Source organism: Bacillus sp. FAU18 (assembly GCF_056033885.1).
On the sequence record NZ_JBVYHZ010000003.1, the window covers coordinates 1882819 to 1998161 of the forward strand.

A 115343-nucleotide genomic window follows, 5' to 3' on the forward strand; every position below is an offset into this window, starting at 1 on the left:
AATGAACCAATTACTTTAAATATTCTGGTGGGCATAATTATGGTTACTATGAGTATTTATTTTGTGAATAGAAAGCCAAAGAAGTTAGATGTATTAAAAATTCAGAGTTAACAACTGTGAAATATAAACCTGAGAAGGAGGAAATTTTATGCCATTATTTCGTTTTGACTTAATAGAAGGGCGAGATAAATCAAGTTTGAAAAAACTTTTAGATGTCGCTCACAATGTTGTAGTAGAGGCTTTTGATGTGCCTCAACAGGACCGTTATCAAATTTTTCATGAACATCCAGAAAATCATATGATTATTGAGGATACAGGCTTAGGTTTTAACCGAACCAAAAATCTTGTTGTTCTTTCTGTTACAAGTAAATCCCGACCGGAAGAGAAGAAACAAAAATTCTACAGTCTGTTAGCCGAAAGACTGGAATCCGAGTGTGGTATCGCATCAACTGATTTAATTGTATCTCTTGTTGAAAATGATAATGCTGACTGGAGTTTTGGACTTGGTGAGGCACAATTTTTAACCGGTAAATTGTAGGTGAATCCATTTAGTAAGGCTTTTTATATGGAGCCCTTGGGACAAAAGTTCAAGTGATGATGAAAAATATTCGCCAGAGAGATTGTATTGGTGTACAAATGATTAATCTTAATTTAAAACAGTGCCCATTTTGTGCCCAAAATCATTATAAAATAATTCAAATAGGTGTAATGAATGATCTTGAAAGCTTGAAATGCCGGGCTTTTGTAACTGATAATAAGCTTTCGCTTTTTGAATAACCCGTGGAGGTTCAAGTCCTCTCGGCCGCATCAATGATACCAAGGGTTTTAACGCCCTTGGTGTTTTTTATGTTCTTGAAGAAAATGAGTTTTGTGCCCAAAAGTGTCCACTAACTTAAACTAAGTCATCTAATTTTTTCGTCATTCTTGTTTAGTGATAATAGTTATTTAAGTTTGTTTTAAAAGATACGAGCCTTGCTACATTTTATTGTAATAAGGCTCCTTAAATTGATTAATTTCGATTCATATAAATATGTTTACATTCAAAAATGATAATAAGTTGTTTAATTCTTATTCAACTAAAGCACCCGTTATTTTAAGTGAAGAGCTCACAATTTTTCACCATAACAAAATCTAATCCCTTTATGTGTAGGGACATATCATAGAGACGCTTTCTTACTAAAGAAAAGCTTCCTTTAATGGAATAATTAAAGGAAGCTTTTAATCATAAAATCAATTTTTTCTACTAGCAGCTGATCGTTAATGATTAACCTCTCTTTTCAAAAGCTAACCATGTTCCTAAACCAATTAGAGTAAATCCACTAACCCTTTTCTGCCATTGCATTACAGTTTTATTTTTCGATAAAACACTTCTAATTGAATCTGCAATAATTGAATAGCAAACGTCAATTATTAAACCAAGCAATCCAAAAATAACACCTAGAAATATGAATTGGAAAAAAGTGTTTCCTTTGTCGGGACTAATAAATTGTGGTAGAAAAGTAAGGAAAAATAAAGCAACTTTCGGATTGAAAACATCGGTTATAGCTCCTTGCCAAAAAGCTTTCCACATTCCACCCTGATTTTGATGAATATTAATGTTTATTCCTTCTTTATCTCGGATAGTTTGTATTCCTAAATAAATTAGATACGCAGCACCAATATACTTTACGATTTGAAAAGCAAGTGCAGAAGTCATCAAGATAGCTGATAGTCCGAATGCTGCAAGAAGAATGTGGAACATAATCCCTAATTGCATCCCAAATGCTGTCGCAATTCCGACCTTTTTACCTCCAGCAATACTACGGCTCACTACAAATGCTACATCTGGTCCTGGAACAAGTGATATTACCAGTGTAGCAAATAAAAAAGCTGTAAAATTAGTAAAATCTAAATTCATAAAATCAAACATAATAACCTCCGAAAAAAATAGATATTATCATAATAAAAAATTAATTAAGGGATATTAACTTTATTTATTGTTATATTAGCGCGCTTTTGAATAAAAAAAGATATTCATGCATAATTATAAACTTTATAGTAGAATAAGGTCAACGGTTTTGTGTTATTAAAGATGCGAATTTTATCTATGTATAATTATTGGGCAATGAAGAAAAGAAATTGCAATGGGAATAGGATTTAAACTAGACAAATAAAAGTTATTGATGCTGTTAAAAAACATTAGCAAACCCCGAGGCCTGAATACCCCTAAATAGAATATTCCAGTTGGAAGGAAGTTGATGCGGATAGATACCTGTATACACAGCAAGAATGGGAACAATATCAATGAGATTTGGAGGAGTTTTATTACGACAGGACAATAAGTGACATACCTCTTAATAAAATGTAGAGTTCCTTTGTCTCTAATAGGTGCCCAATTTGTGCCCAGAATTCATGAAAAATGATGAAAATAAGTATAAATAAAATAAACAGATGCTTTGAATAAAAGCTTTTGTAACTCATGATATGTTTTTACTAGGTTGAGGAACTCGAACTTTATTGTTTTGGCCTCACCATTTTTTAACCATAATTAACATATAGAAATAGTGAAAGGTGAATATAATGAGTATAATGAAAACAAGCTTTCATAACCAATGATATGGAATTACTATGTTGAGGGCCTAGTGGGTGAATAACCCGTGGAGGTTCAAGTCCTCTCGACCGCATCTCAATAATACCAAGGGTAGTTGACCTTTGGTATTTTTTTATGCTTATTTTTAAATTGTCTAGATGATGTAATCAATATAAAGAAAAACTAGATGACAGTGACCTCATATATAAACGAGACAATGCACTTGTTAGAGTTTATGTCGGAGCCAAATATATTCAATTTGTGTTTTATCCTCTGAAAGATGCTTTTCGTGAACTGACATCGTATCCTATTAATGAGAAAGTCGGCGAAAAGTATCGAGAGATGGAGGTATGCCAATGAACGATGAAAATGATCGACTCGGCTTATAACAGCAGACTATGAAGAAGCAACAGGTAAAGAAACTAAGTTAGAGGAGTATTAACCATGTGTTTACTTCTCAGCTTCGAAGGGAAAGCGCAAAAGGCGTTAGTTCAGCTTTAATGTGTTTTTAGAATGCAGATCCTTTAGGGCTCAAAGAAACTTAAACAAATAGAGGGGCTTTAATCCTTTTTGGATCAATGCCCTCTGTGATCTTTACCCAATTGAACGAACAATATCAACAAACTCGCTGATAATGGAATAACTGTAGAGCTAATGAGGCTTTTTTAAAAGCTGCGTTTCCTTGCCCAGGCTCCTTGCATTTTACTGAGGAATACAATTTGCCCAATATGATATGCGTTGTGAATTGCTAAACTCTTCAGTTCAAGCACTAATGGATTGTCAGCAGGAATCGGTCTATATAAATCTTCTAGTTCTGATTTTGCTAGTATTTTTTCAAGTTCACGATGAACAGAAAAGTATTCTTGTTTTGTTTGCTTCCAATTTTGAAAGGTCTCAGTTGGTAATCGATATGTAGCGTCATTATTTTCTGCCTTTGGTTCATTTGCTGTTTCACCAAGAAAGCGTAACAGAATTCTCTTTTCATAGAAAAGTAAATGACAAACTAATTCCCAAATGGAATGTGCCTCCTCAACTGGTTTCCAAATTGCCTGTTCCAAAGAAATATTCTCTAATACTTTTTCAAGTGGTGGAAACCAGTCTTCTTTATCTAAGCAGCTTGCCCATTGTTGTAACAAAAGTGTCCTTACATCCATTTTCTATTCGCTCCAATCTTATCCCTTTTAATAGATAATCCCTTCGGTCAATATTCATTTGCGGAGTGTTGTTTTGGCATAACTTACAATTTCGAGATGAACCATCTGATTACCTTCCATACTCCACAATGAGGAGTAACTCATGTATTTACTTCTCTTTTTTTGTGTCTATGAAAGGATTGCTGCCGTGATGTGGCGTCAAGTCGCAAAAGTATTGGTATAACCTCAAAAAAACCGCAAAGGAGTAGATATAATGTATCTTTTTGCAACTTCATCTTTGTAAAGTAAAGGGTGTTCGTACATAATACAATTAATGTAAATATTCAAATAATTTATGTAAGGATGGGAATTTTCTTGCGGGGTGTTTTCTTAGATAAAGATAAAATTCCGTACGGCATAGTCACGAAAAAGTAAATGAATGGTATACATCAATAAATAATGTTCAAGAAGCAAGCAGAGATTATAGTTTCCTAACAAAGACTTTATTCACTTTAACTTACGTTGAAGCAAAACAACCAAATTATGATGTTGCTTTGACATAACTTTAGGAAAGGCCGATTTATTGCCGATAAAAGTGATGATAAGGAATACTCAGCGAAATTCAAAATATTAGAGGGATTATTTTTTTCTCATGGAGAGACTCAATTAATAGAGAATGCATTTTCATATTTGGGTTCGAGGAAGATGTTTGCTGATGTTGAAAATTTTTCGATTGAAGTCGCTGATTATTATCATAAACAAGGAAATTTAATGCTCTCTAATGAATATTATCGCATGAGTATTGAAGCAAGACGAAAAATTAAAAAAAGGGGAGATTATTGATTTGAAAATCAGCCTGGTTCTATTGGCAGCAGTCATTTTAAGTAGTGTTTTTTCAATAACTTATTTGCAAAGTAATCTTAGTACAGAAGTCAAAGTGGCTGCAGATAGGGTAGGCGCATGAGGGTACTAAAAAGGCTTAATCTTTATTAAAAGGTTAAGCTTTTTTGGACTATAAATGTAATCGGTGCCCAATTAGTTGCCCTGAATTCATGAAAAGGGATAAAATAGGTGTAAATAAAGTTACTATTTTAAAATTAGAATCAATTCATTATCGTAAAAGCAATAATAACTACTCGGCGAAGAAAGGATAATCAGTCAAATGAAAACATTAGTTATCGTTATACACCCTAATTTGGAAACGTCTGTTGTCAACAAAACCTGGATGAATCGTTTAAAGCAAGAGAATGACATTACGGTTCATGACCTGTACGGTGAATACCCTAATTTTATCATTGATGTAGAAAAAGAGCAGCAGCTCCTGTTAGATCATGAGCGTATCGTTTTTCAGTTCCCAATGTATTGGTATAGCAGTCCCGCGTTACTCAAACAATGGGAAGATGATGTGTTAACACATGGCTGGGCTTATGGAACTGGAGGAACTAAATTGCATGGAAAAGAACTACTCTTAGCTATCTCCTTAGGCGCACAGGAATCTGATTATCAAGCAGGCGGAGAATATAATATCACGATCAGCGAGCTTATCAGACCGTTTCAAGTCACTGCTAACTATATAGGAATGCGTTTTCTTCCTGCGTTTACACAATATGGGACACTTCACCTTTCAAAAGAAGATGTTAAGAACAGTGCGGAGAAATTGGTTGACTATCTTAAAGCTGAGCATTGAACCGATATTCGCGAGGGAAGCTGAAACAAATTATGTGTTGTGAAAATAAGGGTTTGCGATAGATTTTAATCAAACGTTATTTCCAAAGTTACATCGAATAATGAATGCAGGGGGGGCATAGAGCGAGGGCTTAAAACTAATTACAGCAGGGCAATGAGTACATATTTCTTGATGAAATGTAGAGTTCCTTGGTCTCTAATAGGTGCCCAATTTCTGCCCAGAATTCATGAAAAATGATGAAAATAAGTATAAATAAAATAAACAGACGCTTTGAATAAAAGCTTTTGTAACTCATGATATGTTTTTACTAGGTTGAGGGACTCGAACTCTCAAAGAAGATACCAAACTATATTGGTATCTTTTTTTGTTTTTGCATCAGAGTGATCAAATGTTTCTAGATTGATGATGTTGATGCCCGGTTTCGAACAGATTTAAACAATAAAGGACTATTTATCATTTACAAATTACGACAAATACTTCATGTTTTTTGTAATTCAACCTTATTTTATGACAAATATATGAATATTTTGTCACATTGTAAAAGATGTACTTATTTAATATATTTAGAAAAAAGAGAGGGGGACCATATAAAGAACGAGAGTGAAATTCAGAGAGAGGGCTTTTTGCCCAGATTCAGAAACCAATTTTGTAAATGTAAACTTCTTTTAAAAATGGTATTTGGGGTGGGGTTATGAGGAAAGCTTTTTTACCTAAGTCTTACAAGCAGCAATTCAGGAAATACTTCATGTTGTTAGCAATCATATTATTAATCGTAAGTAACCTGTTTACTGTTTTGCCTAACACAGTTAAAAAGGCAAAGGCTGTTACTGCGGATAGTAAGTGGCTAACCATGAAATATGATGGGTTTTCCACTGATACTGCAAATCAATTGTTTTATTTAAATGGTTCTGCACAAGTTCCTAATGGGACTGATTTTATACGGCTAACACCAGCATCTGAAACACAAGCTGGGGCAGCTATTAATAAAAATGAGATTTGTCCAAAAGACAATTATTCATTTAGCACAGCCTTTTCGTTTAAAATGAGTAATCCTGGCCCTAAAGGTCCAAGTGACGGGTTAACTTTTACCATACAGGGTGATACAACCAGCTCACTAACTAATGGAGGAAGCCTAGCGTTTTATGGAATTAAACCGAGTTTTACTATTAAATATGACACATTCCTAAACACAGGTTATGGCGATCCTTCTGCAAACTATATCGGACTAGCAGAAAATGGCGATCCGGTTAACAAAGCTGGCTGGTATACTGACCTAGATCAATATAATACAGCTAATGGTACAAACTACGTTTTATCTAACGGAACCCAGTATTATACGTGGATCGATTATGATGGCCTAACTAAGAATGTTCAGGTTCGTCTTGGTACATCACCGGATAGGGCAAGTTCTAAACAAATTTTAGATGTAAATGGTATAGATCTTGGTACTGTATTTAATGGAAAACCTTTTTATGCTGGTTTTACTGGGTCAACAGGATCTCCAAATTATGAGACTCATGATATCTATAACTGGTATTTTGTAAATCACTACAACCCTATTGAGACGCTCAACCAGCAAAATGATTATAAACAAGCGCCTAGCACTGTAAAGGTAACGACTGATCAATCAAATCAGCAAGGGGGATATAATGTTACTGTAACGTTGCTTGATCCACTAGGTAATCCGGTTCAGGGGGCACCACTTGATTCTTTTACTGCTTCTAGCGGAGAGTTAACTGGACCTAACGGAGAAGCTGTAACAAGTTTAGTTTCTGATGCAGATGGGAAAATTCATGCGATATTGAAAAATGCTGATCATTCTAAAGACATTACAATATCGGCATCCAATGGCTGTGCAAATGATTCTGGTACAATTCCAGCTGGCAACAAGCCACCAACTGCCCCGGATGATTCAAAGACTACAACGGTAAATACGCCGGTCTCCGGAGAAGTAAGCGGGTCAGACCCAGATGGTGATAGTTTAACCTATAAAGAAGGTAAGCAACCAAGCCATGGGACGATTAAAGTAAATGATGACGGAACATGGACCTATACACCTGATAAAGACTATTCTGGTGACGATTCATTTACGATTATTGTTGATGATGGATATGGTGGGACGACAGAAACGACAATCACAATTCACGTTAATTATAACCCTCCATCACTAGAGTCGAAAAAAACTGCAGATCTGAAAGAAAAAGCAGCAGGAAATAAGGATGCTGATCATCCAGAAGTGGGAGACACACTGCTTTACACTATTCAGACTCGAAATACGGTTGAAAACAGTCTTGTGAAAAATCTTGTGATCTCGGATTCTCTTCCGGAAGGATTGGAATATGTTCCAGGAACATTAAAAGTAGATGGTACTGGAGTAAGTGATACCAAGGATGATGATCAGGGGTATTACGTCGACGGAAAAGCTACAGGCGAATTTGGAAATGTAAGCGATACGAAATGGCATGCTGTGACATTTGAAGCCAAGGTGCAGCCGGGGCAATCGGGTAAGGATATTGTTAACACAGCAAGCGTGACAGGGGACAATATTGTTACTCCGGATAAACCAAAACAAGAAGTCAAAGTGTATCCGCGAAATCCTGAACTAGAGTCAAAGAAAACATCTTCTATTCAGGAAAAAGGTGAAGGTAATACTGATGCAGATCATCCTGAGGTGGGGGATACACTTCTCTACAAAATTCAGACTCGAAATATTTCTGAAGACAGTCTAGTAAAAAATCTCGTCATTTCAGATGCAATTCCAGAAGGGCTCGAGTATGTCCCAGAAACATTAAAAGTAGACGGCACTGCGGTAAGTGACTCAGAAGGCGATGACCAAGGTCACTACGCAGACGGCAAAATTATAGGAGATTTCGGTGAAGTCACTGACAAGGAATGGCATAATGTCACGTTTGAAGTGAAAGTGAAAACGGGCCAAGCAGGTAAAGACATTGTCAACACTGCGAATATCAGCGGTGATAATGTCGACATTCCTAACAAACCTAGTAACGAGGTCAAAGTATATCCGCGTGATCCTGTTTTAGAGTCAGAAAAAGCGGCGAAGAATTTTGACTCGGCTAAAGAAAAATATGAAGTAGGCGACACTGTAGTCTACACCATTAAGGCACGTAATAAAATAACGGAAAGTACCTTAGAAAATCTTGTGATTTCAGATGAGCTTCCAGCTGGTTTATCATATGTAGATGGCAGCTTAAAAGCAAGCAACGGCGGGGAAGCAACAATCAAGGACGGCAAGGTTACTGCTAACTTTGGCGACGTCACTGACACTGAGTGGCGGACTGTGACATTCCAAGCGGAAATTGAGTCCGGATATGCAGAAAAAACGATTAAAAACGTGGCAACCGTTGACGGCGGCAATATCGATTTACCGGATAAGCCCGAAACAAGTATCAAAATTGATCCTGAGGATCCGAAACTAGAATCAAAGAAAACAGCTTCCATTAAGGAAAAAGCTGATGGAAATAAAGATGCGGACCATCCAGAAGTGGGAGACACACTTCTTTACACAATCGAAACCCGAAACACGATTGAAGACAGCCTTGTCAAAAATCTTGTCATCTCGGATTCTCTTCCGGAAGGATTAGAATATGTTTCGGGAACATTGAAAGTAGATGGTACTGCAGTAAGTGATGATCAAGACAATGATGACGGTAAGGTGTCAGGTGAATTTGGCAATGTGACAGATACGAAATGGCACTCTGTGACATTTGAAGCAAAAGTGAAGTCTGGTCAAGCAGGTAAAAATATCGTCAACACTGCAAACATCAGCGGCGACAATATCACAACTCCTGATAAACCAAGCCATGAAGTGAAGGTATATCCGCGAATTCCTGTTTTAGAATCAGAAAAGACAGCGAAGAACCTTGACACAGACAAAAAGAAATACGAAGTAGGCGACACTGTTGTTTACACGATTAAGACCCGTAATACAGTATCCGATGGTAAAGTGAAAGATCTGGTTATTTCAGATGAACTTCCAGCCGGATTGAAGTTTGTCGAAGGCAGCTTGAAAACGAGCAACGGCGGAGAAGCAACAATCAAGGACGGCAAAATCACAGCTAACTTTGGTGATGTTACAGACACGGAATGGTATACTGTGACATTCCAAGCGAAAATTGAGTCCGGATATGCGGAAAAGACGATTAAAAATGTGGCAACTGTTGATGGTGACAATATCGACACACCGGATAAACCGGGTACAGACATTAAAGTCGATCCGAAAGATCCAAAATTAGAATCAAAGAAAACAGCCTCCATTAAGGAAAAAGCTGATGGAAATAAAGATGCGGACCATCCAGAAGTGGGAGACACACTTCTTTACACAATCGAAACCCGAAACACGATTGAAGACAGCCTTGTCAAAAATCTTGTCATCTCGGATTCTCTTCCGGAAGGATTAGAATATGTTTCGGGAACATTGAAAGTAGATGGCACAGAAGTAAGTGATGATCAAGACGACGATCATGGATATTATGCCGACGGTAAGGTGTCAGGTGAGTTTGGGAATGTAACAGATACGAAGTGGCACTCTGTGACATTTGAAGTAAAAGTGAGGTCTGGTCAAGCAGGTAAAGATATCATCAACACTGCAAACATCAGCGGCGACAATATCACAACTCCTGATAAACCAAGCCATGAAGTGAAGGTATATCCGCGAATTCCTGTTTTAGAATCAGAAAAGACAGCGAAGAACCTTGACACAGACAAAAAGAAATACGAAGTAGGCGACACTGTTGTTTACACGATTAAGACCCGTAATACAGTATCCGATGGTAAAGTGAAAGATCTGGTTATTTCAGATGAACTTCCAGCCGGATTGAAGTTTGTCGAAGGCAGCTTGAAAACGAGCAACGGCGGAGAAGCAACAATCAAGGACGGCAAAATCACAGCTAACTTTGGTGATGTTACAGACACGGAATGGTATACTGTGACATTCCAAGCGAAAATTGAGTCCGGATATGCGGAAAAGACGATTAAAAATGTGGCAACTGTTGATGGTGACAATATCGACACACCGGATAAACCGGGTACAGACATTAAAGTCGATCCGAAAGATCCAAAATTAGAATCAAAGAAAACAGCCTCCATTAAGGAAAAAGCTGATGGAAATAAAGATGCGGACCATCCAGAAGTGGGAGACACACTTCTTTACACAATCGAAACCCGAAACACGATTGAAGACAGCCTTGTCAAAAATCTTGTCATCTCGGATTCTCTTCCGGAAGGATTAGAATATGTTTCGGGAACATTGAAAGTAGATGGCACAGAAGTAAGTGATGATCAAGACGACGATCATGGATATTATGCCGACGGTAAGGTGTCAGGTGAGTTTGGGAATGTAACAGATACGAAGTGGCACTCTGTGACATTTGAAGTAAAAGTGAGGTCTGGTCAAGCAGGTAAAGATATCATCAACACTGCAAACATCAGCGGCGACAATATCACAACTCCTGATAAACCAAGCCATGAAGTGAAGGTATATCCGCGAATTCCTGTTTTAGAATCAGAAAAGACAGCGAAGAACCTTGACACAGACAAAAAGAAATACGAAGTAGGCGACACTGTTGTTTACACGATTAAGACCCGTAATACAGTATCCGATGGTAAAGTGAAAAATCTGGTTATTTCAGATGAACTTCCAGCCGGATTGAAGTATGTCGAAGGCAGCTTGAAAACGAGCAACGGCGGAGAAGCAACAATCAAGGAAGGCAAGGTTACTGCTAACTTTGGCGATGTCACTGACACTGAGTGGCGGACTGTGACATTCCAAGCGAAAATTGAGTCCGGATATGAAGGCAAGACAATTAAAAACGTGGCAACTGTCGAAGGCAGCAGTATTGATAAGCAGGATAAGCCTGAAGCAGACATTACAGTCCAACAGAAAGACCCTGTATCTGACAAACCAGAGGTACCTGGAAAACCAAGCAAGCCTAATAACCCAACTAACACTAGCAATCCAGAAAAGCCAAACCAAACTGAGCCTACAACTAAAGATCAGGGAAGTGACACAGGAAATGAGCTTCCAAATACAGCAACAAATACGTATAATCTGATCCTTGTTGGTTTGGTATTGTTAGTAGCAGGAACTGCACTCTGGTACTTTAGAAGAAAAAGAAATGTCTGATGTTGCATGAAGAAATATCTTCCTATATGCATCATTATTGCTGGACTCGTTTTTACAGGTTACGGAGTCTGGAAAGTGGTGGACATCAATCATAAGACAGAACAAACTTTAGATGAGGCAAAACTTGCACTAAAGAGCCCTTCTAAAAAAAGCGGCGGCTCAGATAAAGAAGAATTTAAGCCTAAGTTCGGAGAGGCAGTTGGCATTCTGGAGATTCCAAAGATCGACGCAGAGCTTCCGATTGTAGAGGGAACCGATGCGGATGATTTGGAAAAAGGAGTCGGCCACTACAAAGGCAGTTATTATCCAGATGAAAACGGGCAAATTGTTCTATCAGGTCATCGGGATACCGTCTTCCGCCGAACGGGTGAACTGAAAAAAGGTGATCAATTAAAGGTTGAGCTGCCATATGGAAGTTTTTCATATGAAATAGACAAAACAAAAATTGTAGACCAAAAAGATAAGTCTATTATTACATTGCAGCATAATAAAGAGGAGCTCATTCTTACAACTTGTTATCCCTTTTCATATATCGGTAATGCGCCGAAACGATATATTATTTATGGAAAACGGATATGAGAACAAAGATTAGGCTGACGATAATTCGTCAGCCTTTTTATAATAAGAAAGGAATAAAATTCTTAATCAAAATAGGTGAAAAAAGTAAGGACATTCATTGGTTTTGGCTCACCATTTTTTAACCATAATTGATGTAAACGTATAAAAATGATGAGAAATGAATATAAGGAGTGTAATGAAAACAAGCTTTCATAACCAATGATATGGATTTACTATGTTGAGGGCCCAGTGGGGTGAATAAACCGTAAAGGTTCAAGTTCTCTCGGCCGCACCCCAATAATACCAAGGGCTTAACCATCTTTGGTGTTATTTTTTTGCGGAAAATACGGCAACAAATGTACCGCATTGTGGAGTCCACTAAAAAAGTGCTGACTTCTGCACAACATCGTTGCGCGAGTCTGCACTTTCTGCGATTATGGGGAGTTTATTTTAATCCGTTGTTAGCCGCGCCGATACTTGGCTTTTAGAAGCTTTTTTTAAGTGGCTAAAACCAACAAATTTTTTGCCTTCTTCATCCCATAGGCGGAACTTTAATGATTTAAGGCTTGTTGCCAGTGTAATGGTCGGAACGTTTTGCAATGGTTCAGTGTTGTTATGCACTTTTTCAAGCTTATAGTTTGGGACTCTCGGGCTTAAATGATGAACATGATGAAAACCGATATTGCCTGTTAGCCACTGCATGACTTTTGGAAGTTTATAAAAAGAGCTTCCTTCAACTGCTGCTTTTACATATTCCCAATGCTCATCTTCTTCAAAATAAGAATCCTCAAACGTATGCTGAATATAAAACATCCAAATTCCGAGAGTGCCCGATATCATAAAAATCGGCACCTGAACCAGCAGGAAGTTTTGCCAGCCAATAGCCCAACATAAAAGTGCTGCCAAAGCGACGATCCCCAGGTTCGTTACATACGTATTCATCCGTTCTTTGCGTTTTGCTCCTTTTCGATTAAAACGATTGGCAATCCCGAAAACGTAAATCGGCCCAATAATAAACATAACAAACGGATTTCTGTACAATCGGTACATTATTTTTGTCTTAGTTGAGGCTTCCTTATATTCCTCAACCGTCAGTACCCAAATATCGCCTGTACCGCGTTTGTCCAGATTGCTACTTGTCGCATGATGGACAGAATGATCGTGTGCCCAATGATCAAAAGGATGCAGAGTCAGAATTCCTGTTAATGTTCCAAGGATTCGATTCGCCTTTCTGTTCTTAAAAAAGGAATAGTGGCAGCAATCATGAAAGATGATGAAGGTTCTCACTAAAAAACCTGCCGCAACTACAGAAATCGCTAATGTAAGGAAATAAGAAATCGACAAGCTCTTATATGCCAAACACCATAACAGGAAAAATGGTACCAATGTGTTAATGATTTGACAAATACTTTTGTGTAAATCGGATTTTTCATAAGGTGTAACCAGTTTTCTCAAAGTCCTTAGGTTTTGTTCTTTCATATTCAAAAGTTTCCCCTTCCCTGGTGATCTTCTAAGTGTAGAAAACGTTTTATAGCCTTTGAAGGCCCAACGTTATACACACCATATATGATAAGTATTCTTCCCATTCATCTGTAAAATTATTGGAAATAATAAACTGATTTCCAGTTCAATTACATCATTTATTAGCAGAGTCAGCCGGGATACAAAAGGCGTATGAAGATTATACCCAGCACTTTATCGGGTCAAACTCTCTCAATGCTCCCCCATGGGGATCGATTTATTTAGACCTTGAACATTGATTGTTTGAAGAAAAAAGGAATGAAGTAATGGGGATATCCATGAGTGACTGTTTGGAAACGTCTGCAGAAACAAAGTTTTACAAGTGAAAAGCCCTGCTTTTAAAAGATTATCTTGCTCTTGAACAAGAAACAGCTGAGCTTTTCATTAATGAAGTACTATTAAGCAAAGAAAGACACTCGTGATTCACTTTTCACGGTGTTTTCAAACCAAAGTTTTTAATAGGCCTCTTACTCTGCGCTGGTATACACATGTTTAACAAATAATGCCATGAATAAATCGGAAATATAATTTGCAGTTATTTCCGATTCCTGATATAATAAAGAAGAATTATTTTTGTTCGGTGTAAAGGATAGTATGAATATTGACTTTTCGTCTTGATGATACTTTGGGCAAGGATAGTATATACTGTGTGGTTACACACTAGGAGGCAACAAAAATGGAACAAGGTACAGTTAAATGGTTTAATGCAGAAAAAGGTTTTGGCTTTATCGAACGCGAAAATGGAGACGATGTATTCGTACACTTTTCTGCAATCCAAAGTGACGGATTCAAATCTTTAGACGAAGGTCAAAAAGTATCGTTTGACGTTGAGCAAGGTGCTCGTGGAGCTCAAGCTGCTAACGTTCAAAAAGCTTAATCTTCAATCGTTTATACAAACAGGCTCTTTATATAGGGCCTGTTTTTTTATGTCTATATCATACTCAATAAAAAACCCTACTCAACGTTCGAGTAGGGAGATGCTACAAGGTAATAGAAAAAGATTTAAAACTTCAAAGGTTTGTTTACAGTATAACATACTGGATTGACAATATGCGGAATGTATATAAATTATTTAATGTTTTGTTCAAATATAACTCTTTGTTTTTTCACTAACCTGCTCGTTAATTTAAGTAAGATTAGATAAATTATAAAAATGGTTTCATTTGGATGTTACCAACTCGCATATCTCTTTTATGAAAAGAAGATAAACAATTATTATTCAATGTGGCAGTGGATATAAGAAATTCTTAAAAATAATGAGGAGATCGATTGTTTTTTCTCCTGGAAATAATCACTTAGAGATACCTAAAACAATGAAAGCCCTACCTCTCTTCCATCCTTACGGCTCCTTGTCCGTGCCAGTGTGAATCAGGATACTAAAAACAAGTGACTATTTTATTGAGTTTTTTGGTAAAACTTCAATCTTCGCAGAAGAAATGTAAATAATAAAAATGGATTAGAATGTAGGAATAACAAAAGAGGTCGTTAATATTCTAAACATAAGTTGGAGAAGATTTGCTTTTTATCATAATATTCCGAAATATTTTTCGGGATGCAATACACTATCTAACCGAAACTTTTTATTTGATTTTCAGTGATTCCTTTAATTACTTCCAGTTCACTAATCAAAAATTCATATGCATTATCCAGCATTTTTTTTTCGCTTGCATTAAGTGCTTTTTCTTTCTTCATACGCATTAAATCACGTACAACTTCAGCGCCTTCTTGTATTTCACCCGTTTTTATTTTGTCCGTGTTTATTTTATACCTTTGCTTCCATGGCAGTAACCTATCTGATTCTCCATGCTGAAAAATGTGCATAATGTGTTTTAATGCAAGTATATCGGTAACTGGTCGTATATTCGAACTCAATATTTTACGCGTTGGAATCATAACTGTCATATTACTGATTGACATTCTTATGACATAATACTGTTGTTTTTCCTCTAAGAATTCTTTTTCTTCTATGGCTTCAATTATACCTGCTCCGTGCATTGGATAAACAATGTTATCGCCAATTTGAAACATATCATCCACCTCCATATATGGTAACCTTCTTAAGATTACCATATATGGAGGTGGAATATCAAACTTTTAATAATAACATGATCGAATTTTTGATGTCAATAACTTTTTTTAAAAAAACAGATCGAGCAAAAACAACATCAAAACAATAGGGGAAAGGTCAATTGATCCGTGTATATCCTGAAACCTCGACTAATTAACATAGATCAGTTTTTCATTGAAAATGAGTTATTCAATTTCCTTTGTAATTCATGACTGAGCTCAATGACATCACAGAAATGATTTGAGTAGATAAGAAGGAACGATATTCGTGAAATGTCAGCTAAAAATATTTTAAAACACATGATTGAGGATCGTTCTCAAATTGATATGGATAACAGCCCACTTACTTAATGATGCATTTTCACTTATCTTGCGGACAGAAAAAGGTTTGCTGATATTGAACATTTTTCCACCGAAATTGGCATTATTATCAAGGAAATTGACAACCTTCAAATGGGTATTGAGGTGAGAAGAAAAATAAAGAAAGGAGAGATAATAAATGAAGACCAGAACAAAAAGAAAAGCAAACTATATAAAAATAGTTTGCTTTTCTTTTTGTTATGAATTCACTTCTTTTTCTTTCTCTTTAATGACTATGTCTCATATGAATATTTTTGTATGATAATGGCGTCATATTCATCGCTTGTTGAAATTTACTTATGAAATAACTGGTACTGTTAAATCCAACTTGATAAGACACTTCTGTCACATTGGATTCAGGGTGTTGCAGTAATAATAAGCTTTTTTGAATTCTATAATCCATTACATAACGTAATGGCGTCTTATTCAGCATTCGTTTAAAATAACGGCAGCACTCAGAACGGCTCAGTTGGCCAGCTTTTGCAATGTTCTCTAATGTGATTTTTTCAGCATAATGGAGATGAATCCAGTTTAACATTTGTTTCATTCGATGACTTTTTATCATTTCAGTTTGATCGTACTCTAATTGAAAACCATTAACGACCAGGTTTTTCCACATTAACGTTAATTGCATGGTAATGTCAATCTCATAGAGCGATGTCTTTTGTTGAATCAATTGATTTATTTTTTTAACAGCATCTAGAATATTTTTTGCCCACTGTTGATTTCCATCCAAAAATAAATAGGGCAAATTGGTTGAAAACATATAGGGCTGAACATAGCTTGAATACAGTTCCTGAGATAAAACGAAATGGGGTGACACATTCAAGCAAATATACGTACAATCCGAGCCTTCCTTTTCTTCGGCCATGTGCAGGCAGCCACTATTGATAAATAATCCATCCCCTTCGTGAACCTCTATTTTTTCTTCATTTATTTGAAAGAGAGCTATCCCTTTTAGTATCAAAACAAATTGGATTTCATCATGCCAATGAAGCGGAATATAGCCATTTATATTTTGATTGATCCTTGTCTCGTAACAGGCAACCGGTAATTCTACCGTTCGGTGCTCTGTTAATTCTTTTAAATTTTGATCGATCACGAAATTCTTCATTCAGACATTCTCACCTCAATATATTTATATTTTTTCATTCGATTTGAGTATTTTTTATGAGGTTATGCATTTATCATAACACTATTATTATATTTATTAGTGAGGAGTCATGTATGGATACTTCCAAAAGAGGAATGGGATTGGTCTATGTTATAACAGGGGCGACATGTTGGGGAATTGGAGGCACAGTAGCCAAAAAACTTTTTCAAGAATATCAAATTGATGTCAATTGGCTTGTAACGACACGCTTGCTTACGGCTGGAATGTTGCTTTTAATGCTGCAATTGTTCAGAAAGGATCGGTCTCAGGTTATTGAGGTTTGGAAAAACAAAGCGTCGGCTGGCCAGCTTCTTATTTTTGGCCTATTGGGAATGCTAGCTGTGCAGTACACATATATGGCATCCATTCAACATGGGAATGCTGCCGTTGCTACATTATTGCAATATTTATCCCCAGTAATCGTCATTATCTACACGCTTTTGCGAAAACAAACGGTTTTTACCAAACAAGATATCATTACTGTTGTACTTGCTTTAGTGGGTTGCTTTTTTTTGTTAACAAATGGTTCAATGTCTCAACTTTCAGTGCCGGCAGCTGCAGTAGTATGGGGAGTTTTATCAGGATTCGCGGCAGCTTTTTATACTTTATATGCCGTTGGTTTATTAAATAAATTTGATTCTCTTGTCGTTGTAGGTTGGGCTATGATTATTGGCGGTTTTGCATTGGGTTTTATCCATCCGCCATGGCAACTGGATTTTCAACGATTAACTGCTGAGGCGTATGCATATATTTTATTTGTGATATTATTTGGAACAATGATTGCGTTCTGGTTCTTCATAAAAAGCTTGGAAAGCCTTTCTCCCAAAGAAACAAGCCTATTAGGCAGTTTAGAACCTCTATCCGCTGTTGTAACAACTGTCGTTTGGTTAAAAGCGCCATTTGGTTCTTTTCAATGGATTGGTGCTATTTGTATTATAGGGATAACTTTAATATTGGCTTTACATAAAGAGCCTTCTATGCAGAGTGAAAAATCTTTATTAAAGATTAGGAATCATGCAAATAGGGATATATAAAGGCTTTTTTGCTTACATGAACGGTCCGGCAATGAAAAACACTGGTGGAGTTTGAGCCCTCTCGGCAGTATCAAAAATACCAAGGGTTTTGACACCCTTGGTATTTTTTCTTCAAGAACCTTCAATTCTTCTTCTCTGATCGAAAAACGTATTACTTTTTTGTAATTGGTATCCAAATTTCACTTTTAAAAGATGGTGATGTTACATCCTTATGCTCGTTCCACAGTATTTCTGGGCCTTCTATTTGTTCATAATTTGACGATGGAAACCATTCGGAATAAATGCGTCCCCATACTTCTTGCAGTGTATCCGGAAATGGTCCGATTGATTCGAATACAGCCCATGTTGAGGCAGGAACTTCAAGCCGCGAGAAGTTATCTGGACACTGTTTCGTTGTGGCTGCGCCAATATAGTGATCGAGCTCTCCGTTTTCCTCTGTCCGACCTTCAGAAAAATTCGTGGATGCACTAATGAGTCCTGATGGTGCTACATTAGAAAGCTCTTTTAGTTTATTTATTGCTTTTTCATCTAAACTTTCCCACATAGATGCAATTTCCGGATTAATCCCTTTGAAAATAATAGGAACTCTTTTTTTAATGCCAACGATGCGAAATGCCTCTTTTTCTTCAATACGGTAGTTCATTTCATTTCCTCCTTTAATTGTTAGCTGGAAGGTCATTCGTGGATAAGCTTTAAGGGAATGGCCATTAAGTCTGGCTTTTGATGGGTTTATGCCATGTAAATTTTGGAATGCCCTTGCAAAAGAATCTGGTGAGTTATAACCGTACTTTATTGCAATATCAATCACTTTTACATTGCTGTCTTTCAGTTCAAAAGCTGCAAGAGTAAGACGTCTGCGACGAATATATTCCGATAATGAAATACCTGCAAGGAAGGAAAACATCCTTTTAAAATGATATTCAGAGCAGAAAGCAAGCTTTGCTGCCTCTTTAAAATCAATATCATTAGTGAGGTTTTCTTCAATATACGTTAACGCCCTATTCATACTTTTAAGCAAATCCATTTATTTGGCCTCCTTTAACCAAAAGAATAACAGGAGTGAAATGTATTTATCCGACATTCTGTGCACAGTTTTGCAGGATGACTTATATGAAATAAAGTAAGTGATTCACTTGTATTTGTACAGGTTTTATTGAAGCATGCTGTTCATAAAAAGGCATCAATAAAAGAAAGTTATAATTGTCTTATAAGCAGCACATTCATATAATTGAGTGAAAAAGGATGCGTATCATGCCTATCAATTCTTTTGAAAACTATCCGATGAGCTGGAAGCCATCAATTGATAAAGCTGAAAAGCCTATCTATAAAGCACTTGCAGGGCAATTGGAACAGGATATTATAAACGGCGTTTTAATACCTGGAACAAAACTTCCTCCGCAGCGAGAATTGGCCGATTATTTAGATTTAAATGTGAGTACGATTTCAAAAGCATTTAAAGTGTGTGAGTTAAAGGGATTGTTAAGTGCGACTGTAGGGAGCGGCACATTTGTATCGTATGATGCGTTATCGAATTCGTATTTACTTGAGGATACAAAGCCGACACATTTAATTGAAATGGGAGCAACACTTCCAGATCATGCTTCATATGAGCCCTTGTTACACCAACTAAAAAACATGGTCCAGGAGGAGGATTATGAAAAATGGTTTAGCTATGGCCGGGCAGGTGAAAGCCTTTGGCAAAAAGATGCAGCTGTAAAGCTCATCCAAAGAGGCGGGTTTGAAACAACTGTTGATCACATTTTATTTGCAAATGGGGGACAAAATGCGATTGCTGCGACTTTGGCGAGCCTTTGTAAGCCTGGAGACCGCATCGGTGTTGACCATCATACGTACCCTGGATTAAAAACTGTTGCATCATTGCTTAGTGTGCAAATCGTACCGATAAAATCAGAGAACGATGAAATGAGTCCGGAGTCACTTGAATATGCGTGTAAAAACGAAAATATTAAAGGTTTGTATTTAATCCCGGATTATCATAATCCGACAGCTTCCTTTATGTCTGTTGAGAATCGAAGAATGGTTGCAGACATTGCAAAGAAATATAATCTATTTGTTATTGAGGATGCATCGTACCATCTTCTCAACAAAAATCCGCTTCCGGCACTCGCCTCATTCGCACCGCAACAGGTTATTCATATTGCAAGTTTATCAAAATCGTTAGCGCCAGGCCTGCGTTTGGCTTATGTAGCAGTGCCGAGACAATATAAGGAGCCAATATCAAAGGCGCTTTATAATTTAAATATAACCGTTTCCCCGCTATTAGCTGAACTTACTGCACGCACGATTGTATCAAATCAATTTGAAGTCTTAATTGAGAGTCATCGTGAACAAACCATTCGCAGAAATCAAATCGTAAACCGATATTTTGCGGGATATACATGTTTAGGTGTTGAAACAGGCATTTTTCGTTGGTTGATGTTACCGGGTAAAATGACTGGCGCTCAATTTGAAGAGTTGGCTGCTCGACATGGCGTGCAAGTGTATGCGGCTGAACGCTTTGTTGTAGGAAATAGTTGTCCAGAAAGGGCTGTAAGGGTTTCTGTCTGTGCACCAAAAACACTTGAAGAGCTTGAGCAAGGATTAATGATCCTGAGACGTTTGCTAGACGATCTTACCTAATATTGTTTGCCATACAATTATGAAATTGTATGGCTTTTTTGTGTGTGTTATGATGATCCACATCTAGATGGAGGTTTATACAAAATTGGCTTTTAGAAAGGAAGGTCAGAGTATGTTAAATACAACAGACGTTCAATCAGCTTTATTAAAAAGCTACATCAGTTCTCCAGAAAAGCAAAAAGCATTATACAAGCGTACATTGTTCGTTGTGAGTATCTCGCAAATTTTTGGCGGTGCAGGGCTTGCGGCAGGAGTGACTGTCGGAGCGCTTATAGCACAGCAAATGCTTGGGACAGATGCGTTTGCTGGTTTGCCTTCTGCTTTATTTACTTTAGGGTCAGCAGGATCTGCATTAATTGTAGGAAGACTTTCTCAACGTTATGGCCGTCGAACAGGTCTTTCAGCTGGCTTTATGATTGGCGGACTTGGAGCAATAGGCGTTATTATGGCAGCAATCATAAATAGTATTTTCTTGTTATTTATTTCATTGCTTATTTACGGTGCAGGTACAGCCACTAATTTACAGGCCCGTTATGCAGGTACAGACTTAGCAAATCATAAGCAGCGAGCGACTGCTGTTAGTATTACAATGGTTTTTACTACATTTGGCGCAGTGGCAGGTCCAAGCTTAGTGAATGTGATGGGGGATTTCGCTCTTTCTATTGGAGTTCCATCACTTGCTGGTCCTTTCATTTTAGCCGCCGCAGCATATATTTTAGCAGGTGTGGTCCTTTTCATTATGCTTCGTCCAGATCCAATAGTTATAGCAAGAACAATAGAAGCGGCAAATGAAGAGCCTGGTGATAAAGGACATTTGGCGGCAACTGAGCATACAGAAAACAAAAAAGGGATAATCGTTGGGGCAACGGTTATGGTTCTTACCCAAATCGTAATGGTAGCTATTATGACAATGACACCGATTCATATGAGACATCATGGGCATGACTTGGGTGCAGTCGGTCTTGTTATTGGTTTTCATATAGGTGCTATGTATCTCCCTTCACTGGTTACAGGTGTTCTTGTAGATAGGTTGGGACGTACCGCAATGGCTATTTCCTCTGGAACAACGTTGCTTTTGGCAGGTGTAATAGGAGCATTTGCACCGGGAGATTCTATGGTTCTTCTCGTCATTGCTCTTTCTTTACTCGGATTAGGGTGGAATTTTGGTTTGATAAGCGGGACTGCCCTTATTGTAGATTCAACTGATACTGCCACGCGAGCTAAAACGCAGGGGACGGTGGATGTTCTGATTGCGTTGTCAGGAGCTGCTGGCGGGGCATTATCTGGAATGATTGTGGCAGGTTCAAGTTACCTAGCATTATCATTTACTGGAGGGATTATGTCCTTATTACTCATTCCAGTGGTGGTATGGTCTAGGGCCGATAAAGGGTAGGATTGTTTAATTTACATTAATTTGTTATATTGTTAGATAAAGTTATTTTATCGTCTAATATTCTAACTAACTATAGTTGCTCCATTAAATCTATTATAAAGATTTGACCAGAATTCCTCATAGCTGTGTCACTCACTGCATATTCTTTAATTGAATCACATAAAATGGTTATCGGATTTGAAAAAGGCAGGATTACTCGCTTTAGGTAAAGGAGTCATAACGTTGTTAAAAAGGTTTTCTCTTGTTTTTGTTACACTAATGATGTCTATCGTTGTTGTTTTAGCGGCCGCTAAAGAGTCGCCTGGAGATCATGTCATCTCATTTGATGAACCTATTATCTTGATGATCTCAATTGGAATCGTTGTATTTTTATTTATCCCTCCATTAGTTATGTCCTTTTTTGGCAATTTGGTTGTAAGAATAATATCTGGTGTATACCAATGTTTTATCGTTTTCACTTTTCTGGGGCTCATTCCAATTGGATTTCTTATTCCCAATAGCTTATTTACAATTCTAGTTTCTATTGCAGGAACTTTAGTCAGTATAGCTAGTGTTGCTGTAACCTTATGCATTGGCAAGAATAAAAAAGATATATAATAATCGAATTGTTATTTTTTCAGATTGTCAGTGAAATAATTATACAAGAAGAGAAGGCTTATGGGCCTTCTCTTTTTATGTTATGGACATGGATATAGCCCATGATATTTTTTGTTGTTGCATCATCCCCACTTTAAGCTTAATCTATTGAATAATAAGAGAAGGAACCTATAGAAGAATAAAATAAATACCGAGATGTCAAAAATAAAACTGGACTTCATTATTGTCAATTCACGTAAATGTATGAGGAACCATTAAGCCTTAATTAAAAAAGCTTGGAAAGAGGGGAATACCTTCATGACAAACAGCAGAACGAATCCGAAGGTTGATGAATTTTTAAGTAAAGCGAAAAAGTGGAAGGAAGAATTTGAGAAGTTGAGAACCATCATTCTTGACTGTGAGCTGACTGAAGATTTTAAGTGGATGCATCCTTGTTACACATACAATAATAAAAATGTCGTTTTAATACATGGGTTTAAAGAATATTGCGCGCTTCTGTTTCACAAAGGCGCCCTATTACAGGATACCGATGGAATTCTTATTCAACAAACGGAGAATGTACAGGCGGCGCGCCAGGTTCGGTTTACAAATGTTCAGGAAATAAATGAGCTAGAAAACATTTTGAAAGCCTATATTCACGAAGCCATTGAAGTTGAAAAAGCCGGTTTGAAAGTGGAAGTTAACAAAAATATTGAATTGAACATTCCTGAAGAACTTCAAAAAAAATTCGATGAAATCCCTGCCTTGAAAACTGCTTTTGAAGCATTGACCCCGGGACGGCAAAGAGCATACACTCTTTATTTTTCTCAAGCCAAACAATCCAAAACCCGAGAATCGAGAGTCGAAAAATATGTGCAAAAAATTCTCGATGGAAAGGGATTAAAGGATTAGGCACGCCAAGGTTCAGGCTAAAGGAATAGCATCATAGCGTAATAAGATACTTTCTATAGAAGAAAAAACAAGCATAGTAAGATGCTTGTTTTTTCTTAGGACAACATTCACTTACTGCTGAAATGCTTTTTTTGATTAACATTGTATGCCACTAGACAGTGCTATAAAATATTAATGCAACACCTAGAAATCATACCCATCCAATGAAATAGCTAAATGGTATGGCTCATCACATTTAGAATGCCTAGGAGAACTAATAGAACCGGAAGATTTTTCAGCAAGTTACTACACTTCAAACTTTGTTTTTATATTAATATATCTTATTTCCCTATTAACCATTGTTTACTAGCCAGGTGCAGACAAACGAATACTGATTAATGAATCATCATAATATCAATGAGCCGCTTGATTTTTTCATTGTCACCTGTATCAACATACACTGTTTTTCTGTTTTTTATGATATTCTCAGTCACTTCCCTCATGACGCCTTTTTCTACATCATCAGCGGAATCCCAGCGTAAAGGCACATTATATACATGAATCGTGCCATCCCCATTGCCATGATAAGTGACTGATCCATCCACTAAACGAGAACCAGCTAACTGGGTTACATCTTCTGGATAGCTGGCACTTGTATCATCATTAGGATTAATTGGCTCGCCAGCCGAAATATGTCGAACATTTAATTCATCTATCTCTTGATTAGGTCCAAGTTGAAGCCAAACCCTGGCATATTCAATTTTTTCCGAAGAGTATGCTGCAAATACATTGTCTTCTTTGCTTTTCTCTTCTGCTGAAGAGGTCTCATTTGCAGCTTTTGTTGCGGATTCTTCTGATTCTGTTATTGGCTCCGCTTCATCCTTGTGTATTTTGGTGCTGTCTTCAGTCTCAGTGTGTTTTTCGTCAGATTGTACAGCAGAAGCTTGATTTGAAGGTTGTTGTGCTTCTTCATCCTTACTGTCCGTACATCCAGCAAGCAAAATCATAAGCAGCAGGACCGTATTGCAATAACATATCTTTCTGCATTTCTTCATTCTTTCATTCCTCTCTATTAATTCAGGTCAGCTTCATATATAAGTTTATGTATCTAAATATTACCATGGAATAGATAGGATGATATTGAAAACTGTTTAAGTAGAGGAAACGATCTTGAATAGTATCGTGAAAACTTAAGAATTCTTAAGAAGTTTTGCCCCTTTTTCTTCAGGTTTTGAATGTAAAGTGGGATATAAATGCAAAACAAATGGAGAGATTAGATATGAAACGCCTGTTATTCTTATTTCAGTATATAGTGAATCCGAGAACTGTTGGTGCGATCCTTCCTAGTTCAAGGTATCTTGGAGATAAAATGGTGGATGGAATTGATTTCAAGAAGGCTGCATACATTGTCGAATACGGGCCGGGTACGGGTGTATTCACAAAAAAACTGCTTGAAAAAAGAAGACCTGAGACGACTATTTTATTAGTGGAGCAAAATGAAGAATTTTATTTACTATTGAAAGAGACATTTAAAGACGAAAAGAATGTATTTATTGTAAATGGATCTGCTGAAAATAGCAGCCAGTATGCAAAGGATTATGGTATGCCTTATATAGACTATGTGATTTCTGGCCTTCCCTTTGCAAGCTTGCCAAAAACTGTTTCAGCCAACATTTTATTAGATACTGCAAAGATTTTAAAAAGAGATGGTGAATTCATTACTTTTCAATACACTACGTTGAAAAAACCGTTTTTTGAACAGTTTTTTACCAAAATAGATGTAAAAAGAGAGCTTAGAAATGTACCGCCGGCTTATGTCTTTAGCTGCTCGATGCCGCAAAATGATTTGGAGGAATTATATGGAGTCGAACGTTCTTATTGTTGATGATGACAAAGACATTAGAAATCTCATCTCTGTTTATTTAGAAAATGAAGGCCTGCACACTCAAAAGGCTATAGACGCAATCGAAGCTTTAAACCTGCTGGAACAAAAAGAATTTGACCTCATGATTTTGGATATTATGATGCCCAACATGGATGGTATTGAAGCATGTATGAAGATTAGGCAAGAACGAAATCTGCCTATTATCATGCTTTCTGCAAAATCTGAGGATATGGATAAAATTCAGGGACTTACCGCTGGCGCCGATGATTATTTATCAAAACCGTTTAACCCATTAGAATTAATCGCCAGGGTTAAATCTCAGTTAAGAAGATATAAAAAATACAATACTGATACAAGCAGCACGAAGAACATCATTGAAATTGGTGATTTGACCGTAAATACAGATACACGGCAAGTATGGGTGCGGGGCCGGGAAGTGAGGCTGACCCCAAAAGAATTTGATATACTCGAACTTCTTTGCATCAACAAAGGAATGGTTCTGAGTGTGGAGAAGATATATGAAGCAGTATGGAAGGAAGACTTTTTTAAGTCGGACAACACTGTCATGGTCCACATTACAAAAATCAGAGATAAAATAGAAGAGGATTCAAAACATCCCATTTACATCAAAACTGTTTGGGGAACGGGATATAAAATATGAGAAAGTTTGGAAATAAGCTGGTTGCAAAGCTTCTTGGCGCGATTGCAATTAGTTTTCTTGTTTCATTGGGTATGATGGCACTCATTATATTATCGAACGTCTATCTACAAAAGATGAATTATCTCAAAGAGTTTAGCATCCGGAGCAGCTATTTTATGATACTGCTTCAGTTTTCGGCAGCTATTCTTACTTTTATTGCAGTTTTTTTTATCATGGCACGGAAAAAAATATTATATTTGAAGCTTATTACTGAGAGTGTTCATCATATTGCTAATGGAAAATTAGGCTTGACCATCAGGATTGAAAGTAGGGATGAATTGACCCGGCTTGCACAAAACATTAATGATATGTCCAAAGAGTTAGAAAAAAAGTTTGAACACGAAAGACAGTTAGAAAGGTCGAAAAGTGAACTGATTTCAAATGTATCCCATGATTTAAGAACACCATTAACATCAATTATCGGATATTTGGATTTATTAAAAAAAGGGCAATACGACAGTAAAGCGCAATTTCAGGAATATCTTCAAACGATTGATTCGAAATCGCAAAGACTGAAATACCTGATTGATGAGCTGTTTGAGTATACGCATTTATCGAGCCCGGACGTTAAGTTAACCTGTAAAAAAGCTGATTTGTCAGGTTTATTGGAACAAATAATAGGAGAATACATTCCTATTTTTGAAAAGGAACGACTAAGTGTTCAAAAATCAATTGCAGAAGACAATGTACCTGTTGTAATGGATATAGAAAAGATGGTTCGCGTTTATGATAATCTCTTTATGAATGCGATAAAATACAGCAGGAAACCATCTGAATTATTCATAAGCCTTGAGATCATTGGTGACAAAGCACTTTTGAAAATTTCTAATCAAGTTGAGGGTTTTCCGGCTGACAATATAGACAAATTGTTTGAACGGTTTTTCAGGGGTGATAAGGCAAGAACAGATCAACAAGGAAGCGGCCTCGGGCTAGCCATTTCAAAGAGAATTGTTGAGCTTCATAATGGTAATATCCATGCGGATTATAGAGAGGGCTGGATGAGCTTTATTGTCGAACACCCATTGTGTATATAAAAGCTTATGGAGGAAAGTTTCCATAAGCTTTTTTCTTTAGAATAAACCTTAAGAAACCTTAAGAATTTTACGGAGAGTTTCTTCATTCTTTTTGCTTATCATGTAGGTATGTAAAGTGAGGAGAGTGTAGAAATTGAAAAGTAAATTTCTTATTATAGCTTTGTGGTTTTTAGCCATTTATATAGCAAAGGAATATCATTTGCTGTCACTCGATATGGATGATTTACAGGAATTTATATCGTTGAACACAAAATACGCAATGCTGCTGTTTATTGCGCTCTGGATCATTAGACTTCTCTTTTTTATTCCAGGTGTGACTCTCATGTTTTTGGGGGGAGTATGCTTTGATCCGGTTGTGAGCTTTATATTGTCGATGGCTGGCATTTTTTTGAGCGAAACCTTGGTTTACGTTTTTTCAAGAATGTTTTCAAGCGGGAACATGATAAAGGATTTAGAACGTAAATATCCAGAGTTGAAAAAATTATTGGAGACTTACAATTATAAGTTTTTGGCGCTGGGGATGATTTGTCCAATAGCTCCAACAGATGTCGTTTGTTTTTTATCGGCAGCTGTAGGGATCAAGTATACCACTTACATTTTAACGGTTATCGTTACGAATATCCCTTTATTGATATTTTCCAGCTTCATTGTGATCAATTTTAGTGAGTCATTAATGGGAACTGTATTGGTTGTCGCATCATTTGTTTTGGTTTCTATTATATCCATTAAAATGTGGAACACCCTTAAGCATAAGCAGAGCACATAGAATGCCACGGGACTAACCATTTATAGCTTATAAGCACCTGTAGAGATTTAACTTCTTTCGGTATCCAATAATACCAAGGGTTAACTGCCCTTGGTATTATTTTCTGCTGCACATATATAAACCCTCCATTTTCGCTTGTAGATCCTTTTTTATTTTTGTATTTTAGGTTGAATGATCACCAGAAGAAAAATGAACGCATGATCTGAAAAGCTGTTTTGTCGCAAAATAAATACCACCCCGATGATCAACGATAACAATCCCGCTACTATGGTATATTGTGTGTCTGATTTTGATTACTGTATATAAGCGTTTTTTAATAAATGCTCTTTCATTTTTTGTATAGCCTTCGCTTCGTCAGATCCATTTGCGTGTATATATATTTTGGTTCCGGGCTTAATTCCTAAATCCATAATGTCCATTATGGATTTGGGTGATTGTTTGAGGTTAACAGTTTTCCCTTGGTATTCAAGAAAAATGTCTGATGTAAACCGATGAGCTATACTGACTAACAGGGTAGCCGGTCTCGCAAACCCTGTTTCCTTAATGATCGTAAATTGTCTTTTAATCATTCTTCACCTCATTACATTCTGCCTCTTGACGGATTTATAGTTGGGTTGCAGATCAAATTTGAATTTAGAGTACCTTTAGGATATAAGCGGTCTAATTTCATCATTTTCTCTGCATTTTGAAATAACACTCTTTCTTTGTGTTTACAAAATAATTCTCAACTAACTAAAATGGACAATGACTTCATTCGAGAAAAAAGCATGATTCACTAATCAACATTTGTTTATTATTGTAAATAAAAACATGGTGTGTACAATGGTTACATTCAGGCGATTTGTTGATTATTCAACATTCCACTCTAAATTGTTGATTATCTTAAGAAAGTTTGGTGAAAAGCTATGTCCAAAGTGGATAGAAGAATAACCAAAAGCCAAGAGGCTATTAAAAGAGCTCTGATTGAGCTGATGACTGAAAAAAGTTTTGATCATATTACGATTAAGGAAATTTCCGAAAGGGCAAATGTAAACCGGGGAACAATCTATCTTCATTACTTAGATAAATTTGATCTATTAGAAAAAATTATGGAAGAGCATATAAACAATATGGGGGATTTTTGTGAGTCGGCAGCTGAAATGGACTGGATTGAATCGACTGTACACTGCATGGAATACCTTGAGAGTAATTATTTATTCTTTTCGACGATGTTAGCCAGTGAAGGCGCTCGATATTTTCGCAGTCAGTTCCTTAAGTTTAATATCGAAGAGTTCAGGAAAGATGTAGATGTAACGAAAGGCAAGAATTACGGCCAAAGTGAAGATGTCATTGTTGAATTTATAGCAAATGCTTACGTAGGGGTAGTGGAGTGGTGGCTAAAAAATGAAATGCCTTATCCGCCTCGTGTCATGGCAGAAAAAGTGGGGGATTTACTAGAGCGGATTTTATAATGGCGGCAGGTAAATGAGTGTTGCGAATGTTAGGAATAAGAAGGTGACTTATTTGTCTAAGCGGGAGATTCAAGTCTCCTCGATCGCATACAAAAAACCAAGGGTTGCTGGCCCTTGGTTTTTTATACCTTCATGCATTTTTGAAGTTTATGCTTAAAGGTCTGCCTTACTTTGCAAATCGCCGAGCTGCTGCAACGCACATGATAACGGCGATATTCACTGCTACGAGTGCCCAGCCCACTTTCTCGTGCAGAATCACTGAGGCAAGCAGCAGCCCAAAAAAAGGCTGGAGAAGCTGGAGCTGCCCAACCGCCGCAATTCCTCCTTGGGCAAGACCTCGATACCAGAACACAAAGCCGATCAGCATGCTGAATAAGGATACATATGCAAGACTGAGCAGTGCGGGAACGCCGATGTCCGACCATGAGTCCGGCGTAAAAAAGAACGACAATGGCAGCATAAGAGGAAGCGACAGAACGAGTGCCCATGAGATTACCTGCCAATTCCCCAGACGCCGTGAAAGCCTTGCCCCTTCTGCATAACCGAGACCGCATACGACAATAGAAGCCAGCATGTACGCGTCGCCAAGCGGGGATGAACCTCCCCCCTGAATGAGGGCAAAACCTGCTACTAACAAGCTGCCAACGGTTGAGAAAATCCAGAAGACGGGGCGAGGGCGTTCACCACCGCGCAGTACGCCGAAGACTGCCGTTGCAAGCGGAAGAAGTCCAATGAAGACAATGGCGTGTGCGGATGTGACATGCTGAAGCGCTAAAGCTGTCAGCAACGGGAAACCAATCACTACGCCAAACGCTACCACTAATAATGAAATGAGGTCTCTTTTGGCAGGATGCTGCTGCCGGAAGATGAGAAGGAGACCTCCCGCCAGTACACCAGCTATCGCAGCGCGGCATACGGTGAGGAACAGCGGATCGAAGTCCGACACAGCCAAACGGGTCGCAGGCAGCGAGCCGCTGAAAATGAGTATGCCTATAAAACCATTTATCCAGCCATTTGTTCGTTTGTTCATTACAATCACTCCACATATCTTTCTTGTTCATTGTCTGTATTTTCTTAACAAAACCATTAGCTAAGGATTACAATGACTATAAACTGGAATTGGCCTTTTATAAACAGCCAGTTTTCATAAAAAAATGCATACCAGTTAGGAGAACAACGCGCAAATGGATATCACGCCTTTTTTGAATAGAAATCTGGATATTCCGCTTTATCAGCAGCTTTACCGATATTTTAAAGAAAACATGCATCGGGGCCGTATTCAAAAAGGAATGAAGCTTCCTTCAAAAAGACTCCTGGCGAATCAGCTTTCCATCAGCCAAACGACTGTAGAACGTGCCTATGAACAGCTCGCTGCTGAGGGCTATATTGTGAGCAAGCCAAGAAGCGGGTGGTTTGCTGATTATCATGATTCTGATTTGAATGCCAAGCACAACACCCATTCAACAAGAAGCAGAAGAAAATAAACAATGGATTGATTTTCATTATGGGAATGTAGATTCTTCTTACTTCCCTTTTTCCGCATGGCGAAAAAGCATGGTCAATAGCTTAGACCAATATGGACACGAGCTTTATCGGCCGGGACATGTTTTAGGAGAGTTTGAGCTGAGAACACTCATTGCAGAGTACCTGTATCAATCTCGGGGTGTTCATTGCGGCCCTGAACAAGTGATTATAGGTGCTGGGAACCCTATTCTGCTGCAAATCTTGTGCCAAGTTTTTGAGCCGAATATTTCTATAGGGTATGAGGATCCTGGTTATCCAAGAGCACGCAAAATTTTTGAAGCCAATCGCATGAATATTGTTCCGATACCAGTCGATGAGGAAGGAATCTGTATACAGAAGATCAAAGAACAGCAGCCAAACCTTGTATATGTCACACCTTCCCATCAATTTACGCTGGGAACCATAATGACAATAAACAGAAGAATTCAGCTGCTCAAATGGGCGGCCGAAAATCAATCCTTTATCATAGAGGATGATTATGACGGGGAATTTAGGTACACAGGACAGCCGGTTCCTTCTCTGCAAGGGCTTGATCAGCATAACCGTGTCATTTATATGGGCACTTTTTCTAAGTCTCTATTGCCCTCGCTGCGTATCAGCTATATGATTCTTCCTTCACCTCTTTTAAAAAAGGGGCATGAAATCACGTCCTTATATAAGCAAACAGTGTCCTGCCACAGTCAGCTAACCCTAGCTGAATTTATAAAAAATGGAGAGTGGCAAAAACACATCAACAGAATGAGAAAACTTTACCGCAAAAAAAGAGCCATTGTATTAGAGGCAGTGCAAAGGGAATTAGGAGAGCATGTCAGAATTCGCGGAGAAAACTCTGGGCTTCGTATCTTACTTGACGTTTATTTGCCATTTGGTGAAAAAGAGTTAATTGAGAAGGCGAAAAAACATGGAGTAAAAATTTATCCTGTTTCTCTTTCTTATCAAAATCATCCTCCTACAAAAACGGTCTCGCTCGGGTTTGCAGGGGTTTCTGAATCCGACATAAGAGAAGGCATAAAAAAACTGAAGGCTGCCTGGAAGATATGAGGGAGCTTTCAGTTTAGCAAAACGGCCAAGTGAAGGAACTAAGTGTTGAGAGCTGTTCAATATTTTTTAAGTATATGATGAGTGCCAGCAGTCCAGCCCACGATATGTCTGTTTAGCGAAAAACAGAATTTTTTATTTGCTCATCACAGTGCTAAAATAAACAAAATAGACAATTGAAAAAATAGAGGTGTAAGAATGAAGTTAGATGAGTTTACAATTGGCCAGGTCTTCAAAACGAAATCATTAAAAGTATCAAAAGATGATATTATGCGGTTTGCGGGTGAATTTGACCCTCAGTATATGCATGTAGATGAAGAAAAAGCGAGTAAAGGCAGATTTAATGGAATTATCGCTTCCGGCATACAAACACTGGCCATATCTTTTAAACTTTGGATTGAAGAAGGTTTCTATGGAGACGATATTATAGCCGGAACAGAGATGAATCATATGACATTCATAAAACCCGTATATCCGGATGATGAATTGTTTATAATTGTTGAGGTTCTTGATAAGCAGCCAAAGAGAAATGAATTGGGAATACTCACTGTATTGCTATCTACTTATAATCAAAAAGAAGTAAAAGTGTTTGAAGGTGAGTTATCTGTATTGATCAAACGATAACTCAGAAAGCCCGCTTTGCGGGCTCGATTGAAGCAGATGGGTGAAAGATGTTAGCGAGTTTCATTTGAAAAATAAGAGGTTAAAACATCATAAACAATAGGCAAAGAAGTAAATCCCTCATCTTCTAGAAAATGACCTCCGTGCTGAACTTCATATAACGCAGCATCAATTTGTTGTGCCAGATCCTTGCTCCATGAAAATGGAACAATTTGATCATCCTTAGAAGCAATGACAGCACGGTGCTTCGCGGACTCGATGATTGTTTGATGATCAAACGATCCCTGTGTAAATTCATCTAGCATCTGTAAAGTGGGCAATGATTTGGCAAAGCCGGAAACAAGGATGATTCCGCCAAGCTGTTTTCGTAATTGAATATGTTCCAAAAATCTCAAAATGGCGGGGCACCCTAAGCTGTGCGCAACCAAATACGTATTTTCATGTAAAGTGTGCTGATATAAAGAGAGTGTCTCCAGCCAATCCTCAAGTCTTGGCTGGAGCGGATTAGGCATGTTTAAAATGTCTGTTTTGACCCCATCTGCGAGCAGACGTTTTTTCAGCCAAGGGAACCAATGATTTGTTGAGGAGGCTCTGTAGCCATGAATGATATAGACCTGTTTTTTCATTTTTTTTCTCCAAACGAAGTATTTTCATTCAGTATAAAATTCCTCTCATTGGGAAACAAGTACGCACTTTTTTGTAAGTAGCTTTTACTTATGAGGCATTCCTTGTGCCATTCCCCACTTACACATTTCATCTATAAGGGGATACAAAGACAGCCCTCTGTCAGATAACGAATACTCTACCTTCAGTGGGGTTTGAGAAACCTCAGACCGATGAATAAGGCCGTCAGTTTGCAATTCCTTAAGCTGTGCGCTTAACATTTTATGGGTGATGAAGGGCATAGCCCTTTTCAGCTCGCCGTATCTCATCGTTTTTTCACACCCTAACTCATAGAGTATTCTCATTTTCCATTTGCCCCCTATAAGAGACAAGGTGTATTCAAATGGGGCTTGTTTACTGCGGCACAAGCTATCCATGTAATCAAACCTCCTTTTTAAGGTATCATATCAGAATAATTCAGGATTTTCGGTGTTGAAGTTTGAGGGCGATTCACGATCTAAACTGAAAGGGGCCGCTTGCTCAACAGGCGGCACGGTACATGAATGTTCTAAGTCAAAGAGGGTTACCTTACTGATAATTACTTTATTTAAAAAAACGCATGTTTTTAGCTGAAAATATCTATTATGGTATATTTAAATATAACGAAATATTTGAGAAATGAGGAATGGTATGAATACACCCAAAAAACATAAGAAATTTAAAGCGAAAATGATTTTCCAAATCATCATGGTTATCATTGGAGGAATCATAGCGGCGTATGGACTAGAAACAGTGCTCATTCCAAACAGTGTATCTGATGGAGGGGTAACAGGTCTTAGCATCGTTAGTTCACAGCTATTCAACTTGCCGCTGGGGATTTTGATTGCTGTGATCAACATTCCATTTGTCTGGTTAGGATATAAGCAAATTGGCAAAAGCTTTGCGTTATTATCCATTATCGGAATCGTATCACTCGCCGCAGGTACAAGCTTTTTCCACCACACCCCGGCTATCTTAGAGGGAGATACCCTGTTAATTACCGTTGTTGGCGGGATTATCATTGGTTTCGGAATGGGGTTAGCGCTGCGTAATGGAGGCGCATTAGATGGAATTGATATGCTTGCTGTGCTGTTATCCCGAAAACTGCCGTTTGGTACGAGCGATCTTATTTTATTCTTAAACCTTTTTGTGTTTATTTTTGTTTCCATAGTATTTGGTTTTCAAGGGGCATTGCTTTCAGTCATTGCTTACTACATTGCATCCAAAGTCATTCATGTCGTTGAGGAAGGCTTAAGCGGTTCTAAAACGTTTCAAATTATTACTGCCGAACCTGAATTAATGGTAGAGACCATACGTGATCAATTAGGCCGAAGCGCCACATATAAAGAAGCTTACGGGGGTTTTTCCCACGAGAAATTTAAAGAAATCACATGTGTCATCAACCGTTTAGAAGAAACCAAACTAAAGGAAATTATTAATGATATTGATAAATCCGCCTTTGTCACCGTATATGACGTAGCTGAAGTGAAGGGCAGCAATTTTAGAAATCTTAATCATCATTAAAAAATAGAATGACCTTTTTAACGGTAACTGACATGCCGCCGGTAAATGTAATCAAAAACACTTTTTGAGGGCTTGTGGGTGTCAGCGGTGAAGGTCTGAATCACAGAAATACCAAGGGCGTCAAAACCCTTGGTATTTTTTCTGGTTATTAGATTTTATCTTCGGCTTTACGTGCTGCTTCGAGCTTATCAATCCTGTCTTTATATTTTTCTCCCCAGTCCTTCATGTGCAGGATAACAGGTTCTAATGTTCTTCCAAACTCAGTTAAAGAGTATTCGACTTTTGGAGGGACCTGTTTATAAACCTCGCGGTGAATCACGCCATCCCGTTCCAATTCTCTTAATTGTAGCGTGAGCATACGCTGGGTAATTTTTGGGTATAGTTTTCGAAACTCATTAAACCTCTTTTTACCGTCAATGAGATGATAAAGAAGAATGCCTTTCCACTTACCTCCGATGATATCTAATGTTGTCTCCACCGGACATCCTTCAAAGTCATCAGAAGAATAATCAATGCCGAGTTTACGATTTCTCAAGCTGTTCACTCCTAATAGTATACTTTTTGATACTATATACATTCAATGTGCGTACTTTTTGTATTTTAATATACATCATATAATGATGTCACATCAAAGGAATGAAAGGAATGGATCATATGAAAACACTCGTACTCGTTGTACATCCGAATATAGAATCCTCTCGTATCAATAAAAAGTGGAAAGAAGCCGTTTTAAGTGAACCAGATGTAACTGTCCATGATCTTTATGAAAAATATCGCGATCAACCAATTGATTTGGAATTTGAACAACAGCAGCTCCTCGCCCATGACCGTATTGTTTTTCAGTTTCCGTTATACTGGTACAGCAGTCCCCCGCTTTTAAAACAGTGGTTTGATGAAGTGTTTACGTTTGGCTGGGCTCATGGTCCCGGCGGAAATAAATTGAAGGGGAAAGAGTGGGTAACTGCCATGTCCATCGGTTCACCTGAACACTCTTATCAAGCCGGTGGATATAACTTGTTTTCGATAAGCGAGCTGACAAAACCGTTCCAAGCATCTGCCCATTTAGTAGGCATGACCTATCTGCCTTCCTTTGCCGAATATCGCGCCAATACAATCAGTGACCAAGAAATTACCGAAAGTGCGAGTCGGTATGTAAAGCATATTACAAATATAGAATTAAACCCGAAGGTTCGCCTGCAAAGATATTTGAAACAGCTGGAGGGTGTCGATTTAACATAAAGATTGATTTTGGAAAATCCTGTACTCACCAAGCAGGATTTTTTCTTGTTCAGCAGAGGGATTTTAACATATGGCGAAAAAAGAAGAAGCCACCAAAAATAAGCTATTTGCTTGGTCCTGACTGCTTATTTTTGGTGAATGATTTATTTCTCTGTGATGAAATAAAGCAAAGCGATGACCGGAAAAGCGATTCCAATCCATAATGCTGTACCCCATCCGCCTGAGGCATATGCCCATCCTCCAATTGATGACCCTATCGAACCGCCTAGAAAGAAGATCGCCATGAATAATCCGTTTAATCGACTGCGAATTTCAGGCGCCAACGAAAAAATGGCACGTTGACTGAGCACAAGGTTTGCAGATACACCCATATCTAACAGAATAGCTGCTGCCACTAGAACTGTTATACCGACGGGGGAGCTGCTCTGAATCATGAGCGGCAGTAATAAAGAGACAACGACAACACCGAGAGCGATTCCAGTGGCAAGCCTGGTTAAGCCTCGATCAGCCAGCCGGCCGCCTATTGGTGCAGCGACTGCACCCGCAATGCCCACCAATGCGTAGAGTGCTATTGCCTTCTGAGAAAAATGAAAATCAGGACCGGACAATAATAAAGGAACGGTAGTCCAGAACAAGCTGAAAGCTCCAAATACAAACGCATGATAGATGGCACGGCGGCGTAAGATTGGAGTCGTGCGCAGCAGCTTCCACATTGAACCGAGTAAGGCAGTATAGTTTGTATTTGCTGTTGGTTTTCTGGCAGGAAGCACTTTTGATAATACGATGGCCAGGATAACACTTACCACGGCGGACAAAGCGAATATTGCATTCCACCCCCAGATATCAGCGACTAGACTAGATATCGGACGGGAAAGCATAATACCGAGTAATAAGCCGCTCATGACATTGCCGACAACCCGGCCGCGTGCAGCGTCTGATGCAAGGTATGATGCAAATGGAACAAGCACTTGGGCTGCGATTGACCCCAATCCGACGAAAAACGCAGCTGCTAAAAACAGTGTTCCATGCTTCACAAATGCTGTTAGTGTCAAAGCCGCTGCGCTTAGAAGGAGCGATACAACAATAAGTTTTTTGTTTTCGATGATATCTCCTAAAGGGACAAGAAATAGTAAGCCGGCAACGTATCCGATTTGGGTGAGTGTAACAATCAATCCAGCACTGCTTGGAGAAAGTCCAATTGCCTTACTAATTAATCCGACCAAGGGTTGTGCATAGTAAAGATTAGCAACAATGATACCGCATGCAGTTGCGAGAAGAAGGGTTAAACTGGGTGAAATCCTCTGACCTGCTTGTTTGTTACTATTAGCCATAAGAATGAACTCCTTTTTAAGTGGTTTTTTGAGTGTAATCATGAATTCTCTCAAGTTATTTTCTAAACTGAACGTTCAGTTTCGTTGATTAAGGAAAATAATATACTAAACGTTCAGTTTTGTAAATGGGTTTCTGTTTACTTTTTTTATTCAAGTTAAGTATACTGAACGTATAGTTTATATTTCGGGAAGGAATGATTCATGTGCAGAGTAAACGAGGGCGGCCGCGTGATGAAGGAACGCATAAGGCGATTCTCTCTGCAGCCTATGGCCTATTGCTGGAAAAAGGCTTTGATGCGGTGACAGTCGATAAAATTGCAGAGCGTGCGAAAGTGAGTAAAGCAACGATTTATAAATGGTGGTCTAACAAAGCTGCCGTTATCATGGACAGCTTTCTTTCGACCGCGACGGACAGGCTGCCTGTGCCTGATACAGGGTCGTCAGTACAAGATATAGTAACCCACGCCACGAATTTAGCTAGGTTTTTGACAAGCAGGGAAGGAACCGTTATTAAGGAATTAATAGGTGCAGGGCAGTTGGATGAAAAATTGGCAGAAGAATATCGCACACGATTTTTCCAGCCTCGCCGCCTCCAAGCGAAAGGCCTTCTAGAAAAGGGAATTCAGAAAGGTGAATTGAGAGAGAATCTTGATATTGAAGTAAGCATAGATCTCATTTACGGACCAATTTTCTACCGTCTGCTTATAACAGGGGATGAGGTGAATGATTCCTATGTGCATGATTTGGTGATGAATGCGTTTAAGGGAGTTCAAGCTACCTCTGCTACAGAGAGTATGTAGCTGATAAGAACTGCAAAAGCTACGGATTATATGGCAAATTGGTTCCATCGTACAGTGAAATATAAGATTTTTGTTGCTGAGCGGAATCATCGAGGGAACTCTTATCGGATGTCGAAAAAGAAGTCATTCAATCGTGAATACATAACATCATATTATTACATTCCTTTTCATCGATTGGAACAAGGGTTCTATACTTCAATGGAATATCGCAAAGTTGGAGTATTTAAAGAACAGGGGAAAATCGATGGCCATTATGTAGGTGTCATGGCAATGGAAAAAATACTTGCAATGTAAACAGGCCTCTAAAGAGACCTGTTTTTTAATATCCAAAAGATTGTCTATTTTCATCTTGGGCTCTATGACCACTCCCATAACTGAAATAGTCTAATATTTATACCAGACTGAATTATGATTGAAAACACCCGGAATCCCATAATAAACTTGATTAAAATAGAAACGCATTCTTTAAAAATGGAGCAGCTTCGACAATGGATAAAGGCAAATAAGGCAGAGTTCTCATAAAGAGATTGATATTCATTGAATCAAAAATATTTGATATTCCAAATATAAGGGATTGTTTATATAAATAAAAGTTTATATAATGACGGGGGCGCTAAGGAAACGCGGGGAGCGACTCAGGTTTTCGTTTCGAAGTTTTGATTCTTAAGAGCGCTACATATGGAAACGTAAAGGGGAATGTATAATCATTTGGCGTGTATATAACGATTTGCTTATATATTGATTTGGGAAGGAGGAGCCATATGACGATTGATGTTGCGGCGATGACTCGCTGTTTAAAAACACTTAGTGATCAAACTAGGCTTATAATGATGAGATTATTTCTTGAAAAAGAATATTGTGTCTGTCAATTGGTTGATATGTTCGAAATGAGCCAGCCCGCCATAAGCCAGCATTTGCGTAAATTAAAAAACGCAGGGTTTGTGAATGAGGACAGAAGAGGCCAATGGCGTTATTATTCAATAAATGGTTCCTGTCCTGAGTTTGATACATTGCAATTGATCTTACATCAAATCGATCAGGAGGATGAATTGTTAAACCATATCAAACAAAAGAAAACTCAAGCGTGTTGCCAGTAAGGAGGCATTAGATTGACATCAATGATTTTGGCAGTATTCATCTTTTTATTAACTCTAGTATTGGTCATATGGCAGCCCAAAAATTTATCTATAGGGTGGTCAGCCTGTGGAGGCGCAGTTTTAGCTCTAATAGCAGGTGTTGTCAATTTTCATGATGTGTTAACTGTGACAGGGATTGTTTGGAATGCGACCTTGGCTTTTGTGGCCATCATACTGATATCGTTAATTCTTGATAATATCGGTTTCTTTGAATGGGCAGCGCTTCATATGGCGAAGGCTGCAAAAGGAAACGGTGTGCGGATGTTCGTTTATGTATCTCTATTAGGAGCTATCGTCGCCGCGTTATTTGCAAATGACGGTGCAGCTCTTATATTGACACCAATCGTATTAGCGATGGTCAGAGCATTACATTTTAATGAAAAATTAGTTTTTCCTTTTATCATTGCCAGCGGATTTATTGCGGATACCACTTCGCTTCCTTTAGTAGTGAGCAATTTGGTCAACATTGTTTCAGCGGACTATTTTCATATTACGTTTATTGATTATGCATCCAGAATGGTTGTCCCGTACCTGTTTTCGCTGCTGGCGAGCATCATTGTACTTTACCTTTTCTTTAGAAAAAGCATACCAAAACGCTATGATCTGACTGAGGTTAAAAAACCTGTTGAAGCAATTAAAGATCCAAACATGTTCAGACTGTCATGGTATATCTTAGGGCTGCTGTTAATTGGATATTTTGCAAGTGAATTTTTTTCTATCCCTGTATCATTGGTAGCGGGCAGCATTGCGGTCATTTTCTTAATCGCTGCGCAAAAGAGTCCGGCCGTCCATACAAAGAAAGTGGTGAAAGAGGCGCCATGGGCTATCGTATTCTTTTCAATTGGCATGTATGTTGTTGTGTATGGTGTCCGAAATGCAGGATTAACGGATATCCTTTCAGATGTGATTCAAGCCGCAGCTGATCAAGGATTGTTTGCAGGTACGATTGGAATGGGCTTTATCGCGGCAATTCTTTCTTCCGTTATGAATAACCTGCCGACTGTCATGATTGACGCATTAGCTATTGCCGGTACAGATACACATGGGATGATGAGAGAAGCGCTCATATATGCAAATGTCATCGGTTCAGATTTAGGACCTAAAATAACACCGATTGGTTCCTTGGCGACATTATTATGGCTTCATGTTCTTTCGCACAAAGGTATGAAAATTTCCTGGGGCACGTATTTTAAAACAGGAATTATCCTCACGATACCCACTTTATTGATCACACTTGTCGGCCTGTATATTTGGCTGCTGATAATCCATTCTTGTTTCTAAAAGGACAAGGTCACTATATCAAGGAAAACAATGCACAGGTAACTCTTGCCGCAGCCAAATGGCTGAAGAGTGGGGGGGAAATACCTTGGAGACAAGTGGAATGTGTACAGCGCAGGAATCGAAGTTCATGGATGACATCGAATGCTGTCAAAGCAATGAAAGAAGCAGGGATTGATATTTCAAATCAAACATCGGATAAATTTGATGATCCGGCAAAAGCACACGGAACAGAAGAAGTGTTTCCAAAGGGTCCGTGCTGAAATTGGTGACCGTTTAAAACAGTTTGCTGTAACTGGGGAATAAAGAATCGATATACTCAGCGTTTTCTTGGGTTATATAATGCAATGTGTTGTTCAACAGGTGTCTGCGGGCTGAAGGCAGACACCTGTTTTTATTAGTATGAGATTTGTAACAGGGAAGTTATTTAGCTGGTGACAGAGGAAAATTGATTTTGTGAACAGAATCATGAAGGAGACGGTGTTTTAAAGGAGTTGTCTGTTTTGCAGGAATTAACAAAAGAAAAATACAGTAGCTTAAAAACAATGTTTGATGACAAATATTGTCCCACATTTGTCTATTCAATATTAGACCAAACCATTCCGGGAGCTGTTTATGCAGATGATCAAACCTTTCCTAAATCGTTTTTTATAGGAACTGAATCAGGCATTTATTTTATTGCGGGAGACCAAGGGAATCGGGATTTTCATGATTTCATTGCAGGATATTATGAAGAACAAGTGAAATCATCAAAACGATTTACCTTGTTTTCTTCCAGTGATACATGGGATAGCGTACTGAAACCCATACTGAAAGATGACTTAAACCAAATGAGAAGAGCTGCATTTTCTTATCAACCAAAATCTTTCAAAAAGACTTTGCAACTGCCAAAGGGTCTTGTATTGAAAAGAATAGACGAAGACATCATTTCACACAGCACAGCGTTTAACAGCGCGTATTATGAGGAGTAATGGGATTCTGTCTCACAGTTTGCTTCAAAAGGTTTTGGATTTGCCGTATTACATGGCAATCATGTAGTAAGTGAGTGTACCTCTATATTTTTAGGGCATAATCGAGCGGAAATGGATATCTATACACTTGAGGAATATAGAGGACTGGGGTTAGCTTATTGCGTAGCAAATAGGTTTATAGTGTTTTGTATGGAAAATGGGATTGTTCCTAGCTGGGATTGTGATATTTGCAACAATTCTTCCATTGCATTAGCAGCTAAACTAGGGTTTAAGAAAATAATCGAATACTCTCTTTTTTATTCCGGGAAATCATAAAAAAGAGAAGAGGCAAGAACTCTTCTCTTTACATGAGTAAGCGGTTGGTGAATACCGGTTTTTATTTTATTAAGAATCTAGATTTAATTGCTGGCGAAGTTTCTTCGATAAGTCCTTTCTCGTTTCATCAGTTACAACATGATACCATAAGTGATCTATCTTTTTATCCTCACCTTTTATTTCGATCTGTTTGACATGATGAACGGCTTCTTTATAAGAGCGTTGAATATCAATCATTTTATCAAGTGTTAAGTTTGTTTGTATATTTTTTTCTAAGGCAGCCAAAATTCCTTGATAGTTTTTTAAAGATTTTAATTGTGCTCCTTCGTGAATAATTTGGTTAATGATTTCTCGCTGCCGCTGCTGCCGCCCAAAATCACCGCGAGGATCTTCTTTTCTCATCCGTGCGTATTTAAGGGCAACCTTTCCATCCAGGTGCTGTTCCCCTTTTGGTATATGCACCCCTTCAAGGGTAAAAGGGAAATCATTATTCACTGTGATTCCGCCAATCTCATCTACAATATCTTTAAACCCTTCCATATTGACTTTGATATAATAATTGATTGGAATGTTTAAAAATTGTTCAACGGTTTGAACGGCACCTTCAATACCCTCATAAGTATATGCTGCGTTCATTTTAATATTGGTATTCTTTGATCGCATAAATACTCTGGTATCACGCGGTATACTTACCATCGTCGATGTTTTCGTCTCTGGATTTAAAGTCAGTACGATCATCGAATCAGGTCGTCCTTTATCACCGGGGCGCTCATCTACTCCCAGCAAAAGAATCGATATAGGATCATGTCCAAGACTAGCATCTTGTTGCTTAGAATCTCTTTGCAGAGGTTCATACATATGGTTGACCGATTTTGCTACGTTTCGGTAAATACTATAGCAGGTCAGGCCTCCAATGGTTAACAAGAGGGCTAGAACAAACAATAAAATACTCTGCATTTTCAGTTTCCTTCTCCCGATTTTCACTATCAAATTCCTTTCTGATCAAGTTGAATATTTATATGTTGTACTGGTTCTTAACGGTTCTCTAATAAATAATTCTTTTATCTCCGTGATATTTTGTAGTTCATATAAGATACTTTAAATTTATACTTCAATTGAATCTGAATTGTACCGGTTTGATTGAATCATGAATTGCTTTCATTTCGTATCCACTTTCCCGGAAATATTTTAATAATTGTTCCAAATAGGCCGCGGTAGTCGGCTTTTCATGCATTAATACAATAAGCGGCTCTTTTCCTTCAAGGGTTTTGACTTGCTGAATGACACTCTTAACAAACTCTCCATGAGTGTACTTCCAGTCCTCTGAGTCAACTGTCCAATCCCACAGGTTAAAATGATCACGCTCCACAACATCTCTAAAAGGGCCAGTAATGTAAGGCTTTGACCCGTAAGGTGCTCTTATTAAATGCGTGTTGACTTTGGTTGTTTCTTTAATGTAGTTCAATGTATCGTTCATTTCTGCAGCAAAGCTTTCAGGGGATTTATAGATTTCGGAAACCTGGTGCGTCACGCCGTGAGACCCAACAGAATGACCGTTTTCCGCCATTTTTCTCACAATATTAGGATTTCGCTCGATATTTGGTTTTAACATAAAAAACGTTCCCTTTGCATTGTATTTATGAAGCAAATCCATAATTTTCTCTGAAGCAGCAGGGTTTGGTCCGTCATCAAATGTTAAATAAACGACCTTCCCGATTTCAGCAGGTTTTTTTTGTTCTTTTTTCTGTGCTGAATTTTTGTGTGTTTCTATATGCGCCTGCTCAGAAGCGTTTGTACTTTCTTTTATTGGTTCCTGCTTTGGGCCGGCAAGTGCCTTCCAGGAAATGCATAGTAACGTTACACCTAGAATAATCAATATCCCAAAACCTATTTTTCCTATTTGATTCAACTTACGATCCCTTCTTGGTGAATTTGACACTTTTTCCAACTCCTCAATTGTAGATATCAAAACTAGTTTTCTCGCGAACGAGTCACATAAATTAGAAGGACCAATGAAACTTTGGAGACAAAGCCCGGTAAAAATGATGCTCTTTTAATATAGATGAGAGTTATCGCAGAAGTTTGATCAACTTGTAAACAAAATGTCAACAAATGAAGGAATCATTGTTATGTAATATCTTGCAGGTATAAGAAAAAACCTTATTTCAATAGAAATAAGGTTTACTTGAAGGATATGATATAAGAGCGATCGTCAAAAAATTGGGCTGATGAGTTTTCCATAGAAATATACCGGTTTTGTTCATAAACGAGCAGGTTGCTGCCATCTGGACTCCAATATATTTCTGATGGGCTGGTGCCGTGGTATATAGGTTCTGCGTAGAGGACATTTTTCCCTTGCAGCTTTCCTGCATAAGTATTGTCCTTGTCATATAAAGAGTAAGCGATCTTCTTTCGATCATTAGATATGGTAAAAACAGCTACATTTTCGAGCAGAACAGAGAGCTCACTGTTTCTGAGGTCGTATTCGTATAAGGTTTCTCCGATACCTAAAAATACAAATTGGTCATTGTTTAACCAAACAGGTTCACCATAGGGGCTAATCTGCCGCTTATTTTGAATAGTGATGCTGTCACCGCTGATGGTCCCCGTCATAATGCGATATTGTTGCCCTTGTAACATGGTTAGCAGCAAACTACGTCCATCATTTGAAATGGAAACTGCCGTAAGCGAATCCTTTTCATCAACATTCTTCAATGGATACGTTTTGAGGGTTCCGGAATCTATGTTGAATACATTGACCGCAGTCTGGTCATTTTTTGTCGTGTCAATGACAAGATAACAAATGTATTTGCTATTATTTGACCATGAAATATCCTGTACAAAGGCATCCTTGCTAGAAGAAAAGCTGGCTACTTCCTTTTTGTTTCTGTTCGTCAGTGATATTAGATTTAGTGTTATCTTATTTGATGACATCGTTAATCCGGCGATACTTTTCCCGTCGGGAGACAACTTAAGGTTGGAAGTATTGCGGTCAATGCTCTGCAGAGTTTCAGGTTTTTCAAAAGGATAGGAGACATTCTGAAGATGCTGCGCTTTACCTTCCGTTGTGTCATTTCCTTTGAAAAAACCAACTACAGAGTTTGATGAAGACCAGCCAAGCAACTGGTCAGCTTGAGGGAGGCGATATATCTTCTTCACCTGAAAGGAGTCCGACTTCTGATCGTCATCAATCTGGCTCTCTTCCTTGTTTGGAATGATAATGGTTTCAGATCGCTTGCCCATATTATAGCTGGATACAAAAATCAAGGAAATCAATAATATCCCTGACAATATAATAAACCGTTTGTTCTTCATGATCATTTCTTAACCTTCATGTAAGCTAGTTCAATAGTGATGATTGTATGGTTTTCTTCGTAGAACATCTTGATTGTTCCTCCATGTTTTTCGACAATTGTTTTAACTATGCTTAACCCCAACCCTAAACTTCCTTCTTCCGTCACCTTTTGGTTTATTGAATAAAAAGGCTGAAACACTTTTGTGTATTGGTTGTCGTCATATGGATCACTTGGATTTTTGAACATAAAAAGAACCTGATCTCCCGTAACTTTAGCCTGAATCATGATTTCAGAATGAGATAAACTGTATTTGATCGCATTGTCCAAAAGATTAATAAAGAGTTGGCGCACTCTATTCTTTTGACCATACACATAGAGACTGTCTTCTATCTCATAGGTGATCTTCTTTTTATATCGTTCTGCACGAAATTTCATAGATTCGCATACATCTTTCAAAATCGTTCCTGCATCAATCCTATCGAATTGTTCTTTAGAGGTTTCTCTAGATACCTCAAGAAGTTTTATAACCAAATTGTGCAGACGCCGGCTTTCTTCAACAATATGATTCATTCCTTTATCAAAAAACGCCTGATCTGATTCCCCTTTTTGTTTTATGATTTCAGCATAGCCTTGAATAGAAGTCAGAGGTGTTTTCAGTTCATGGGTCATATTGTCAAAAAAACGTTTTTCCTGTTCATTAAGTTCCTTTAACCTGTCCCGATCTTTTTCGATAGTTGAAATTTGATCCCTAATTCTGGTGATCATATCATTGAAATTAACCGTAAGCTGGCCAATTTCATCTTTTCTAGAAAAATGGATATCCACATCCAGCTTTCCCTTTTTGACTTCTGAGGTGGCCTCTGTCAGCTTGACGATTGGAATCGTGATGTGTCTGGAGAGTATATAAGAGAAAAGAAACGCCGCCACAAATATCGCAAGAGCGATATAAAAAATAATATTTAAAATCTCTCCGCTTTGTTTGTAAAGCAAATTAAAATCTTTAGAAAAACGCAATATGCCAACTTTTGCACCATCAATGACAACTGGATAAGAAAAAAACACCTGTGCTTGATTTCGATCATAGGTGATATGATAAGCATTTTTTCCGTTAATTGCTTTTGCTAGGTCCTCGTCAATGCCTTGCGAAAACACTGTTTTATTAGAAGAAGACAACAAAGTGCCATCTACGGTATAAACGCCTACATTGCTTCCTGTTGAATGAGTTAAACTATCCACTATTTCATCGGCCATATCGCCGAAGTATAGTTCATTGTTTTTATAATGATTGATTAAAAATGCTTGATTGATATACATGATGCTGTTTTTTTTTAAGTCTATTAAATCTGAGGTCACAATTTTTTCATTGCTTGACCAAATGACACTTTTGACCGTTTGATTGAGCACTAGGAAAGAGAGAGAAAAAATCAGAAAAAAACCAATAATAAATTTACCCTTGATCGTCCGTAACACTCTCTACTCCTCCTGCTTCTCGAATTTATATCCAATGCCAAACACTGTTTTAATGAGGTCGCTTGCATCCAGTTTTTTACGGAGTCTTTGGATATGAGTATCTACCGTACGTGTATCCCCGGCAAAATCGTAGCCCCAAACGAATTCCAACAGCTCTGAACGTGTAAAGATTTTTCCACGATGGTCAATCAATGTCTTAAGCAGATCAAATTCTTTAGGAGTCAAATCAACAATGATCCCATCTTTTTTTACTATTCTTTCGTCTGGGATCATCACAATATTTTTTAATTGAATGTGATCCTCTTTAGACGATCCTCGATCATTCACGTGGTTAGCTTGTTCAAGACGCCTGAGTATTGTACGAATTCTGGCGATAACTTCACGCAAGTCAAATGGCTTTGTAATATAATCGTCAGCCCCAAATTCCAACCCAAGGACTTTATCAGTGATATCTGACTTTGCGGTGATCATAAGTATAGGGATATTATAGCGTTGGGTCACTTTTTTACAGATATCCAATCCGCTGCAATCTGGCAGCATCCAATCAAGCAGCAGAAGATCGGGTTTGAATTGGTCTAACTGTTTCATCCCTAAAGTTCCGTTAGATTCAGTACACGTTTGAAAACCTTCCTGCGTAAGCCCGTATGAAAGCAGATCTGCTATTGCTCCATCATCTTCAATAATAAGTATTTTCGTTTTATCCATTATTTCATTCATTCCCTGTTTCATGATTAAATTGAATATATCTATCTTAGAGTCTGCAATATCACTCATTATAGCATCCTTTTTAATAGCGATTATTCAGAACTTCAGATCAAACTATAATTGGATATATTTTCACCATCGTCAACAAAATCGGGGGAATTGAGCTATCGTTGGATTAGAGGACTATGGTAAACAATTTTAATTGATAAATGAGCTTATTAAAAAGAGATGCGGGTATCTTCTTTATTTATGTATAAGAGCGTTTCCATATCGTTTGATTTTATTGGGTGTTAAATAGGTAAAGCATACCCCGCCAACTGTAACCACTCCGCCTAGCAGAGAGATCAATGTGGGTATCTCGCCGATCCAGAGCCAAGATATGATCAAGGCTAAAGCCGGTGTAACATAAAGTGAAAGGGTTGCTTCTGAAGCACCGACGAGTGAAGTGACATATGCAAGGGCAAAGTATGGCACAACTGTTGGCAATAAACCTAAATAAACAATCGACAATGTAGCGTTCAAAGGTGCGTCTATCACCTCCGAGCCTAAGCCAGGCAAAAAAATAAGCATAGGTACTGTTCCGCCCCAAATGGTAAATGTAACAAATGGAATAAAACCATATTTTTTTATATAGCTAGGTTGAAAAACGAAGTAAATACTTTCAGAAAAAGCTGCCAGCAGGATAACCAAAAAGCCTTTCAATGAGTATGTATTGTCTCCTGTCCCAAATGCAATCAATGACACACCCAGTAAACTGATGACAGAGCCAAGCCATTTCGTAAATCCAAAATGCTCTTTATAAAACAGGCGGGATAGCATGGCTGAGAAGATCGGTGCCGTAGTAACGAGTAAGCTTGCAACTCCGGCACTAACTGTTTTTTCACCGATGTTCAGCAAAATGTGATAGAGTGCAAATCCTAAAAACCCTAAAAGAAAAATGGCAGGAATGTCTTTCAAGTCGGGTAGGCGCATCTGAGTCAAAATAGCAAAAAGCAATAATGCCATAGAGCCGATTAACAAACGAAATAAAGCAAGGTGTTCTGGTGTGTACCCTTCTAGTCCTGCGCGAATTCCCGGAAAAGCAGATGCCCATAAACCAATCATGAGACTATGAGATATAATTATTTGAACTGTTTTCTTTCGCATTCCTCTCACTCCTCTTTACAAAAACCAACCAGTTATTTAATGTGTTTTTATATTAATAAAGATTTGGTGATATGGCTTCAACCAGTTAAATGGATTTTGACCCAACCAATTTATTTTAAGGAGACCGATTCTATGAGCTTTCCAGAAGAAAAAAAAGATGAAAAAGCTCCCTAAGTACAGACAAATCGTTCATTTTATTAAAGAGAAAATAGGAAATGGAGAGTGGCCGATTGGAAGCAAGATTCCAAGCCAGCGCACGCTTGCAAAAGATTTTCAGGTAAATCGGAGCACAGTGATTACAGCGTTAGAGGAATTGATGGCCGATGGGTTAATAGAGGGCACAATGGGGAAAGGCACAGTTGTTATCAACAACACATGGACACTGATGGCTAAGAATTCTGCTCCCGATTGGGATCAATATGTCACCTCTGGCATTCAGATGCCAAGTCGGAAAATCGTTCAAGAGATAAATCAATCAGAATCAAATACAGACCTTATACAGCTCAGTAAAGGTGAACTTTCAGCTGAGATTTTTCCTTTGGCTGTTATGAAAGAAATGATGGGGAAGGTATCTCAACACATGGAGGCATTCGGATATGAAGAACCAAAAGGTTACTTACCTTTGAGGGAGGCATTAAGCAACTATTTAAAAACCATTGGAATCAACGTCTCATCTTCTTCCATTCTGATTGTCTCAGGAGCGTTGCAAGCCTTGCAGCTGATATCAATGGGGCTGTTACAAAGAGGATCAACCGTTTATCTTGATCAGCCCTCCTACCTTTATTCATTACACGTATTTCAATCAGCTGGTATGAAGCTGACTGGACTTCCTATTGATAATGAAGGACTTTTGCCTGAAAATGTTCATTTAACAAGAGGAGAGCGGGGAAGGGCTATCTTATATACAAATCCATGTTTTCACAATCCGACTGGTATTCTTATGTCTAAAAAGCGGCGTGAAGAGATCCTAGCAGTAAGTGAGAATACACAGCTTCCTATTATTGAAGATGACATTTATCGTGAGTTATGGATCGATGAAATTCCGCCATATCCTATTAAAACAATTGATAAAAATGGACACGTACTGTACATAGGAAGTTTATCGAAAACATTAAGCCCAGGTTTGAGGATTGGATGGATCGTCGGACCGGAACCGGTGATTGAACGTTTATCTGACATTAAAATGCAAACAGATTACGGATCCAGTTCGCTATCCCAGAGAGTAGCGGCAGAGTGGTTTACTTCCGGCCACTACCAGCAGCATGTAGAAAAGGTTAGGCAGCAATTAAAGGTGAGAAGAGAATTGGCCTTGAGTGCTATAGAAACTCATTTGAAAGATGTGGCGACATGGAATATCCCAAAAGGAGGGTTTTTTGTCTGGATAAAAATATTGCCTTCCATATCAATGAAATTACTTTATACTAAAGCCTTATCAAAAGGGATTCTGCTCAATCTCGGCAGTATCTATGCTCAGGAAAAAGGGAATTATATTCGCTTATCATATGCTTATGCATCTCTTGAAGACCTTCAAAAGGGGATTTATGAGTTGGGTTTAATGATAAAAGAATTGGCAAGTAAGTAACTTTTATATCCTTAAATGTATGTTTCACTAAAAAAGAGATCAAGCCTAATGATCGCTTGATCTGATAATAACAAGGGTTACTAGAATAGACCAAATCATGGCTTGGTCTTAAAATGATCATGTCTCTGAACGAAAAGTCTTTCCGACTTCTCTTCCTAAACCAAAGTAATGTCTGAAATTATAGATAAGCGGGCTCCATTTGGAAGGGTCGATATGGTTTTCGTCCAGTATAATACTTTCCTCGGCATGAAAATGTAGTGCCTGCGTCTCTACAATTGCGAATGACGATTCATATTCTGGAAGCCGAATGTGTTTCACTTCGGCTTCTATTTGGATAGGGCATTCTTTGATTCGTGTTGGTGATACTGTTTTTGATTGTAAAGGCGTTAACCCTGCTGCCTCGTATTTTTCTTTTTTATATGTAAATCCGAGCTGTTTCTTCAAAGGCGGTATACTCTTTTTTCCGCTATAAGATGAAATTCTTTCAATGTTTTCCCATAATTCCGGGCCAGGCAAGTTTATGACACACTCTTTGTGTCTTTCCAAATTGTCGATGGCTTTTCCTCCCAGTCCTACTCCAAGGATTATATAATGTCCAAGAGCCCAAGAAGAAGACATAGGACTAATATTAGTGGTTCCATCCTCATTCAATGTGGTTAGAAGAAATGTCGAGGTACCATAATACATGATCTTGGGTTTGATTTCTTTAAATCGACGAGTGTCTCGTTTTTTGATGTTCAACGTTTTTTCCTCCTTATCACGCTTACATTTATATTGTAAAGGATTAACATTTCAACTATCATCGAAATATGAATGTAAGGAGGAAAATCATGAATCCTAATATTGCAAAAATCTCTTCGTTGCTATCAGATCCCTCGCGTTCTTCCATTCTTCTCAGTCTAATGGATGGAAGGATACACCCTGCTGGAGAGCTTGCATATCTCGCTAACATTAAACCTCAAACCGCAAGTTTTCACCTGAATAAATTGCTTGAAGCAAAGCTGATTAGCGTAGAGAAGCATGGAAGACATCGGTATTACAGAATGGCTGACTCAGATGCTGCAAATGTGATCGAACAATTGCTTCATATTGCGCCTAAAGCAAAAGTCAAATCTTTAAAAGAGTCAAAAGAGAAAAAGGACTTGCATTTCGCCCGTACCTGTTATGATCATTTGGCAGGTTATGTGGGCGTGCAAATGGCACATTCACTAGTTGAGCGGGGGATGTTAAAAAAAGTTGATTTAAACTTTGAGGTGACTTCAGAGGGTGCTTTATTCTTTTCGAAGTTAGGCATCAATGAAGAGCAACAACGGAATAAGAGGAGAGCTTTTGCACGCTGCTGTTTGGATTGGAGTGAACGGCAGCATCATATTGCAGGAGCATTAGGAAACGCCCTATTGATGCGCATGTTAGAAGAAGAATGGATCGTTCGTATGCCTAAAACGAGAGCGATTAGGATTACACAAAGCGGGAAAATCGCGTTTGAGAAGCATCTAAACGTGATGATTTAGGATTTTGAAGCGGAAAAACCAGATGATGAGGCACGATATCTAGGAGGAGTAAGATTTGTTCTAATCTTACTCCTTCTTCTTATTTTGAAGCAGCTCGATTCCCCATTGCAATAGAGATGCGGTTCCAACTGTTTATTTGATTAATGATCAGAACAAGGTCAACATATTGTTTCTCATCATAATGTTCCCGCACCCGATGATATAGCTCATCAGGAACCCTTTTAGATGGGATGAGCGTGATGTGTTCAGATAGTTCGAGAGCCGCTTTCTCTTCAGGTGAGTAAAAATCACATTCATTCCAAGCATGTAAACAGTAAATTCGCTGTTCAGTTTCGCCCATTTTGCGGGCATCAGAAGTATGCATATCTAAGCAGAAGGCACAGCCGTTTATTTGAGAGACTCTGATTTTAATTAGCTCTCTCGTTGTTCGGTTAATTGAAGATTGTTTCGTGTATTTCTCCATATCCATCATGATTTTCATACCTTCAGGTGCAATCTCATAGTAGGACACTCTTTGACTCATAAGGCAAGACTCCTTTCCATAGAATACCTAGATTGTATCCCGGTATTGATCATTTTACCAATGTGCGGTTTGAATGACAGCTGTTTCATTGTCTTTTGGAAAGAAGCTTCTTTGAATAAAAATAAGGGTAGCCAGCAATGATGAGTGGAGCTGCTAATGCAAGCAGTCTCCATGAGCCTGATTGGCTGTCTTTAGTGACTCCAATGAATATATAAGTACCGATCAGAAAATATAATAAAGCGCCTAAAAACCAATACATGTTCATTCCTCTTTTTCCTTGCATGTGATTTTTGATTGAGTATGTTTGTCTTTCTCATTGCTTAATCGATCAAGGCACTGATTTTTTAACACTTTTTCGGTCCGGATTCCTTTTCTCTTTAATGATAAAATTGTGAGATCAATCGATTTCAATGATGATCATTCCTTTTAAATAGTGACTTCTCCATTATTGTAAATGGAAATTCGGAAAGATAAAACGTACATAAAGGCAGACCGCTTATGTACGTTTGGGCAATGATCCATGTTGGAAACGCTTATGCTTCACCGCATCTTTGTATTGTTGAGTACCTTCTCTTCCTATAAAATGATGGGATACATGTATATGTGGCTGGAGTGTATATCGCTTCTGCCAATGGAAAGGAAGTGAATGAGGTTTGCGTATCAGGAATCCTTTCAAAGAAAAATACTACTCGCATGATAGACGGGCATTAAACATGCTTGCACTCAGAGTGCCGGGGCTGGCTTTTATTCTCATGATCTATGTGGCCTCTGTCGTGCTGCAATTTATTACTGCGAGCTGGTCCATTTTATTGCTTAATGTCTTCACGATATTGATGGCTGTTTTTTCTTTTCTGCATTGGCATTCATATCGCTGGGTGAAGAAAAGGGTCATTCTATACTTTGTACTGCAAGGTTTGATCACTTTTACACTTGCTAATCTCATGACGGGCTTCTTAGTGCTGGTCCTCATTGGCCTTTATGCATTTTTGATTGGACAGATTATAGGAATGGCAGACAGAAGAAAAACTTTCCTCATTCTATGTTTATTGCTTCTTCTGTTAATAAATGTAGCTAATCAGATTCACAAAGGTGAATATTTGCATTTTATTGTGATTGCTGCACCTATCATGATCGTGATTATTACTTATGCCGCTACATTATTTGCCCAAGTCGATGAAAGGATAAAAGCGCAGCTGACTCTCGAAAGGCTGGAGCTGGCTCATCAGCAGGTAGAACAGCTGACGCTGCAGAACGAAAGACAGCGGATGGCCCGAGACTTACACGATACGCTTGCTCAAGGTCTTGTCAGTTTAAATATGCAGCTGGATGCGATTCATGTTCATCTCGCCAAAGGCAACACAGAGAGAGCGAAGGAAATCATACAACAATCGATGAAAAGAGTGAAAAGCACATTAGCTGATGCACGTTCAGCTATTGACGATCTCCGCAGCAAATCAGAAGAAATCGGTGTTTTAAAAGAAAGAATTACCTCGCTGATGGATCATTTTATAGAGTCGACAGGCATGGCTTGTTTATTAGATTACAGATTGCATCAGGTGCTGGATGTGCGTACAGCTGAAAACTGTTATTACATCATTGGAGAATGCATGACGAATGCGGCAAAGCATGCTGAGGCGAAAACAATCTGGATATCCATTTGGGATGATGAAAAGGGAAGGCTCCATTTAACAGTTAAGGATAACGGCAAGGGATTTGATGTTGAAAAAGGAAAGAAAAAGAGAGGACATTATGGGCTTCTTGGCATACAAGAACGCGTCAGGGCAATAAATGGCCAATTCAATATCAAGAGTACAAAATTGAAAGGAACACAAATTGAGATCACTGTACCAATTCAGGGAGAGATGCAAGATGAATAAGGTTTTAATCGTTGATGACCATCTTGTCGTGAGGGAAGGTCTGAAGCTTTTAATTGAAACGAATGATCAATACACCATTATAGGAGAGGCGGAAAATGGAAAAGTCGCAGTCCGTCTTGCAGATGAGTTAGAACCGGATATCATTCTGATGGATTTGTATATGCCGGAGATGAGTGGGTTAGAGGCCATTAAACAAATAAAAGAAAAACACGATACCCCCATCATTATTTTGACTACATATAATGAAGATCACTTAATGATCGAAGGGATTGAATTAGGAGCGAAAGGATATCTGTTAAAGGATACGAGTTCAGAAACTCTTTTTCACACAATGGATGCAGCTATCAGAGGTAATGTGCTGTTGCAGCCTGATATCCTCAAACGTCTTCAAGAAATCCAATTTGAGCGGATGAAAAAGCAGCGCAGTGAGACGCAGCTGACAGAAAAGGAAGTCATTGTTCTAAAAGCAATTGCTAAAGGTCTTAAAAGCAAAGCGATTGCCTTTGATTTGGGCGTCTCTGAGCGAACAGTAAAGTCCAGATTAACGTCCATTTACAATAAATTAGGCGCGAATTCAAGAACTGAGGCAGTAACGATTGCCATGCAAAAAGGTATTCTGACAATAGACAACTAAACTCCATATTTGAAAATTGCCCAAACGTACATGCCCGAATGTACGTTTTTTTTATTTCATTCTCCACTACAATGAGAAATGTGATCAAGCAATGTGTTGAAAGGAGATTATCATGTCAAAAATGTTATATACATTAGGAGGATGGGTTGCTCGCAATCGCATAAAAGTCATATGTGCGTGGATCGTTGTGTTAGTTGCTTCGATAGGCCTTGCAGTCACCTTAAAACCAAGTTTTTCTGAGGATATGTCCATACCTGACACACCTTCGGAAAAAGCGATGGATGTGATTCAAAAAGAATTTCCTCACGGTCCTGATAAAGGGAGCATACGGGTTATTTTCGGTGCTGGTGATGGGGAGAAACTTACTGGGAAGCCAGCAAAAAAAGCAATAGAAGATACGTTCAAAGAAATCAGTAAAGATGATTCTGTTGACTCGATTGCAAGTCCTTTTGTGACAGGGACAATCGCGAAAGATGGCACAGTTGCCTATGCTGATATCAAGTATAAATCATCAGCAGATGATATAAAGGATTACTCTATCAAACACTTAAAAGACAGTTTGAAAATGGCTGATGATGAAGGATTGCAAACTGAGCTAAGCGGAGATGTACCGGGAGCTGAGATGGAGATAGGCGGTGTCTCTGAAATTGTCGGCATTATCTTGGCTTTTGTCGTTTTAGCCATTACATTCGGTTCTTTATTAATAGCAGGTTTGCCGATTTTAACTGCACTGATTGGTTTAGGTGTAAGTATTGGACTGGTTTTGATTGGGACACAAGTATTTGATATTGCTTCCGTCAGTCTTTCATTAGCCGGAATGATTGGCCTTGCTGTTGGTATTGATTATGCTTTATTTATTTTTACGAAACACCGCCAGTTTTTAGGCGAAGGCATACAAAAGAATGAATCAATTGCGAGAGCCGTGGGAACAGCGGGAAGCGCAGTCGTTTTTGCCGGACTTACTGTTATCGTTGCACTTTGCGGATTGACTGTCGTTAACATTCCTTTTATGTCTGCGATGGGGCTGACAGCAGGGCTTAGTGTACTGATGGCTGTTTTGGCTTCCATCACACTTGTGCCTGCGGTCTTATCGATTGCAGGGAAGCGGATGATTCCGAAATCAAACAAGAAAATAGAAAAACAAAGTACTGAAACAAATGTCTGGGGACGCTTTGTCACCAAAAATCCTATCATGCTAAGTGTATGCAGCATTCTGATTTTGCTCGTCATTAGTATCCCGTCTATGCATTTGGAACTGGGCTTGCCTGATGCTGGGATGAAAGCTAAGGATAATCCGGATCGCCGGGCATATGACTTGCTTGCCGAAGGCTTTGGAGAAGGATTTAATGGCCAATTAACAATCGTAGCGGATGCCACAAATGCTGCAAAAAATAAGGCGGAGGCTTTCGCAGATGCAGTGAAAGAAATAAAGGGCTTAGACCATGTAGCAAGTGTCACCCCTGCAATGCCTAATAAAGAAGGGAACTTTGCCATCATTACGGTCGTTCCGGAAACAGGTCCAAATGATGTCACAACAAAAGATTTGGTACACGATGTACGCAGTTTGTCAGATAAAAACGGAGTAGATTTGCTTGTTACTGGATCGACTGCAGTGAATATTGACATTTCAGATCGCCTGAATGATGCGATACCGGTGTTTGCTGTACTTATTGTTGGCTTTGCGTTTGTATTGCTGACCATCGTTTTCCGTTCGCTGCTTGTGCCGCTTGTTGCTGTTGCAGGTTTCATGTTGACGATGACAGCCACTCTTGGAATCTGTGTATTTGTCTTGCAAGACGGCAATCTCATCGATTTTTTCAAAATACCTGAAAAAGGGCCGATACTCGCCTTCCTGCCGATTTTATCGATTGGGATTCTGTTCGGTTTAGCTATGGATTATCAAGTATTTCTTGTCAGCAGAATGCGTGAAGAATATGTAAAAACAAAGAATCCAGTACAAGCCATTCAGGCTGGATTAAAACACAGTGGTCCTGTTGTTACAGCAGCCGGCTTGATCATGATCTTCGTGTTTGCAGGATTTATCTTTGCAGGTGAAGCTTCTATTAAAGCCAACGGATTAGCTCTTTCCTTTGGTGTGCTCTTTGATGCCTTTATTGTAAGAATGACACTGATTCCAAGTGTCATGAAGCTGATGGGGAATGCAGCCTGGTATTTGCCGAAATGGCTGGACAAGATGATTCCGAACGTGGATATAGAAGGGCATCAACTGACAAAGGAAATACAGCCAGAAATAGATCATGAACAAAAGAAGCAAATCATGTAATAGAAAAAGCAGATCTTTTATGATCTGCTTTTTTGCTTATGGTAGTATTTAGAAGATGAAGTCGACAGTTAAAAGGAGACGCTTATGGCGCAATCACTCATTTTCGATATGGATGGAACTTTGTTTCATATTGGCAGAAGCTGCGTCATGCTAGCAGGCATCCCAGGAGAAGTGATAAAGCACATCAAATGATTTTTTTGACGCTGCCTTCTCTCCATAATGCCTAGGTTCTTGATAATTCTAAGAATAAACTAACTGATCATATAAGAAACCTAAAGAAACAAGCACACAAAACCAGCTGCGGGTTTTGTCCAAGAATAATAGCGTCCATAAGAGAGACTCTATTTTTTGAAATGCCCGGCTAGAAGCATATTCAGGACTTTAGAAATGCAAATCACTATCTTATAAGCCCTTACCGTGAAATGCCTGTTTCTGCACTGAAAAAACGCATTACACGTTCATTTACGTAAGCGGGTTGTTCCATCGATAAAACATGTCCGGCATTTTTAATGACTTCCGCCTCAATATCAGGAACGAATGAAGAGGCTCGGTGCAGGGCTGAGTGGGGATCATAGATGACTTCATGTTCACCAAGTAATAATAGGATAGGAACTCTTGCTGAACGTAATTCCTCATCGGTAAAAACATACGGAAATCCGTCGGCTTTAGGATTTGGATTTCTTGATCCATCCTGCCACATTACCCCTGCCTGAAACTGCTTCACAAAAATCGGGTGCAGCACATTCTGATCATTCATCATCCAATTTAAGAATGTTTCAACTCCATTTGACGCTGTAAGGCCAAGAGCGTATTTGTAGAAATCGTGATGAAATGGCAAAAACGTTTCTGCCGGACTCAGTATAGCTGCGCTTTTTACTCTCTCAGGCATACGTAAAAGGAAATTCATCGTATGGAGACCGCCAAGCGAAAGTCCGATCATGTGGGACTTTTCGATCCCCAGATTGTCAAACACATCAAGAAGCCAATTGGCGTAATCCGTTCTTGTACCGCTTAAATTCTCAGGAATACTCTTGTTTTTATCACCTATGATGTCAACTGCATAAGTTCTGTAGTTGCTGCTCCAATCGGCGATGTTGGGATACCACATCGTCGAGCTGAATAATGCTCCGTGGAGTAATACAAGCGGCGGGGCATCCTCTGGGCCGCTTGCAATCACATGTGTTTGACCAAAACGAGTAGATATATAGAATGATTTGCAACGGACCGGCCAAAGACTAAGGCTTTCATTATAAGTTTGATAATAGCGGATACCGTTGTCACTTAATTCGGGAATACTAGATGAATGGTTTGACATACAAATGCCCCTCCCAATTTTGTTTATATGGATGAATGGTTTGACATACAAATGCCCCTCCCAATTTTGTTTATATGAATGTGCCGTTTCGTGATGGGGAATCTGATTTTGATATAACAGACTTTATTTACAATATAATACAGTTGTTATTCGACGTCAAATCCAAGATGAAAAGGAAATAAAACGATTGAAACAGATTATTGAAAATCAATATAACAGAATATTAACCTCCTTTGTGGAGCCGCTTCATTAAAACCGCAATTCAAATGCATGAATCACAAAAATCACAACAGGAGGGATCAAGAGGGAAGGCAGCAAATTCAATGTTTTGAACTTCTTGATTCCAAGAATGCTTAGACCTGAACTGAGGATGAGTATGCCTCCCACAATTGTGATTTCATTAATAAGGTCTGTATTGATTGCGCTCTCCATTACTTTAGCAAATAAATAGATGGAGCCTTGCCAGGCAAATAATACAATGGCAGCAGCCGCTATTCCAAAACCAAAAGTTGAAGCGAGCACAATGGAGGTGATCCCATCTAACATCCCGTTTGTCAGGAGATATGTATAATCTCCATGCAAAGCGGCTTCAACAGGGCCCAATATTGACAGCGAACCGATACAAAATAATAAGACCGCAGTTGATAAGCCCTCTGCTAAATTGCTTTTAGAAAATTTGTTCACCAGCTTGTTGAATCGTAATTCTAAATTGATGATCTGGCCTAGCAAACCTCCAATGGCTAAACTCACGATGAATAGAATAGGATATTTACTATCAGGCAAATGCTGTGTAATGGCGTTGATCCCCAGCGCGACCGCAGCGAATCCCATTGCCTGCATCAAAATATCCTGGTATTCATCTTTAATGCCTTTTTTGAATATCCCCCCGATTATGCTTCCTGCAATGATCATCACTGTGTTAAAAATCGTTCCAAACATAAGCTTTCTCCTCCAAAAATCATTCCTGCATAAAAAATAAACCCTCTAGTTAGTAGAGAGTCAAGGGAGATAAAAACATATTCATGAGATTATTTGATGGGCATCAGGATTTCAGTCACGTAATTATCTAGGTTATTCGTAATACCATAATCAATGAGTGTGATTTCGATTGAGTCCCCTGCTACCTCATAATGATGTTCTTTCATATATGCCAGTAATTTTTTGTAGTATGGTTCGGCTTCTGGATGTGACCCTTTAAACCTAATTTGCAGATATTCTTTTGAAGGAAAGATGATTTCTGAAGAAGTTTTTTCATTTTCATCTTCAAGAATCATAAATATACTGGAATATTTGTCAAACTGTTTTGCTTTCACATTTGCTGCTGATATGGATAAACCGATCTTGCCTATGAATATATCTTCGTTCACATTCAGGTGGGTTCTCAATTCAGCTAACGAATGCTCGATATCATGGCCGAGAACATATTCATGCTGCAAGTAAGCCACACGCATTGCAGGAAGTTTGATTTTTGAAATTTGATGTAACGGCATGTTAACGGCATCTTCTATATGTGCGATGCGTCGGGAGATCTTTCGTTCGATGCGTTCCAATTCTTTCTTCTTGCGATCAATTTCAGCCTGCTGGCTTTTTAGTAAATGAAGAAGAGTGTTTGTATTTTGAGAGTTATAAAAATCAAGAAGCTTATTGATTGGCAGGCCTAGGGTCCTCAAATACTTGATGGTATCCAGCCGCTCAAACTGTTGGGTAGAATAATATCTATAGTTTGTTTGCTCGTCTTTATATTCCGGTTTCAAAAGACCGATTTCATCATAATACCGAAGAGCAGAGATTTTCACATTGAATAACTTTGACACTTCTCCAATCGAAAAAAATTCCTTCATTCTAACAACCTTTCTGTCCCTCTGATTGATATACACACATTATATAGTACGGCGAGTTCTAAAGGTAAAGTTTGCAGCATAAAGAAAAAACTCCTTCGAAAAAAGGAGCTTTTCATTCTTCGAAATAAGGATTTACATGGATGAGCACTTCTTCTACATCTGAAAACTGTCTTTTGATTTCATTTCGAATTTCGCGGGCAATGTCGTGTCCCTGCTTAATTGTCAAATCATGATCCAAAGATAAACGGACATCAAGCAATTTATAGTGGCCGTGTTCTCGCGCGCGGATTCTATCGATTCGTTTTACCTGATCACATTGAAAAATAACAGCTTTATATTCCTCTATCAGCTCGGGATCAACACTCTTTTCCATGAGCACATCAACAGACGGCCTGATTAATTCCATTGAAATCTTAAAAATGAGGTAAGCAACGATTGCACTGGCAATGGCATCGGCGTACAACAGATAGGACCATCCGCGGGTGTTTCCGATGATAGCCAACAGGACGCCGATAAAAGCGGCAAGAGAGGCCACGATATCGCCTTTATGATCGTATGCGATCGCTATAATCGCCTTACTGTTCCATTTCTCCCCCTGTTTGATGGAATAACGATATAAGATCTGCTTAGCCATGTAGGAAATCAGTGCCGCAAACAATGCGCTATATTGGGGAACGCTTGGCCCTTTAACAAAGGACAGAATCGCTTCTATGAGGATATAAACGGATACGATCACTAAGATAATTCCTACAATCGCCTCACTAATGACTTCAGCTTTTCCGTGACCAAAAGGATGGTCTTGATCAGGCGGTTTATTGGAAATGCCGATCACTGCCAAGACTGCAATCGAAGCAACGACATCTGCCGCGGAATGTATTCCGTCTGCAAACACGGCTTCACTATCGCCTACCAGCCCAAAAAAGACCTTTCCTGCCATTAAGATCAGATTGGCGATCAATGCAATCAAAGCAACTTTTCTGCTTATTTGTTCTCTTTCACTTGCCATTTTTTCCTCCTATAAAACTGCACAAAAAAATAGGAGTGCTCTATATACGCTCTCCGTATCCTTTCTTGTGTAATCACTTTGCTTATCATACCAATTCAATTTCGAGTGGGTCTATAGCAACGTTGTTTCCTGTTTACTAATAAATAAGGTGACAGAAAAAAAGTTGGAGTTGTGCTAAAAGGTCATACAAATGAGTTCTAATGTAACAACAGTGATGATTCGCAATTAAAATGCTGTCGTCAGAGAAAAATTTCCACCTGATTCTCAAAAACCTATTGACATGAGAAGATCTGTATTTTATTATTATCTCATATTTAAGATATTTTAATTCGAGATATTTGATTGAAAAGATCAGCGATCAAGCGCAATTCTAAGTGTTCAATCGTTGTCAGTTCTTTTACACAATATTCAATATGATTTTTTATAACATAATATCTCGAATTCGAGATAAAAGGGAGTGTATCATAATGGCTGAATTTATACAGTTAGTCAATGAAAGACGATCTGCAAGCAATTTTCTTTCAGGTCATCCAATCACAAAAGAAGACCTCAATGAAATGTTTGAATTGGTTGCATTGGCGCCATCGGCTTTTAATTTGCAGCATACAAAATATGTGGCGGTTCTTGACCAGGACGTAAAAGAAAAGCTGAAGCAGGCCGCAAACGGACAATTTAAAGTGGTTAGCTCTTCTGCGGTTCTCTTGGTATTAGGGGATAAGCAGGCATATCAACAAGCGGCTGATATCTATGAAGGTTTAAAGGTATTGGGGATATTAAATAAGCAAGAGTATGACCACATGGTGCACGACACTGTTTCGTTTTATGAAAACAGGGGAGAACAATTTAAGAGAGATGAGGCGATAAGGAATGCTTCACTTTCTGCGATGATGTTTATGCTGAGTGCTAAGGAAAAAGGCTGGGATACCTGCCCGATGATCGGCTTTGATGCGGAAGCCGTAAAACGGATTTTGAACATAGACGACCAATTTGAGGTTGTCATGATGATTACGATTGGAAAAGAAAAAACAGAGAGCAGAAGACCGCGCGGCTACCGGAAGCCTGTGAATGAGTTTGTTGAGTATATGTAAAAGGAGCGGATAAAAATGGCTAAAAAAACGATGGGAATTCATCATATTACAGCGATTGTCGGTCACCCTCAAGAGAACACAGATTTCTACGCAGGAGTGCTTGGGCTTCGTTTGGTCAAGCAAACTGTCAATTTTGATGACCCAGGTACGTATCATCTTTATTTTGGGAATGAAGGCGGGAAGCCGGGAACAATCATTACCTTCTTTCCGTGGGCTGGAGCCCGCCAAGGCGTCATTGGAGACGGTCAAGTTGGCGTGACTTCGTATGTCGTGCCGAAAGGGGCTATGGCATTTTGGGAAAAGAGACTAGAAAAGTTCAACGTTCCATACACCAAAATCGAGCGCTTTGGGGAACAATATGTAGAATTTGATGATCCTCATGGACTGCACTTAGAAATCGTGGAAAGAGAAGAAGGAGAGGCTAATACGTGGACTTTCGGAGATGTAACGCCCGATGTTGCCATTAAAGGTTTTGGGGGTGCAACCCTATTATCAGCGCAGCCTGACAAAACCGCTGACCTTTTAGAAAACATCATGGGGCTGGAGCGAGTCGGCAAAGAAGGAGACTTCGTTCGTTATCGTTCTGCCGGTGATATCGGAAATGTGATTGACCTTAAGTTAACGCCTATTGGCCGCGGGCAAATGGGGGCCGGAACGGTGCATCACATCGCTTGGCGGGCTAACGATGATGAAGATCAGTTAGATTGGCAAAGATATATTGCTTCCCACGGATATGGTGTAACTCCTGTTCGGGATAGAAACTATTTTAATGCCATTTACTTCAGGGAACATGGGGAAATCCTGTTTGAAATCGCAACTGATCCCCCGGGCTTTGCACATGATGAAACACAAGATACAATGGGCGAAAAACTGATGCTGCCTGTGCAATATGAACCGCATCGCACACAAATTGAACAAGGGCTGCTGCCGTTTGAAGTAAGAGAGTTAGATTGATTTGACACATAAAAAATAAAGAAACATATATTCAATTGATGATTGCTGGATATGTCAGCAAAGAATCAGATGAAATCAAAGATGAGGAGAGATACAAATGGAAGATGCAGGACTGTTGCTTATTCGTATAATGATTGGTGTGGTGTTTTTGTTTTATGGCACACAAAAATTATTCGGCTGGTTTGGCGGATACGGGATTAAAGGAACCGGACAATGGTTCGAATCAATTGGGGTGAAACCAGGAAACGTTGCGGCCGCGCTATCAGGTCTTGGGGAGTTAGTAAGCGGAATTCTATTTATTTTAGGCGTATTCCTCCCGCTTGGAGCTGCTATCATAACGATCATTATGTTAGGTGCCATCGTAAAAGTCCATGGAGCGAAAGGTTTTGCGAATGGCGCGGGAGGTTTTGAATATAACCTGGTGCTCATTGCAGTTTCCATAGGGGTTGCACTCATCGGTTCAGGAGCTTACGCTTTGCATTTTTAATAAGAAAGTATGTAAGAACAGTTGCTGCTTGTCAGTAACTGTTCTTTTATTTTGATATTTTCGGCAAACTTGCAGGTACTCTGCAAAGCAAAAAAGCGGATATAATAAATATAAATCTGTATAGTGAATGATACGTATTGATGAGCTTGGTCATGAAAAACAGACCTATTTGAAGGAGTAAATGGATGAAAGAGATGACAGGATTACATTCATTAGATTCTATAGAAAATTTTATCAAACAGCACAAATTCAGTTTTATTTATATATCAAGGCCTGGCTGTACAGTATGTCACGCAGTTCTGCCCCAGCTCAGAATAGTATTGGATCAGTTTCCAAACATCAAATTGGGGCATATCAATGCTGACGATGTAACAGAGGTCGCCGGCAGATTTTCAGTTTTCACCGTTCCTGTGCTTCTTTTGTTCATTGATGGGACTGAGTTTCTAAGAGAAGCCCGTTTTGTTCATTTTGAACAGCTTGAACAAAAGCTGAAAAGGGTTTATCGATTATATGAAGGTGAATAAAGAAATAAGGTAAAAAAGAACTCAAATGAGTTCTTTTTTTTGCATCAATTTATTCTTCACTAGGTGAAGAAGGGTTATCAACCTGCCCTTGATCACTTGTATCATTATCACAACTTGCTGAAATAATAATTGAATTAGAAGGAGAATAATCTCCTAATGTGAAATTGACTCCGTAATTTTTGCTGTTCGCAGTATGGCTGTTTTGCAAGTTTTGTCCGATATCTGTATTGGCGTTTTGTGTCATTCCATTTATCGTGAGATTTGAAATGTTGATTTGAGATCGCATGCTTCAAAAACTCCTTTCACTCAGAAGTAGCCGTCATAGAGGACGCTGGCAGTCTATTTACTTCTATGATATTGCGTTTTTATATCATTGCATCAACATAATGGTAAAAATAATAGCGCCTCTTTAAGCGAGTGATTGAGCATCTTTTTTGAAGATGATCAACCTATCAGCAGAAATAAAGCCGCCTGATAAAGAGGCGGCAGATCGTTATATGTCATCTATGAATTTGATGTATCGTTTTTCGTTTGCCTAAAGGATAAGATGGTCGTTTTTAATGATGAGTAGGAGCCTATAGCAGCGTAGCCATAAAACCAGCCCATAAATACGCCAGAAAAGAGGCTGTGTCGATGGCTTATGAAAACAGAAATGACAAGGCCTGTTATTAAGGCAACTGACGGTACAAATGTTTTGGGGATTTTCAATAATATTTTGAGGATTTGGGTTATCAATATAATGATTGGAACGGCTATCACAGCATCCCAAAAGTTTGTGTGAATAATTGGAAAAGGCATACGGCACCTCATGAAGTGTTCATTTCTTATTTTTACGCTAAAAGCTTGGAAAGCAGTTCTTGGACCGCATTTGTAACATGTAGGGCTTGATTGGCGGAGCTTGTTTGGCTTAAAGCATTGGATTCAAAAACCAAACCTGTATTATTCCCTCCGGAACCATCTGTCTCTTTAGAAACAGAGAAAGGGCTGATGGAGAATGCAAAACCGTTATTAAAAATGCTGTTTCCGGATATCGAATGAATATATACTGGGAATTTCATCTTTCATCTCTCCTCTCTGTTATGACTGTTTATACAATATGGTGTGTGAGTAGCAATTGCTTAAACAAAACGGCAAAAACATTCAACGAGAGACAAAAACCTGCAAAATTCCACAAGTGCCTGTTAATGCAGTTTTTTAGGGATGTTTTTTTTATTCTTTTTACCAATTTCATCAAAAATATTCTGATTGCTAGACAAATGGGCTTGTCCGTCCTTATTTATGAAATCCGGGTGAATGAGTTTTTTCAGATCCCTGACAGTTAAGGGTTTGGCGTCATCAGTTAATTCTATTCCTAATTGCCCGTTTGCCTCTAATGTCGCAATTTTGACATCTTGTATAGCCGTAACGCCTTAGATGCATTTCAAGTTGATCAACTGTAAGTCTCATCTTCTTTAAGTTTTCGATATGAAGCTGTCCGTTTTCAATAACAACTTTTGCTTTTCCGGTCAACATCTTTTCAATGAAGTTCGATCTCATTTGGATCCATTCTATAACGATGAGTGTTATTGTGAAAATTGCCGCCGCAATTAATGTTTTGAAAAGGCTGTACTTGATGATTGGCTGCACGATAATAGTTCCGATTGAAATCATGAAACCGTTTGAGTTGAAGTCATTTGTGCGATTGATTTCATTCCTGAAATTCTCAGCAAAATGACTCCGGCTACAATGAGAACAAGAGATTCCCAAGTGAAATTCATGCTACCACCTGACCAATGATGAATTAGATTTGTCATGGGATTGGCTTTTCTATCGGCCAATCGCAATTTAATATATCCGAAAGGCAGTTGGTTCATTCTGTCCTAAACCAAACGATATTTTTGGTATAGATGGATATATTAAGCCAAACAATGATAGCAGCAGGAGTTTTTTGGCCAAAACAATCTGGGAGGCGAGGAACGCCATTTTTCTTATTTCGTTCCTGTCGATAAAGAACAGGAAGCTGAGGAAATTTTTTGCTGAAGATCCTACAGTGCTGATTCAAAACGGGAAGATACTTGAATCAAATATGAGGAAAATGCGTTACACACTTGATTATTTAAATCAGCAATTACGGGAAAAAGAAATATTTAATATCGAAGAAGTACTTTTTGCCATTCTTGAAACGAATGGTCAGCTGACTGTGTTAAGAAAACCGCAATTCCGGCATGTGACCAAACAGGATTTAATGATTGCGGTAAACCAAGAACACAGGCTTCCGATAGAGCTTATTATGGACGGAGAAATCATTGAGAATAATTTAAAGCAGAATCGTTTGACGGAATCCTGGCTTTTGGAAGAATTGCGAAAAAGAGACATAAAGGTGAAAGAGACCGTGTACGCAGTGCTGCTGGGTAATGGGGATATTTATGTGGATCAATATAAAGACCATATATCAGCCCCTATGGATAAGGAATGAAGGAACAATCAATCTTAAAGCCCCTTATTGAACGCAATGGTTTCAACTTGTCTTGGGTACGAAATGTGCAGAAGCCCGTTTAACATCTGAAACTGTAATAAATGAAATTCAGTAGCTTCAGGAAGCTGAATCGTCCGCTCAATTTCGCCGTAATACCGTTCACGCTGCACCTCCATTTCGGCTGGAAAAACCGGCGTGATCGTTCCTTTGATCAGCAGCTGGGTTTTAGATAGTAAGCGGATCGTTAATTCTTCCTCATACAAACCGGGCATTTCCACAATGATAAAATTATATTCTTCATCTTGATAAAAGTCGTAAACGAGAGTATAGGTGTTGGTATTAAAAAATTGTTCCGGGGCTTTATACTTGAGCACATTTGTCCAAAAGTCATTTTGCTTATATTCATTTGTAATCTCAAGCCACTTTCTCATTTTTTCGAGATCCATCTAGGATCCTCCTTAAATTTGGTTTGAAATCGGTGCAGAAGGGTTTCCAATTTGGTCTTGATCACTGATATCAGTATCGAGGTTCCCAGTATTTAAAAGAGAAGAAGAAGGCGAAAAATCCCCTAGAGAAAAGTTTGCCCCAAAGTATTTGCTGTTCGCTGTATGGCTGTTGTGTACGGTTGGACCGACATCAATATTTCCGTTTTGTGTGACGCCGTTCACCTTAATATTTGCGATGTTAATTTGGTATGGCATAGCGAAACTCCTTTTAATCTAAAATTGGTGGTACTGGAAGCTGAGGAGCATTCATAGTGGTATTATCAGAGTTTCCGAGTTCTGTCTGGTCGTTGACATCAGGATCATTTAAGAAGTTTTCCATGATTGATTCTGCAGGTGATGTATCACCGAAAGAGGAGTTGATCCCTTGGGATTTATTATTTGCGGTATGGCTGTTATGCGCGGCTTCACCTATTGTAATTGAACCATTGCCCGAAATACTGTTGATCTTTAAATAATATAGGTTGATTATTGTAGACGGCATCCCATCACACCCTTCCATCATTCTGTACAGTACATTATGCGCCGCTGCACCCAATTGTTCCTTGCATTTGCGAGCAAAACTCTATCTGGCCCCGGAGTGATGCTCGTTAGAAAAAAAGAATAAAGTTTGTCACAGCCTGAATTTCAATCTATTGGCAAATACTTATCAGTGAATGAAAAGCCATTGATACAGTAATCAATGAATTGATTCAGTTATTCGAAATACATGAGACCCTTTAATAAAGGAAGCTGGCAAACAGGATCAGTTTGAAATCATTGACAATGAAGCTAATGCCATGAAATAATACTCGTGAGTAACATTACTTGCGAGTATTATTTTTGGGGGTGGTCCTCGTTGAAAAGTAAAAAAGGACGTAAAGGAGAAGAAAGCCGGAAACGGTTACTCAAAGCTGCCGCTAATGAATTTTCGATTCGGGGATTCCATGACGCGAAGGTAAGTGAAATTGTGAAAAAAGCTGGGTTCACACAGCCTTCATTTTACCTGTACTTTCAAAGCAAAGAAGCCATCTTTGCCGAGTTAATCACCGATTTTCACTCTCGAGTCAGAAAGCTGACAGAGTCACTTCTTCTGGAAAACGGATTAAACACGGAGGATGTGTCAAAACGGGTACTGCTAGCTGTAGAGACTGTTTTTCAATTTTTGGCTGAGGACAAGGATTTAACCAAGATCGGCTTTTTTCTCAACCCGGAAGCAAAACAAATGAAAAAAGACTTGGCGATGGTTTTGAAAGAGAACTTAGAAGCAGAACAGCGGCTTGGCTATTTTCACTCTGAACTGGATATGGAAACTGTCGCTGAGTGTTTGGTCGGCATGATTGAACATTTAACCGATTCATTTTTGTTAACCGGAATCAAAGATCCGGCAAGCCTCGCAGCAGAGGTTGTGAATCTTTTAATATACGGGATGCTTCCGAAAGGGAATGACGTAAGATGATATCTATTATTATGAAAATCAGTTTGGCAGTTTTTATGCTTACGGGAGGCATCATAAAGGTAAGCCGCGTTCCCTTTCAAGTTGAGCATTGGCGGCATTATCAATATCCATTATGGTTTCTGACTGTTACTGGCATTCTTGAAATAGCCGGGGCACTTGCTATGACCGCGGGAATTTGGAATCGGTATGCAGCGATTGGAGCAGGTTTTCTGGTTGTCGTTCTCATGGCGGGAGCAATTCATGCGCATATGTTTCGAGCAAGACAATCGGTCATCATGGCGATACCAGCGATGATCTGTTTGATTGTTTCTATCATGATCATCATGGGGAGTTACACGTAAGCTTTTCACTAATGTTTAAGAACAAGCCCATTTGCAGGAAATCTCCTTTTCTTATCGAATAATAGAAAGTCCAGGAATTAACTGAATCAGTAAAATAGAGCTCCATTTCTGCGTTATTCGTCCGGCATCAGCTGGGCTTTTTTTATAAAGGAGGAATACAGGATGGCATTAACTTTGGAAGACATGACTGAGGAAGAGTTCGAAGCCTTTCGCGGGATGTCCGTGCAAAATTATGCGAAACAAAACATAACGTCAGGAACTTGGACGGAAAAAGAGGCATTTGAGAAATCGGAGCAAGCATATGAGAACATGATTCCGAATGGGCGAGACAGCAGCAATCATTATTTTTGGAACATCACAAATGACCAAGGGGAAAGAATGGGCTGGCTCTGGCTGTATGCTGATCCATTTCATCCGCAAAAGGAAGCGTTTATCTATTCCTTTGGATTGTATGAAGCCTTTCGCGGAAAAGGACTTGCTCAATTGGCGCTTCAAACGCTTGATGAAAGAGCAAGAGAGCTTGGTGCGGAAAGGCTGGCTCTACATGTATTTGCACACAACGAGACAGCCGTCTATCTTTATCAGAAGATGGGTTATGCCATGACCAATATACGTATGCGGAAACAGCTGTGCTGACCCCAGACGCTTACTTAAGCGGTTCTCCAAACACAATATGCCAATGTAAATGTTTAGAGTCCTGGTAAGCTCCTAAGTTGGTGATTACACGGCATGCGCCTTTTTCGTCCGTCACCATGGAAGCGACTTCTTGAATGACACTCATTAATTCAAGAAGTAAGTCATGATCGGACTCTTCCAAGGTGATTAACGAAGAGATATGTCTCTTGGAAACAGCTACAATATGAACCGGATAAAAAGGCTTTGTATGATAGTAAGCCAATATGTTATCCGTCTCTATTACCTTATTCACTTTCGTTTTGCCGCTAAATACCTCATCACAGTAAAAGTTTTCAGTCATATGATCCATCTTCATTTTGTTTGTTGGGTTTATCCTTCTACTGTCTTCCGTTATTTCCCTTCTTTTGCATTTGATTTAGGGGAACACTTTTTATCATTTTCAGTTCGTTTTGATGTTTGAAAACAAAATGGTGTCCTATGACGGCAGCAGGCTCTGATCCTTTCCTCCAGTATGGAAATGCCTATCTGGAAGTGGTGACAGGGTACTTTAAGATATAAACAAGGACAACGTGTGTTGTTCTTTTTTTATGTGCATTATTATTGAAATCGTCAACATTTTACGGAGCTTCTCGCCTATAACGATCGAATCAAACTTATTTTCTTTCATTTGGAAGTCTGACTATTGTCAGTTTTTTTGAGTGAAAACATTTAAAAATAAATGGTTATCATAATTTTTTCGTGGATTTCCAGTTTACAATCTGACTATAGTCAGATAAAGTGAGTGTAACCAATTAAATCGATCAACAGAAAAGGAGAAGAAGCTCATGGAGTTACAGGCGGAAAAAATACATACTGCAAAAATGTGGTCCTTATCATTTATTTTTGTCACACTTTCAAATGCCTTTTTATTTATGGTGTTTGAAATGTTATTGCCGACATTGCCATTGTTTGTAACTGCTATCGGAGGCGGGGCAAAGCAAGTCGGATTGGTTACAGGTATTTTTATGATATCTGCCATTGCCATACGTCCTTTTGCAGGGGTTTTGGCTCAACGATTTAATAAAAAAAATTTACTTATATTTGGAATTGTTATCAGTGCCTGTTCAACCGGTGCATATTATCTGGCGTCAGATGTGAGCGTCCTATTGCTCATTCGCTTAATACATGGTGCCGGTTTTGGATTAGCTACTACTTATTTTGCGACGATTGCCGCGGAAATTATTCCGAAGGAGCGCCGAGGCGAGGGGATTGGCTATTTTGGGGTAGGCGAAACGATTGCTGTTTCGGTTGGGCCTATGATTGGTATCTCAGCACTGGAGCTTTATGATTTTGAGAGGCTTTTTTTAGGCGGGATGTCCATTCTTTTACTGGCAGTGCTTATGGCTGCACTTGTGCGGAGGCGGCCTGAAGCAAAAGACACGGGTGAAAAGGGAAGGATAAAGATAAAGGTGTTAGAAAGACGTGTGCTGTTTCCTTCGTTTCTAATTTTTTTAGTCGGCATTGCTGCATCTGGGATTATGTCCTTCTTTGCGCTCTATGCGATCGAAAAGGGTTTCCGAAGTGTCGGAATGTTTTTCTTTCTGATTGCAGCAGCCAGTTTTTTTATACGTCTTATCTCCGGGAAAATATTTGACCGATTCGGAGCGGCAGCCATCCTTATCCCCGCATCAATATTCTCAATAGCAGGCCTTTCAATATTATATATTGCCCAAACCAATGCAATGTTTTTTACTGCGGCGATATGTTACGGATTTGGGTTCGGCTCAATATTTCCGGCTATCCAGACATGGTGTATCAATCTAGTAGAAGAGCATGAACATGAGGATGCTATGGGGACATTCTTTAATTTTTTTGATATGGGAATTGGCGGAGGATCATTGTTATTAGGTGTGGTGGCAACGATTTATTCTTATCGGGAGCTTTATATCGCTTCTATTTTGGTGTACCTGTTGTTTCTTTTATTATATATTTTATTTATCTGTTCCAAGAGAAAACGGATGAAATAATTTGGGGAGGGCAGAACAGTGACCCGTGAGAATATAAAACGCGCAGCCGTTCGCCAATTTAATGAACTTGGCTACGAGGGAGTCAAAATGGCGCATATTGCAAAAGAATTAGGAATTCGGAAACAATCTCTGTCCTACCATTTCTCGTCAAAAAAGGACCTGCTGATGGAAGTATACCCCGAGATTGTTGAAGAAGAAGTAGCGTTTATCAATGATTTTTTTGAATCACGAAAGCATATGCCAGCCAAGAATCTTATATATGATTTTTTAAAAGAAACACAGGTGCGCTTTCATGCTATGCCCAATGTAGCCTTTTTGCAGGCAATGTCGTTTAAGGCTCCTGCTGAAGTAAGTGATTTTATTTCAGCCCAGTACTTGATGTTTCTGCATGCTTTGAAAAGCCGGGTTGCACTTGTTTTTAAAGAATCGGTCATCACCTGTCCGCCCGAGAAGTGTGCGATAGCCTTCATCACTCTTTTTGACGGGCTGAACATTCAGCTGGTTTATGAGAATAAACAATCATTTGAGCGGTCTTTAGAGATTTCCTTCGATATTTTTTGGCGAGGGCTGAAGGCAAAAGCTTGAAAAATACCAAGGGCGAACAGCCCTTGGTATCCCCTACACGCTATTGATCCAGCTCTTTCATTCGTTTCGTAAGCTCATTGAAAGCCTGATCAAGCTCCTTGTACCCTTTATCATTTGGCGTCATAAAACTGAGCTTGCCCAGCACTTCTTGTCTTTCTGTCTCAAGCTTTAATCGAAGCTCCTCCCGCTCATTTCTTTCTGAAGGAGCGTCGTTTAACTGCTTTTCGATGCCGTTGTTTGAGATGACGAGTTTACTGTTTGTTGTTTTTTCGAGAAAGTATCGGTCATGTGAAACCGCCAGCAATGTGCCGCTGTAGTGTGACAGTGTTTCTTCCAGCTGTTCGCGTGAAGGCAGGTCGAGATGGTTTGTCGGCTCATCTAAAATCAGCACGTCTTTTTCCTCCAGCATATATGCCATCAGCTTGATCTTTACACGCTCACCCATACTCATATGCTTGATCGGTTCAGTCCATTGGGCAGCTGTAAAACCTAAGTGTCTCATCAGACTTTGAACGTGCCCTCTTGCTTTGTATGTTTCATGATCAAATAACTCTTCCGGTGTTTGTTCTAAAGGCAAATCAAACACCTCTTGCGTTAAATAGCCGATATTTGCGGACGGCGATACCCATACGCTTCCCTCAGCCGTTTCCTGTCCCAGAATGATTTTCAATAATGTTGTTTTTCCGCTGCCATTGGGTCCTATGATCGCTACCTTTTCGCCGTGCTGAATTGTAAAGTTTGCGTTTTTAAAGAGGGTCCTTTCTCCAAACGCTTTTGTTACATTCTGAACTTCTAAAAAACGTTTTCCTGTTTTGTGGGTTGTATCGAATGAGAAGCGGACTGTATATTCTGGGGTAACGGGTTCCGCCTTTGCTTTTTCCAGCTCTTTTTCAAGCCGCTTCTGCTTGGATTTTATCTGGGCATCCGTACGCTTCGCTTTTACCCTGTGATATTCTTTAAACCCTTCCTTTTTCGTCGATTGGGCGTGGGCTTTTTCCGACCAAGAAGCGAGCTCATTCATTTGTGCTTCAATCCGTTCAACCATTTTTTGCTGCTTTTCATATTCACGCTGCTGGGCGAGTCTTTTCTTTTCCCGGAACTTCATATACCCGGAGTAATTCCCTTTGAATTCAATCAGCGTCTGATCCTCAAGCGACCATATTTTTGTTGCGGCTTCGTCTAAAAAATAACGATCGTGAGAAACAAGAATTACAGTGCCTCTATAACTTTTCAGCTGTTGAATGAGAAATTGCAAGCTTTTTTCATCAAGGTGGTTTGTCGGTTCATCTAACAGCAGCAGATCTGCATCCTCTGATAGTCCTTTCGCCAGCCGCGCTTTCAGTTTTTCACCGCCGCTTAACTGTTGGAAATCACGGACGGGCACACGCCATTTCTCCAATAATTTCTTTTCGGCAGGTGTCTGATCCGCAAAGGAATACGCCGCGGTTTCCTGTTCAACCATCGTCATTTTTATATCCTGCCGAAGGATTTGTCCCTGTGCAGGGGCTAAGTCATTGTGAATGAGGTGCAGCAGCGTAGATTTCCCAGCACCGTTTTTGCCGATAATCCCAATGATATCTCCTTGCTGAACACTGGCATTTATGTTTTTAAAAACAGTCAGATCCTTCACTTCATAGCTGACATTTGTTAATGTTACGATCTCTTTCATCCATATCCCTCGCTTTAAAGGGAGAATAAAAAAATCCTCCCAAAATGTGTTGGAAGGATTAGCCGCGCCGTTGCATGATCAAATAAGCTATTTATTTATAAATAGCAGTGTCGTATATATAGAAAATGGGCAGACTAATCCTATTTTTTCTGATTTGAAATATTGATTTCAAACGGTAAAAATAAGATTAGTTAATCATTGTCCACCCATCATCCCTTCTTGTTTGATTACAAATACTATAGCATACCTTCAAATTCAAAAGCAAAGGTCATTTTCATCAAAAAAACTCCTGCTCTCATTTTTAAGGCAGGAGTTTCGAGTCTTATTGATGCTTCGCTTTTCTCACTTTATAAATCACAATCAGCAAAATAAACCAAACCGGTGTGACAAATAAGGAAACACGAGTATCCTGTGCCAGTGCCAGCACAACCAGAACAAACGCCAGGAACGCAAGAATCAGGTAATTTGTAAACGGATAAAGCGGAAGCTTAAACTTGTTTGTTTTCGCTAATTCAGGTCTTGTTTTGCGGTATTTCATATGGCAGATGACCGTAATCCCCCAAATATAGATAAAGCATACGGTTGAAATACTTGTGATCAGGGTGAATACGCCTTCTGGCATAATGTAGTTTAACGTAACACCGATTAAAATCACGATAGCCGAAAAGAATAAAGCATTTCTAGGCACTTTACGCTGAGTCAGTTTCGCCATTGACTCAGGCGCATTGTGATCTTTCGCCAGGGAATAGACCATACGGCTTGTACTGAATACAGCGCTGTTGCATGCTGAAGCAGCGGATGTCAACACAACAAAGTTGATAATACTTGCAGCCCCGACGATGCCAACCGCGACAAATACTTGTACGAATGGGCTTTCGCTGGGATTGATGACATCCCAAGGATAGATGCTCATAATCACGAGAAGAGCCCCGATATAAAAAAGCAGCACACGGACAGGAATATTGTTAATCGCCTTAGGGATTACTTTTTCAGGGTTTTCTGTTTCACCGGCTGTAAGCCCGACAAGCTCAATGCCGACAAAAGCAAACACAACCATCTGGAACGAGAGGATAAACCCGTGCATGCCATTCGGGAACAGGCCTCCGTGGCTCCAGAGGTTTGTGAAGCTGGACACTCCTGAGCTTGTGGAAAAGCCTTTGAAAATCATCACAAGGCCAATGACGATTAACGCCAAAATGGCAATGACTTTAATCAAAGCAAACCAAAATTCTAATTCTCCAAAAAGCTTGACTGTCGCCAGATTCATAATCAGTAAAATAATAAGAGCGATTAAGCCAGGCACCCATTGCGGCACACCCGGGAGCCAATATTGAGTGTAGAGCCCGACTGCTGTCAGATCAGCCATCGCAATGGAAATCCAGCAGAACCAATATGTCCAGCCGGTGATAAATGCTGCCATATCGCCTAGGTAGTCTTGTACAAAATCCACAAAAGAGTGATAGTTCAAGTTTGATAACAGCAGTTCACCCAGCGATCTCATAATTAAAAAGCAAATGATCCCTGTGATCATATAAGCAAATAAAATCGACGGTCCGGCAAAATGAATCGATTTGCCTGAGCCGAGAAATAAGCCTGTCCCAATGGCTCCGCCGATGGCGATGAGCTGGATATGCCTGTTTTTCAAGCCTCTCTGCAACGTTTGCTGATTTATATTGTCTTTCGTCATGTCGTCTGTCACTTTATGTGTTCCTCCATTGAAAATTGTTTATTGAGTCAGCATTCTATTTTTAATGATTATTATAACACTAAAATTTCTATCTTTTTTACTAAAAAAGGATTGATGAAAAGAATTTTAATGTGATTTGGACTATTTCCCGAAAAAAGCGGCTCCATTTAGGGAGCCGCTTTCTTATGCTTTTTCAGTTTTTTTCATAAACAGGTAGAGCCCGTAATCTGTCGGTGCGGATGCGTAGCCTGCCTGCCGCAGCATTGCTGTGATATTGCCGCGGTGGTATGTCCCGTGATTGACAACGTGGGGAATCAGTTCGGAAACAGTTGTTTTCATGATGCCGCTTGAGGGATTTTGAATCTGGAGTGGCTTATTGAGCTGTTCTTTTTGCTGTAAAAATAGTGTAAAGCGCTCGGATAACCTCAGAAAAAGGTCTTCCATTTCCTCTATTTCTTTTGCCTCTGTCTGTTCTTTAAGCTGTTCAGCTAAAGCCAACGCATCGCTCAAGGTTTTGCCGGAAAACACTTCAATCCAGCCGAGATCAGAAAGATAAACATGAGACAATACATGGGATATTGACGGAAACACACTTTGAATTTCTTGATGGTATACCTCTTTTGGAAGCTCTTTTAATCGGTTGAATATTTGTTGATTGGCCCAGACGTTATATTCATACAATTTGAATGCCAAATCTGACATGTTAAAATTCCCCCTTTCGTGTGTATATCTTCCATTATACACGAACATGAGTTCTTATGTAGAGTGCTCGTGAATAAAATCTGTTGACATATATGGTTTAGGGGAATAAACTAATTGGCATTGAACATAAAGTTTAGCGGGATAAACTATAATGAGGAGGGGAAGATATTGAATGAACAAAAGCTATGCCAGGCGATAAACCTGTTTGTGGAAGTCCTGCTTGAAGGGACAGAATTTGTGCATCGTGAAATCAATCAGGATGTCTTCAAGCATATCTCAAGGGAACAGGCAGACCTGTTGAAAATTTTAAAAGTCAAGGGCCCAACCTCTCCCGGCAGCCTGGCCATGTACCAAAATGTACATAAGAGCGCGATCTCTAACAGACTGAAAAAGCTGCTCGAAAAGGGATTGGTTCAATGGGACGACTGTCCGGCAAAAAGTGATAGGCGCTCTAAGCTTATTAACATTACACCCAGCGGTGAAAACATACTAGAAGAATTAGATTCTGCCATCTTTAATGCGCTCAAACCGCTGATCGATGATATAGATGAGGAACACTTACATTCCATCATCGAGATATTCACCATTTTAAAAAGTAAATTTAAAGGAGGAGATTCTGCCGAATGAGAGCAATCATCAAATTCAAGTGGGCAATTGCAGCCATAGTATTAGCACTAACCGTCGTTTTGAGTTTGTTTTCTCCGAACTTAACGGAGCTGGCCAATCAAAAGGGGCAGGCCCAGCTTCCCGCTGATGCTGTTTCAGAAAGGGCAAACGCCATTTTAAAACAAGCGGGAGAAGACAATAATTCGATCAGTGTTGTCTTTACATTAGACCACGCTTTAAAGAAAGAAACAGAGGACCAGCTCCGCGCCATGATCGATAAAATCAAAAAGATCGACGGTGTAGAAGAGGTAACATCTCCTCTGTCAGCGGAAAAAGAAGTCAAAGACCAGTTGATGTCGAAAGACAAGAAAACCGTTCTCATGCCTGTCACGATTACAGGTTCTGATAAAAAGGCGGAAAAAATTGCGGACGAGATTTATCAAATCGTTCCTGATGATTTGACGGCATATATTACGGGAGCTTCCCTTATCAACCAGGATTTCGCTCACAGCTCAGAGGAAGGGCTTAAGAAAACGGAAGTGATCACAGTCTGCCTGATCATCGGTTTACTGTTGATCGTGTTCCGATCTGTTGTGACGCCTTTTATTCCGATTGTGGTTGTCGGTTTTTCTTATCTGATCAGTCAATCCATACTGGGCATCCTTGTATACAATGTTGATTTTCCTATCTCGACGTTCACGCAAACCTTCTTAGTTGCGATCCTGTTCGGCATTGGAACAGATTACTGCATACTGCTTCTTACACGATTCCGTGAAGAATTGGCAAACGGGCATGATAAAAAAGAAGCGGCGCTTATCGCTTACCGCACGGGGGGAAAAACCTTATTTATCAGCGGATTTGCGGTATTGATCGGATTTTCAGCCTTAGGATTTGCGAAGTTTGCGATTTTCCAATCCGCAGTAGGGGTAGCAGTCGGTGTGGGAATTTTAATGATCATCCTCTACACACTGCTGCCATTATTTATGGTGACGCTGGGTGAAAAATTATTCTGGCCTTCTAAGAAAGTGCTGTCGCACAGTGATAACAAATTATGGGCGTTTCTCGGCAGGCATTCCGTCGCTCGTCCGTTTCTGTTTATAGTCATCACGGTCATTATCACGCTTCCGTTCATCTTGACCTATGATGACCAGATTTCATTCGACTCAACTGTGGAAATCAGCAGCGATTATAAATCTATAAAAGCTCTCGAGGCCATTAAGGATGGATTCGGGGAAGGAAAAGCGTTCCCGATCAATGTTGTCGTAAAAGGAGACAAAGATCTTACAACAGCTGATACAATCCCTTATCTAGGAAATATCAGCAAAGCGATCGAGAAAGTTGATCATGTTGACTCTGTTATGACCATTACGCAGCCGACTGGTAAAAAAATCAAAGATTTATATATTGATAACCAGCTAGGATCGGTTTCAGACGGGCTGGATAAGACGGTAAAAGGGATTGCCGATGTCCAAAGTGGATTAACGGATATAGAAAACGGACTGAATCAAATGGCAGGGCAAACCGGCTCGGCCTCAAATGGAGAGTCTGGCGGTTCACTGGGCGATGCGGCAGATGGCTTGGGCAAAATCAATCAGCAGCTGCAGCTCATGAGCAAACAGATTTCCCAAACCGGCAATACCGCACAGACCGTGCAGCAGCTTACGGCAATCAGCGGACAGCTTGGCCAGATTCAAACCGGCCTTGAACAAGCGAACCAGCAGCTCTCAGGCCAGCAGGCACAAGCCGGAACGCTGACAGAAAGCCTAAAGAAGCTTTCCGAAGGCGTGAAAAGCGCAAATGATGGCCTGACGAAAGTCTCTGACGGTATTACAGCTTCCAGTGATATGTTAGAGGACATGAGCAAAAGTCCAACTGTAAGAGATACAGGCATATTCATTCCTGATCAAGTAATGAAGGACAAAGACTTTAAGAAGTCAATTGACCAGTATTCCTTTGCGGACGGAAAAGGTGTTCAATTAAGTGTCGTTCTGGATTCAAATCCTTACTCAGAACAAGCTATTACGACAATAAACCAAATTAAAAAAGCTGTCGCAAACGAAGTTGACGGCACTCCTTTGGAGGATGCACAGATCGTATACGGCGGGGTCACGAGTATGAATGCGGACTTAAAAGAGCTGTCCACAACGGACTTCTCCAGAACAATGGTGATCATGATTATAGGCCTGTTTATCGTGTTAACCATTTTGTTCCGCTCCATGATCATGCCGATTTATATGCTCGCGTCACTGCTGCTGACGTACTATACGTCGATATCCATAACAGAATTAATTTTTGTAAATGGCTTAGGAAACGCCGGCGTCAGCTGGGCAGTACCATTCTTCAGCTTTGTCATCTTGATCGCGTTAGGGGTAGATTATTCAATCTTCTTGCTTGATCGATTTAAGGAAGAGGTGCACCTTGGCATTCAGCAAGGTGTCGTCAGGTCAATGAGCAAAATGGGATCTGTCATTATTACAGCTGCCATTATATTGGCCGGTACGTTCGCGGCGATGATGCCTTCAGGCGTCAATACACTGATGCAGGTGGCAAGTGTTATCATCATCGGACTCTTGCTTTACGGCCTTGTCATACTTCCGCTCTTCATTCCGGCAATCATTGCGACCTTTGGAGAAGGAAACTGGTGGCCGTTCGGCAGGAAGAAAGGAAAAGAATAATCGAGAGAAGAGTGATGAATGGTCATCACTCTTTTTTCATGACTAAACGACTAACTTCAGACGTGTTACCCGAAAAAGGTCAGACGATCAAACGGCGGCTGTACTTAAAAACAAAGAGCCCGGAAAACATTCCTGGGCTCTTTGTTTTTATTTCCATTCTGCAATTGTATCAATCGGCAGACGGTAGGAAGCATAGCCTTCATCTGCAGCTTTTCCGATAGAAAGTAGCATAACCGGTACATAACGTTCTTTATCTAATCCGAAGGTTTCCGCGATGTTTTCTTTATCGTATCCGCCGATCGGGTTTGTATCGTAGCCATGCGCGCGTGCAGTCAGCATCAGCTGCATGGAAACAAGACCTCCGTCAATCAGGATCGTTTCACGGTTGACCTGTGCCGGAAGCTTTTCAAAATGTGCGGTCAGCGCGGCGATTTGTCTGTCTTTGACCTCCTGCGGCATGTAACCGAGTTCCACAGCTTTTGAATAGATTTCTTCTAAGTAGTCTGCATTATTCATGTCTGCAAATACAGCGATGACAGCAGATGATGTTGTGACCTGTGTTTGGTTAAAGCTTGCAAGCGGTGCGAGTTTTTCTTTTCCTTCCGGGCTGTCAATGACAAGAAAACGCCATGGCTGCGCGTTAACAGAAGATGGGGCAGTTGTTGCTTCCTCTAAGATCTCTGTCATTTCTTCTTTGCTGATTTTTACTGCCGGATCATAGTTGCGGATAGAACGGCGGCCTTTCATAATTTCCATAAAATCGTTTGTTTTGATCATGTTGATACACTCCTCTTAAGCTTCGATATTATCTATATTGTTTCGCATGCGCGCCAGCACATCAATGAGCAGGCGGCGTTCTTCTGCGCTTACATTTGCGAGCATTTCCTTCATGAAACGCTCCTTTTCCTTCTTAGAAGACTCAATTCGCTCTCTTCCTTGGTCTGTTAACCGAACAAGGGTGATGCGGTTGTCCTCAGGCTTGCGCCGCCTTGATACCATGCCTTTGGCTTCCAGCTGTTTCAGGTGTCTGGTAACGGCTGCGCTATCGATATTTACTTTCTTTTGAAGGTCGCTTTGACTGATCTCATCTGCATGATAAAGCAATGTCAGCAATTCCAAACGAGATTGGCTGATGCCCGTGCATGCCTCGAACTTCACGCCAATCACCTTGTTCACGCCTTGCAGCTGATATAAAATCTCGGCTTCCTCTGAACAAAATGACGCCAAAACCCATCCCTTCTTTCCTGTCAAAACTATTAATTGATATATCAATGATTGACACGTCAATTAATATACAACGAATGATTTCATCTTGCAAGCCATTTGCATCTTCGAAAAACCTCCCAGAGGAATATCACTTTGCCGAGCCCATGCTCAAGCGGCTTTCACAGGCTGAAAGTTATGATACAATATACAAATGTTTCACAGCTCCAATCCATAGTTGGAGCTGACATCCATTATATAAGGGACTAGGTTGAAGGGAAGGTTTGATAACATGCTGCACAATCCAACTGGAAAAGAACGCTTGGCACTAGCGTTTCTGCTCGGCATGCTTGCTATATTGGGCCCGCTTAATATAGATATGTATTTGCCAAGTTTTCCTGAAATCGCGGAAGATTTATCAGCAAGTGCTTCACTTGTTCAGTTAAGTTTAACAGCCTGTCTGGTCGGACTTACGATCGGCCAGCTGATTGTCGGGCCGGTCAGCGATGCGCAGGGAAGACGAAAACCGCTATTAATCTGTATTTTTTTATTTGCGTTATCTTCTCTGTTTTGTGCACTGTCGCCCAATATAACAACTTTAGTGGCTGCGCGTTTTTTACAGGGCTTCACTGCTTCTGCAGGGCTTGTGCTGTCTCGCGCAATCGTCCGCGATGTGTTTACCGGAAGAGAGCTTTCTAAATTTTTCTCGCTGCTAATGGTCATTACCGCGGTGGCGCCAATGGTTGCGCCTATGACAGGCGGTGCCATTTTGCTTTTGCCGTTCGCAACGTGGCATACAATTTTTTACGTTCTCATGATCATCGGATTTTTACTAGTTCTTCTGATTGCATTGAGGTTAAAAGAAACGCTTCCGCCGGAAAAACGGATTCCAAGCTCAATCGGAACATCCGTCAAAACGATGGGCAGCCTGCTGAAGGATCGGTCCTTTATGGGGTACGCGTTAACTGTCGGATTTATTCACGGGGGAAGCTTTGCATATGTGTCTGGTACGCCTTTTGTATACCAGGATATCTACGGGGTGTCTCCGCAGGTATTTAGTATTCTTTTTGGCATTAACGGACTGGCGATTATATCGGGCAGCTTTATCATCGGACGCTTTGGCGGAATCATTCATGAAAAAAGCCTGCTTCGTATAGCGGTCATTACGGCTGTGATTGCGACGGCTGTGCTATTAACCATGACCATGATTCACGGTCCTCTTGCTACATTAGTCATATCCATTTTCATTTACATGATTACGATCGGCATGGTTCTGACCAGCACGTTTACCTTGGCCATGGAAAGGCAGGGGCACCGCGCCGGAAGTGCAAGTGCGCTGCTTGGAATGCTTCCGCTGCTCCTCGGTTCAATCGTGTCACCGCTTGTAGGCATTAATGAGACAACAGCCGTTCCGATGGGAGCCATCATGTTTGTAACAGCTGTCATCGGCTCACTGGCGTTTTTTGGATTAACGAAAGAACGAGTAGGGCAGAATTCATAAAAAAAACCTGACATGACGTCAGGTTTTTTGTTTTATTTAGAATAATAACAGTAGGCCTGCAATCGCCGGAGTCAAAAAGATGGCTGATTTCAAAACCACCTTTGGCATAAGGTTGGTGAATTTTGCGCCTACATAGGCACCGCACATTGTCCCGACCAGAACTTTGATCAGCAATACATAATCAACAAAACCTTCTGTGATATATCCGATGCCTCCACCTACAGCCAGAGGGATGATCACAAGCATCGTCGTTCCGACAGAATGGCGAATGGACAGATTCAGCATAATCATTAAACCGATTTGAATAAAAGGTGCCGACCCTATGCCGAATGTGCCGGAAAGAACGCCGGCTACAATTCCTAAGATGACCGCTCTCGTATACGTTGAAAGAGTGCTTTGATTCACTTGAGCCTTCTCTTTTAAAATAAATAATCTGATTAAAATGAGAATTGCTGATAAAAATAACATTCCAGCCGTCAAATAATGAAGCAAATCAGCCGGAATAAAAGATGTCAGCTTGGCGCCGAAAAATGAGCCAACCGCAGCAAAGCCTCCGACTATTAAGCCGATTTTCATTTGAATGTTGCCCTCGCGATAGTGGCTATATGCCCCTGATAAGCTTGTAAAAGCCATGCCGGCAAGCGAAGTGCCTAAAGCCGTATGAATCGGGATATGGAAAAGAAGCGTTAAAAGGGCAATGACAAAGCCGGCTCCACCGGCGCCAATAAAGCCTAAAATAATTCCTAGAAGAAACATAACAAGAATAATGAGCATATTTTTTCCTCCATTGAAAAGATGTAAAAATGTAATCGTGCGCTATTCTGGCGGAGGTATGGTGTCCTATTGACGAAGAAAAACACGCCGTTTTTTCAGTTGCCAGTAGTCCGTCGACCGTCGTTCAGCAAACATATCGTACCTCAAATTCTGGGATCTGACAAGGCAGTTTGTTGCTTCCCATTACCATCTGTTATATGATTTTGATGAAGAAAAGCCCTTGAATATATTCAAATGAGGTATTATATATGGACGATTTTAAATTAGATAAGCCGACTCCCTACTACCTGCAATTTTATAACCAGTTGAAAAAAATGATCTTTAACGGGACTTTTAAGCCTGGGGAACGGATAAACGAAACACAGCTGGCGAAAAGCTTTGGCGTCAGCCGCTCTCCGATAAGGGAAGCCATGCGATTGCTTGAGAAAGATGGTTTGTTAAAAGCAGATGACCGAAATGGGTTTTCGATCACGTCATTAACGGCAAAAGATGTAGATGAGATTTATAAAATCAGAATTCCGCTGGAGCAGCTGGCAGTCGAATTAGTCATAGACGAAGCGGACGAAGAAGAGCTGACCATACTCCAAAAACAGCTTGAAGAAACAGAGAAGGCGATTCACAACGGCACGGAAGATACGGAAATCATTCGTTTAAACCAAAAATTTCATGAGCTGCTGGTTGATTTCAGCCATAACAGACATTTGAAAAATTTGCTTGAGCATGTAAATGATCTGATTCATTTTTGCAGAATCCTTAATTATACCGGCGACCACCGTGCAGAAACGATACTGAGTGAGCACCGCAGGATATTTGAAGAAGTGAAAAAGAAAAACAAAGAAGCAGCCAAACAGCATGTGCTGGCTCATTTCAATCATGACTGTGAGCATTTGAAGCATGTGCTTGAAGAAGGAAAAGAGAATTGATTTGTATAATCCGGTACCAAGGGGGAGCAGAACCCTTGGTATTTTTTTATGTATTCACCACATATCTAAGAGGCCCCGTTAATAAGATTTTATGATGGTTTGACTAACGAATAATGGGGGTTAAACATGTTTATCCATATCGTCGGGCCTGGTGATTCTTTGTTTTCGATAGGCAGAAGATACGGTGCTTCTGTTGATCAAATACGGGGTGTGAATGGTTTAGATGAAACGAATATCGTGCCGGGGCAGGCTCTGCTTATCCCTCTTTATGTATATACAGTCCAGCCGGGAGATACGCTTACCGCCATTGCAGCTAAAGCGTTTGTGCCATTAGAGCGTCTGCGAGCCGCCAATCCGGGCATCAGCCCAAATGCTTTACAAGTGGGAGCAAAAATAACGATTCCTTCGATCTCAAATTACATTGCGGGAACATTAAGTTTTTACGTGCTCCGAAATCCTGACCTCGATCGGGAGCTGATCAATGATTATGCGCCATACTCGTCTTCAATTTCGATTTTCGAATACCATATTGCACCGAACGGCGACATTGCAAACCAATTGAATGATGCGGCTGCTATCGAGACAACTTGGCAAAGACGGGTGACGCCGCTTGCGACCATAACAAACCTTACATCAACAGGATTCAGTACAGAACTCGTTCACCAAGTCCTGAACAACCCGACAGCGAGAACCAATCTGGTCAACAATATTTATTACTTAGTTTCCACAAGGGGATATGGCGGTGTGACAATCGATTTTGAACAGGTGAGCGCCGAGGATCGTGACCTTTTCACTGGTTTTTTGCGTCAGCTGAGAGATCGCCTTCAGGCGGGAGGATATGTGCTGACGATAGCTGTTCCGGCAAAAACAAGCGATAATATCCCCTGGCTGAGAGGCTATGATTACGGAGGAATAGGAGCGGTTGTTAATTATATGTTTATCATGGCTTATGATTGGCATCATGCCGGAAGTGAGCCGGGTCCTGTAGCGCCGATTACTGAAATAAGGAGAACCATTGAGTTTACGATTGCGCAGGTGCCGAGCAGAAAAATCATTATCGGAGTCCCGCTCTACGGGTACGACTGGATCATCCCGTATCAGCCGGGCACAGTTGCTTCAGCGATTTCAAATCAAAACGCAATCGAAAGAGCGATGAGGTACCAAGCCCCGATACAATATTCAGCCGAATATCAATCACCGTTTTTCCGGTACAGTGATCAGCAGGGGCGGACGCATGAGGTATGGTTTGAGGATGTCAGGAGCATGAGCCGGAAGATGCAGATCGTCCGCGAATACAGATTGCAGGCTATTGGCGCTTGGCAGTTAACGCTGGGCTTTACACCGGGCCCATGGCTTCTGCGGAAATTTTTTACGATCAGAAAAGTATAAAAAAAGACACCAGAGCTTGGGTGTCTTTTTTTTTTGATTAAGTCCAGAGCAGCAGAATAGTTCATTCATTTGTACCTTGCATGGGTTGTGTTCCCATTTTACGATTAGTAGTAGTCTGATCAAACAAAGAGTCAGAATACGATTTGAGAGGGAGTTGTCTACATGAAGACAGTATTGATTTTGAATTTTCCTGCGGAAGGCCATGTGAATCCTACCTTAGGCATTACAAAAGCGTTTTCCGATAAGGGATATGATGTCCATTATATATCCACTGAAAAATATAAAAAACGATTAGAAGCAGCGGGAGCAACGGTCCATCTTCACCGGGATCTGCTGCGAACGACACCTATTCATGTCGGTTCGCCCAATGGCATTCTTGATTTCGTGAAAATCCATATCAAAACGTCATTGGACATTTTACAGATTGTCAAAGACTTATCTAAGAGCATTCAATTTGATTTTGTTTATTATGATAAATTCGGCGCGGGGGAATTGGTAAGGGATTACTTAGATATTCCAGGAGTCTCTTCATCGGCGTCTTTCTTGTTTGGCGAGGAGCACCTGAAAATCCTGCCGTTGCATCCGGAGTCTGGAGCGCCGCTTGAATTGGATCAAGAGTGCAAAGACCTTTTGGAAAAAATGAAAGAAACGTACGGTGTTGCCCCGAAAAACCTAGTTCAATTCATGAACAATAAAGGGGAATTGAACGTAGTGTATACAAGCCGTTATTTTCAGCCAGAAAGTGATCGTTTCGGGGATGAATGTCTGTTTATCGGGCCGAGCTTTCCAAAGAGAGCGGAAAAAATAGATTTCCCGATTGAACAGCTAAAAGATGAGAAGGTCATTTATATTTCAATGGGGACTGTACTGGATCATACAGAGGATTTCTTCAACCTTTGTATTGATGCATTTTCAGGCTTTAACGGAAAAGTCGTCATCGCTGCCGGAGAAAAAGCGGACCTGAAAAAATTAAAGCAGGCGCCGGAAAACTTTATCATTGCTCCGTATGTCCCTCAGCTGGAAGTGCTGGAGCAATCGGATGTTTTCATTACACACGGCGGAATGAACAGCGTAAACGAAGGCATTCATTTCAGCGTGCCACTGGTTGTCATGCCTCATGACAAGGATCAGCCGATGGTGGCGCAGCGTCTCTCTGAACTCCATGCAGGCTATGTCATCTCTAAAGATGAAGTCAATGCCCAAATATTAAAACAAGCCGTAGATGAGGTTTTGCGCAACGATCAGTATACGGCAGGCATTAAAAAAATCAATCAAAGCTTCAAAGAATGTATGGACATGGAAGAAGTGATGGAGCGGATTGATGAGTTGATTCGCCAAAAAAACAAATAAGAAAAAGAACTCCCGTACCTTGTACGGGAGTTCTTGATTTAAAACTTGATTTTGATTTTTTGAGCATCACTGATTTTCTTATGGTTATGGTCAAAGACGTCACTTGTCGTGATTTCGATCCACTTAATCTCTTTTGTTTTCTTCTCAGCATCCGCGGCCTTATCATGAGCATGGCCGCTTGAAGCGTTCACAATAAAGCCGAGATTTCCGGACTTTTCGGCGCCGCCTTCCAATTCGCCGTTTAACTCTTCAAGATAAATATCTTTGTTCCAATCAAAGGTTTCCCCCGTATTTGTTTTCATCAATGCAATCGGCGCAACATTTACATTTTTTGAAGAGGTGTTCTTGATATCAACGAAAACCTTAACAAAATCAAACTCTTCATCGTGTGTTAACTCATGAAAGTAATCAATCATGCTGTAGTCCGGGCGCAAGTGGATCAGCTTCATTTCTTTTACTGTTAACTCCACGTCGCCAATTTTATAGGTTTTGTTCACTTGTTTGATATCTTTTAAGACAGCTTTTCCTTTATCATCTGAAAACGTTTGGCCGACCTTAAGCAATGACCGGTCATCAGTTACCTGGGAATTAGGCTGATAATCATCTGTGCTGTCCTTCTGGAATGCAGTGCTTTGCGGCTCAGCTTTTACTGTTTTCTCCCCGCTTGCATGCTGTTTTTCAGTACTGGCGTTTGATGAGCAGCCCGCAAGCATGATAGCAAAAACGAAAATTGAAAGAATTCTTCTCATGATGATTCCTCCATTAAAAAGAGATCCCGTTACTTCATACAAGCAACGGGACACCTTGTATTCTTTTACTTATCGTTAATCTTAATATTGTATTGTAAAGCTTTGAAGACATTTTTGGCGATTTCTGTATTGTCGATTTGGCCGGCAAATGTCTCACTAGACGGACCGTATGCATAGACGGGAACATCTTCACCGGTATGTCCGCCTGTTGTCCATCCAGTGTGAGAGCGTTTATTAAAGATGTTCTCGATTGCGTTATCGATATCCAGTACTTCCTTCGATTTTGCCGCTTCTTCAACAGATTGAATTTCGGCTTTTGTTAAAGCCAATTTTTTTTGATCGATATATGTTTTCAAAGTTTTTTCAACATCCGCGCCGTCAGCGATCTTTTCTGCCATAAAGTCAGGTGTGCGTTTTGCGGCTTTAATGGGTTCACTGAACCAATTGTAGATGCCGTCCGCACCGATGGAATATCCGCCGGTTGAGTGGTCAGCCGTTGCGACAACCAATGTGTGCTTGTCTTTTTTAGCGAAATCAATAGCCGCCTTATAAGCTTGTTCGAAGTCTTCCATCTCGCTCATGGCGCCGACGATATCATTGTCATGGCCCGCCCAGTCAATTTGGCTGCCTTCCACCATGAGGAAGAATCCGTCTTTATCCTTGTTTAATTTTTTAATGGCTGTGTTTGTCATATCTTTAAGTGATGGAATATCCTTCGTCCGGTCAATCTTTTTAGGCAGGCCGCCGTCAGCGAATAGGCCGAGAACTTGGCTGTCTTTGTTTTTCAGCATGTCCTTGCGGTTATCCACATAGCTGTACCCCGCTTTTTTGAATTCTTTAATCAAATTACGGTCCTTACGGTCAAAATTGCTCTTTCCCCCTCCTAAAAGGACATCAATTTTGTGCTTGCCGTTGACCATCTCATCAAAATAATCATCCGCAATTGAGTTCATATTTTTTCGGCTGTGGTCGTGTGAACCGAAAGAGGCCGGAGTGGCGTGTGTAATTTCTGAAGTGGCCACAAGTCCTGTTGCTTTTCCTTTTTCTTTCGCAGCTTCAAGCACCGTTTTGGCTTCTGACCCGTCGTTATCCACGGCTATGGCATTATTGTATGTTTTGATTCCCGCAGACATAGCCGTTGCCGCCGCTGCAGAATCCGTTACATTTTGTTCAGGATCATCGGGGTAAGTTGTTTGCTGGCCGACAAGATACTGATCAAAAGCCGTAGGCTCCACAACTTTTGTCTTTTTATTATCCTTTAAGTATCGATAAGCGGACGTATAAGAAACACCCATACCATCACCAATCAGAACAATAACATTCTTAATTTCGTCGTGGTTCCCCTTTTTCTTTTCCTGGGCGCTGGCTTCAGGCACACTGCCGCTGGCTAAGCTGCTGAACGCAATTGATGATAAAACCGCGATAGGCAGTAATTTCTTCGGGAATTTTTTCAACTGGATAACCTCCTAAATATAGATGAATCTCAATGACAACCCAATTATATTTTTAAACTGTTAAGCTAGTATTAATCGATTTTAAAGATTGGATTTACAAGAATAATGAACTGCTATCAAAAGAAGGAAAGAGTGATAGTACTAAAGAAATAAATGGGAGGAATAGATACTGGCCGTGGATAGGCGGACTGAAATCTGCTATAGTCGGCATAGAAGCAACCCGCTTACATCTTGAACAATTTAAAGTATTACGTTGGAAAGAGGTATTGTGTAAGCACATGTCTGAGCAATTCATATGGAGTGGCATCATTTTATTTTAGGAGGGAACAACATGGACGTTTTTTCTGAGTATTTAGCGGGGATTGATGACCCGTTCCGCCGAGAAAGAACGGAAGAGGTGTTGACTTGGATCAAAGATAAATATCCAAATTTACATACAGAAATAAAATGGAACCAGCCGATGTTTACGGATCACGGTACATTTATTATTGGCTTTAGTGTTTCTAAAAAGCATTTAGCTGTCGCTCCTGAAAAAGTAACGATAGCGCACGTAGCGGATGATATTGTGAAGGCAGGATATGACTACACCGAGCAGCTAATACGTATCCCTTGGAACGGTCCAGTTGATTACACGCTACTTGAGAACATGATTGAGTTTAATATTCGGGATAAGGCAGACTGCTCCACTTTTTGGCGGAAATGAAGAAAAAGGCATAATATATGAGCTGTATAAAATATGCTATGCCTTTTCATTTGTCTATTTTTCGTTTTGATCATCTATTGCTGCTTTTCATCAAACAAGGTCTTTTCATTGAACGTAAGCTGACTCGCAGAATAATGATTACCTTGTTTCCATTTCACTTCAATCGTAATATCATGGCCTTCAAGCTCATGTTCATCTAACCGCTCTAAAAAAGAAACGGACTTTTCTTTTGCGCTTCCATCAGAAAAAGTGCCTCCAGCATAATCATGCATCGGGATTTCCGTGTCAGAACTCAGCAGAACTTCATCATCCTTTTTTACAATCAGTGATTCCAAATAAGTGTTGTCTGTTTCATGTGGTTCACCGATCCAATAAAGTTCGCCGCTGTATTCATTTGGTGCATCTTCATTTTTTTTGAAAACAGCTTCCCAATTCTGGTCTTTGCTTTCTCCCTGCCAATTCGGATACTCCAAACGAACATGATGAATCAGGTGATAGGAAAAAAAGATCAAGCAGAAAGCGATTAATAGGAATGCCGTGAAAATGAGAGGGTATTTATAATGACTGGACATAAAAGACTCCTATTCGTTTAATCAATTACCTTCGAAAATAGAATTTCATCCCGAATCAAAATGCCGTTTTCAGCCACCTCGGGAATCTCCGGCTTGAGTCGGCGCGCTTTTTCAACTGCGTTCGGAAACACTGCGGCGAATTGATAGCCTCTCTTTTGATAAAACGCCATCGCATGTACATTATCATTCGTTGTGATAAGCTTTATTCGTTGACAATGTGCATATTTAGCCGTCTCTTCAACCTGCTGAAGTAAAGCTGTGCCGATTCCTTTATTTTCAATCATACTATCTAATGAAATAATTTCACAATCTTTCCCATCTATCAAGTATGTAATACAGCCAATGATTTCGCCGCTTTCATTTACTGCGGCAAATCCATCTAATTCATCACACCGAAAAATGCCGCTGGAAATCGCCATCTCGGATGTACCCCAATGCTTGGCAAAAAAATCGATCAACATATGTTTCGCTATCTCATTGTTTGGGATGATGATCATCATAACACTCCTCTATTGAAAGATTGCATATGTACTATCAATATAAACAATATATAACAAAAAAATAGATGTTGAGGTGACGGCATGGAAATCAGCGATGTCATTTACGGGCAGCACCATATAGACGGAGTGCTGGAAGAGCTTATCAAAAGCGCTCCTGTGCAAAGATTAAAAGGAATCTATCAAGGCGGAGCAAGCTTTTTAGTCAATCGAAAGTGGAATGTGACCAGGTATGAGCACTCCATCGGCGTAATGCTCCTCATCAAAAAGCTCGGAGGAACGATAGAAGAACAGATTGCGGGTCTGCTCCACGACGTATCACACACAGCTTTTTCTCATGTGGTCGACGTTGTCTTTGAAAATCAAGCAGAAGACTATCATGAAAACATCTTTCAACAAGTCATTGTTCACTCTGAAATCCCGGACGTTCTAAAAAAATACGGCTATCATACTGAAGAACTTTTATCTGACGATTCAAGGTGGACATTGCTCGAACAGCCCGCACCGGAGCTGTGTGCTGATCGGACAGACTATACGCTGCGTGATATGTACCGATATGGACACATTAGCCTGCACGAAGCGCAAACCTTTTTGGATCATCTTATTGTGAGAAACGGAAGGATGTTTCCTGATAGTATTGAAGCCGCCGAATGGTTTGTCAGTGTGTACTACAAGGAAGTGATTGATTTCTTTTTGAATCCCGTGAATGTATATGGATATGAGTATTTAGCGCGAGCATTGAAGGCAGCGTTGCGGCATGATGTCATATCCGCAGAGGATCTGCTGAAAACGGACCAAGAGGTACTGAACATCCTGCGTGCATCAAAAAATGAAGAAGTCCTGGGCTTGCTTACATCTATTCATCCCGGCATACAAGTAATAGAGGATGACATCCAGTACGATTTCCATCAAAAGAAGAAAATGCGCCTAATCGATCCATCCATTTTTCTTGATGACGAATGGATCAAATCCTCAGATGCTTCTGAAAAGGTGAGGAAAATGGGTGAGGCCGCTTATCAAAAAGCAAAAAAAGGTGTGTATATAAAAATCTTAAATCAGTAAATGCCGCCTGACAGCGGCTTTTTTTCATGTTTGGCTTTGCAAACAAAGGGGAATAGGACAAACTGCGGGAACGCTTTATGAGAATATCAGCGTATTTACATACCGTTCGGGGGTATAGTATTATCGAGAGGCCATGTTTTCATTGTCTGCGGGCAAAAGTTACAGGAAAAAAATGAAGCAAAGGAGAATGAACATGAAAATCTCTAAAAATGCACTGGGAATTCTGATGTTATCTCTTGTTTTTGTTTTATCAGCATGCGGCAATAACAACAGTACGAAAGAAAGCACACATGACAATCATTCAGACTCCTCAACACATGAAGAGATGGACCATTCCGGATCAGCTGACGTTCCAGAGGGATTACAGGAATCTAAAAATCCGAAATACAAAGTAGGCAGCCAGGTAACCATCAATACTTCCCATATGAAAGGCATGAAAGGTGCCGAAGCTACGGTAACAGGCGCCTATGATACAACGGCGTATGTTGTTTCTTATACTCCGACTAATGGGGGACAGCGTGTGGATCATCATAAATGGGTGATCCAAGAAGAAATCAAAGATACCGGAGATAAAACGTTACATCCCGGAGATCAGGTGATTTTAGAGGCTTCTCATATGAAAGGCATGAAAGGAGCAACAGCCGAGATCGACTCCGCGGAAAAAACAACTGTATACATGGTTGACTATACATCGACAACGAGCGGCGAAAAAGTGAAAAACCACAAATGGGTCATAGAAGATGAGCTTTCAGCTAAATCATAAAAAATCCTCCTTTTACAAGGAGGATTTTTTTGCTGTCTGAACAGGTCTTGTTAAAGAAATGAAAGCAAACAGGACAGCGATGATCACAATTGACCCGCCGCACCATGCTGTTGACACTACAGTACCCGTCTGATCCAAAACAACACCGCCAATGGCTGAGCCAAGGGCAATTCCGACTTGGAGGGCCGACGTGTTAAAGCTTTGCTGAATGTCAGACGAATCAGGTGCAATTTCAATTAAATAGCTTTGCTGAGCCGGGGCGAGGCTCCAGCTCAGAAGACCCCAAATCACCATGACAGGCAAAAAGAAAATCATAGACGATGTAGACAGCGGCAGTAAGAACATAATGATGGCAAAGGAACCGGTCACCAGCAAAATGCTCTTAAAGGAACCAAGCCGGTCAGATAGCGCTCCTCCGAAAGGGCCTCCGCATACAGCAGATATCCCGAAAAGGAAATAACAAATGCTGACCCAGAAAGAGCTCAGGTGAAGAGTCTCTTCTAAAAACGGCGCAAAGTAAGCGTAAAGCGTGTAGTGGCCAGCTAATGTAAACATCGTGACGAGGTGTGAACTCGCGATTTTCAGATTACCGATCGTCTTGAGTTGTTCCCGGAAAGGAATCATTTTCTCCGCCGGTATTCTTTCAAAGAAGATTGAAATAATCAGCATGGAGATCAGCGCCAACAGGCCGATGCCAAGGAACAAAATCCGCCACCCGAAGGAATCGCTGATTAAGATTCCGAGCGGCACGCCTAATGCGATAGCAGAGCTGAAACCCATAAAAATAATTCCGATTGCGCGGGCTCTGTATTCAGGCGCTACAATTTTCGGGGCAATTGTTAAAGAAAGCACAACAATCAGCCCTGTACTCATTGCTGCCAATACCCTAGATACCATCAGTGTTGCGAAATTAGGGCTGAAATAGGCGACAAGATTGCTAAGGAAGAAAACAAATAAAGCAATTAGATATAAGCGCTTCCGCTCAATCTTCGCAGTCAATGCCAAAAGCAGCGGCCCAGACACTGCATATCCCAGCGCAAACACACTGATCAACTGTCCGGCTGAAACAATGGAAATGTCTAAATCATTTGCGATCTGAGGAAGAATTCCCCCCACAATTAACTCAACCAATCCGACTGCAATCGTAGAAGCTGCAAGCAGGAAAACTTTGAAATTCATAACAAACTCCTTTACTTAAATGTTTTGATAAATAAAAAAAATCCTGATTACAAAAAATGTCATAAACAAATTTTGTAATCAGGATTTTACGGTTCCTGGTAGACACCCTCAAACCATATTATTGAGGTTATACAAGTGATAATAGCTATTTAATTGATTCGTTTCCGTTGATGAGTGTACCACATTATGAATGAATCTTCCATAGAAAAATTTACAAAATGATGAACCGGACAAGTATATGATTATATTTATTTTATAAAAGTATAGACATTTAAAGATAAATGACTATAATAATCCATGTAAGCGTTTTAATCACAAGGGGGGATAGCAGTTGAAAAAAATATTACTCGCGTGCAGTTCAGGAATGTCTACCAGTTTATTGGTGACAAAAATGAAGGAATACGCACAGTCTATCGGTGAGGAAGCGGAGATTTGGGCTGTTGGCCAGGATAAAGCAAAAGAAGACATGAGAAAAGCGGATGCCGTTTTGATCGGTCCGCAAATGAGCTTTCTGAAAAGCGAACTCCAAAAAGAGGCGGATCAATACAACATTCGGGTTGAAGTCATTGACATGATGGCATACGGAATGGCAGATGGGAAAAAAGCGTATGAGCAGGCATTGTCCTTAATGGAGAATCAATAATGGAACAGGTGAAAATCACGAATTTAACAGATGAACAAATCAGTTTTCAGCTTATCCTGCACAGCGGCAATGCCCGCAGCTGCATCATACAATCACTGCGCGCCTACAAAGAAGGAAACAAGGATGAGGCGGATGCCCTCATTGCCAAGGCTGAGCAGGATTTATCCGCGGCCCATGCCATTCACTTTCAAATGATACAGAAGGAATCCGGCGGAGAAGCACAAGCTTTCTCATTGCTGCTCATGCATGCAGAGGATCATCTGATGTCAACATTATCCATGAAAGAATTAGTGAAAGAGATGCTTGATCTCTTTAAAACCAAGAATCTATAAATAATCGGGGTGGATAGGGTGTTCGAGAAAATCAGCCAATTCCTTGTTCCAATTGCAGGGAGGTTAAACAATAACCGCTATTTGCAAGTGCTGCGTGATGCATTTATGCTGGCTTTCCCGCTGACGATATTCGGGTCCATTTTTGTCGTGTTAACGAATTTGCCGTTTCTAAACAAAATCATGAACGCCTCAATGCTTACGTCGTTTCAGTCTCATTTCGGCATTGCCTCCACGGCGACAATGGGCATTATGTCTGTCTTTGTTGTGTTCGGGATAGGCTATTACCTGTCAAAAAGCTATCAGGTCGAAGCTGTATTTGGCGGAGCGATCGCTTTGGTTTCCTTTTTGCTCTTAACGCCATTTATCATTCAGCCAGAAACAGGAGATGCCATTACAGGGGTTATCCCGGTCGACCGTCTCGGTGCAAAAGGGATGTTTCTTGGGATGATTACGGCATTTCTTTCTGGTGAAATTTACAGAAGAATTGTTCAAAAAAACCTGACAATCAAAATGCCAGCCGGCGTTCCGCCTGCTGTAGCAAAATCATTCGCCGCACTTATTCCGGCTTTTATCACATTGACTGTATTTTTGCTGATTAACGTAATGGTGACTCTGTTTTTTAAAACAAATATGCACGACGTCATTTATCACGCGATACAGGCTCCGCTTGTCGGACTTGGAAGCGGTATCATCCCAACGCTGATTGCCGTGTTTTTCATTCAAATTCTTTGGTTTTTCGGACTGCATGGACAGATCATTATCAACTCCGTGATGGATCCGATTTGGAATACATTGCAGGTAGAAAACCTTTCTGCTTACACGGCGGGAAAAGAAATCCCTCATATTATTTCAAAACCGTTTATGGAGATTTATACAGTAGGGATGGGCGGAACCGGGATGACGCTTGCGATTGTGTTTACCATTCTCATATTCATGAAAAGCAGGCAGATGAAGCAAGTATCAAAACTTGGCCTCGCCCCCGGTATTTTTAACGTAAACGAACCGATTATCTTCGGGCTTCCGATTGTCATGAATCCGATCATTATTGTGCCTTGGGTGCTGGCACCGATGGTTGTTACGCTCGTCACCTATCTGGCTATGTCAGCCGGGCTCGTTCCGCCTCCGACTGGTGTGACGGTGCCGTGGACGGTTCCATTATTCATTAATGGCATCATGGCGACGAACTCAATCATGGGGGGCGTGATGCAGCTTATCAATCTGCTGATTGTCTTCGTGATCTGGTTTCCGTTCCTAAAAGCAATGGATAAATTAAATCTGGCAAAAGAAAAAGAACAGGCTGTGCAGGATTCAGCTGCTCAGCAAAATGATAACAGCATAAAAATGTGACATAAGGGGAGAGAGACTTGGCACAAACAGAAAAATATCGTTTTCCAAAGGATTTTTGGTGGGGATCATCGGCTTCAGCAACACAAACGGAGGGTGCCGCCGACAGAGACGGAAAAGGCCAGAATATATGGGATTATTGGTTTGAAAAAGAACCGCATCGTTTTTTTGATCATGTCGGCCCCGCAGACACATCCCAATTTTACGACAACTATAAAGAAGATATCAGGCTGATGAAGGAGCTTGGCCACAACTCGTTCCGGATGTCGATTTCCTGGTCACGTTTAATACCAAACGGAACGGGCGAGATCAACGATAAAGCCGCAAATTTCTATAACAATGTCATTGATGAGTTGATCGCTAACGGAATTGAACCTTTTGTCAATTTGTTTCATTTCGATATGCCGATGGCGCTTCAAAAAATCGGCGGCTGGGTCAACAGAGAGACGGTTGACGCGTATGAAAACTATGCAAGAACTTGCTTCCGTTTGTTTGGCGGCCGGGTGAAAAAATGGTTCACGCATAATGAACCAATCGTTCCCGTAGAAGGCGGATACCTATATGATTTTCATTATCCAAACAAGGTCGATTTTAAAGAGGCCGTCCAGGTTGGATTTCATACGATGCTATCAAGTGCCCGTGCCATTCAGGCTTACAGGGAGATGAAGCAGGACGGAAAAATCGGTATCATCTTAAATTTGACCCCTTCATACCCGAGAAGCAGCCATCCGGCGGATGTGAAAGCCGGGGAAATCGCAGACGCGTTTTTTAACAGATCTTTTTTAGATCCATCTGTCAAAGGCGAATTTCCCAAAGAGCTGGTTGACATTTTGATGCATGAAGGCTTTATGCCAGATTACAACGCTGAAGATCTTGACATCATCAAAAAGAACACGGTTGACCTGTTGGGAGTGAATTATTATCAGCCGAGACGTGTGAAAGCGAAAGAACATCTTCCGAATCCCGACGCTCCTTTTCTACCGGACAGATATTTTGATCCCTACGTCATGCCGGGCCGCAAAATGAATCCGCATCGCGGCTGGGAGATCTATGAAAAAGGCGTTTATGATATTTTGATTAATTTAAAAGAAAACTACGGCAACATCGAGTGTTTTATCTCTGAAAACGGTATGGGGGTTGAAAGTGAAGAGCGCTTCAGGGATGAACAAGGCATCATTCAAGATGATTACCGGATTGAATTTATAAAAGAGCACCTCAAATGGATTCACCGCGCCATACAGGAAGGATCAAACGTAAAAGGTTATCACTTATGGACGTTCATGGACAACTGGTCTTGGACAAATGCCTATAAAAACCGATACGGATTTGTATCAGTCAATCTTGAGAAAGACGGAGAAAGAACCGTCAAAAAGAGCGGAAAATGGTTCAAAAAGGTTGCTGAGCATAGCGGTTTCTAGATTTTCCTAAAGGTCAAGATCTTCCGGCAATCATCATAACGAATAGAGATGACGAAAATCCGCAACATTGATGAAATAGGGAAAAGAACTTATGATATCCGTAAAAGCTTATGTGATATCAGACTCTAACAGCTGCCGGAGGATGCCAATGAATAAATACGAAATTATTGCAAATGAAATGAGAAATAGAATTAAAAATAACGTATATCCGATCGATCAGCCCATTCCTGATGAAGTATCTCTTGCAAAAGAATTTAACTCAAGCCGCATGACGATGAAGAGAGCCTTGGATAATTTAGTTGCCGAGGGTCTGCTGTTTAGAAAACGAGGCCATGGCACGTTTATTATTCAATCTGCAATACAGGATGACCATGTCCATGTAGTCAGCAATGAGATTCTCGGATTGACCAACTTGCTGAAAGATAAAAAAATCAAAAGCAAGGTCATTCAGTTTGAAGTGCAATTTCCCACTGAGGAAGTTGCCGCCCATTTGTCTATTGATCAGAAAACACCGGTTTATTATGTCGTTCGGCTGCGAATTGTAGAAGGTGAACCCTATGTATTAGAAAAAACATATATGCCGACTCATTTAATACCGGGCATTAATGACGATGTCCTTCATGATTCGATCTACAATCATATTACAAACGAGCTGCAACTCAAAATTGCCGGCTCACATCGGAAAATCAGAGCCTGCAAATCTGATCATATTGACCAGCAGCATCTAGGCTGTAAACAGGATGATCCAATTCTTGAAGTTGAACATGTGGGCTTCTTAGATAATGGCATTCCATTTGAATATTCCTTTTCACGTCATCGGCATGACAAGTTTGTTGTGACTTCTGTAAACATACGGCGCTGATTGCGGAGACAACAAGGAGGCCACCTGCATGCTTGGCGGTATTGAAGCAGGCGGCACAAAGATTGTTTGTGCTGTCGGTAAAGAAGATGGAACAATCATTGACCGAATAGAATTCCCCACAAAGATGCCGGAAGAAACGATAGAGAAAGTAATTCAATATTTTCGGCAATTTTCATTACAGGCCATCGGCATTGGCTCCTTTGGTCCCGTTGATAACGATAAAACCAGTCAAACATACGGTACCATTATGGCCACGCCGAAAGCGGGCTGGAGACACTACCCCTTTTTGCAAACCGTTAAGAACGAAATGAAAATCCCAGTCGGATTTAGTACGGATGTCAACGCTGCAGCGCTGGGTGAATTCCTTTTCGGTGAAGCGAAGGGTCTTGACAGCTGCCTGTATATAACGATTGGCACTGGCATCGGAGCGGGGGCAATTGTAGAGGGGAGGCTCCTTCAGGGCCTGTCACACCCAGAGATGGGCCATATTTATATCCGGAGGCACCCGGATGACGTATACCAAGGGAAGTGCCCTTATCATGAAGATTGCTTTGAAGGCTTGGCTTCCGGTCCCGCCATTGAAGCGCGCTGGGGAAAAAAAGCCGCGGATTTATCAGATATAGCCCAAGTCTGGGAACTGGAAGGGTACTATATTGCCCAAGCGCTGGTTCAGTATATTTTGATCCTTGCACCTAAAAAAATCATTCTTGGCGGCGGCGTCATGCAACAGAAACAAGTGTTTTCTTATATCTATCAATATGTACCGAAAATCATGAACAGCTACTTAGATTTTTCTGAATTGTCAGATGATATAAGTGATTATATTGTACCTCCACGTTTAGGCAGTAACGCCGGAATCATCGGCACGCTAGTTTTGGCGCATCAGGCCTTACAAGCAGAGGCAGCATCCGGGGAGGTGCGATCATGAAACATCCTTTATTTTTAGAGCCTGTCTTTAAAGAAAGAATATGGGGAGGGACGAAGCTTCGTGACGCTTTTGGCTACGCAATACCCTCACAAAAAACAGGTGAGTGCTGGGCCGTTTCTGCACATGCCCATGGCCCGTCGGCTGTAAAAAATGGCCCGCTGGCAGGAAAGACACTAGATCAAGTATGGCAAGATCATCCAGAGATTTTCGGTTTTCCAGATAGGAAGGTGTTTCCGCTGCTGGTAAAGCTGCTGGACGCCAATATGGATCTCTCCGTGCAAGTCCATCCTGATGATGATTATGCAAAACTGCACGAAAATGGCGACCTTGGTAAAACGGAGTGCTGGTATATCATTGATTGCAAAGATGACGCCGAACTAATTTTGGGACATCATGCAAGCACAAAGGAAGAGTTCAAACAACGAATAGAAAGCGGTGATTGGAACGGTCTGCTGAGGCGAATCAAAATCAAGCCCGGAGATTTCTTTTATGTGCCAAGCGGTACACTCCATGCTTTATGTGAGGGAACCCTTGTCCTTGAAATCCAGCAAAACTCTGATACAACGTATCGCGTATACGATTATGACCGCTGTAATGACCAGGGCCAAAAAAGAACACTTCATATAGAAAAAGCCATGGAAGTTATAACGATACCGCATATCGATAAAGTGCATACACCGGAAGTAAAAGAAGTTGGTAACGCTGAGATCATTGTTTATGTGCAATCAGATTATTTCTCAGTGTACAAATGGAAGATTAGCGGCCGAGCTGCTTTTCCTTCACATCAAACCTATTTGCTGGGGAGTGTTCTGAGCGGATCAGGACGAATCATAAATAATGGTATTCAGTATGAATGCAATGCAGGCTCACACTTTGTCTTGCCTGCGCATTTTGGCGAGTTTTCAATAGAAGGAACATGTGAATTCATGATATCTCATCCTTAATGAATGGGGGAGTTGCATTTGTTTAAGAAACATACGATCTCTTTGCTCATTTTATTTTTACTTGCGTCTGCTGTTTTAGCAAAACCAATTGAAGCGCATACTGTGTCGCCTGTGAATCCTAATGCCCAGCAGACAACAAAAGCAGTGATGAACTGGCTTGCACACCTGCCGAACCGAACGGAAAACAGAGTCCTTTCCGGAGCGTTCGGAGGTTACAGTCATGACACATTTTCTATGGCTGAGGCTGATAGAATCCGAAGCGCCACCGGGCAATCGCCTGCTATTTACGGCTGCGATTATGCCAGAGGGTGGCTTGAAACAGCTAAAATTGAAGATTCAATAGATGTAAGCTGCAACGGTGATTTAATTTCGTATTGGAAAAATGGCGGAATTCCGCAAATCAGTTTGCACCTGGCGAACCCTGCTTTTCAGTCAGGGCATTTTAAAACACCGATTACAAATGATCAGTATAAAAAAATACTAGATTCTTCAACAGCAGAAGGAAAGCGGCTAAATGCCATGCTCAGCAAAATTGCTGACGGACTTCAAGAGCTGGAGAACCAAGGTGTGCCTGTTCTGTTCAGGCCGCTGCATGAAATGAACGGCGAATGGTTTTGGTGGGGACTTACATCATATAACCAAAAGGATAATGAAAGAATCTCTCTATATAAACAGCTCTACAAGAAAATCTATCATTATATGACCGACACAAGAGGACTTGATCATTTGATTTGGGTTTACTCTCCCGACGCCAACCGAGATTTTAAAACTGATTTTTACCCGGGCGCGTCTTACGTGGATATTGTCGGATTAGATGCGTATTTTCAAGATGCCTACTCGATCAATGGATACGATCAGCTAACAGCGCTTAATAAACCATTTGCTTTTACAGAAGTCGGCCCGCAAACAGCAAACGGCAGCTTCGATTACAGCCTGTTCATCAATGCAATAAAACAAAAATATCCTAAAACCATTTACTTTCTGGCATGGAATGATGAATGGAGCCCAGCAGTAAACAAGGGTGCTTCAGCTTTATATCATGACAGCTGGACACTCAACAAGGGAGAAATATGGAATGGTGATTCTTTAACGCCAATCGTTGAATGAAACCGTAATGTCACAATTAAGAAGGTGCTCAAGAAGTTTCTTGAGCACCTTCCCACTGGATTAAGCATTCATATCGCCTAACCCAGGACTGTGTTCATTTGGTATTTCAGGAAGCACTGGTACGGGAAAGCCTGCCGGAGGATTTATTACTTGTAACTCTCCGCCATTTCGGCTTGGAGATTTCCCTTGATAGATTTCACTGATTCTCGTTTCATCCAACCTAAAGTTAAACTGTGCATTATGGTAGCCTAATTCGACATACTTTCTGCACTCAGGATATTTATTAATGTCATAATTCGGCACAGGGAGCAGCTTCGCCCATTCAACGCCCAATGTCTCGAGCGCTTTCGCGAATGCATTCTGGTGAGCATTGTCGCGTACAATCAGAAAAGCAAGTGTTTCGCGGAACGTCTGATTAGAGCTCATTTCATAAATTCTTGTTTTTTGCAGCACACCTGTCGACTCAAGAAGCAGGTTATCCAGCAGGTCAGTAATTAAGTTTCCGTGGTTATACACCCACGACCCGTTCCACGGATTGCCCCCTGCATCAACAGGAAGGGAACTTTGCGCTCCAATAATATAATGATGAGGATTAGCATGTTTAACCGCTTCATCAAGTGGCGCTTGATCTGTACCTTGACTGCCGACACCTTCACCGCCTGATTCATCTAATAAAGCATTGATTGTGTTTTGAACCAGTTCAACGTGGGCAATCTCCTCTAAAAAAATGCCGCGAAGCAGATCGCGATACTGTTTCTGCTTTCCTCTGAAATTAGAGCTTTGGAAAAAAAACTGCATCATTGTACGCATTTCTCCGTAATGACCGCCTAATATCTCCTGCAGGACCTTAGCAGCTGCCGGGTCTGGTTTGTCCGGTTTAATGATATTAATCAGTTCCTCTTTGTAGTAATACATAACACGCCTCATTTCTTCTTAAGAGATTTTCTTATATTATTTGTAAGATGAGATAAAATATATACATGATAAGCATGGGAAGGCGTGAAAGAAGAAAATAAAAAAATACAGGAAAAGTGTTGACCAAATAAAACAGGCATGGTATATTATTAAACGTCGCTGATGAACAGCGTGAAACAAAACAGAAAACAAAAAAGTTTTTCTAAAGTGTTTACAAGATTTTAAAAATGTGTATAATAAGAAAAGTCGAATTGAAAAAGATTCGAAAAACATTTTTAAAAAAACTTCTTGACTTCAACATCAAATGATAGTATGATAGTTAAGTCGCTTGACAAGCGCCCGTAGCTCAATTGGATAGAGCGTTTGACTACGGATCAAAAGGTTAGGGGTTCGACTCCTCTCGGGCGCGCCATATAAGATACCACGCGGGTGTAGTTTAGTGGTAAAACCTCAGCCTTCCAAGCTGATGTCGTGAGTTCGATTCTCATCACCCGCTCCATTATTGAATGATCTTTGAAAACTAAACAAGACAAAACGTACCTGTTAATTCATTTTTATAAATCGCACAGCGATGTGCGTAGTCAGTCAAACTAGGGCCTGCACGACGCAGGTCACACAGGTGTCGCCGCAGGATGCGGTGAACTTAACCTGTGGTCCATTTATCGGAGAGTTTGATCCTGGCTCAGGACGAACGCTGGCGGCGTGCCTAATACATGCAAGTCGAGCGGACAGATGGGAGCTTGCTCCCTGATGTTAGCGGCGGACGGGTGAGTAACACGTGGGTAACCTGCCTGTAAGACTGGGATAACTCCGGGAAACCGGGGCTAATACCGGATGGTTGTTTGAACCGCATGGTTCGAACATAAAAGGTGGCTTCGGCTACCACTTACAGATGGACCCGCGGCGCATTAGCTAGTTGGTGAGGTAATGGCTCACCAAGGCAACGATGCGTAGCCGACCTGAGAGGGTGATCGGCCACACTGGGACTGAGACACGGCCCAGACTCCTACGGGAGGCAGCAGTAGGGAATCTTCCGCAATGGACGAAAGTCTGACGGAGCAACGCCGCGTGAGTGATGAAGGTTTTCGGATCGTAAAGCTCTGTTGTTAGGGAAGAACAAGTACCGTTCGAATAGGGCGGTACCTTGACGGTACCTAACCAGAAAGCCACGGCTAACTACGTGCCAGCAGCCGCGGTAATACGTAGGTGGCAAGCGTTGTCCGGAATTATTGGGCGTAAAGGGCTCGCAGGCGGTTTTTTAAGTCTGATGTGAAAGCCCCCGGCTCAACCGGGGAGGGTCATTGGAAACTGGGGAACTTGAGTGCAGAAGAGGAGAGTGGAATTCCACGTGTAGCGGTGAAATGCGTAGAGATGTGGAGGAACACCAGTGGCGAAGGCGACTCTCTGGTCTGTAACTGACGCTGAGGAGCGAAAGCGTGGGGAGCGAACAGGATTAGATACCCTGGTAGTCCACGCCGTAAACGATGAGTGCTAAGTGTTAGGGGGTTTCCGCCCCTTAGTGCTGCAGCTAACGCATTAAGCACTCCGCCTGGGGAGTACGGTCGCAAGACTGAAACTCAAAGGAATTGACGGGGGCCCGCACAAGCGGTGGAGCATGTGGTTTAATTCGAAGCAACGCGAAGAACCTTACCAGGTCTTGACATCCTCTGACAATCCTAGAGATAGGACGTCCCCTTCGGGGGCAGAGTGACAGGTGGTGCATGGTTGTCGTCAGCTCGTGTCGTGAGATGTTGGGTTAAGTCCCGCAACGAGCGCAACCCTTGATCTTAGTTGCCAGCATTCAGTTGGGCACTCTAAGGTGACTGCCGGTGACAAACCGGAGGAAGGTGGGGATGACGTCAAATCATCATGCCCCTTATGACCTGGGCTACACACGTGCTACAATGGACAGAACAAAGGGCAGCGAAACCGCGAGGTTAAGCCAATCCCACAAATCTGTTCTCAGTTCGGATCGCAGTCTGCAACTCGACTGCGTGAAGCTGGAATCGCTAGTAATCGCGGATCAGCATGCCGCGGTGAATACGTTCCCGGGCCTTGTACACACCGCCCGTCACACCACGAGAGTTTGTAACACCCGAAGTCGGTGAGGTAACCTTTTAGGAGCCAGCCGCCGAAGGTGGGACAGATGATTGGGGTGAAGTCGTAACAAGGTAGCCGTATCGGAAGGTGCGGCTGGATCACCTCCTTTCTAAGGATATTATACGGAATATAAGACCTTGGGTCTTATAAACAGAACGTTCCCTGTCTTGTTTAGTTTTGAAGGATCATTCCTTCGAAACGTGTTCTTTGAAAACTAGATAACAGTAGACATCACATTCAATTAGTAAGACAAGATATCACATAGTGATTCTTTTTAACGGTTAAGTTAGAAAGGGCGCACGGTGGATGCCTTGGCACTAGGAGCCGATGAAGGACGGGACGAACACCGATATGCTTCGGGGAGCTGTAAGCAAGCTTTGATCCGGAGATTTCCGAATGGGGAAACCCACCACTCGTAATGGAGTGGTATCCATATCTGAATTCATAGGATATGAGAAGGCAGACCCGGGGAACTGAAACATCTAAGTACCCGGAGGAAGAGAAAGCAAATGCGATTCCCTGAGTAGCGGCGAGCGAAACGGGATTAGCCCAAACCAAGAGGCTTGCCTCTTGGGGTTGTAGGACACTCTGTACGGAGTTACAAAAGAACGAGGTAGATGAAGAGGTCTGGAAAGGCCCGCCATAGGAGGTAACAGCCCTGTAGTCAAAACTTCGTTCTCTCCTGAGTGGATCCTGAGTACGGCGGAACACGTGAAATTCCGTCGGAATCCGGGAGGACCATCTCCCAAGGCTAAATACTCCCTAGTGACCGATAGTGAACCAGTACCGTGAGGGAAAGGTGAAAAGCACCCCGGAAGGGGAGTGAAAGAGATCCTGAAACCGTGTGCCTACAAGTAGTCAGAGCCCGTTAACGGGTGATGGCGTGCCTTTTGTAGAATGAACCGGCGAGTTACGATCCCGTGCAAGGTTAAGCAGAAGATGCGGAGCCGCAGCGAAAGCGAGTCTGAATAGGGCGCATGAGTACGTGGTCGTAGACCCGAAACCAGGTGATCTACCCATGTCCAGGGTGAAGTTCAGGTAACACTGAATGGAGGCCCGAACCCACGCACGTTGAAAAGTGCGGGGATGAGGTGTGGGTAGGGGTGAAATGCCAATCGAACCTGGAGATAGCTGGTTCTCTCCGAAATAGCTTTAGGGCTAGCCTCAAGGTAAGAGTCTTGGAGGTAGAGCACTGATTGGACTAGGGGCCCCTACCGGGTTACCGAATTCAGTCAAACTCCGAATGCCAATGACTTATCCTTGGGAGTCAGACTGCGAGTGATAAGATCCGTAGTCGAAAGGGAAACAGCCCAGACCGCCAGCTAAGGTCCCAAAGTATACGTTAAGTGGAAAAGGATGTGGAGTTGCTTAGACAACCAGGATGTTGGCTTAGAAGCAGCCACCATTTAAAGAGTGCGTAATAGCTCACTGGTCGAGTGACTCTGCGCCGAAAATGTACCGGGGCTAAACGTATCACCGAAGCTGCGGACTGTTCTTCGAACAGTGGTAGGAGAGCGTTCTAAGGGCTGTGAAGCCAGACCGGAAGGACTGGTGGAGCGCTTAGAAGTGAGAATGCCGGTATGAGTAGCGAAAGAGGGGTGAGAATCCCCTCCACCGAATGCCTAAGGTTTCCTGAGGAAGGCTCGTCCGCTCAGGGTTAGTCGGGACCTAAGCCGAGGCCGAAAGGCGTAGGCGATGGACAACAGGTTGATATTCCTGTACCACCTCCTCACCATTTGAGCAATGGGGGGACGCAGGAGGATAGGGTAAGCGCGGTATTGGATATCCGCGTCCAAGCAGTTAGGCTGGGAAATAGGCAAATCCGTTTCCCATAAGGCTGAGCTGTGATGGCGAGCGAAATATAGTAGCGAAGTTCCTGATTCCACACTGCCAAGAAAAGCCTCTAGCGAGGTGAGAGGTGCCCGTACCGCAAACCGACACAGGTAGGCGAGGAGAGAATCCTAAGGTGATCGAGAGAACTCTCGTTAAGGAACTCGGCAAAATGACCCCGTAACTTCGGGAGAAGGGGTGCTCTGTTAGGGTGCAAGCCCGAGAGAGCCGCAGTGAATAGGCCCAGGCGACTGTTTAGCAAAAACACAGGTCTCTGCGAAGCCGTAAGGCGAAGTATAGGGGCTGACGCCTGCCCGGTGCTGGAAGGTTAAGAGGAGCGCTTAGCGTAAGCGAAGGTGCGAATTGAAGCCCCAGTAAACGGCGGCCGTAACTATAACGGTCCTAAGGTAGCGAAATTCCTTGTCGGGTAAGTTCCGACCCGCACGAAAGGCGCAACGATCTGGGCACTGTCTCAACGAGAGACTCGGTGAAATTATAGTACCTGTGAAGATGCAGGTTACCCGCGACAGGACGGAAAGACCCCGTGGAGCTTTACTGCAGCCTGATATTGAATGTTGGTACAGCTTGTACAGGATAGGTAGGAGCCTTGGAAACCGGAGCGCCAGCTTCGGTGGAGGCATCGGTGGGATACTACCCTGGCTGTATTGACCTTCTAACCCGCCGCCCTTATCGGGCGGGGAGACAGTGTCAGGTGGGCAGTTTGACTGGGGCGGTCGCCTCCTAAAAGGTAACGGAGGCGCCCAAAGGTTCCCTCAGAATGGTTGGAAATCATTCGCAGAGTGTAAAGGCACAAGGGAGCTTGACTGCGAGACCTACAAGTCGAGCAGGGACGAAAGTCGGGCTTAGTGATCCGGTGGTTCCGCATGGAAGGGCCATCGCTCAACGGATAAAAGCTACCCCGGGGATAACAGGCTTATCTCCCCCAAGAGTCCACATCGACGGGGAGGTTTGGCACCTCGATGTCGGCTCATCGCATCCTGGGGCTGTAGTCGGTCCCAAGGGTTGGGCTGTTCGCCCATTAAAGCGGTACGCGAGCTGGGTTCAGAACGTCGTGAGACAGTTCGGTCCCTATCCGTCGCGGGCGCAGGAAATTTGAGAGGAGCTGTCCTTAGTACGAGAGGACCGGGATGGACGCACCGCTGGTGTACCAGTTGTTCTGCCAAGGGCATCGCTGGGTAGCTATGTGCGGACGGGATAAGTGCTGAAAGCATCTAAGCATGAAGCCCCCCTCAAGATGAGATTTCCCATTCCGCAAGGAAGTAAGATCCCTGAAAGATGATCAGGTTGATAGGTCTGAGGTGGAAGTGTGGCGACACATGGAGCTGACAGATACTAATCGATCGAGGACTTAACCATATTTTTGAATGATGTCACACCTGTTATCTAGTTTTGAGAGAACACTCTCAATTTGTTTGGTGGCGATAGCGAAGAGGTCACACCCGTTCCCATACCGAACACGGAAGTTAAGCTCTTCAGCGCCGATGGTAGTCGGGGGTTTCCCCCTGTGAGAGTAGGACGCCGCCAAGCATTACTTTTATCATCGCGGGGTGGAGCAGTTCGGTAGCTCGTCGGGCTCATAACCCGAAGGTCGCAGGTTCAAATCCTGCCCCCGCAACCAAATATATGATTAAATAAGGAGTGCCCTAAGGGTACAACTAAAATAATCTTATACAAATATGGTCCGGTAGTTCAGTTGGTTAGAATGCCTGCCTGTCACGCAGGAGGTCGCGGGTTCGAGTCCCGTCCGGACCGCCATTAATGTAAACGAAACGATCATGTTTTCGTTTTTTTTGTGTTTTCTTTTACTGTATCTTCTGCTTGGTGTCATAGCCAAGCTTTCTTTATATCGGGAACATCTTGGATATTCCAGCAAAATTCGATAAACTAGGAAGAGCACATATAGGCATAAGCAGGGTTGAAAGGAGATTTTGGTTCATGGATGAATTTGATTTGATACATAGCATTACTCCGCGGACCATTCACCATTCTTCCGTTGATGTAGGAATAGGTGATGATGCAGCGCTCTACACTGCGAAACACGGCGTTCAGGAAATTGTTTGTGTTGATACTATGGTAGAAGACGTGCACTTCAAATTACACTATTCCTCACCTGAAGATATCGGGTACAAGGCGTTAGCCGTTAATATAAGTGATATTGCCGCGATGGGAGGCATTCCGAAGTTTTATCTGGTATCACTTGCGGTACCTTCAAAATGGACTGAATCTGAAATCAAGGCGATGTATGAAGGAATGAATGAACTGGCGAAACTATATCATATGGATCTGATTGGCGGCGATACAGTTTCTACCGCTGACAAATTAGTCGTTACAGTCACTGTGATCGGTGAAATTGAAAAGGGACAGGCCTGTTTGCGGAGCTTGGCAAAACCGAATGATATTGTGTTTGTAACCGGTGAAATCGGTTCATCTGCAGCAGGACTTTCTTTATTGCTGGAAGAGACTAATCCTCAAAACTCATCTGTGGAAACGGATTACTTTATCCGCAGGCATAAACGGCCTGTGCCAAGAGTAAGCGTCGGCAGATTATGCTCGAGTTTTAAACGGGCAGCTTTAAATGATGTTAGTGACGGATTGGCTAGTGAACTGAACGAGATTGCAGAAGCCAGCTGTGTTTCAATTGAAATTGATGAAAGCATGCTTCCAATTCATTCTGATTTGCCTAAGCTTCATCCTAACTGGAAAGAATGGGCTTTGTTTGGCGGTGAGGATTTTGAGCTGACAGGGACAGTTTCAAAAGAGGAGTGGGAAGTGTTGAAGCAGCAGTGCGCAGCACGTCAACTTCCCATTACAAAGATTGGCCATGTCAGGGAAAAAACAAAATCTAAAGTGATCCTAAAAACAGATCAAACATCAATGATCTTAGAGAAAAAGGGATATAATCATTTTAAATAAGACGGGTGACTCGTGTGAAGCAATTAAAATGGAGAACTGTAAATCCAGAAGAAACAAAAGCAATTGCCAAGCTTGCGGCAGCGTTTGCTAAACCGGGAGACGTCCTGACATTAGAGGGCGATTTAGGTGCAGGAAAAACGACTTTTACGAAAGGTTTTGCAGAAGGGCTGGGAATTACACGTGTTGTAAACAGTCCGACTTTTACAATTATAAAAGAATATAACGATGGCGTACTTCCTCTTTATCATATGGATGTGTATAGAATGGAAGATGAAAGTGAAGATTTGGGACTTGATGAATATTTTCACGGACAAGGTGTCTGTCTCGTTGAATGGGCTCATTTAATTGAAGAACAGCTGCCGCAGGAGCGACTGCAAATTGTCATCAAAAGAGCTGGTGATGATGAGCGGGAAATTACCTTTACTGCTGTCGGGAATCGGTATGAAATGCTTTGTGAGGAGTTAAGTAGACATGACAATATTAGCAATTGATACATCAAATTATACATTGGGCATTGCGCTGCTTCGAGAAGACACCGTTATAGCAGAATACATTACATATTTGAAAAAGAACCACTCTGTAAGAGCAATGCCTGCTGTTCATTCATTGCTGAATGATTGTGATATGGCACCGCAGGACCTTTCTAAAATTGTCGTTGCAAAAGGCCCTGGTTCATACACAGGAGTAAGAATAGGTGTGACGTTGGCCAAAACACTTGCCTGGTCTTTAGACATTCCAATAAGTGCTGTATCAAGTCTTGAGACGCTTGCTGCAAATGGCCGGCATTTTGACGGTCTGATCAGCCCAATCTTTGACGCTAGACGAGGACAGGTGTACACAGGTCTGTATCAATATAAAAATGGGCTTTTAGAGCAAGTTGTTCCAGATCAAAATGTGATGCTGGCAGATTGGCTGGAGAGGCTAAAAGAAAAGAATCGTCCTGTTTTGTTTTTAGGCCATGATACTTCTCTTCACAAGCAGATGATCGAGGATGTGCTTGGAACAAAAGGATTCATTGGAACTGCTGCCCAGCATAACCCGCGTCCTTCAGAATTGGCTTTTCTCGGGAAGGAAAAGGAAGCAGCTGATGTTCATGGGCTTGTCCCGGATTACTTGCGGCTGGCAGAAGCTGAAGCGAAATGGATTGAAAGTCAAAAGTAGGGTGATAGGATGAAAACAAAAGCAGCGGTCAGAAATATGCGGCTTGAAGATATAGATCACGTATACGAAATCGAAGCATCCTCCTTTACGTCTCCTTGGACGAAGGATTCGTTTTATCATGAGCTGCTGGAAAATCCGTATGCTCATTATCTCGTGATTGAAAAGGACGGCCATGTTGTTGGGTATTGCGGGATTTGGATTGTGATGGATGATGCCCAGATTACAAATATAGCGATAAAACCAGAGTATCGCGGCCAGTCTTTAGGAGAAACGCTTTTTCGCTCAGCTGTTGAACTGTGCAAAGAAAAAGACGCAAGGCGGCTTTCGCTTGAAGTGAGAGTTTCGAATCATCCTGCTCAAGGTTTATATAAGAAATTCGGGTTGCAGCCCGGCGGAATAAGAAAGAACTATTATACTGATAACGGGGAAGATGCGTTAATTATGTGGGTGACGATAAATGAGTGAGCAAAAAGACATGTACGTATTAGGAATTGAAACAAGCTGTGATGAGACTGCTGCAGCTATTGTGAAAAACGGGAAAGAGATCATTTCAAACGTAGTAGCCTCTCAAATTGAAAGCCATAAGCGCTTCGGAGGCGTTGTTCCGGAAATTGCTTCAAGACATCATGTTGAACAAATCACTTTGGTTATAGAAGAGGCGTTTCGCAAAGCTGGCATGACGTATAGTGATATTGATGCGATTGCAGTAACAGAAGGTCCGGGACTGGTGGGAGCGCTTCTTATCGGCGTGAATGCCGCTAAAGCATTGAGCTTTGCACATAACATTCCGTTAGTAGGCGTTCATCATATAGCCGGTCATATATACGCGAACCGTCTTGTAGAAGACATCGTGTTCCCGGCGCTGGCATTGGTCGTTTCAGGAGGCCATACAGAACTGGTTTATATGAAGGAACATGGATCATTTGAAGTCATTGGGGAAACCCTTGATGATGCGGCAGGAGAAGCTTACGACAAAGTGGCGCGGACGATGGGATTGCCATATCCGGGTGGACCGCAAATTGACAAGCTAGCTGAAAAAGGGAATGACAATATTCCGCTTCCTCGCGCATGGCTTGAAGAAGGCTCTTACAACTTCAGCTTTAGCGGATTGAAGTCTGCGGTGATCAATACGCTTCATAATGCATCCCAAAAAGGGCAAGAGATTGCTCCGGAAGATTTGTCTGCCAGTTTCCAAAATAGTGTGATCGATGTCTTGGTAACCAAAACGGCGCGCGCGGCAAAGGAATATGATGTCAAACAGGTCCTTTTAGCCGGAGGAGTAGCTGCAAACAGAGGCCTCAGAGCTGCATTAGAAAAGGAATTTGCCCAGCATGAAGGGATTACGCTTGTCATTCCTCCATTAGCTTTATGCACGGATAATGCTGCGATGATTGCTGCTGCTGGTACAATTGCTTTTGAAAAGGGAATTCGCGGTGCATATGATATGAATGGCCAGCCCGGCCTCGAATTGACTTCTTATCAAAGTCTCACGAGATAATAGCGTGAGACTTTTTATCTGTTTGTTATTAACAGATAATTCACAATTTATCCACATGTCTGTGAGTAATTATAGAGATATAGATGGATAAAGGGCTGAAGTCGCTGTTAATAAAGTGGATAAATTCAGAATATTTTGTGGATATTGTGTATAAAGCGCTTACTTTGTTTTGCTTATTAGGGTATGTTCTGTGGATAAAAAGCACCTCTAAAAAGAGGTGCTTGACTTTTTTAATCTTCTTCTGTGGATAGTTCTTCCCATTCGGACAAAAGAGATTCCAGCTCCTGATTAAGCTTCTCATTGTCTGCATGGATAGCTTGTACTTTTTCATGGTCCTGATAGACTTCAGGGTCACATAGTAATTCATCATTGCGGCTGATGTTCTCTTCAATGGTTTGAACAGTGGTTTCAATTTCTTCAATCCGACGGAGTCGTTGGCGCTCTTTCTTTTTCCATTCTTTTTCTTCCTCGTAGGAACGTTTGGAGTCAGTTTTCACTGTAGCTGGCGTTTTTTCAGTTTCCTCTTGCTGATTTATTTTCTCCAATTCAAGCTGCTCTGTTTTTTTCTCTGTATAATAATCGTAATCTCCCAGATACTCCTCTATATGGCTTGAAGAAAGCTCCAATACTCTTGTGGCGATTCTGTTAATAAAATATCTGTCATGTGAGACAAATAACAGTGTGCCTGGATAATCAATCAGCGCGTTTTCGAGAACTTCTTTGCTGTCTAAATCCAGATGGTTCGTCGGTTCATCAAGGATGAGAAAGTTGGCTTTTTGAAGCATCAGCTTAGCTAGAGCCAATCTTGCTTTTTCGCCTCCGCTCAGTGAATGAACTGGTTTCAGCACATCATCTCCGGAGAATAAGAAATTTCCGAGACACGTTCTGATTTCTTTTTCTGGGAGCCCGGGGTACTCGTCCCACAGCTCATCAAGGACACGTTTAGAGGAAGTCAGCTCAGCCTGTTCCTGATCATAATAGCCGACACTGACATTTGAGCCGTATGAGATCGTTCCTTGATCTGGTTTTAGGGTGTCTATCAATGTTTTCAGTAATGTCGATTTACCAATTCCGTTAGGGCCGACAAGCGCTGCGCTTTCTCCTCTTGTGAGCATGAATGACACTTCTGTTAAAAGCGGCGGCTGGTTTTCATAGCTGATTGTGAGATCCTGAACACGAAGGACTTCATTTCCGCTCTGTTTTGTAATATCAAAATGAAAGTTTGCCGATTTTTCATCGCCAAGCGGTTTTGACATGACTTCCATTCGCTCAAGCTGCTTTCTGCGGCTTTGTGCCCTTTTGGTGGTAGAGGCTCTCGCCAGGTTTCGGTCTACGAAATCCTGCAGCTTTGCAATCTCGTCCTGCTGCTTTTCATACATTTTAAGATCTTTGTCATACTGCGCGGCTTTTTGGTCGAGATAAGCGCTGTAGTTGCCGTGATACTTTTTGCTTTCTGCTCTTGATACCTCGTATACCTGGTTTACTACTTTGTCCAAAAAGTAGCGGTCATGCGAAACGATGAGGATGGCGCCTGAATAGCCTTGCAAATAATGCTCAAGCCAGGTAAGCGTATCAATATCCAGATGGTTTGTCGGCTCATCGAGAATGAGCAAATCAGGCTGTGTTAACAGAAGCTTACCTAAAGCCAGTCTTGTTTTCTGGCCTCCGCTGAGGCTTTGAACCTGTGTAGAATCGTCAAAATGGCTGAAGCCGAGACCATGCAGCACAGATCTAACATCCGCTTCATATTGATAACCGCCCTTATCTTTGAATTCCTGCTGAAGACGGTCGTAGGTTTTCATGATGCTTTCTAATTCACCCGGGTCAGCTGCCGCCATTTTTTCTTCCATAGCCCGCATTTCCTTTTCCATTGCTTTTAAGTGGTCAAAAACAGTCAGCAGCTCTTCTTTTATGGTAAGCTTAGAATCCAAGCCAGTATGCTGGGCGAGATATCCCATTGTAATATCTTTTGGTTTAATAATTTCGCCCTTTTCATACGAAAGCTGGCCTGCGATAATTTTAAGGAGCGTGGATTTTCCGGCGCCATTTCTTCCTACAATGGCGATGCGATCACGATTTCTGACTTCCAGCTTTATATTGTTTAAAATAGTATCAGCACCAAACGATTTGGACAGCTGATTAATTTGTAAGATCATCATATTATTTCACCTCTGCTATAATAAGTTAAGTGTAGCTTATGAACCAGAAGTCAGCAAACAATACATTGGCCATATAAGACATAGAGAAGAAAATAGTGTATGATCTGTTTAAGGAGCGTTTTAATATGAATGGATTTTCTCATTTTAATGAACAGGGCAGAGCCCAGATGGTGGATATCAGCGAAAAATCTTCGACTGTCCGTACTGCGGCGGCTGTTTCAAGCGTACACATGAAGAATGAGGTGTACGAGAAAATACAGAGTCACGATATCGGCAAAGGAGATGTACTGGCTGTCGCACAGGTGGCAGGCATTATGGCCGCAAAGCAAACGTCGAATATCATTCCGATGTGCCATCCGCTTTCATTGAGCGGGGTAGATATATCGTTTGACTGGAAAATAAAAGAAGCAGAAGTTATACTTCATATAAAAGCACAGGTCAAAACGAAAGGGAGTACAGGTGTGGAAATGGAAGCGCTCACTTCTGCATCGGTGTGCGCTCTTACCGTTTACGATATGTGCAAGGCCCTTGATAAGGGGATGGTCATCGGCCCTACTTTCTTGCTGGAGAAGACAGGCGGGAAAAACGGTGACTTTAAAAGAGAACTATCCGAGTATAATTTGGAGGACCAAAAATGAATAAGGATCAATCAAAAATTCCGCAGGCGACGGCGAAACGGCTGCCGCTTTACTATCGCTTTTTAAAGAATCTGCATGCGTCAGGAAAACAGCGTGTATCATCCGCTGAACTCAGTGATGCCGTAAAGGTTGATTCTGCCACGATTCGGAGGGATTTTTCCTATTTTGGAGCTCTTGGCAAAAAAGGATACGGATATAATGTGGATTATTTGCTGTCTTTTTTCCGAAAAACGCTTGATCAGGATGAGATGACAGACGTCATCTTGATTGGTGTCGGGAACTTGGGAACGGCATTTCTTCACTATAATTTCACAAAAAATAATAACACAAAAATTTCTATGGCTTTTGATATAAATGAGAGTAAAATAGGAACTGAGGTAGGCGGCGTGCCCGTCTATAACCTTGATGACCTTGAACAACACGTAAAAGATGAATCAGTTGCCATTCTTACAGTGCCAGCAGTTGCCGCTCAATCCATTACAGACAGATTGGTCGCATTAGGAATCAAGGGAATCCTTAATTTTACGCCGGCCCGTTTGAATGTGCCGGAACACATTCGAATTCATCATATAGATTTAGCAGTTGAGCTTCAGTCACTGGTTTATTTTTTGAAGCATTACTCAGTTTTAGAGGAAATCGAATAGAGGGAAAGGAGGAGCCCAAATATGCCGATCGGTCCTGGAAGCCTTGCTGTTATCGCAATCGTTGCTCTGATTATCTTCGGTCCCAAAAAGCTGCCTGAATTGGGGAAAGCAGCGGGAGACACACTTCGTGAATTCAAAAACGCTACAAAAGGATTAACGAGTGATGAAGAGGAAAAAAAGAAAGAAGATCAGTAAGTTAGGATGACACGAATGAAAGTGAATCAAATGTCGCTGCTGGAGCA

109 protein-coding genes, 4 tRNA genes, 3 rRNA genes, 9 pseudogenes and 1 riboswitch (2 of these 126 only partly in view) are annotated in these 115343 nt (G+C 40.8%); of the genes and pseudogenes, 77 read left to right on the top strand and 48 right to left on the bottom strand.

The features are described from left to right. Together AC0OMU_RS10090 and AC0OMU_RS10095 are read left to right on the top strand one after the other, a co-directional pair. Positions 1 to 111, top strand: the end of a protein-coding gene (locus tag AC0OMU_RS10090; protein WP_327844472.1) for a DMT family transporter. Its footprint begins 789 nt before the window's first position; the window shows 111 of its 900 coding nt (coding positions 790-900); its start codon lies beyond the left edge, outside the window; the stop codon is at positions 109 to 111. Positions 112 to 148: 37 nt separating this feature from the next. After that, positions 149 to 538, top strand: a complete 390-nt coding sequence (locus tag AC0OMU_RS10095; RefSeq protein WP_474241142.1) for a tautomerase family protein — start codon at positions 149 to 151, stop codon at positions 536 to 538. Between the two features lie 726 nt (positions 539 to 1264). Here the strand turns inward: AC0OMU_RS10095 and AC0OMU_RS10100 are convergent. Continuing rightward, entirely contained in the window at positions 1265 to 1909 is a 645-nt protein-coding gene (locus AC0OMU_RS10100) for a LysE family translocator (protein ID WP_474241143.1), read from the bottom strand. Positions 1910 to 2749: 840 nt separating this feature from the next. Between AC0OMU_RS10100 and AC0OMU_RS10105 the strand changes: the two are divergent. Further along, positions 2750 to 2929 (top strand): annotated as a pseudogene (locus tag AC0OMU_RS10105) (cystatin-like fold lipoprotein); the annotation flags it as partial. Between the two features lie 305 nt (positions 2930 to 3234). On the opposite strand, the gene AC0OMU_RS10110 reads toward AC0OMU_RS10105, so the two are convergent. Further along, positions 3235 to 3723 carry a DinB family protein gene (locus tag AC0OMU_RS10110; protein WP_047182138.1) on the bottom strand — a complete coding sequence of 163 codons (489 nt, stop codon included), beginning with the start codon at positions 3721 to 3723 and terminating at the stop codon, positions 3235 to 3237. Positions 3724 to 4184: 461 nt separating this feature from the next. On the opposite strand from AC0OMU_RS10110, the pseudogene AC0OMU_RS10115 reads away from it, so the two are divergent. The 5 genes and pseudogenes from AC0OMU_RS10115 to AC0OMU_RS10135 all read left to right on the top strand — a co-directional run. Next, a pseudogene (locus AC0OMU_RS10115) lies at positions 4185 to 4590 on the top strand (tetratricopeptide repeat protein); the annotation flags it as partial. Next, positions 4553 to 4666 (top strand): phosphatase, encoded by a 114-nt coding sequence (locus AC0OMU_RS10120; protein WP_415749606.1) that lies wholly within the window; start codon positions 4553 to 4555, stop codon positions 4664 to 4666. The pseudogene AC0OMU_RS10115 and the gene AC0OMU_RS10120, both read left to right, overlap by 38 nt. 198 nt (positions 4667 to 4864) lie before the next feature. Next, positions 4865 to 5389 (top strand): NAD(P)H-dependent oxidoreductase, encoded by a 525-nt coding sequence (locus AC0OMU_RS10125; protein WP_045206853.1) that lies wholly within the window; start codon positions 4865 to 4867, stop codon positions 5387 to 5389. 745 nt (positions 5390 to 6134) lie between these two features. Next, positions 6135 to 11531, top strand: a complete 5397-nt coding sequence (locus AC0OMU_RS10130) for an isopeptide-forming domain-containing fimbrial protein (RefSeq protein WP_474241144.1) — start codon at positions 6135 to 6137, stop codon at positions 11529 to 11531. A gap of 6 nt (positions 11532 to 11537) precedes the next feature. Continuing rightward, positions 11538 to 12110, top strand: a complete 573-nt coding sequence (locus AC0OMU_RS10135) for a class D sortase (protein WP_047182140.1) — start codon at positions 11538 to 11540, stop codon at positions 12108 to 12110. Positions 12111 to 12539: 429 nt separating this feature from the next. Here AC0OMU_RS10135 and desA read toward each other — a convergent pair whose 3' ends face one another. Beyond that, positions 12540 to 13568, bottom strand: a complete 1029-nt coding sequence (gene desA, locus AC0OMU_RS10140; RefSeq protein ID WP_047182141.1) for a Delta(5) desaturase DesA — start codon at positions 13566 to 13568, stop codon at positions 12540 to 12542. Between the two features lie 170 nt (positions 13569 to 13738). Between desA and AC0OMU_RS10145 the strand changes: the two are divergent. Both AC0OMU_RS10145 and cspC read left to right on the top strand, forming a co-directional pair. Beyond that, positions 13739 to 13849: pseudogene (locus AC0OMU_RS10145) on the top strand (molecular chaperone TorD family protein); the annotation flags it as partial. A 437-nt stretch (positions 13850 to 14286) separates the two neighbouring features. After that, positions 14287 to 14487, top strand: coding sequence for a cold shock protein CspC (cspC, locus tag AC0OMU_RS10150; RefSeq protein WP_003234247.1), 201 nt, complete (start codon positions 14287 to 14289; stop codon positions 14485 to 14487). Positions 14488 to 15176: 689 nt separating this feature from the next. Here the strand turns inward: cspC and AC0OMU_RS10155 are convergent. Further along, positions 15177 to 15638 carry a CarD family transcriptional regulator gene (locus tag AC0OMU_RS10155; protein WP_029317377.1) on the bottom strand — a complete coding sequence of 154 codons (462 nt, stop codon included), beginning with the start codon at positions 15636 to 15638 and terminating at the stop codon, positions 15177 to 15179. 625 nt (positions 15639 to 16263) lie between these two features. Beyond that, on the bottom strand, positions 16264 to 17151 hold the full coding sequence (locus AC0OMU_RS10160; RefSeq protein ID WP_474221888.1) for an AraC family transcriptional regulator: 888 nt from the start codon (positions 17149 to 17151) through the stop codon (positions 16264 to 16266). Between the two features lie 113 nt (positions 17152 to 17264). On the opposite strand from AC0OMU_RS10160, the gene AC0OMU_RS10165 reads away from it, so the two are divergent. After that, positions 17265 to 18224 (top strand): DMT family transporter, encoded by a 960-nt coding sequence (locus AC0OMU_RS10165; RefSeq protein WP_474241145.1) that lies wholly within the window; start codon positions 17265 to 17267, stop codon positions 18222 to 18224. A gap of 151 nt (positions 18225 to 18375) precedes the next feature. On the opposite strand, the gene AC0OMU_RS10170 is transcribed toward AC0OMU_RS10165, so the two are convergent. Then, complete coding sequence (locus tag AC0OMU_RS10170) at positions 18376 to 19248, bottom strand: AraC family transcriptional regulator (RefSeq protein WP_047182144.1); 873 nt, start codon at positions 19246 to 19248, stop codon at positions 18376 to 18378. A 227-nt stretch (positions 19249 to 19475) separates the two neighbouring features. Here AC0OMU_RS10170 and AC0OMU_RS10175 point away from each other — a divergent pair, with 227 nt between their 5' ends. The 4 genes from AC0OMU_RS10175 to AC0OMU_RS10190 all read left to right on the top strand — a co-directional run bounded on the left by AC0OMU_RS10175 (position 19476) and on the right by AC0OMU_RS10190 (position 23745). After that, positions 19476 to 20864 (top strand): aminotransferase-like domain-containing protein, encoded by a 1389-nt coding sequence (locus AC0OMU_RS10175; RefSeq protein WP_474241146.1) that lies wholly within the window; start codon positions 19476 to 19478, stop codon positions 20862 to 20864. A 112-nt stretch (positions 20865 to 20976) separates the two neighbouring features. After that, positions 20977 to 22257: an MFS transporter gene (locus AC0OMU_RS10180; protein WP_474241147.1), complete on the top strand. Its 1281-nt coding sequence runs from the start codon at positions 20977 to 20979 to the stop codon at positions 22255 to 22257. Between the two features lie 222 nt (positions 22258 to 22479). Next, the gene (locus AC0OMU_RS10185; protein WP_327844693.1) at positions 22480 to 22854 is read left to right on the top strand and encodes a hypothetical protein; all 375 of its coding nucleotides are present in this window, start codon (positions 22480 to 22482) and stop codon (positions 22852 to 22854) included. A gap of 297 nt (positions 22855 to 23151) precedes the next feature. After that, positions 23152 to 23745, top strand: coding sequence for a YdeI family protein (locus AC0OMU_RS10190; protein ID WP_327844692.1), 594 nt, complete (start codon positions 23152 to 23154; stop codon positions 23743 to 23745). 374 nt (positions 23746 to 24119) lie between these two features. Here the strand turns inward: AC0OMU_RS10190 and AC0OMU_RS10195 are convergent, their stop codons facing one another. Then, positions 24120 to 24779, bottom strand: a complete 660-nt coding sequence (locus tag AC0OMU_RS10195; protein WP_015482846.1) for a hypothetical protein — start codon at positions 24777 to 24779, stop codon at positions 24120 to 24122. 224 nt (positions 24780 to 25003) lie between these two features. On the opposite strand from AC0OMU_RS10195, the gene AC0OMU_RS10200 reads away from it, so the two are divergent. From AC0OMU_RS10200 to AC0OMU_RS10215, 4 genes are all read left to right on the top strand, one after another. Further along, positions 25004 to 25609, top strand: a complete 606-nt coding sequence (locus AC0OMU_RS10200) for a class I SAM-dependent methyltransferase (protein ID WP_322840196.1) — start codon at positions 25004 to 25006, stop codon at positions 25607 to 25609. Then, positions 25584 to 26270 (top strand): response regulator transcription factor, encoded by a 687-nt coding sequence (locus tag AC0OMU_RS10205; RefSeq protein ID WP_327844691.1) that lies wholly within the window; start codon positions 25584 to 25586, stop codon positions 26268 to 26270. Before AC0OMU_RS10200 ends, AC0OMU_RS10205 begins: the two co-directional genes overlap by 26 nt. After that, positions 26267 to 27343, top strand: a complete 1077-nt coding sequence (locus AC0OMU_RS10210; RefSeq protein WP_327844690.1) for a HAMP domain-containing sensor histidine kinase — start codon at positions 26267 to 26269, stop codon at positions 27341 to 27343. The genes AC0OMU_RS10205 and AC0OMU_RS10210 overlap by 4 nt, the downstream gene beginning before the upstream one ends. 133 nt (positions 27344 to 27476) lie before the next feature. Beyond that, the gene (locus AC0OMU_RS10215; protein ID WP_327844689.1) at positions 27477 to 28109 is read left to right on the top strand and encodes a VTT domain-containing protein; all 633 of its coding nucleotides are present in this window, start codon (positions 27477 to 27479) and stop codon (positions 28107 to 28109) included. Positions 28110 to 28402: 293 nt separating this feature from the next. On the opposite strand, the gene AC0OMU_RS10220 is transcribed toward AC0OMU_RS10215, so the two are convergent. Beyond that, positions 28403 to 28678 (bottom strand): HPr family phosphocarrier protein, encoded by a 276-nt coding sequence (locus AC0OMU_RS10220; RefSeq protein ID WP_024572651.1) that lies wholly within the window; start codon positions 28676 to 28678, stop codon positions 28403 to 28405. 336 nt (positions 28679 to 29014) lie between these two features. Between AC0OMU_RS10220 and AC0OMU_RS10225 the strand changes: the two genes are divergently transcribed. Beyond that, positions 29015 to 29560, top strand: coding sequence for a TetR/AcrR family transcriptional regulator (locus tag AC0OMU_RS10225; RefSeq protein WP_024572652.1), 546 nt, complete (start codon positions 29015 to 29017; stop codon positions 29558 to 29560). A 166-nt stretch (positions 29561 to 29726) separates the two neighbouring features. Here AC0OMU_RS10225 and AC0OMU_RS10230 read toward each other — a convergent pair whose 3' ends face one another. Continuing rightward, positions 29727 to 30590, bottom strand: coding sequence for a DMT family transporter (locus tag AC0OMU_RS10230; RefSeq protein ID WP_474241148.1), 864 nt, complete (start codon positions 30588 to 30590; stop codon positions 29727 to 29729). Between the two features lie 154 nt (positions 30591 to 30744). Here AC0OMU_RS10230 and pdxR point away from each other — a divergent pair. Both pdxR and AC0OMU_RS10240 read left to right on the top strand, forming a co-directional pair. Then, positions 30745 to 32125, top strand: a pseudogene (gene pdxR, locus AC0OMU_RS10235) (MocR-like pyridoxine biosynthesis transcription factor PdxR). 195 nt (positions 32126 to 32320) lie between these two features. Continuing rightward, entirely contained in the window at positions 32321 to 32746 is a 426-nt protein-coding gene (locus AC0OMU_RS10240) for a MaoC family dehydratase (RefSeq protein ID WP_474241149.1), read from the top strand. A 50-nt stretch (positions 32747 to 32796) separates the two neighbouring features. Here AC0OMU_RS10240 and AC0OMU_RS10245 read toward each other — a convergent pair whose 3' ends face one another. Further along, positions 32797 to 33369: an alpha/beta hydrolase gene (locus AC0OMU_RS10245; RefSeq protein WP_474241150.1), complete on the bottom strand. Its 573-nt coding sequence runs from the start codon at positions 33367 to 33369 to the stop codon at positions 32797 to 32799. An 84-nt stretch (positions 33370 to 33453) separates the two neighbouring features. Next, positions 33454 to 33783, bottom strand: a complete 330-nt coding sequence (locus AC0OMU_RS10250; RefSeq protein ID WP_474241151.1) for a winged helix-turn-helix transcriptional regulator — start codon at positions 33781 to 33783, stop codon at positions 33454 to 33456. 253 nt (positions 33784 to 34036) lie between these two features. On the opposite strand from AC0OMU_RS10250, the gene AC0OMU_RS10255 reads away from it, so the two are divergent. Further along, the gene (locus tag AC0OMU_RS10255) at positions 34037 to 34909 is read left to right on the top strand and encodes a YitT family protein (RefSeq protein ID WP_015482848.1); all 873 of its coding nucleotides are present in this window, start codon (positions 34037 to 34039) and stop codon (positions 34907 to 34909) included. A gap of 148 nt (positions 34910 to 35057) precedes the next feature. On the opposite strand, the gene AC0OMU_RS10260 is transcribed toward AC0OMU_RS10255, so the two are convergent. Beyond that, positions 35058 to 35444: a winged helix-turn-helix transcriptional regulator gene (locus tag AC0OMU_RS10260; RefSeq protein ID WP_003242640.1), complete on the bottom strand. Its 387-nt coding sequence runs from the start codon at positions 35442 to 35444 to the stop codon at positions 35058 to 35060. A gap of 110 nt (positions 35445 to 35554) precedes the next feature. Here AC0OMU_RS10260 and AC0OMU_RS10265 point away from each other — a divergent pair, with 110 nt between their 5' ends. Then, on the top strand, positions 35555 to 36148 hold the full coding sequence (locus AC0OMU_RS10265; RefSeq protein ID WP_474241152.1) for an NAD(P)H-dependent oxidoreductase: 594 nt from the start codon (positions 35555 to 35557) through the stop codon (positions 36146 to 36148). A 143-nt stretch (positions 36149 to 36291) separates the two neighbouring features. Here AC0OMU_RS10265 and AC0OMU_RS10270 read toward each other — a convergent pair whose 3' ends face one another. After that, complete coding sequence (locus tag AC0OMU_RS10270) at positions 36292 to 37479, bottom strand: MFS transporter (protein WP_474241153.1); 1188 nt, start codon at positions 37477 to 37479, stop codon at positions 36292 to 36294. A gap of 203 nt (positions 37480 to 37682) precedes the next feature. Here AC0OMU_RS10270 and AC0OMU_RS10275 point away from each other — a divergent pair, with 203 nt between their 5' ends. From AC0OMU_RS10275 to AC0OMU_RS10295, 5 genes and pseudogenes are all read left to right on the top strand, one after another. Continuing rightward, positions 37683 to 38279 carry a TetR/AcrR family transcriptional regulator gene (locus tag AC0OMU_RS10275; RefSeq protein WP_020425115.1) on the top strand — a complete coding sequence of 199 codons (597 nt, stop codon included), beginning with the start codon at positions 37683 to 37685 and terminating at the stop codon, positions 38277 to 38279. 761 nt (positions 38280 to 39040) lie between these two features. Continuing rightward, positions 39041 to 39376 (top strand): metal-responsive transcriptional regulator AseR, encoded by a 336-nt coding sequence (aseR, locus tag AC0OMU_RS10280; RefSeq protein WP_015482851.1) that lies wholly within the window; start codon positions 39041 to 39043, stop codon positions 39374 to 39376. Positions 39377 to 39388: 12 nt separating this feature from the next. Continuing rightward, complete coding sequence (locus tag AC0OMU_RS10285) at positions 39389 to 40696, top strand: arsenic transporter (RefSeq protein WP_474241154.1); 1308 nt, start codon at positions 39389 to 39391, stop codon at positions 40694 to 40696. 58 nt (positions 40697 to 40754) lie between these two features. Next, a pseudogene (locus AC0OMU_RS10290) lies at positions 40755 to 40999 on the top strand (low molecular weight phosphatase family protein). Positions 41000 to 41187: 188 nt separating this feature from the next. Then, positions 41188 to 41979 (top strand): annotated as a pseudogene (locus AC0OMU_RS10295) (GNAT family N-acetyltransferase). A gap of 69 nt (positions 41980 to 42048) precedes the next feature. Here the strand turns inward: AC0OMU_RS10295 and AC0OMU_RS10300 are convergent. From AC0OMU_RS10300 to AC0OMU_RS10325, 6 genes are all read right to left on the bottom strand, one after another. Further along, on the bottom strand, positions 42049 to 42936 hold the full coding sequence (locus tag AC0OMU_RS10300; protein ID WP_181218328.1) for an LCP family glycopolymer transferase: 888 nt from the start codon (positions 42934 to 42936) through the stop codon (positions 42049 to 42051). A gap of 154 nt (positions 42937 to 43090) precedes the next feature. Next, a complete protein-coding gene (locus AC0OMU_RS10305) occupies positions 43091 to 43918 on the bottom strand; it encodes a polysaccharide deacetylase family protein (protein ID WP_181218331.1) in 828 nt (275 codons plus the stop codon). Positions 43919 to 44160: 242 nt separating this feature from the next. After that, positions 44161 to 45300 carry a WD40 repeat domain-containing protein gene (locus AC0OMU_RS10310; RefSeq protein ID WP_322840191.1) on the bottom strand — a complete coding sequence of 380 codons (1140 nt, stop codon included), beginning with the start codon at positions 45298 to 45300 and terminating at the stop codon, positions 44161 to 44163. Next, positions 45297 to 46745, bottom strand: coding sequence for a HAMP domain-containing sensor histidine kinase (locus AC0OMU_RS10315; RefSeq protein ID WP_015482855.1), 1449 nt, complete (start codon positions 46743 to 46745; stop codon positions 45297 to 45299). Before AC0OMU_RS10315 ends, AC0OMU_RS10310 begins: the two co-directional genes overlap by 4 nt. Positions 46746 to 46748: 3 nt before the next feature. Further along, positions 46749 to 47450 (bottom strand): response regulator transcription factor, encoded by a 702-nt coding sequence (locus tag AC0OMU_RS10320; RefSeq protein ID WP_181218391.1) that lies wholly within the window; start codon positions 47448 to 47450, stop codon positions 46749 to 46751. 243 nt (positions 47451 to 47693) lie between these two features. Beyond that, complete coding sequence (locus AC0OMU_RS10325; RefSeq protein WP_474241155.1) at positions 47694 to 48596, bottom strand: DMT family transporter; 903 nt, start codon at positions 48594 to 48596, stop codon at positions 47694 to 47696. Between the two features lie 132 nt (positions 48597 to 48728). Here AC0OMU_RS10325 and AC0OMU_RS10330 point away from each other — a divergent pair. After that, positions 48729 to 50178, top strand: a pseudogene (locus AC0OMU_RS10330) (aminotransferase-like domain-containing protein). 117 nt (positions 50179 to 50295) lie between these two features. Here AC0OMU_RS10330 and AC0OMU_RS10335 read toward each other — a convergent pair. Next, entirely contained in the window at positions 50296 to 50919 is a 624-nt protein-coding gene (locus tag AC0OMU_RS10335; RefSeq protein WP_015482859.1) for a flavin reductase family protein, read from the bottom strand. Positions 50920 to 51008: 89 nt separating this feature from the next. Here AC0OMU_RS10335 and AC0OMU_RS10340 point away from each other — a divergent pair, with 89 nt between their 5' ends. Then, a complete protein-coding gene (locus tag AC0OMU_RS10340) occupies positions 51009 to 51689 on the top strand; it encodes an ArsR/SmtB family transcription factor (protein ID WP_181218341.1) in 681 nt (226 codons plus the stop codon). A 79-nt stretch (positions 51690 to 51768) separates the two neighbouring features. Here the strand turns inward: AC0OMU_RS10340 and AC0OMU_RS10345 are convergent, their stop codons facing one another. The 3 genes from AC0OMU_RS10345 to AC0OMU_RS10355 form a co-directional block, all read right to left on the bottom strand. Then, positions 51769 to 52212 carry a carboxymuconolactone decarboxylase family protein gene (locus tag AC0OMU_RS10345; RefSeq protein WP_181218343.1) on the bottom strand — a complete coding sequence of 148 codons (444 nt, stop codon included), beginning with the start codon at positions 52210 to 52212 and terminating at the stop codon, positions 51769 to 51771. Between the two features lie 85 nt (positions 52213 to 52297). Then, the gene (locus AC0OMU_RS10350) at positions 52298 to 52477 is read right to left on the bottom strand and encodes a hypothetical protein (RefSeq protein ID WP_080030634.1); all 180 of its coding nucleotides are present in this window, start codon (positions 52475 to 52477) and stop codon (positions 52298 to 52300) included. Then, positions 52474 to 52623: a hypothetical protein gene (locus AC0OMU_RS10355; RefSeq protein ID WP_015382874.1), complete on the bottom strand. Its 150-nt coding sequence runs from the start codon at positions 52621 to 52623 to the stop codon at positions 52474 to 52476. Before AC0OMU_RS10355 ends, AC0OMU_RS10350 begins: the two co-directional genes overlap by 4 nt. Before the next feature lie 242 nt (positions 52624 to 52865). Here AC0OMU_RS10355 and AC0OMU_RS10360 point away from each other — a divergent pair, with 242 nt between their 5' ends. From AC0OMU_RS10360 to AC0OMU_RS10370, 3 genes are all read left to right on the top strand, one after another. Then, positions 52866 to 54089, top strand: a complete 1224-nt coding sequence (locus tag AC0OMU_RS10360; protein WP_474241156.1) for a sensor histidine kinase — start codon at positions 52866 to 52868, stop codon at positions 54087 to 54089. Beyond that, a complete protein-coding gene (gene ydfI, locus AC0OMU_RS10365) occupies positions 54082 to 54723 on the top strand; it encodes a two-component system response regulator YdfI (protein ID WP_015382876.1) in 642 nt (213 codons plus the stop codon). The genes AC0OMU_RS10360 and ydfI overlap by 8 nt, the downstream gene beginning before the upstream one ends. Before the next feature lie 112 nt (positions 54724 to 54835). Then, on the top strand, positions 54836 to 57007 hold the full coding sequence (locus tag AC0OMU_RS10370) for an MMPL family transporter (RefSeq protein ID WP_474241157.1): 2172 nt from the start codon (positions 54836 to 54838) through the stop codon (positions 57005 to 57007). Between the two features lie 412 nt (positions 57008 to 57419). Here the strand turns inward: AC0OMU_RS10370 and AC0OMU_RS10375 are convergent, their stop codons facing one another. From AC0OMU_RS10375 to mneP, 4 genes are all read right to left on the bottom strand, one after another. Continuing rightward, positions 57420 to 58322, bottom strand: coding sequence for a carboxylesterase (locus AC0OMU_RS10375; protein ID WP_015482865.1), 903 nt, complete (start codon positions 58320 to 58322; stop codon positions 57420 to 57422). Positions 58323 to 58571: 249 nt separating this feature from the next. Further along, on the bottom strand, positions 58572 to 59261 hold the full coding sequence (locus AC0OMU_RS10380; RefSeq protein ID WP_015382879.1) for a DUF554 domain-containing protein: 690 nt from the start codon (positions 59259 to 59261) through the stop codon (positions 58572 to 58574). Between the two features lie 89 nt (positions 59262 to 59350). Next, positions 59351 to 60163, bottom strand: a complete 813-nt coding sequence (locus AC0OMU_RS10385) for a MerR family transcriptional regulator (protein ID WP_181218351.1) — start codon at positions 60161 to 60163, stop codon at positions 59351 to 59353. Between the two features lie 112 nt (positions 60164 to 60275). Further along, positions 60276 to 61169: a manganese transporter MneP gene (gene mneP / locus AC0OMU_RS10390; RefSeq protein ID WP_015382881.1), complete on the bottom strand. Its 894-nt coding sequence runs from the start codon at positions 61167 to 61169 to the stop codon at positions 60276 to 60278. 467 nt (positions 61170 to 61636) lie between these two features. Here mneP and AC0OMU_RS10395 point away from each other — a divergent pair, with 467 nt between their 5' ends. The 4 genes from AC0OMU_RS10395 to AC0OMU_RS10410 all read left to right on the top strand — a co-directional run bounded on the left by AC0OMU_RS10395 (position 61637) and on the right by AC0OMU_RS10410 (position 64222). Then, the gene (locus tag AC0OMU_RS10395) at positions 61637 to 62257 is read left to right on the top strand and encodes a nitroreductase family protein (protein WP_474241158.1); all 621 of its coding nucleotides are present in this window, start codon (positions 61637 to 61639) and stop codon (positions 62255 to 62257) included. A gap of 15 nt (positions 62258 to 62272) precedes the next feature. Continuing rightward, on the top strand, positions 62273 to 63211 hold the full coding sequence (locus tag AC0OMU_RS10400) for a ring-cleaving dioxygenase (RefSeq protein WP_063336268.1): 939 nt from the start codon (positions 62273 to 62275) through the stop codon (positions 63209 to 63211). A gap of 97 nt (positions 63212 to 63308) precedes the next feature. Then, the gene (locus AC0OMU_RS10405; RefSeq protein ID WP_003234169.1) at positions 63309 to 63698 is read left to right on the top strand and encodes a DoxX family protein; all 390 of its coding nucleotides are present in this window, start codon (positions 63309 to 63311) and stop codon (positions 63696 to 63698) included. 185 nt (positions 63699 to 63883) lie between these two features. Then, complete coding sequence (locus tag AC0OMU_RS10410) at positions 63884 to 64222, top strand: thioredoxin family protein (protein ID WP_015482866.1); 339 nt, start codon at positions 63884 to 63886, stop codon at positions 64220 to 64222. A 49-nt stretch (positions 64223 to 64271) separates the two neighbouring features. On the opposite strand, the gene AC0OMU_RS10415 is transcribed toward AC0OMU_RS10410, so the two are convergent. The 4 genes and pseudogenes from AC0OMU_RS10415 to AC0OMU_RS10430 form a co-directional block, all read right to left on the bottom strand. Further along, positions 64272 to 64508: a spore germination protein gene (locus AC0OMU_RS10415; RefSeq protein ID WP_015482867.1), complete on the bottom strand. Its 237-nt coding sequence runs from the start codon at positions 64506 to 64508 to the stop codon at positions 64272 to 64274. A 218-nt stretch (positions 64509 to 64726) separates the two neighbouring features. Beyond that, positions 64727 to 65020: a hypothetical protein gene (locus tag AC0OMU_RS10420; protein WP_252494309.1), complete on the bottom strand. Its 294-nt coding sequence runs from the start codon at positions 65018 to 65020 to the stop codon at positions 64727 to 64729. Positions 65021 to 65052: 32 nt separating this feature from the next. Next, complete coding sequence (locus AC0OMU_RS10425; RefSeq protein WP_015482869.1) at positions 65053 to 65280, bottom strand: spore germination protein; 228 nt, start codon at positions 65278 to 65280, stop codon at positions 65053 to 65055. A 123-nt stretch (positions 65281 to 65403) separates the two neighbouring features. Then, a pseudogene (locus AC0OMU_RS10430) lies at positions 65404 to 65872 on the bottom strand (DUF421 domain-containing protein). A gap of 310 nt (positions 65873 to 66182) precedes the next feature. Here AC0OMU_RS10430 and AC0OMU_RS10435 point away from each other — a divergent pair. After that, positions 66183 to 66677: pseudogene (locus AC0OMU_RS10435) on the top strand (DUF421 domain-containing protein); the annotation flags it as partial. Between the two features lie 14 nt (positions 66678 to 66691). Here AC0OMU_RS10435 and cotP read toward each other — a convergent pair. Genes cotP through AC0OMU_RS10450 form a run of 3 tightly spaced genes read right to left on the bottom strand, consistent with a single transcriptional unit; the run spans position 66692 to position 67664 of the window. Next, positions 66692 to 67123 carry a spore coat protein CotP gene (gene cotP / locus AC0OMU_RS10440; RefSeq protein ID WP_015482870.1) on the bottom strand — a complete coding sequence of 144 codons (432 nt, stop codon included), beginning with the start codon at positions 67121 to 67123 and terminating at the stop codon, positions 66692 to 66694. Between the two features lie 12 nt (positions 67124 to 67135). Further along, positions 67136 to 67378 carry a spore germination protein gene (locus tag AC0OMU_RS10445; RefSeq protein ID WP_014475957.1) on the bottom strand — a complete coding sequence of 81 codons (243 nt, stop codon included), beginning with the start codon at positions 67376 to 67378 and terminating at the stop codon, positions 67136 to 67138. A 13-nt stretch (positions 67379 to 67391) separates the two neighbouring features. After that, a complete protein-coding gene (locus AC0OMU_RS10450) occupies positions 67392 to 67664 on the bottom strand; it encodes a spore germination protein (RefSeq protein WP_038827544.1) in 273 nt (90 codons plus the stop codon). 354 nt (positions 67665 to 68018) lie between these two features. On the opposite strand from AC0OMU_RS10450, the gene AC0OMU_RS10455 reads away from it, so the two are divergent. The 3 genes from AC0OMU_RS10455 (at position 68019) to AC0OMU_RS10465 (ending at position 69595) form a co-directional block, all read left to right on the top strand. Beyond that, positions 68019 to 68618: a TetR/AcrR family transcriptional regulator gene (locus AC0OMU_RS10455; RefSeq protein WP_015382890.1), complete on the top strand. Its 600-nt coding sequence runs from the start codon at positions 68019 to 68021 to the stop codon at positions 68616 to 68618. Beyond that, positions 68615 to 68959: a DoxX family protein gene (locus tag AC0OMU_RS10460; protein ID WP_474241159.1), complete on the top strand. Its 345-nt coding sequence runs from the start codon at positions 68615 to 68617 to the stop codon at positions 68957 to 68959. The genes AC0OMU_RS10455 and AC0OMU_RS10460 overlap by 4 nt, the downstream gene beginning before the upstream one ends. 162 nt (positions 68960 to 69121) lie before the next feature. Then, on the top strand, positions 69122 to 69595 hold the full coding sequence (locus AC0OMU_RS10465; RefSeq protein WP_015382892.1) for a GNAT family N-acetyltransferase: 474 nt from the start codon (positions 69122 to 69124) through the stop codon (positions 69593 to 69595). A 10-nt stretch (positions 69596 to 69605) separates the two neighbouring features. Here the strand turns inward: AC0OMU_RS10465 and AC0OMU_RS10470 are convergent, their stop codons facing one another. Further along, a complete protein-coding gene (locus AC0OMU_RS10470) occupies positions 69606 to 69935 on the bottom strand; it encodes an HIT domain-containing protein (RefSeq protein WP_174616607.1) in 330 nt (109 codons plus the stop codon). A 484-nt stretch (positions 69936 to 70419) separates the two neighbouring features. Between AC0OMU_RS10470 and AC0OMU_RS10475 the strand changes: the two genes are divergently transcribed. Both AC0OMU_RS10475 and AC0OMU_RS10480 read left to right on the top strand, forming a co-directional pair. Next, positions 70420 to 71601, top strand: coding sequence for an MFS transporter (locus tag AC0OMU_RS10475; protein WP_015482873.1), 1182 nt, complete (start codon positions 70420 to 70422; stop codon positions 71599 to 71601). A gap of 18 nt (positions 71602 to 71619) precedes the next feature. Continuing rightward, positions 71620 to 72186 (top strand): TetR/AcrR family transcriptional regulator, encoded by a 567-nt coding sequence (locus AC0OMU_RS10480; RefSeq protein ID WP_015382894.1) that lies wholly within the window; start codon positions 71620 to 71622, stop codon positions 72184 to 72186. 40 nt (positions 72187 to 72226) lie between these two features. Here the strand turns inward: AC0OMU_RS10480 and vmlR are convergent, their stop codons facing one another. The 3 genes from vmlR to dinB all read right to left on the bottom strand — a co-directional run bounded on the left by vmlR (position 72227) and on the right by dinB (position 76244). Beyond that, positions 72227 to 73855, bottom strand: coding sequence for an ABC-F type ribosomal protection protein VmlR (gene vmlR, locus AC0OMU_RS10485; protein WP_100506843.1), 1629 nt, complete (start codon positions 73853 to 73855; stop codon positions 72227 to 72229). A 322-nt stretch (positions 73856 to 74177) separates the two neighbouring features. Further along, the gene (locus AC0OMU_RS10490) at positions 74178 to 75554 is read right to left on the bottom strand and encodes an amino acid permease (RefSeq protein ID WP_014475969.1); all 1377 of its coding nucleotides are present in this window, start codon (positions 75552 to 75554) and stop codon (positions 74178 to 74180) included. Between the two features lie 171 nt (positions 75555 to 75725). Beyond that, on the bottom strand, positions 75726 to 76244 hold the full coding sequence (dinB, locus tag AC0OMU_RS10495) for a damage-inducible protein DinB (RefSeq protein WP_015482874.1): 519 nt from the start codon (positions 76242 to 76244) through the stop codon (positions 75726 to 75728). A gap of 168 nt (positions 76245 to 76412) precedes the next feature. Between dinB and AC0OMU_RS10500 the strand changes: the two genes are divergently transcribed. Beyond that, positions 76413 to 76871, top strand: coding sequence for a MarR family transcriptional regulator (locus tag AC0OMU_RS10500; protein WP_474241160.1), 459 nt, complete (start codon positions 76413 to 76415; stop codon positions 76869 to 76871). Then, positions 76868 to 79525, top strand: coding sequence for an MMPL family transporter (locus AC0OMU_RS10505; protein WP_181218357.1), 2658 nt, complete (start codon positions 76868 to 76870; stop codon positions 79523 to 79525). The genes AC0OMU_RS10500 and AC0OMU_RS10505 overlap by 4 nt, the downstream gene beginning before the upstream one ends. Before the next feature lie 147 nt (positions 79526 to 79672). On the opposite strand, the gene AC0OMU_RS10510 is transcribed toward AC0OMU_RS10505, so the two are convergent. Next, positions 79673 to 80302, bottom strand: a complete 630-nt coding sequence (locus AC0OMU_RS10510; RefSeq protein ID WP_003234135.1) for a nitroreductase family protein — start codon at positions 80300 to 80302, stop codon at positions 79673 to 79675. Positions 80303 to 80317: 15 nt separating this feature from the next. Continuing rightward, positions 80318 to 80812, bottom strand: a complete 495-nt coding sequence (locus tag AC0OMU_RS10515) for a MarR family transcriptional regulator (RefSeq protein WP_072557150.1) — start codon at positions 80810 to 80812, stop codon at positions 80318 to 80320. Positions 80813 to 81020: 208 nt separating this feature from the next. Here AC0OMU_RS10515 and AC0OMU_RS10520 point away from each other — a divergent pair, with 208 nt between their 5' ends. Next, complete coding sequence (locus tag AC0OMU_RS10520) at positions 81021 to 82229, top strand: Bcr/CflA family efflux MFS transporter (protein ID WP_474241161.1); 1209 nt, start codon at positions 81021 to 81023, stop codon at positions 82227 to 82229. A 36-nt stretch (positions 82230 to 82265) separates the two neighbouring features. Here the strand turns inward: AC0OMU_RS10520 and AC0OMU_RS10525 are convergent, their stop codons facing one another. Beyond that, complete coding sequence (locus AC0OMU_RS10525) at positions 82266 to 83003, bottom strand: sulfite exporter TauE/SafE family protein (protein ID WP_015482876.1); 738 nt, start codon at positions 83001 to 83003, stop codon at positions 82266 to 82268. Between the two features lie 248 nt (positions 83004 to 83251). Here AC0OMU_RS10525 and AC0OMU_RS10530 point away from each other — a divergent pair, with 248 nt between their 5' ends. The 3 genes from AC0OMU_RS10530 to AC0OMU_RS10540 all read left to right on the top strand — a co-directional run bounded on the left by AC0OMU_RS10530 (position 83252) and on the right by AC0OMU_RS10540 (position 86665). Then, positions 83252 to 83926 (top strand): GntR family transcriptional regulator, encoded by a 675-nt coding sequence (locus AC0OMU_RS10530; protein ID WP_038828168.1) that lies wholly within the window; start codon positions 83252 to 83254, stop codon positions 83924 to 83926. Between the two features lie 126 nt (positions 83927 to 84052). After that, the gene (locus tag AC0OMU_RS10535) at positions 84053 to 85315 is read left to right on the top strand and encodes a glycosyl hydrolase family 18 protein (protein ID WP_474241162.1); all 1263 of its coding nucleotides are present in this window, start codon (positions 84053 to 84055) and stop codon (positions 85313 to 85315) included. 162 nt (positions 85316 to 85477) lie between these two features. Beyond that, positions 85478 to 86665: a macrolide family glycosyltransferase gene (locus AC0OMU_RS10540; RefSeq protein ID WP_047182166.1), complete on the top strand. Its 1188-nt coding sequence runs from the start codon at positions 85478 to 85480 to the stop codon at positions 86663 to 86665. Between the two features lie 38 nt (positions 86666 to 86703). Here the strand turns inward: AC0OMU_RS10540 and AC0OMU_RS10545 are convergent, their stop codons facing one another. Together AC0OMU_RS10545 and phoB are read right to left on the bottom strand one after the other, a co-directional pair. Beyond that, on the bottom strand, positions 86704 to 87414 hold the full coding sequence (locus AC0OMU_RS10545; RefSeq protein WP_181218361.1) for a membrane lipoprotein lipid attachment site-containing protein: 711 nt from the start codon (positions 87412 to 87414) through the stop codon (positions 86704 to 86706). Between the two features lie 65 nt (positions 87415 to 87479). Continuing rightward, on the bottom strand, positions 87480 to 88868 hold the full coding sequence (gene phoB, locus AC0OMU_RS10550) for an alkaline phosphatase PhoB (protein WP_015382905.1): 1389 nt from the start codon (positions 88866 to 88868) through the stop codon (positions 87480 to 87482). 331 nt (positions 88869 to 89199) lie between these two features. On the opposite strand from phoB, the gene fra reads away from it, so the two are divergent. Continuing rightward, positions 89200 to 89571 (top strand): iron chaperone frataxin, encoded by a 372-nt coding sequence (gene fra, locus AC0OMU_RS10555; protein ID WP_181218365.1) that lies wholly within the window; start codon positions 89200 to 89202, stop codon positions 89569 to 89571. Between the two features lie 74 nt (positions 89572 to 89645). On the opposite strand, the gene AC0OMU_RS10560 is transcribed toward fra, so the two are convergent. After that, positions 89646 to 90143, bottom strand: a complete 498-nt coding sequence (locus tag AC0OMU_RS10560; protein ID WP_181218366.1) for a YdhH/YoaO family protein — start codon at positions 90141 to 90143, stop codon at positions 89646 to 89648. Between the two features lie 17 nt (positions 90144 to 90160). After that, entirely contained in the window at positions 90161 to 90643 is a 483-nt protein-coding gene (locus AC0OMU_RS10565) for a GNAT family N-acetyltransferase (protein WP_181218368.1), read from the bottom strand. Positions 90644 to 90724: 81 nt separating this feature from the next. Between AC0OMU_RS10565 and AC0OMU_RS10570 the strand changes: the two genes are divergently transcribed. Both AC0OMU_RS10570 and AC0OMU_RS10575 read left to right on the top strand, forming a co-directional pair. Beyond that, positions 90725 to 91702: an HD domain-containing protein gene (locus AC0OMU_RS10570; protein WP_181218370.1), complete on the top strand. Its 978-nt coding sequence runs from the start codon at positions 90725 to 90727 to the stop codon at positions 91700 to 91702. A gap of 142 nt (positions 91703 to 91844) precedes the next feature. Further along, positions 91845 to 92465 (top strand): YdhK family protein, encoded by a 621-nt coding sequence (locus AC0OMU_RS10575; protein ID WP_181218393.1) that lies wholly within the window; start codon positions 91845 to 91847, stop codon positions 92463 to 92465. Between the two features lie 12 nt (positions 92466 to 92477). Here AC0OMU_RS10575 and pbuE read toward each other — a convergent pair whose 3' ends face one another. Next, entirely contained in the window at positions 92478 to 93644 is a 1167-nt protein-coding gene (gene pbuE, locus AC0OMU_RS10580; RefSeq protein WP_003234105.1) for a purine transporter PbuE, read from the bottom strand. Between the two features lie 55 nt (positions 93645 to 93699). After that, a riboswitch (purine riboswitch) is annotated at positions 93700 to 93799 on the bottom strand. A 176-nt stretch (positions 93800 to 93975) separates the two neighbouring features. Here pbuE and AC0OMU_RS10585 point away from each other — a divergent pair. From AC0OMU_RS10585 to gmuG, 8 genes are all read left to right on the top strand, one after another. Then, positions 93976 to 94287 (top strand): PTS sugar transporter subunit IIB, encoded by a 312-nt coding sequence (locus tag AC0OMU_RS10585; RefSeq protein WP_014112863.1) that lies wholly within the window; start codon positions 93976 to 93978, stop codon positions 94285 to 94287. After that, positions 94287 to 94619 carry a PTS sugar transporter subunit IIA gene (locus AC0OMU_RS10590; RefSeq protein WP_474241163.1) on the top strand — a complete coding sequence of 111 codons (333 nt, stop codon included), beginning with the start codon at positions 94287 to 94289 and terminating at the stop codon, positions 94617 to 94619. Before AC0OMU_RS10585 ends, AC0OMU_RS10590 begins: the two co-directional genes overlap by 1 nt. 18 nt (positions 94620 to 94637) lie before the next feature. Next, complete coding sequence (gene celB / locus AC0OMU_RS10595; protein WP_474241164.1) at positions 94638 to 95966, top strand: PTS cellobiose transporter subunit IIC; 1329 nt, start codon at positions 94638 to 94640, stop codon at positions 95964 to 95966. A gap of 17 nt (positions 95967 to 95983) precedes the next feature. Then, the gene (gmuD, locus tag AC0OMU_RS10600; RefSeq protein ID WP_474241165.1) at positions 95984 to 97381 is read left to right on the top strand and encodes a 6-phospho-beta-glucosidase GmuD; all 1398 of its coding nucleotides are present in this window, start codon (positions 95984 to 95986) and stop codon (positions 97379 to 97381) included. A gap of 148 nt (positions 97382 to 97529) precedes the next feature. Then, entirely contained in the window at positions 97530 to 98243 is a 714-nt protein-coding gene (gene gmuR, locus AC0OMU_RS10605) for a transcriptional regulator GmuR (RefSeq protein WP_474241166.1), read from the top strand. Positions 98244 to 98271: 28 nt separating this feature from the next. After that, a complete protein-coding gene (locus tag AC0OMU_RS10610; protein ID WP_047182175.1) occupies positions 98272 to 99171 on the top strand; it encodes an ROK family protein in 900 nt (299 codons plus the stop codon). Beyond that, positions 99168 to 100115, top strand: a complete 948-nt coding sequence (gene manA / locus AC0OMU_RS10615) for a mannose-6-phosphate isomerase, class I (RefSeq protein WP_474241167.1) — start codon at positions 99168 to 99170, stop codon at positions 100113 to 100115. Before AC0OMU_RS10610 ends, manA begins: the two co-directional genes overlap by 4 nt. Positions 100116 to 100133: 18 nt before the next feature. Next, on the top strand, positions 100134 to 101222 hold the full coding sequence (gene gmuG / locus AC0OMU_RS10620) for a mannan endo-1,4-beta-mannosidase (RefSeq protein ID WP_277710135.1): 1089 nt from the start codon (positions 100134 to 100136) through the stop codon (positions 101220 to 101222). Between the two features lie 60 nt (positions 101223 to 101282). On the opposite strand, the gene AC0OMU_RS10625 is transcribed toward gmuG, so the two are convergent. Next, on the bottom strand, positions 101283 to 102137 hold the full coding sequence (locus AC0OMU_RS10625) for a manganese catalase family protein (RefSeq protein WP_474241168.1): 855 nt from the start codon (positions 102135 to 102137) through the stop codon (positions 101283 to 101285). Positions 102138 to 102472: 335 nt separating this feature from the next. Here AC0OMU_RS10625 and AC0OMU_RS10630 point away from each other — a divergent pair. From AC0OMU_RS10630 to tsaD, 12 genes are all read left to right on the top strand, one after another. Further along, positions 102473 to 102549: transfer RNA gene (locus AC0OMU_RS10630), tRNA-Arg, on the top strand. Between the two features lie 13 nt (positions 102550 to 102562). After that, a tRNA-Gly gene (locus AC0OMU_RS10635) sits at positions 102563 to 102636 on the top strand. 160 nt (positions 102637 to 102796) lie between these two features. After that, positions 102797 to 104346, top strand: a 16S ribosomal RNA gene (locus AC0OMU_RS10640). 170 nt (positions 104347 to 104516) lie between these two features. Continuing rightward, a 23S ribosomal RNA gene (locus AC0OMU_RS10645) occupies positions 104517 to 107444 on the top strand. A 55-nt stretch (positions 107445 to 107499) separates the two neighbouring features. Then, positions 107500 to 107615, top strand: a 5S ribosomal RNA gene (gene rrf / locus AC0OMU_RS10650). The 16S, 23S and 5S rRNA genes sit together here with 4 tRNA genes alongside, the layout of an rRNA operon. A gap of 14 nt (positions 107616 to 107629) precedes the next feature. Then, positions 107630 to 107706: transfer RNA gene (locus tag AC0OMU_RS10655), tRNA-Met, on the top strand. Between the two features lie 60 nt (positions 107707 to 107766). Further along, positions 107767 to 107843 (top strand) — tRNA-Asp (locus AC0OMU_RS10660). A 180-nt stretch (positions 107844 to 108023) separates the two neighbouring features. Continuing rightward, positions 108024 to 109001 carry a thiamine-phosphate kinase gene (thiL, locus tag AC0OMU_RS10665; RefSeq protein WP_047182178.1) on the top strand — a complete coding sequence of 326 codons (978 nt, stop codon included), beginning with the start codon at positions 108024 to 108026 and terminating at the stop codon, positions 108999 to 109001. A gap of 14 nt (positions 109002 to 109015) precedes the next feature. Beyond that, positions 109016 to 109492 (top strand): tRNA (adenosine(37)-N6)-threonylcarbamoyltransferase complex ATPase subunit type 1 TsaE, encoded by a 477-nt coding sequence (gene tsaE / locus AC0OMU_RS10670; protein ID WP_015382920.1) that lies wholly within the window; start codon positions 109016 to 109018, stop codon positions 109490 to 109492. Next, a complete protein-coding gene (gene tsaB, locus AC0OMU_RS10675; RefSeq protein WP_015382921.1) occupies positions 109473 to 110162 on the top strand; it encodes a tRNA (adenosine(37)-N6)-threonylcarbamoyltransferase complex dimerization subunit type 1 TsaB in 690 nt (229 codons plus the stop codon). The genes tsaE and tsaB overlap by 20 nt, the downstream gene beginning before the upstream one ends. A 9-nt stretch (positions 110163 to 110171) precedes the next feature. After that, a complete protein-coding gene (rimI, locus tag AC0OMU_RS10680; RefSeq protein ID WP_047182179.1) occupies positions 110172 to 110627 on the top strand; it encodes a ribosomal protein S18-alanine N-acetyltransferase in 456 nt (151 codons plus the stop codon). Further along, on the top strand, positions 110620 to 111660 hold the full coding sequence (gene tsaD / locus AC0OMU_RS10685) for a tRNA (adenosine(37)-N6)-threonylcarbamoyltransferase complex transferase subunit TsaD (protein ID WP_003234076.1): 1041 nt from the start codon (positions 110620 to 110622) through the stop codon (positions 111658 to 111660). The genes rimI and tsaD overlap by 8 nt, the downstream gene beginning before the upstream one ends. A 230-nt stretch (positions 111661 to 111890) precedes the next feature. On the opposite strand, the gene AC0OMU_RS10690 is transcribed toward tsaD, so the two are convergent. Next, a complete protein-coding gene (locus AC0OMU_RS10690) occupies positions 111891 to 113819 on the bottom strand; it encodes an ABC-F family ATP-binding cassette domain-containing protein (protein ID WP_181218396.1) in 1929 nt (642 codons plus the stop codon). Positions 113820 to 113944: 125 nt separating this feature from the next. On the opposite strand from AC0OMU_RS10690, the gene moaC reads away from it, so the two are divergent. The 4 genes in view from moaC to tatC are tightly spaced (at most 21 nt apart) and all read left to right on the top strand, a layout consistent with a single transcriptional unit that may run on beyond the window. After that, the gene (gene moaC, locus AC0OMU_RS10695) at positions 113945 to 114457 is read left to right on the top strand and encodes a cyclic pyranopterin monophosphate synthase MoaC (protein ID WP_003243499.1); all 513 of its coding nucleotides are present in this window, start codon (positions 113945 to 113947) and stop codon (positions 114455 to 114457) included. Next, entirely contained in the window at positions 114454 to 115101 is a 648-nt protein-coding gene (locus AC0OMU_RS10700) for a redox-sensing transcriptional repressor Rex (protein ID WP_003234073.1), read from the top strand. The genes moaC and AC0OMU_RS10700 overlap by 4 nt, the downstream gene beginning before the upstream one ends. A 21-nt stretch (positions 115102 to 115122) precedes the next feature. Then, entirely contained in the window at positions 115123 to 115296 is a 174-nt protein-coding gene (gene tatAY, locus AC0OMU_RS10705; protein ID WP_003234072.1) for a sec-independent protein translocase protein TatAY, read from the top strand. Between the two features lie 6 nt (positions 115297 to 115302). Then, positions 115303 to 115343, top strand: the 5' end (the start) of a protein-coding gene (gene tatC / locus AC0OMU_RS10710; RefSeq protein WP_072174264.1) for a twin-arginine translocase subunit TatC. Its footprint extends 724 nt past the window's final position; only the first 41 of its 765 coding nucleotides appear in the window; it begins with the start codon at positions 115303 to 115305; its stop codon lies off the right edge, out of view.

Bases quoted from the DNA above. Each gene is read 5' to 3' on its own strand.
- AC0OMU_RS10570 (WP_181218370.1), top strand. From the start codon at position 90,725: ATGGAAATCAGCGATGTCATTTACGGGCAGCACCATATAGACGGAGTG.
- mneP (WP_015382881.1), bottom strand. From the start codon at position 61,169: ATGGCAAGTGAAAGAGAACAAATAAGCAGAAAAGTTGCTTTGATTGCA.
- AC0OMU_RS10170 (WP_047182144.1), bottom strand. From the start codon at position 19,248: ATGGATTTGCTTAAAAGTATGAATAGGGCGTTAACGTATATTGAAGAA.
- rimI (WP_047182179.1), top strand. From the start codon at position 110,172: ATGAAAACAAAAGCAGCGGTCAGAAATATGCGGCTTGAAGATATAGAT.
- AC0OMU_RS10240 (WP_474241149.1), top strand. From the start codon at position 32,321: ATGAAGTTAGATGAGTTTACAATTGGCCAGGTCTTCAAAACGAAATCA.
- AC0OMU_RS10175 (WP_474241146.1), top strand. From the start codon at position 19,476: ATGCCTATCAATTCTTTTGAAAACTATCCGATGAGCTGGAAGCCATCA.
- AC0OMU_RS10420 (WP_252494309.1), bottom strand. From the start codon at position 65,020: ATGCCTTTTCCAATTATTCACACAAACTTTTGGGATGCTGTGATAGCC.
- AC0OMU_RS10690 (WP_181218396.1), bottom strand. From the start codon at position 113,819: ATGATGATCTTACAAATTAATCAGCTGTCCAAATCGTTTGGTGCTGAT.
- thiL (WP_047182178.1), top strand. From the start codon at position 108,024: ATGGATGAATTTGATTTGATACATAGCATTACTCCGCGGACCATTCAC.
- gmuR (WP_474241166.1), top strand. From the start codon at position 97,530: ATGAATAAATACGAAATTATTGCAAATGAAATGAGAAATAGAATTAAA.
- AC0OMU_RS10590 (WP_474241163.1), top strand. From the start codon at position 94,287: ATGGAACAGGTGAAAATCACGAATTTAACAGATGAACAAATCAGTTTT.
- AC0OMU_RS10345 (WP_181218343.1), bottom strand. From the start codon at position 52,212: ATGAGTCAAAGAGTGTCCTACTATGAGATTGCACCTGAAGGTATGAAA.
- AC0OMU_RS10230 (WP_474241148.1), bottom strand. From the start codon at position 30,590: ATGAACAAACGAACAAATGGCTGGATAAATGGTTTTATAGGCATACTC.
- AC0OMU_RS10400 (WP_063336268.1), top strand. From the start codon at position 62,273: ATGGCTAAAAAAACGATGGGAATTCATCATATTACAGCGATTGTCGGT.
- AC0OMU_RS10125 (WP_045206853.1), top strand. From the start codon at position 4,865: ATGAAAACATTAGTTATCGTTATACACCCTAATTTGGAAACGTCTGTT.
- moaC (WP_003243499.1), top strand. From the start codon at position 113,945: ATGAATGGATTTTCTCATTTTAATGAACAGGGCAGAGCCCAGATGGTG.
- AC0OMU_RS10190 (WP_327844692.1), top strand. From the start codon at position 23,152: ATGACAAACAGCAGAACGAATCCGAAGGTTGATGAATTTTTAAGTAAA.
- aseR (WP_015482851.1), top strand. From the start codon at position 39,041: ATGACGATTGATGTTGCGGCGATGACTCGCTGTTTAAAAACACTTAGT.
- AC0OMU_RS10395 (WP_474241158.1), top strand. From the start codon at position 61,637: ATGGCTGAATTTATACAGTTAGTCAATGAAAGACGATCTGCAAGCAAT.
- AC0OMU_RS10100 (WP_474241143.1), bottom strand. From the start codon at position 1,909: ATGTTTGATTTTATGAATTTAGATTTTACTAATTTTACAGCTTTTTTA.
- AC0OMU_RS10225 (WP_024572652.1), top strand. From the start codon at position 29,015: ATGTCCAAAGTGGATAGAAGAATAACCAAAAGCCAAGAGGCTATTAAA.
- AC0OMU_RS10380 (WP_015382879.1), bottom strand. From the start codon at position 59,261: ATGTTTGGAACGATTTTTAACACAGTGATGATCATTGCAGGAAGCATA.
- AC0OMU_RS10160 (WP_474221888.1), bottom strand. From the start codon at position 17,151: ATGAAGAATTTCGTGATCGATCAAAATTTAAAAGAATTAACAGAGCAC.
- AC0OMU_RS10375 (WP_015482865.1), bottom strand. From the start codon at position 58,322: ATGTCAAACCATTCATCTAGTATTCCCGAATTAAGTGACAACGGTATC.
- AC0OMU_RS10165 (WP_474241145.1), top strand. From the start codon at position 17,265: ATGGATACTTCCAAAAGAGGAATGGGATTGGTCTATGTTATAACAGGG.
- AC0OMU_RS10465 (WP_015382892.1), top strand. From the start codon at position 69,122: ATGGCATTAACTTTGGAAGACATGACTGAGGAAGAGTTCGAAGCCTTT.
- ydfI (WP_015382876.1), top strand. From the start codon at position 54,082: ATGAATAAGGTTTTAATCGTTGATGACCATCTTGTCGTGAGGGAAGGT.
- AC0OMU_RS10130 (WP_474241144.1), top strand. From the start codon at position 6,135: ATGTTGTTAGCAATCATATTATTAATCGTAAGTAACCTGTTTACTGTT.
- AC0OMU_RS10405 (WP_003234169.1), top strand. From the start codon at position 63,309: ATGGAAGATGCAGGACTGTTGCTTATTCGTATAATGATTGGTGTGGTG.
- AC0OMU_RS10610 (WP_047182175.1), top strand. From the start codon at position 98,272: ATGCTTGGCGGTATTGAAGCAGGCGGCACAAAGATTGTTTGTGCTGTC.
- AC0OMU_RS10545 (WP_181218361.1), bottom strand. From the start codon at position 87,414: ATGAGAAGAATTCTTTCAATTTTCGTTTTTGCTATCATGCTTGCGGGC.
- AC0OMU_RS10510 (WP_003234135.1), bottom strand. From the start codon at position 80,302: ATGATCAAAACAAACGATTTTATGGAAATTATGAAAGGCCGCCGTTCT.
- AC0OMU_RS10200 (WP_322840196.1), top strand. From the start codon at position 25,004: ATGAAACGCCTGTTATTCTTATTTCAGTATATAGTGAATCCGAGAACT.
- AC0OMU_RS10095 (WP_474241142.1), top strand. From the start codon at position 149: ATGCCATTATTTCGTTTTGACTTAATAGAAGGGCGAGATAAATCAAGT.
- AC0OMU_RS10625 (WP_474241168.1), bottom strand. From the start codon at position 102,137: ATGTATTACTACAAAGAGGAACTGATTAATATCATTAAACCGGACAAA.
- AC0OMU_RS10250 (WP_474241151.1), bottom strand. From the start codon at position 33,783: ATGGATAGCTTGTGCCGCAGTAAACAAGCCCCATTTGAATACACCTTG.
- AC0OMU_RS10560 (WP_181218366.1), bottom strand. From the start codon at position 90,143: ATGTCCAGTCATTATAAATACCCTCTCATTTTCACGGCATTCCTATTA.
- AC0OMU_RS10320 (WP_181218391.1), bottom strand. From the start codon at position 47,450: ATGGATAAAACGAAAATACTTATTATTGAAGATGATGGAGCAATAGCA.
- AC0OMU_RS10535 (WP_474241162.1), top strand. From the start codon at position 84,053: ATGTTTATCCATATCGTCGGGCCTGGTGATTCTTTGTTTTCGATAGGC.
- AC0OMU_RS10415 (WP_015482867.1), bottom strand. From the start codon at position 64,508: ATGCGATCTCAAATCAACATTTCAAATCTCACGATAAATGGAATGACA.
- AC0OMU_RS10300 (WP_181218328.1), bottom strand. From the start codon at position 42,936: ATGCAGAGTATTTTATTGTTTGTTCTAGCCCTCTTGTTAACCATTGGA.
- AC0OMU_RS10505 (WP_181218357.1), top strand. From the start codon at position 76,868: ATGAGAGCAATCATCAAATTCAAGTGGGCAATTGCAGCCATAGTATTA.
- desA (WP_047182141.1), bottom strand. From the start codon at position 13,568: ATGAAAGAACAAAACCTAAGGACTTTGAGAAAACTGGTTACACCTTAT.
- manA (WP_474241167.1), top strand. From the start codon at position 99,168: ATGAAACATCCTTTATTTTTAGAGCCTGTCTTTAAAGAAAGAATATGG.
- AC0OMU_RS10565 (WP_181218368.1), bottom strand. From the start codon at position 90,643: ATGATGATCATCATCCCAAACAATGAGATAGCGAAACATATGTTGATC.
- AC0OMU_RS10425 (WP_015482869.1), bottom strand. From the start codon at position 65,280: ATGAAATTCCCAGTATATATTCATTCGATATCCGGAAACAGCATTTTT.
- AC0OMU_RS10205 (WP_327844691.1), top strand. From the start codon at position 25,584: ATGGAGTCGAACGTTCTTATTGTTGATGATGACAAAGACATTAGAAAT.
- AC0OMU_RS10525 (WP_015482876.1), bottom strand. From the start codon at position 83,003: ATGCTCATTATTCTTGTTATGTTTCTTCTAGGAATTATTTTAGGCTTT.
- tsaB (WP_015382921.1), top strand. From the start codon at position 109,473: ATGACAATATTAGCAATTGATACATCAAATTATACATTGGGCATTGCG.
- AC0OMU_RS10270 (WP_474241153.1), bottom strand. From the start codon at position 37,479: ATGGCTAATAGTAACAAACAAGCAGGTCAGAGGATTTCACCCAGTTTA.
- AC0OMU_RS10530 (WP_038828168.1), top strand. From the start codon at position 83,252: ATGGACGATTTTAAATTAGATAAGCCGACTCCCTACTACCTGCAATTT.
- AC0OMU_RS10255 (WP_015482848.1), top strand. From the start codon at position 34,037: ATGAATACACCCAAAAAACATAAGAAATTTAAAGCGAAAATGATTTTC.
- AC0OMU_RS10350 (WP_080030634.1), bottom strand. From the start codon at position 52,477: ATGAACATGTATTGGTTTTTAGGCGCTTTATTATATTTTCTGATCGGT.
- AC0OMU_RS10210 (WP_327844690.1), top strand. From the start codon at position 26,267: ATGAGAAAGTTTGGAAATAAGCTGGTTGCAAAGCTTCTTGGCGCGATT.
- AC0OMU_RS10700 (WP_003234073.1), top strand. From the start codon at position 114,454: ATGAATAAGGATCAATCAAAAATTCCGCAGGCGACGGCGAAACGGCTG.
- AC0OMU_RS10385 (WP_181218351.1), bottom strand. From the start codon at position 60,163: ATGAAGGAATTTTTTTCGATTGGAGAAGTGTCAAAGTTATTCAATGTG.
- AC0OMU_RS10245 (WP_474241150.1), bottom strand. From the start codon at position 33,369: ATGAAAAAACAGGTCTATATCATTCATGGCTACAGAGCCTCCTCAACA.
- AC0OMU_RS10155 (WP_029317377.1), bottom strand. From the start codon at position 15,638: ATGTTTCAAATTGGCGATAACATTGTTTATCCAATGCACGGAGCAGGT.
- AC0OMU_RS10195 (WP_015482846.1), bottom strand. From the start codon at position 24,779: ATGAAGAAATGCAGAAAGATATGTTATTGCAATACGGTCCTGCTGCTT.
- tatAY (WP_003234072.1), top strand. From the start codon at position 115,123: ATGCCGATCGGTCCTGGAAGCCTTGCTGTTATCGCAATCGTTGCTCTG.
- AC0OMU_RS10520 (WP_474241161.1), top strand. From the start codon at position 81,021: ATGCTGCACAATCCAACTGGAAAAGAACGCTTGGCACTAGCGTTTCTG.
- AC0OMU_RS10135 (WP_047182140.1), top strand. From the start codon at position 11,538: ATGAAGAAATATCTTCCTATATGCATCATTATTGCTGGACTCGTTTTT.
- AC0OMU_RS10265 (WP_474241152.1), top strand. From the start codon at position 35,555: ATGGATCATATGAAAACACTCGTACTCGTTGTACATCCGAATATAGAA.
- cotP (WP_015482870.1), bottom strand. From the start codon at position 67,123: ATGGATCTCGAAAAAATGAGAAAGTGGCTTGAGATTACAAATGAATAT.
- AC0OMU_RS10470 (WP_174616607.1), bottom strand. From the start codon at position 69,935: ATGACTGAAAACTTTTACTGTGATGAGGTATTTAGCGGCAAAACGAAA.
- AC0OMU_RS10475 (WP_015482873.1), top strand. From the start codon at position 70,420: ATGGAGTTACAGGCGGAAAAAATACATACTGCAAAAATGTGGTCCTTA.
- pbuE (WP_003234105.1), bottom strand. From the start codon at position 93,644: ATGAATTTCAAAGTTTTCCTGCTTGCAGCTTCTACGATTGCAGTCGGA.
- AC0OMU_RS10310 (WP_322840191.1), bottom strand. From the start codon at position 45,300: ATGATCATGAAGAACAAACGGTTTATTATATTGTCAGGGATATTATTG.
- AC0OMU_RS10540 (WP_047182166.1), top strand. From the start codon at position 85,478: ATGAAGACAGTATTGATTTTGAATTTTCCTGCGGAAGGCCATGTGAAT.
- fra (WP_181218365.1), top strand. From the start codon at position 89,200: ATGGACGTTTTTTCTGAGTATTTAGCGGGGATTGATGACCCGTTCCGC.
- AC0OMU_RS10325 (WP_474241155.1), bottom strand. From the start codon at position 48,596: ATGCGAAAGAAAACAGTTCAAATAATTATATCTCATAGTCTCATGATT.
- AC0OMU_RS10460 (WP_474241159.1), top strand. From the start codon at position 68,615: ATGATATCTATTATTATGAAAATCAGTTTGGCAGTTTTTATGCTTACG.
- AC0OMU_RS10410 (WP_015482866.1), top strand. From the start codon at position 63,884: ATGAAAGAGATGACAGGATTACATTCATTAGATTCTATAGAAAATTTT.
- dinB (WP_015482874.1), bottom strand. From the start codon at position 76,244: ATGTCAGATTTGGCATTCAAATTGTATGAATATAACGTCTGGGCCAAT.
- tsaD (WP_003234076.1), top strand. From the start codon at position 110,620: ATGAGTGAGCAAAAAGACATGTACGTATTAGGAATTGAAACAAGCTGT.
- AC0OMU_RS10110 (WP_047182138.1), bottom strand. From the start codon at position 3,723: ATGGATGTAAGGACACTTTTGTTACAACAATGGGCAAGCTGCTTAGAT.
- AC0OMU_RS10450 (WP_038827544.1), bottom strand. From the start codon at position 67,664: ATGCCGTCTACAATAATCAACCTATATTATTTAAAGATCAACAGTATT.
- AC0OMU_RS10180 (WP_474241147.1), top strand. From the start codon at position 20,977: ATGTTAAATACAACAGACGTTCAATCAGCTTTATTAAAAAGCTACATC.
- AC0OMU_RS10445 (WP_014475957.1), bottom strand. From the start codon at position 67,378: ATGCCATACCAAATTAACATCGCAAATATTAAGGTGAACGGCGTCACA.
- AC0OMU_RS10370 (WP_474241157.1), top strand. From the start codon at position 54,836: ATGTCAAAAATGTTATATACATTAGGAGGATGGGTTGCTCGCAATCGC.
- AC0OMU_RS10220 (WP_024572651.1), bottom strand. From the start codon at position 28,678: ATGATTAAAAGACAATTTACGATCATTAAGGAAACAGGGTTTGCGAGA.
- AC0OMU_RS10340 (WP_181218341.1), top strand. From the start codon at position 51,009: ATGAATCCTAATATTGCAAAAATCTCTTCGTTGCTATCAGATCCCTCG.
- vmlR (WP_100506843.1), bottom strand. From the start codon at position 73,855: ATGAAAGAGATCGTAACATTAACAAATGTCAGCTATGAAGTGAAGGAT.
- cspC (WP_003234247.1), top strand. From the start codon at position 14,287: ATGGAACAAGGTACAGTTAAATGGTTTAATGCAGAAAAAGGTTTTGGC.